This is a genomic window from Thiocapsa marina 5811 (assembly GCF_000223985.1).
GTDB lineage: Bacteria > Pseudomonadota > Gammaproteobacteria > Chromatiales > Chromatiaceae > Thiocapsa > Thiocapsa marina.
The window spans coordinates 112806-226117 of the sequence record NZ_AFWV01000011.1; the positions used below are offsets into that span (position 1 = coordinate 112806).

Genomic DNA, 113312 nt, shown 5'->3' on the forward strand with positions numbered 1-113312 from the left:
CTCGGCGACACCCTTGTCCTTCGTATCCTCGTGATAGACCTCGTCGCGATAGATGAAGACGATGAGGTCTGCATCCTGCTCGATCGCGCCCGATTCCCTCAGATCCGACATCACGGGCCGCTTGTTCGGACGTTGCTCGAGACTGCGGTTGAGCTGCGACAGTGCGATGACCGGGACGTTGAGCTCCTTGGCGAGTGCCTTGAGCGAGCGGGAGATCGCGGAGATCTCGGTCGCCCGATTCTCGCCGACACCCGGGGCCTGCATGAGCTGGATGTAGTCCAGCACGATGAGACCCAGGTCGTCTTGATCGCGCTTGAGACGGCGTGCGCGTGCACGGACCTCGGTCGGCGAGAGGGCCGGCGTGTCGTCGATGAACATGGATGCGCCGGCCAGGATGTTGACCGCCGAGGTCAGGCGCGGCCACTCGTCGTCCTCCAGCCGCCCGGTTCGGACGCGGTGCTGATCGATACGCCCGAGCGAAGACATCATGCGCATCGCCAGCGCGTCGCCCGGCATCTCCATACTGAAGACGGCCACCGGGCGCTTGGATTGAATAGCGACATGCTCGGCCATGTTCATGGCGAACGAGGTCTTGCCCATCGAGGGCCGTCCCGCGACGATGATGAGATCCGCCGGCTGCAGCCCCGACGTCATCATGTCGAAGTCGGTGAAACCGGTCGCAAGGCCCGTGATGGGCTCGTCGCGCTGATAGAGTGCATCGATACGCTCGACCGCGCGCCCGAGCAGGGTCTTGATCGGCTGGAAGCCGCCTCCCCCGCGCGCCTCCTGCTCGGCGATCTCGAAGACGCGTCGCTCGGCCGCATCGAGCAGCTCCGAGGCGTCGCGGCCCATCGGGTTGTAGCCGCTGTCGGCGATGTCCGTCCCGGCGGCGATCATCTGGCGCAGCACCGAGGTTTGCCGGACGATCTTGGCATAGGCCTTGATATTGGCCGCGCTGGGTGTCTCGTTGGCGATGGTGCCGAGATAGGGGAGCCCGCCCGCGCCTTCGAGCTGCTCGGTGCGCTCGAGGGTCTCGGCGAGGGTCACCAGATCGAAAGGTTGGTCCTCCGCAGCCAGTTTGGCGATGGCGCGAAAGATGAGGCGGTGCTCGCGTCGATACAGGTCACGCTCGGTAACCATGTCGGCGATGCGGTCCCAGGTGCTGTTGTCCAGCATGAGACCACCAAGCAGGGATTGCTCGGCATGAATGTTGTGCGGCGGGACGCGGAGCTCATCGAAGTCCGCACCGGGAGGGCCTTGGGAATCCGAGTCGAACATCGATCACCTCGGCCGAATGACTCACGCGAAGTCGCGTTTCTTGTCAGAGCCTTGGCCAGAGCTGTGGCCAGAGCTTCGAGTCGATTCGTTTGACGTGCCCGGCGGTCCGGGCGCGGCTCGTCTTCGATCCGGCGGACGCACGCCGCCGGATCGAGAAGGTCTAGCGTCTCAGTCCTCGGGGACGACGTCCACCGTGATGGTGGCATCGACCTCCGGATGCAGGTGCAGGGTCACCTCGTATTCGCCCGCGGCGCGAAAAGGCCCACCGGCGAGCTTGATCTCGCCCTTCGACAAGGCGAAGCCCGCGGCGGTCACCGCCTCGGCAATGTCGCCGGTGCCGACCGAGCCGAACAACCGCCCCTGCTCGCCGGCACGGCGCGCGATGGTGACACTCATCCCTTCGAAGTGATCGCGACGAGCACGCGCCTCGGCAAGTTGCTCCGCTGCGGCCTGCTCGAGCTCCGCGCGTCGGGACTCGAACGCTTCGAGATTGGCATCGGTTGCCGATACGGCGAACCCGGAGGGAATCAAATAATTCCGGCCATAGCCCGGACGGACACTGACCTTGTCGCCGAGCGCTCCGAGGCGACCGACATTCTTCAGCAGGATGACTTCCACGTGTGTATTCCTCTCAAAAGTTCTTCGAGATCCGGGCATTACACCCTTGATCCTCGGTTGATCCGCCGGGCCGGGCGCATCATGCGCCGGAGCCGTATTCATCCGGTCACGATCTTTCGACCAAAAGGTTTTGATCAATCCGCTCGGGTCAGGCGCCCGGTCCGCTCTGGCCCGGAGGCGGCGCCGATGGGGCGACTCGTGACCGGATGTCGGCCCAGATGTCGACCAAACCGATACAGGCGATCAGGAGCAGTGCCTGCGGCATGAAAAACACCACCAGGACATAGAGCCCGACCAACCACGCCTGCCGTGCTTGCTTGAGCGCACGGACCTGATGAGCGACCGCGAGACCCTGAAACACCAGCAGGACCCCCGGCACCAACAATAGATTGGCTGCGAGGCTCGCGCCCTCGCCGAAGGGGAGAAGCGCCAACAGCAACGCCACGAGGACCCCGAACGCTCGCCCCAGCCTTAGGTCCCGGAATTCCTCGCCGAACCCGCCGGGGTTGTAGAGCTGTGCCTGCCACCAGCGAGCGATGAAGAGCCCGAACAGCAGCTGTGCAACCAAGGCCGCGGCGAATGCCCCTGTCATCCAACCGGCGAGCTCGGCGAATAGGGCAGCGCTCGACGGATCGTCCAGCACGCCGTCCTTCACCAGGACATCCCGGAACGGCTCGAGGATCTGGAGCCAGGTTGCGCTCGGGTCACCCGTCGTGGCGTACACCACCAGGACCAGCAGCACGCCCAACGCCCCTGCCGCCTGAATCGTCAACGCCAGAGAGCGGCTGTATCGCAGCATGAGCGCCAGGGCCAGGATCGGCATCCAGAGCATCAGCAAGACGCCGAGCGCAGCCAAAGGCGACCCCAAAGCCACCCAGGCGATGATTCCCATCCCGAGGGTTGCCGCCGCACTCACGAGCAAGCCGTAGACCGGCCCGTTGCGCAGGGCGACCAGACCGATCGAGCCGGCGCTGAGCAAACCCAACGGCGGAACCAAGATCGACAACAAGGCCGTCGCGGCGGCGACCAGCGCCGCCTGCGACGGGCCGCGCATCACGAAGGCCGCAAGCGCCTTCATGCCGCGGATCAGTGACCGTCGGTGTACGGAAGCAACGCCAGATAACGGGCGCGCTTGACCGCTTGGGCGAGCTGTCGCTGATACTTCGCCGAGGTTCCGGTGATCCGGCTCGGGACGATCTTGCCGGACTCGCTCACGTAGGCCTTCAACAGGTTGAGATCCTTGTAATCGATCTCGGTGATGCCTTCGGCGGTGAAGCGGCAGTAGCGCTTACGACGGAAAAAACGTGAATTGCTGGATTCCATGGATGGCGTCTCGTCTTATTCGCTCGAGGATGTGCTGTCGGCGTCGCTGCTGCTGCGAGGGGAATCATCCCGCCGGCTGCTGCCCTCGGGTGCATCCGAGCGCTCGCGCTCTTCACCCGTCTTGACCAGAGGGGAGGGTTCCGTCACGGCATCGTCGCGGCGAACGATGAGGTTACGCAGGACCGCGTCGTTGAAGCGGAAAGCGCTCTCGAGCTCGTCGATCGCCTCTTGGTCGCACTCGACGTTCATAAGGACGTAGTGCGCCTTGTGCACCTTGTTGATCGGGTATGCCAACGGCCGACGCCCCCAATCCTCCATGCGGTGGACGATGCCGCCACGCTTTTGCAGATTCGTCTGGTAGCGCTCGATCATACTCGCCACCTGCTCGCTCTGGCTCGGATGAACCATGAAGACTACTTCGTAATGTCGCATTGAAGCTCCTTTCGGATTGACAGCCTCCCGTCGTGGCAAGATGGCCGAAACGGTGAGACAAGGAGTTCCCCGGAGCCCGGGGAATCGCGCATTATACGGAGTCCGGCCGTTAGGTCAAAGGTTTGCGGACGCGGGCCCGGCGCCGCAGCGCACGCCGTGCTCACGCGGGGGCACCGAGCTCGGCTTCGATGAGACCTTTCAGGTTACGGGTCACGCGCTCGGCACCGTCCTGAGCGGCCACGCGAATCAGTTTTTCGAAGGGACGAAGCGCCAAATTGAGCTTCGCGAGCTCGAAGATGAATGTGAGATGCGTATGCTCGCCCAAGGGGTCGAACCGATACTCGATGACGTAGGGGTCTGTCGTTCCCTTGAAGGACACGCGGCGGCCCGGCTCGAGCGCGACTACACGGAATCGACTGTCGGTGCGGCGCCCTTGATCGACACGAATCTGTCGGCCGATCCACCCGACCCGGATCGGACCTTCGGTCACGGCCTGAAGACTCTGCACCTCGGGCGACCAGCGCGGATAGTTGCGGAGAAAGTCCTCGGCCACGAAGCTGTAGACCTGCGCGGGCGGAAGACGAATCAGCGTCTGTACTTGGGTTTTGACCATGTGTAGTACCGTCCCCCGGTGCGCGCTGTATAACGATGCAAGCAGGACCGAACACGGATCTTCGCAGAGAATGGGGTCTTTCGGAACCTGTCCAAACCCGAAATTCGTCGAGGCCCCGAGCTTGAATCCGACTTCAACCGACAGGAACCGCGCGCTCGACGGCATTCGCGGTCTTGCGATCCTCTGGGTCTTCGCCTTTCACGCGAACGCCCTCTTGATCGGAGCATCCGCCGACGCAACGGCCGGCTGGGGCACATCACTGGCCGAGAAGGGCATGCTCGGTGTTCAGCTCTTCTTTGTCTTGAGCGGCTTTCTGCTTGCACGCCCCTGGATGAGGGCCGCCGCGATCGGCGCACCCTACCCGTCCATCGGACGTTTCTTCACGCGCCGGGCTCGACGGATCTTCCCGACCTACTGGCTCCATCTTGCCCTCTTGATCGGGTTGATCCTTCCGATCCTGCACGGCAGCTTTGCCGTCCTGGGATCCGAGATCGGGCGGACAAGCCTCTGGCTGCACATCCCTTTGCTGCATTTTCTGCACCCGGGAAGCTCCAGCTCGCTCGGGCTGAACATGGCCCTATGGAGTCTGAGCATCGAGGCCCAGTTTTACTTACTCCTGCCGCTGCTGGCCCCGTTGTTCGTCCGAAACCGGGTCCTGATCGCACTCCCTGCAGCCGTGCTGATCGCACTGGCGTGGAAGACCTACGCGCCCGGCCTCCTGATGGAGTGGGTCTACCTGAATGTCTCCCCGTCCGGATTGGTCTTCTTCGACCCGGTGTCGGGACACGCCGGCCCCTTTCCGCCGCAGATGATGCACTTCTTTCTGGAGCGCCAGCTGCCGGGCGAGATCATCGCCTTTGCACTCGGGATGGCGGCGGCCAACCTCTATTCGCGACTGCGCCGGGGCGAACCATCCCCGCAACCGCTGAGCGCGATCGACATGGCCGCATTCGCCTTCCTGGTGCTGGCGACGCCGGCCCTGATCCACCTCTCGTTCGGCGAGATCTTGACGGGCGTCGGATGGCGACTCTTGGGAATGCCGCTCTTCCTCGTTGGCTGCACCCTGCTCGTCCTCGCCGCCGCGCTTCGAACCCCGTTGATCGACGGGATCTTCGCAGGCCCGATTCTGGTGCCGATCGGCATCGTCAGCTACAGCCTCTTCCTGTGGCACGAGCCCATACTGCGGCTCGTCGCGACGGGCCGGCTGCTGCCTGACGCATGCGACGGCGCACCCTGCCGAATCGCACTCGCACTTGGGCTCGCCCTGCTCGTCGCAGCGGCTTCGTACGTCCTGACCGAGCGACGCAGGTCGCCACGCGTGTAGGGTATTCCGTCATCCGTTGCGGCATTCTTCTTTCGCAATCCTAAACCGCGCCAGCTCCGAGGTTCTTGGATTCAGCCCCAAGCCGACCCGACCCGAAACAACGAAAATCAAACTCTGCGCGGTTTAGTCCGCAAGCAACAAGCGCTTGGCCTCGTTGATCTTGGCGGCCAGATAGTCCGACCCGCCGCGATCGGGATGCAGGCGTTGCATGAGCCGCCGATGGGCCGCGCGGATCGCATCGGCATCGGCGCCCGGCTCCAAGCCGAGGATCGCCCATGCCTCGGTCTTGGTCAGACGCTCGCCGTGCGGCGGTGCGCGACCCGCACGGCCGCTTCCCTCGTCGCTTGCGCGCCAGTCGGTCTCGCGCTCGCGATCGAGATAGGCTTCCAGCACCGCGGCCGACTGCGCATCGGCGTCCCGATAGAACTCGAGGATGCGGATGAGCTCGTCGAGCGTGAGATCAGAGAGCCGGCGATCCTTGAAAGGGCCGTCGAGCACCGTGCCGTCCATCGCGCCCGTGGCGTGATCGAGTGTCATCTCGAGGTACTTCGTCCGAATGCTCGAGGCCTGAGCGCCGCTGCCGGCACCGGCTCCGCCCGGTCCTGCCAAGCCTCCCAGACCGAGACCGCGCAGCATCTGCTGGATGGCGGGGAAGAGCCGCACGACGGCGGCCGCGCGCAGCAACAGCGGGATCGCCGCGCCGATAGCGGCAAAGATGGGGTTCATCCGTCCGGTCGCCGCGGCAAGGACCAACACGCCGACGACACCCCAGAGCGCGCCCTTGCGCAGAACCCGGCTGACCCGGTGCGCCGGGGTGACGCGAAACCAGTGAAGAAACCACAGCACTGCACCCAGAATTCCGAGCAGGATCAGCAAACGCGCCATGCGAACCTCAGGTCCTTTTCGTCGTCATTTGGTGGGTCAGCTGAAGGACGGCCCCGCCGTGGGTTTCGCCGTAGTGCGTCAGCGCGGCGCGACCACCGGCGGCATAGACGGCCACCGCGGCAAGCAAATCGTGAAGCATCCGCGGGCTGCTCGCGTCGAAGGGGCACCAAGCGCCGCCGCTCAAGCGAGCGATCTCGCGAAAGCTGCGCTCGGTTGCCGGGTCGCGGCCTTCCTGGAACACGAATGCCGGCACGCCCGAGAGTCCGAGCCGTCCGGCCAGGTCGGCGAGACGATCGCGACTCTCCTCCATACAGTCGCCGACGAACACCAGGGCATCGACACGCCCCTTCTCGGCCTCGTCCAGGGCATGTTTCAGGACACGACCGATCTGGGTCAGACCGGCCTCGCAGAAGACCCTGTTCATGCGTTTGAGCAACGCCTCCGAGTCCTGAAGCCAAGGCGATGCCGAGAATTCCCGGAAGCCGCGATAGTAGCAGAGCTGAACCTCGAGTCCGCCCAGGTCGCGCGTCTCGATGAACATGCCGGATTGGATCTGCGCCGCCCGATCCCAGGTCGGCTCGCGGCTCGCCGTGGCGTCCATCGCGAAGATGAGTCGCCCGCGTGCGCCGGGCGGACCGACGCGCGGTGTCGCGGCGACCTGGCGCAGGAAGTCACTGACATCGGTGGCATTGGCGGGTGATTCGAGATCGGTTCGTTTCGAGGTCATCTCAGATCGTTTCCGTCGTCATGGTCGCGGCGACGCCCTCTCGCGCGCCGCGGATTCCGAGCCTTCGACCGGCGCACGTGGCAAGCATTCCCGCGTGGGCGGCGGTCCGCGCTCCTGCTTCCTGCCTCCTGCCGCGAATTTCCGTCAATGCCATCGCTGCGCGTTGCTCGATATGGGAGAAATGCCGGCATCGTCGGCCCCGATCAAGCGCTCGGAGGTCAGACCGGGGCCTCGACGGGCGCGACTTGCGCCGCATCGGCTCGGTCCGGCGCGTCATCGGACTGCGGCACGGTCTCGAAAAAAGCCCTCACGTCGTCGATCGAGCGCGTGCGGGCCATCGCAGGCAGGCTCTCCAGGAAACGATGGCCGTAGGATCGGCCCAGAAGACGCGGGTCGCAAACCACCAGGACCCCGCGATCCTCGCCGTCGCGGATCAGACGCCCGGCGCCCTGCTTCAGCGCGATGACGGCCTGCGGGAGCTGATGGTCGTTGAAGGGATTGCCGCCGCGGCGACGCACCGCGTCGATGCGCGCGGCCAGGACCGGATCGCCGGGAGAGGCAAAGGGCAGGCGGTCGATCAGCACGCAGGAGAGCGCCTCGCCCCGCACGTCGACGCCTTCCCAGAAGCTTGATGTCCCCAACAGGACGGCGTTGCCGAGTGCACGGAAACGCTCGACCAAATCGGCGCGCGGTGCCGTACCCTGGACCAGGATCGGATAAGGGATCCGGCCCTCCAGGCCCTCGGCCGTCTCGCGCAGTGCGCGATAGCTCGTGAACAGCAGAAAGGCGCGCCCGCGGCTGTAACCGATCACCTCGCAGGCCAGCTCGAGGAGATGGCTGTTGTACGCCGGATCGGACGGCTGCGGCAGGCCGCGCGGGACGAACCAGAGCGCTTGGCTCGCATAGTCGAAAGGACTGTCCCAGCGCTCGGTTTGCGCCTCTTCGATCCCGAGCTGGCGCGCGAAATGATCGAAGCGCTCGCCCACGGCGAGCGTCGCCGAGGTGAAGACCCAAGCGGTTTGGGGTCTCCCCATCTGGGCGCGGAAGGGCTCGGCCACCTCGAGCGGTGTCTCGTGCAGCCGAAACCCGCGCCCCTGGGTCTCGAACCAGCGCACGGCCTCGGGCGACTCGACGCAGGTCAGGCGCTGCAGGGCGTCACCGAGATCCTCGGCCCGTCCCAGGCAGGCGTCCAGACCCTTGCCGCGACCCTCGACGGCCTTCAGACCCTCGGTGACGGATGTCAGACGCCGCACCAGGGTTTCCAGCGCCTTCAACACCTCGGGCGCGCCGGCGAGCTCGCTCCAGGGTCCGCGGCGATCGATCTCGCCGAGGCCGAGGCGCATGTCCTGAACCGCTCGACGCAGCGCCCCGAGACGCTTCGGCAGCTCGGGCATGTCCCCGGCCTCGCGACGATATTCGAGCTCGCTGTCTCGAACCAGATCAAGCAGTTGCCGAGCGCTGACGCGGACACCGAAGAAGCTCGTCGCCGTCTCGGGCAGCTGATGCGCCTCGTCGAGCACGAAGCAGTCCGCACCCGGCAGGATCTCGCCGAAACCCTCGTCCTTGAGCGCCAGGTCGGCGCAAAAAAGATGGTGATTCACGACCACCAGATCCGCGGCTTGGGCCTCGCGGCGCGCGGCGACGAGGTGGCAACCTTGCCAGTCCGGGCAGTCCTGGCCGAGACAGTTGTCGCTCGTCGAGGTGACGATCGGCCAGACCCGGGCGTCCTCGGGGATCGACAGCTCGGCGATATCGCCGCGTGTGGTCGACTTCGACCAGTCCTGAACCTGCTTGAGACCGCCGCGCGACTCGGGATCCAGGTGTGTGATGTCGTCGATGGCGAGCTTCAGGCGATGGCGACAGAGATAATTGGCGCGCCCTTTCAGCAGAGCGGCCCGCACCGGCACGCCGAGCGCCGCCGCCACGAGGGGCAGATCGCGGTGAAAGAGCTGATCTTGGAGGTTACGCGTGCCGGTCGAGATCAGCACCTTGCGCCCGGAGAGGATGGCCGGGACCAGGTAGGCAAAGGTCTTGCCGGTACCCGTGCCTGCCTCGCAGATGAGTGTCCCGCCCTCCTCCATGAGGGCGGCGATGCGTTCGGCCATCGCCTGTTGTTGTGCCCGGTGGGCAAAGCCCGGAAGCCGCTCGGAGAGCCGACCATCGGGGCCGAAGATGTCGCCGAGATCGGCCATGACGGGGGCGTGGGCGCCCTGAGCGAGCCGACCCGGGCTCGCTCAGTTCCCGCTCGCGCGCTGCTCCGCCGCAGTCGCGCCGGCGATGTCCCCGGAGCGACGCTTGGACTCCGCGATCACGCGCCAGTTGTCCTGCTTGATCAGCGGCGTATCGCCCGCGAGGTCGTTCGAGCGCGAGGCGAGATTGCCGGCCTGACCGGCTTGTCCTTGCTCCAGACGCACCCGAGCGAGACGGTTCCAGAGGTAGGCCTCGCGCGGGGCGATCCGTAAGGAACGCTCGAGCGACGCCGCCGCACCCGCATAATCACCCGCCTGACGCTGCTGCTCGGCTTGGCGGGCCAAGGCGTCCGCTGCCGGCGGCAGACCCGGCGCAGCCAGCGCCGGTGCCGGCGGGACCGCGGCGACCTGAACCGGGGGAGCGGGAGGCACGGCGGGAGGCACGGCAGCCGGTACCGGAGCAGACGGCGTCGGGGGTGGAGTCGCCTCGGGCCGCGCGGGGGCGGGCGGGGTCGGCGGCGCCTTGACCTCGGGTTTGGACGGCGCCTGCGCGACCTTCGTCGCAGGCGCTGCGGACGCGGGAGGCTTCGTCGCGGCTGGTGTACGGGCCGCGCCACCCGCACTCGCCTGCGTCGGCGAGGGCTTCACAGCCGGCGCCGACGTCGTCGGGGCCACTGTTTGAGCAGATCCTGCGGCATCCGCGGCGGTCGCCGGCTGCGGATTCGGCGGCGGATCTTGCGGGGCATCCGGCTCGGCGGCCGGATCCCGATAGGCAAAGACCCTGGTCTGCTGTTTCTTCGGCGCTGCGGGCTTCTCCGGCTCGGGCGCCGCCGCGGGCTTCGGCGCCTCGGCAACGGATCCGCGCGGGGTCACCTGGACCACCGGCGCCGCCTCCTCGCGTTGAGTCGTCGCGCATGCGCTCAGCACAAGCCCTGCGATCAAGATCGTCGGCACTCTGGTCATCAGTTGTAAAAATCGCTCATAAAAAGGTTCTTGCTGGACGACGCCTTGGGCGCCGCCTTGGGTTCGATGGCGGGTTTCGGATCCGCCGCCGGCTCCGGCTCGGCCTGCGCGATATCCTGCTCGCCCCCGCTCTCGCCGCCCGTTTTTTTCTTTCCGCCGCCAGCCCCGCCGCTCGGGGTCGTTCCTGCTACATAAGGGGCCTCGCCGCGACCGGCGAGCACCACACCGTCCGGCGGGACATCCGACAACGGCTCGTTGGGGATCGCCAGCATGAAATCGCCCCACACCCGCAAGGCGCCTGTGCCTCCGGCGAGGCCCATCGGCTGATAATCGTCCCTGCCGACCCAGACCACGGCAACCTTGTCGCCGCTGAACCCGGCAAACCAGCTGTCGCGCATGTCGTCCGTGGTGCCGGTCTTGCCGGCCATCGTCATGTCCTTGGGCAGCTTCGCGCCGAGCCAGCGTGCGGTGCCGTGCGTGACCACGCGCTGCATCGCCCAGGTCGTCAGATAGGCCGCCCGAGGATCGACAACGGCCTCGACGGCCAGCGGGTAGCGGTTGAGCGGTCGTCCGTTGGGATCCATGACCTCGCGAATGGCGCGCAGCGGCGCCCGGTATCCGCCTGCGGCAATTGTCTGATAGATCTGCGCGACCTCCAAAGGCGACAACGACACCGCACCGAGCAACATCGCCGGCACCTTGCTGATCCGCCGTTGCGCACCGAGCCGATAGAGCGTCTCCGTCACTTCGGTAATGCCGAGACTCAGTCCGAGATTGACGGTCGCCAGATTGAGCGAGCTGCTGAGCGCACGATGCAGCGGCACCGCCCCGTTGACCCGGTGGTCGTAGTTCTTGGGCGCCCAGATCTTGTCGCCCACCCGCATACTGACCGGCGTGTCTTGGATGCTGGTGGTCAAGGAATAGCGCTCTGGCTTGGACAGGGCAGCCAGATAAACCGCCGGTTTGACCAGCGAGCCGATCGAGCGCACCGAGTCGAGTGCTCGATTGAACCCGGCGTAGCCGGCCTCGCGGCCGCCGGCGAGCGCAAGAACCTCGCCCTGGGCGACGGATGTGACCACTGCCGCGGCTTCGAGCGCGCCGGCCTTCATGCGCCGGGTCTTCTCCAACTCCGCAAGACGCGCGGGAAGCGCCTTTTCGACCTCGGCCTGGACGGAAGGGTCGAGCGTCGTGAAGATGTTGAGCCCCTCCGACCTCAGATCCTCCTCGCGATAGTCACGTTGCAATTGGCGCCGCACCAACGAGATGAAATCCGGATAGGCGCCGACCACCCGCCCGCCACCCTCGGCGATCCCGAGCGGAGCGGCCTTCGCGGCCTGCGCATCCGCGTCGCTGATCACCCCGTCGCGGGCCATGAGGTCCAGGACCAGATCGCGTCGCTTCTGCGCAGCCTGCGGATGACGACGCGGATCCAAGCTCGAAGGTGCCTGGACCATTCCGACCAGGAGGGCGGTCTCGGGAACCCCGAGCTCTTCGAGTGGCTTGCCGAAGAAAAAGTCGCTCGCCAGACCGAAGCCGTGGATGGCGCGGCTGCCGTCCTGTCCCAGGTAGATCTCGTTTGCATAGGCCTCGAGGATCTCGTCCTTGCTGTAACGACGCTCGAGCAGGAGCGCCATCAGGGCCTCGTTGAATTTGCGCTCGAACGTCCGATCCGCGCTGAGGTAGAAGTTCTTGACCAGCTGCTGCGTCAGGGTGCTCGCACCCTCGACCACGCCGCCGGCGCGCAGGTTACTGAACGCGGCACGCGCGATCCCTCGGGGGTCCACGCCGAGATGCCGATAGAAGCTGCGATCCTCCACCGCGATGAGGGTACCGACGAGCAGATCCGGGATCTCCTTGCGACGCACCAGGACCCTGTCTTCGTTGTGCGTCGGGTAGATACTGGCGATCAACATCGGATCGAGCCGCACCAATGCGGGGGCGGGACCGCCGGACACGTCCGCGAGCTGCGCCACGCGCCCGTCGGCGAGGTCGACCTGCAGTGTCCCACCGGGCTCTTCGCCATCCCAGAACCGGAAGGAGCGCGTGCGGATGAGAAAGCGGTCGCCGTCTCGACTGTAGCTCCCGGGTGCGGAAGGTGCCGCCGCGCGCCGGTAATTCAGACGATCCAGCTCGGCTTGGAGCTGATCGGCGAGCAGAGGCCGATCCGCGTAGAGCTCGAGCGGGCGCGCATAGACACGCGCAGGAAGCGCCCAGCGTTGCCCCTCGAACTTTCCGCGGACGATACGATCGAGATGGATACTGTAGAGGGTCCCGGCAAGGCCGACCCCGACAGCGATCAACAGAGCCCAGCGGAGCAGAAATCCGCCGAACCCGCGGCGCTTGCGCGCAGGTGCGGAACCTGGACGTCGGGCCACCTCAGCGCCTCCGCTCGGGGCGGGAGCCGAGCACGGAGGCGGCACATGGCCACGGGTCGCTCAACAACGAAAACGGTACGAAACGCGAGCCGGAGAACATCGAATGGCCGGTCCTTTTCTGGAAGTTTCAGGTGCTTATGGTCCCACTTGCCGCAGAAGGATACAACCTGCACAGAGAAGTGGACGAGCGCGCAGGCCCTGCTGTAAGCGGTTCGAGCCAAGGGCAACGAGGCGCGGGGCAGACGCTCAGGTCTTGATGCCGACCCCGCGACGAAGGAGATACAAGCTGAACGCGCCCAACACGAGGATGAAGATCGCAATGATCCCGAAAGCGATCCCCACGGGGATGTCGCTGACCCCTTGTAGCCCGTAGCGGAAGGCGTTGACCATGTAGAGAACCGGATTGGCGAGCGACACGCCCTGCCAAAAGCCCGGCAACAGCTCGATCGAATAGAACACCCCGCCTAGATAGGTCAGGGGCGTCAACACGAAGGTGGGCACGATCGAGATGTCGTCGAAGCTGTTGGCATAGATGGCGTTGATGAAGCCGCCGAGCGCAAAGAGAACCGCGGTCATGGTGATCACCAGCAAGGTGACGGCGACGCTGTGGATGCGGATCTCGGTGAAGATCATGGCAACCAGCATAACGGCCAGCCCCACCACCAGACCACGGGCCACACCGCCGGCGACGTAGCCCGCCAGGATGACCCAGTCGGGTGCCGGGGAGACCAGCAGCTCCTCGATATAGCGCGAGAACTTGCTGCTGTAGAAGGACGACACGACATTGGAGTAGGCGTTGGTGATGACGCCCATCAAGACCAAACCCGGCACGATGAAGTCGAGATAATCCAGACCGCCCATGGTGCCGATGCGATCGCCGATCAGACGTCCGAAGATCACGAAATAGAGCGTGGTCGTGATGACCGACGGCAGAATCGTCTGAACCCAGATCCGGGTAAACCGCAGGATCTCCTTGACGAAGATCGTCTGGAAGCTGATCCAGTGACGATACCCGCCGACTCCTTGCCTGCTCACGCAATCACCTCGCGCGCGTCGTCGGGCGCGGTCGCCGGATCCGCGCTCGACCAGCCGGCGCCGGCACGGCGATCGACCATCTCGAGGAAGAGTCGCTCCAGGCGATTCTGTTTGTTGCGCAGGCTGATGACCTCGATCCCGTTGCGCGACAAGGCCTCGAAGAGACCGCTGATGGTGTGCCGACGGCTCATCTCGACCTCCAAGGTGCAGTCGTCGAGATGTTGGAGCACGAAACCGCCGAGCTCGGGCAGCTCGGAGAGCCGACCCTTGAGATTCAACACGAAGGTCTCGGTGTTGAGACGGTCGAGCAAGGTCAACATGCTGGTTCGCTCGGCGATCTCGCCGTGGTTGATGATGGCGATGTTGCGGCAGAGACTCTCCGCTTCTTCGAGATAGTGGGTCGTGAGGATGATGGTCGTCCCGCGCGCGTTGAGCTCGCGCAGGAAGGTCCACATCGAGCGACGTATCTCGATATCGACGCCCGCGGTCGGCTCGTCGAGGATCAGCAGCCGCGGCTCGTGCACCAATGCCCGTGCAATCATCAAGCGGCGCTTCAGACCGCCCGAGAGCTTGCGCATCTCGGTGTCGCGACGGTCCCACAGATCGAGCTGCTTGAGATAGCGTTCGGCGCGCACCTTCGCCTCGCGTCGCGGGATACCGTAGTAGCCGGCCTGATTGAGCACCACCTCCACCACCGGCAGGAAGAGATTGAAGTTGAACTCCTGCGGCACGAGGCCGATGAATGACTTGACCAGCTCGGGCGTGCGATCCTGATCCTCTCCGAAGACCTTCACCGTGCCGCCGGTCTTGTTCACCAACGAGGCGAGGATTCCGATAAAGGTGGACTTGCCTGCCCCGTTCGGTCCCAACAGCGCGAAGAAATCCCCCTCGTCGACGGTCAGGTCGATCCCCTTCAAGGCCTGGAAACCGCCTTTGTAGGTCTTGGTCAGCTGCTTTACGTCGAGTGCGGACATCGTGGTGTAGGCTAGGGCCTTCGTTTTCGGAACGTGGGTGGGAGGCGCAGATTGTAACCAGGTTCCCGGATTTCAACCTGAACGGCGAGGACGCAGACCCGAGTGGATTCCCCCGAGATCGCTTTGATCCTGTTCGGCCTCGCGCTGCTCGCGGGCTTCGTCGATGCCATCGCCGGCGGCGGCGGACTCATCACCATCCCGGCCCTGCTTTGGGCCGGTCTGAGTCCGGTCGAAAGCCTGGCGACCAACAAGGCGCAGGCGGTCTTCGGCAGCGGCAGCGCGACGATCCACTTCATGCGCAAGGGCATGATCGAGCCGCGCGGCGCCGCCTTCACGGTCGCCTGCACATTCGTCGGCGCCGCGCTGGGCGCGATCCTGGTCCAGCAGATCGACAGCGCTGCGCTGCAGCGCCTGATCCCGATACTGCTGGTCGGGTTCGCACTCTACTTTCTCTTCTCGCCGCGGGTCTCGGATCTGGACTCGCACCAGCGGCTGTCCACACCGGCCTTCGCCATGACGGTCGGCGTCGGAGTCGGCTTCTACGACGGCTTCTTCGGCCCGGGCACGGGGACCTTCTTCGCGATGGGCTATGTCGCGCTGCTCGGCTACAACATGCGCCGCGCAACCGCCCACACCAAGCTGCTCAATTTCACGAGCAACCTAACGGCGCTGACTTTTTTCATGATCGGCGGACACGTCGTCTGGATCGTCGCCGCCTCGATGGCCCTCGGCCAGCTTCTCGGGGCTTGGTTGGGATCGCATCTGGTGCTCAAGCACGGAGCAGTGCTGGTGCGTCCGATCTTGGTCGTGTCCTCGGTCCTGATCTCGCTCAAGATCCTCTTGGATCAGTTCAACGGGGCCTGACCCATTGCGCGGGCGGCGGCCTGTCGAGCGAGCGCCGCGCGCGAGAGCCAGAACAAGGCCGGATCGTCCTCGGGCGCGAGCTCGCCGTCGCGCATGATCAGCAAGCCGTCGGACACCGTCCAGGTCGCGACGCCGTCGCCGGTCTCTTCCATCTGCTCCGAGGTCCGCGGACCATCGGCCCGAACGACACGCCCCTCCACCCAATCGCGCATCAAGGGATGGTAGATGCGGCGATACGATACCTTGACCGCGCGCAGCTCGTCGCCAACCAGAAACAGGGTCACGGAGGATGCAGGCACCCCGTTGAAGGCGCCGATCTCCGCGGCACAGAGACGGTCGCCGAAGGGATTCGCCCCGTCGGCACATTGAAACTCGAGCTTCGGGAAGGTCTCGCGGATCTGGGCCTCGGTCAGGACGCCGGTGAAGGCATCCAAGGCCGCGTTCAGCTCCGGCTTCCCGAGGAGGAACATCAGGGCGAGATCGGTGCGCCGCTGACCGTCTTCGGTAAAGGCCAGCCAATAAAAAGGGCCGAAGACAAGCGCCAGCATGAGGAGCGTCTTGTAGAGCCGGGGAAGCTTGAGATCATTTCGCATGGCGGCATTCTAACGGGAAGCGCGGATCGAGACCCAAGAACCTTCGCTCGACTGCCGACACTCGCTTCAAACCCCGGCGCGTATCCCTGCCGCGACCGCCCGGCACCGCACCGCCCACAGGCGGCTCCCGAGGACTCGAGATAACCCTCGCAAAGGCACTTTCAACGGAGGACCCGATGCTGTTCAAACAACTGTTCGAGCCGATTTCCAGCACCTACACCTATCTACTCGGCTGCGAAGAGACGGGAGATGCGATCCTGATCGACCCCGTGCTGCCCACCTGGCAGCGGGACCTGACCGAGATCTCCAAGCTCGGATTGAAGCTGGTCTACACGCTCGATACGCACGTCCACGCGGATCACATTACCTCCGCACGCACGCTCAAACGCGAGGCGGGCAGCCGGATCGCACATCCCGCAATCGACGCTCTCGCCTGCGTCGATGTGCCGATCGAGGAAGGGACACCGCTCGCGGTCGGCCGTCTGCGTATCGACCCGCTGTTCACGCCCGGCCACACCGACGGCCATCACGCTTACCGGATCGGAGAGCGGGTGCTCACGGGCGATGCACTGCTGATCGACGCCTGCGGTCGAACCGATTTCCAAAGCGGCGACCCGACCGCCTTGTATCATAGCGTGGCCGGCAAGCTCTTCTCGCTGCCCGAAGAGACACTGGTCTACCCCGGCCACGACTACGAAGGACGCTGGGTCTCGAGCATCGCGCAGGAGAAGACACGCAACCCGCGCCTCGGCGGCAACCGCTCGCTCGAGTCCTTCGTCGAGCTGATGAACGGGCTGAATCTCGCCTATCCGAAGTTCATCGACTATGCCGTGCCCGGCAACCGGGAATGCGGCGTCTGTCCGCCCGGAGTACCGGACAACCTCAGCCAATATTGCGACCAGATCGGGGAGAGCCGGCAGGGCTGAGGAGCCCTCGGCGTGTCCATTCAGGCGGCGGCGCTCCATTCGCGCCGCCGCCCGGCGCTTGCCCCCGCACCCGCCCCCCACGGCTTTGCGGTCGCGCGGGACCGGATCAACCACAAGCCGGAGCACGCGGCCACACACCGGACCCATGGCATCGATTCGGCCTCGATCACCGCACCCGCAGCTCTGGTAGACTCCGGGGAAGATAAATCGTCGCTTTTCGACATCGGACATGACCACGGAATCCTTGAAAGACACCATCAAGCGCGAGCTGCCGACCTGGCTGCGCGAGGATCCTGCGTTCCGGACCTATGTCCTCGAATTGACACGGGACGAGTACGCCGACCGAAGAGAGACCGGGGATCGATTTTACGAGCTGCTTGGCGAGCTACGTCGCGACCGCGAGAAGCAGGAGCGGAAGTGGGAAGCGAACCAGGCCGAGCTTGAGCGCATGCGCGAGGAGCAAGCGCAAAAATGGGAGCAGCAGAACCGCCGTTGGGACGAGAACCAAGCCGAGTGGCGACGTCTTTGGGACGAGAACCGAGCCGAGCAGAGTCGTCTTTGGGAAGAAAGCCGGGCGGACAGCAACCGCCGCTGGGACGCGAACCAAGAAGAGTTGAAGCGGCTGCACAACGAAATCATGGCGCAGGCACAGAAATTCGATCGCGGCATCGGTGCGCTCGGCTCGCGTTGGGGGCTTCAATCCGAGAAGGCGTTCCGCGATGCGCTGGCCGCCATCCTGGAGCAGAGCTTCGACGTGCAGGTCGTCAATGTCACCGACTACGACGACTCGGGCGAGGTCTTCGGCCGTCCGGACCAGATCGAGCTGGATGTCATCATCAAGAACGGGCTGCTGCTGATCTGCGAGCTGAAGTCCTCGATCGACAAGGCCGGCATGTACATCTTCGAGCGCAAGGCGCGTTTCTACGAGCGGCGCCACGAGCGCAAGGCCGATCGCCTGATCGTGATCTCGCCGATGATCGACGCCCGAGCCCGCAAGGTCGGCGAGCGGCTGGGGATCGAGATGTATGGGGACTCGTCCGAGGTCGAGGCCGTCTGAACCGCGTCTCCCCTCAGCGTCTTGCAGGCCATGGATAAACCAGACCAGAGTGCGCACACCCCGGTGATGCAGCAGTACCTCCGCCTCAAGGCGGAGTACCCGGACATGCTGCTCTTTTATCGGATGGGCGATTTCTACGAGCTGTTCTTCGAGGACGCCGAGCGGGCCGCCCGGCTGCTCGACATCACGCTGACCAAGCGGGGCCAATCGGCGGGCCGACCGATCCCGATGGCGGGCGTACCCTACCACGCCGCCGAGGCCTATCTGGCGCGCCTGGTCCGCAAGGGTGTCTCTGTCGCGATCTGCGAGCAGGTCGGCGACCCGGCCAAGAGTAAGGGGCCGGTCGAGCGCAAGGTGGTGCGCTTGGTCACGCCCGGGACCCTGACCGACGAGGCCTTGCTCGACGATCGGCGCGAGAACCTGCTGGCGGCGATCGCCGAGGGGCGCGACGGCTACGGCCTGGCCTTTTCGGAGCTCTCGAGCGGGCGATTCTCGGTCCTGGAGGTCGCCACCCGCGAAGCGCTGGCGAGCGAGCTGGAGCGCTTGAAACCGGCCGAGCTACTCGTCGGCGAGGACAGCCGGCTCCCCGAGGCGCTGCGCATCGACCGCGGCGTCACCCGCCGCCCGAGCTGGCACTTCGAGCGCGACACCGGCGAGCGTCTGCTCTGCGATCAATTTGGTACCCGCGATCTGAACGGCTTCGGCTGCGCGGGGCTGGATCTCGCCATCGGCGCTGCGGGTTGTCTGCTGCAGTATGTCCGCGACACCCAGTTCGCCGCCCTGCCCCATCTGCGCGGGCTCACCACCGAGCAGCGCGACGATGCCCTGATCCTGGACGCCGCGACCCGGCGCAACCTCGAGATCACCGAGAGTCTCGGCGGGCGGCCCGAGCACACGCTGGCCGGCGTGCTCGACTGCACCGCAACCGCGATGGGCAGCCGTTTGCTGCGACGCTGGCTCGGACGGCCTTTGCGCTCGCGATCGGATGTGCAGTCGCGTCATGCCGCGATCGGCACCCTGATCGACACGGGCGTCCACACCGACTTGCAGACGGTCCTCGCCGGGATCGGGGATCTCGAGCGCATCCTCTCGCGTATCGCACTGCGCTCGGCACGTCCGCGGGATCTCGCCGCGCTGCGCGATGCACTGGCCGTGCTGCCGGATCTGCGTGCACCGCTCGACGGCTGCGACGACCCCTTGCTCATGACTCTCGCCGAAGCGGCCGGGACACATCCCGATGTCCTCGACCTGCTGCGACGCGCGATCATCCCCCAACCGCCCATGCTGATCCGCGACGGCGGCGTCATTGCATCCGGTCTCGATGCGGAGCTCGATCGCCTGCGCGAGCTCTCGAGCAACGCGGACCGTTTTCTACTCGATCTGGAGACCCGCGAGCGCGAGCGTACCGGCATCCCCGGGCTGAAGGTCGGCTACAACCGGGTCCACGGCTATTTCATCGAGCTTGGTCGCAGTCAGGCCGATCAGGTCCCGGAGGACTACATCCGCCGCCAGACGCTCAAGGGCGCCGAGCGCTATGTCACGCCGGAGCTTAAACGCTTCGAGGACGAGGTGCTCAGCAGTCGCGAGCGGGCGTTGGCCCGCGAGAAGGCACTCTACGAGGATCTGCTCGGCACCCTCGCCGAGTCGATCGCTCCGTTGCAGACGAGCGCCGAGGCGATCGCGACCCTGGACGTGCTGGCCAACCTGGCCGAGCGCGCGCGGGCCTTGGACTGGTCTCGACCGCATCTCACGGACGAGGCCATCATCGAGATCGAAGACGGGCGCCATCCCGTGGTGGAGACGGTGCTGGACGCCCCCTTTATCGCCAACGGTCTGCGTCTGGATCGCCGCCGCCGGATGCTGGTCATCACCGGACCCAACATGGGCGGCAAATCGACCTACATGCGCCAGAACGCACTGATCGTACTGCTCGCCTACAGCGGGAGCTACGTCCCGGCGCGCATCGCGACCATCGGCCCGATCGATCGCATCTTCTCGCGGATCGGCGCCTCCGACGATCTCGCCGGCGGGCGTTCGACCTTCATGGTGGAGATGGAAGAGACGGCCAACATCCTCAACAACGCGACCGCGCGGAGTCTGGTCTTGATGGACGAGGTCGGACGCGGCACGAGCACCTTCGACGGGCTCTCGCTCGCCTGGTCCTGCGCGGTGGAGCTGGCCACACGCATCGGCGCCTACGGTCTCTTTGCGACCCACTACTTCGAGCTGACGACCTTGCCGGAAGAATATCCGGGCATCGCCAACGTCCACCTCGACGCGGTCGAGCATGGCGAGCGCATCGTCTTCATGCACGCCTTACGAGAGGGTCCGGCCAATCAGAGCTACGGTTTGGCGGTGGCCGCGCTCGCGGGCGTCCCGGCCAAGGTCATCGCCAGGGCACGCGAGCGGCTCCGCGAGTTGGAAGCGGGCGCGCGGCGGCACGCGGAACGGGATGCCGTTCAACTCTCGCTGTTTCCGCCGGATCCCGAGCCCGCTGCGCCGCATCCGCTTGTGGAGACGCTGGCCGCCATCGAGCCGGATACCTTGACGCCCCGCGAGGCATTGGAGTTGGTCTATCGCCTGAAGGATCTGACGGCCGATCGAGTGTCCACTCCCTGAGAATCTGCCCGCGGTGATGTCGGTCGCGGCGCGGTTTGGTCGAAACGGCGGGATTGCCGGGGTGCGTAAGCCCGCCCCGGCCTCCCGGTCGGTGCAACGAGGGAAACCGTCAAACCGAATCGCGCAACGGCTCCCCGACCCGCAGCAGCGCCAAGGTGATGTTGTCGTTGCCGCCGCGCTCGTTGGCGAGACGCACCAGAGCCTCGGCGGCGGGCTCGAGGTCGTTGCCGAAACTCGCCGTCAGCACCTGACACAACCAGTCTTCGGGAACCATGCCCGTCAGACCGTCCGTACAGAACAGGAAGATGTCGCCGCGTGCGAGATCGGCAACCCCGCACGCGACCTTGACCTGCGAGGACGACCCGAGGGCGCGAGTCAGAATGTTGGCGCCAATCCCGTAACGGCGGGCATCCTCGCGGGTATTGAAGAATCCCTGATCGACGACCTCCTGAATGAACGAGTGATCGCGAGAAAGTTGCTCCAAACGCCCGTCACGCAACCGATACAGACGCGAATCACCCACATAGCCGAAAGCCAGCCAGTCGTCTCCGACAACCCCGACCACCACGGTTGTCCCCATCCCGGAGAGATCCGCCTCCGCTTTGCTCAGGGTCCAGATGGCGACGTTGGCGTCCTGGATCGCCGACTCGACAAAGGCCTCCGCCGCGTCCGGATGCAGTCGATAGGCCATGTGCTGTCGAAAACGCCTGGCGATCACCTCGGCCGCCAACGCACTCGCAACCTCACCCGCCCGGGCACCTCCGATACCGTCCGCGACGATCAAGAAGCCGAGCACGGGGTCGACGGCGACGGCATCCTCGTTGCCCGTTCGCACACGACCGCGGTCGGTGCGCCAGGCATACTCGAGGGTATGAACCGTCATGACGTCACCGCGCAACGATTCGATATCATCGCCTGCGCCAGACGCTCGAGGTTCAGGATCCGGCCGCCCCGTTGAGCTGGGCCGCCAGTCGCTTGGGCTCGACATAGCCCGGGATCATCTCGCCCGTCTCGGTGAGGATGGCCGGTGTCCCGCGCAAACCGAGCTCCGCGCCAAGCGCCATGTGCACATCGACCGGATTCTCGCAGGTCTTGTCCGGGATCGGCTTACCGGCTTTCGCATCGGTCATGGCCGAACGCTGCGCGGCGGCATCGCCGGCACACCAGACGGATACCGCCTCGGTGTATGCGGGACTACCCTGGCCGGCGCGCGGATAGAAGAGATAACGGACACGGATGCCCTCTTTGAGATACTCGTCGATCTGACCATGCAGCTTGCGGCAGTAGCCGCACTCGATGTCCGTGAAGACGGTTACGGTGTGCTTGGTCTCGTCCGGCTCGAAGACGACCATCTGAGCCTCCCCGACCTCGTCGACCAGGGATTTACGCGCCCCGGCCAGACGTGGTTCCGTCAGATCCTCGCGCGTCTTCAGATCGACGATCCGCCCGTCCACGAAATAACGTCCGTCCGCAGTCACGTACATCAATTGGGTGCCGACCATGACCTCGTAGAGCCCCTGCACGGGGGAGGCCGTCACGCTGTCGATCTCGACGCCCGGAACGATCTTGACCAGCGCCTCGCGAATGGTCTTCTCGGGCGATGCCCACGCGGACTGCGCGGCGAGCGTGAACACGGCAAGAGCGAGTGCGGAAAATCTTGCTTTCGTCATTGGATTCTTAATCTCTGAAGTTGGTGAACTGGATCGGCAAACCCCAGTCTTCGCCGCGCAGCAGTGCGATTGCGTCCTGGAGGTCATCGCGTTTTTTTCCGGAGACACGGACTTGGTCCCCCTGGATCTGTGCCTGCACCTTGGTCTTGCTCGCCTTGATGGACTTGACCATGCGCTTGGCGGTCTCGCTGTCGACACCCTGTTTGAGGGCGATCTCCTGTCGGGCCGCGCTGAGGTTCGTGACCGGGTCGCCGGGATCGAGCGCAGAGAGATCGATTTTTCGTTTGACCAGTTTTTGGCGAAGGATATCCATCATCTGCTGCAGGTGAAATTCCTGCTCGCCGATCATCAGGATCTTCCCGTCGCTCAGCTCGAAGCTGGCCTTCACGCCCTTGAAGTCGAACCGGGTGTCGATCTCGCGGTTGGCCTGGTCGACCGCGTTGCGGACCTCCTGCAGGTCGATCTCCGAGACGATGTCGAACGATGGCATAGCTTTTCTGACTCCGCACGCAATTCACCGAAGACGGCCATTGTGCGAGAAATCCCGCCAAAAGCGAACCGCCGGGTGATCCCTCGCACGCGATTCGCCGCCATCCTGCCTCAACCCCGCGGATGATGACGTGCGTGGAGCTGCTTCAAACGCTCACGCGCAACATGGGTGTAGATCTGTGTGGTTGAAAGGTCGCTGTGGCCCAAGAGCATCTGAACGACCCGAAGATCCGCGCCGTGATTGAGCAGGTGGGTGGCGAAGGCATGGCGCAGGGTGTGGGGCGACAGGGGTTTGAAGACGCCGGCCTCGAGCGCATAGCGCTTGATCAGCAGCCAGAACGTCTGGCGCGTCATGCACTCGCTGCGGCAGGTCGGGAACAAATAATCGGTCACGCGGCCACCGAGCAGCTCCGCACGCGGTCCGCGCAGATAGTCGAGCAGCCAGGATGTCGCCTCCTCTCCGAGCGGCACCAGCCGTTCCTTGTCGCCCTTGCCGACGATCCGCACGACGCCCTGCGTCAAACCGACCTGCCCGGTCGTCAGGGTCACCAGCTCGGTAACCCGTAGACCGCTCGCATAGAGCACCTCGAGCATGGTCCGGTCCCGGTGCCCCCGCGCATCGGCGGTATCCGGTGCACCCAGCAGGGCCTCCACCTCGAGCTCGCTCAGGCTCTTCGGCAGAGGTCGCCCCAGCTTCGGCGCCTCGACCCGGGCGCTCGGATCCTCGCGGATCACACCGCGCCGCAGCAGGTACTGATAGAACTGGCGCAGACAGGACAACAGACGCGCACTCGAGCGCGGCTTGCGGCCCTCCTGCGAGAGAACGACCAAGTAATCCAGCAGATCCAGCCGCTGCGCCTCGATCAGCGAACGGCCGCGCTCGCGCGCGACCCAAACGGCAAAGGCACGCAGATCCGACTGATAGGCCGCCAGCGTATTCGGACTCAGGCCCCGCTCGAGCCAGAGTGCATCGGCAAAACCCTCGATCACCCCCAGATCCGTAGACATCAGAGCGCGTCAGGGATAAGTCCACCGGGATACTCGGGCAGCGAGCCCGACTCAAACGCATCTCGTGAGCACGGACGCGGTTGACGTGCCTCGTGGGAGAGGAGCCAACGCTTGACCGCGAGCTTGCGTCCGCTCGTGTCGCCGGAGAAACCGCCGAGACCGTCGACGGCAACCACCCGATGGCAAGGCACCACGATCGGACAGGGATTGGCACGACAGGCCTGTCCGACCGCGCGTGGTGCGCTCCCCAGTTGTCGCGCGATCTCGCCGTAGGTGCGGGTCTCGCCCGAGGGGATTCGACTCAGCTCGGCCCAAACCCGCTGCTGAAAATCGGTGCCGTCGAGCACCACCGGGAGATCGAAACCGGTCGACCCCTTCTCGAAATAAGCCGCGAGCTGCAATCCGATCGCCGGCGGCATCGTTTCCGACGCCATCTCGACGCCTGCGCCCGGCGGGTCCAAATCAACCCCGATCAAGGTCTCGCCGTCCCAGCGGATGCCGATCGGGCCGATAGGGGTCTCGATAAGGGTCTGCGGCATGGTGTCTTCCTCCGATGGTGTCTCGGCAGCCGTCTTCGGCCGAGACGGCATCGGTTTATCTTAAACCGCGCTATCTCCAGCGGTCGTCAAAAACCGCCGGGGCAGATCCCATCCAAAAACATCGCCTACCGCACCGGGCGCGATTTAGCCCGCGCCGATGCACCGGAAAAGGGAACGAGACCTGTGGATAAGTCTGTGGGCGAGTTGTGCGATCGGGAATGAGGGCAACACCCATGTCACTGTTTCTTCGAAAGCCCCTAACCTAGAGCATCCGTATGATAATAATAAAAACAACGCATTAAAAATCCTTCCCGTCAACGATCAACCAGGCACGAGGCTCGCGACCCTTCCGCCGGCGCACGCCTTTCGGTGTGCATAACGTCTCCGCGGTTCGATCCGGGTTCGCACAAAAGTCAAGTCTCAAACAGGGGCATCGTCGCGAAGAGACCCGGTCGCGAAGGGGCGCGGTCGGCTTCATGGCCACCCGACCCAAGTGACGGCCGGCCCGATGCGGGATGCATCGACCGTTCGGATCGGTCAAGATAGACGGAATCAGCGACCTGTGGATAGACCCGACATGAGCGAACCCGATGACGGCCCCGATGATGGACTGCCGAGATTCTGGGAGACGACCCCACTCTCCGCCATGACCCCCGAGCAGTGGGAATCGCTCTGCGACGGCTGCGCGAAATGCTGTCTGGAGAAGTTCGAGGAAGAGGAGACCGGCGACATCATCTACTCGCGCGTCGCTTGCGCGCTCCTGGATCTCGACACCTGCAGGTGCAGCGATTACGCCGATCGGGCACGGCGCATGCCCGATTGCGTCACCCTGACACCGGCGGCACTGGCGTACTCGCGGTGGCTTCCGGAGACCTGTGCCTACCGACTGTTGGCCGAGAGTAAGCCGTTGCCGAACTGGCACCCCCTGATCACGGGCGATCCGAGCTCGGTCGTGGACGCCGGGCAGAGCCTGTACGGGCGGGCCATCAAGCCCGGGCCCAAGACAGACCCGCTGATGCATCTCATCGACTGGATCCGCTGAGCGCCGAAGGCCGCTGGAACCTTCGGCCTCTTTCGGTCGAATCGCCGACAGGGATTACGGCGTCGGGGTCTCGGAGAGCAGTCGAGTCAGGAGGGCGTATCCGCCGAGGGAGGATGACACCGGTGCGGGAATGCGCACCTCCCAGCCGTCGCCCGGCGCGAGCTGAAGCTCCGTATCGTCGCCTCTGCGCATCCGCTCCAAGCGGAATCGATGATTCCCGGACGGGGTCAACAACTCCAGCTCATCGCCCACCGCGAAGCGATTCTTGACCTTGACGTCCGCCCAGCCGTCGTGACTGCCGGTCACCTCGCCGACAAAGATCTGTCGCTGGTTGCGCGAGGCACCGTCGTCGTAGTTCTGCAGCGCGCTCGGGGCATGACGTCTGTAGAAACCCTCCGTGTAGCCGCGATTGGCGAGCCCTTCCAGATCGGTCAGTAGATCGCTGCGGAACGCTCGTCCGGCGAGTGCGTCGTCGATCGCGGCACGATAGACCTGGGCGGTGCGCGCGACATAGTAGTGCGACTTGGTCCGCCCCTCGATCTTCAGAGAATCGATTCCCATCGCCACCAGGCGCGCAACGTGCTCGACCGCGCGCAAATCGCGCGAGTTGAGGATGTAGGTGCCCTGCTCGTCCTCGAAGATCGGGAGATAGGAGCCCGGACGCTCTCGCTCCTCCAGCAGATAGACCTCGTCGGCGGCGGGATGCCGAGGGGCGCCCTCGCGGTCCCCCGCGACGCCCCTGGATAGGTCAGACATGGCCGCAAGCGGCTCGCTCGACGCCGCACTTGCCACGCGATAGTCCCACCGGCAAGCGTTGGTGCAAGCACCCTGGTTGGCGTCGCGATGATTGAAATAGCCCGACAACAGACAACGCCCCGAGTAGGCGATGCAGAGTGCGCCGTGCACGAAGACCTCGAGCTCGACCTCGGGACAGGCGTCGCGGATCTCCGCCACCTCGTCCAGCGACAGCTCGCGCGAGAGGATGACTCGCGAGACCCCCTGCGCCGCCCAGAAACGCACCGCAGCGGCATTGGTGGTGTTCGCCTGGACCGAGAGGTGGATGGCCTGATCCGGCCACCGCTCGCGCACCAGCATGATCAAGCCGGGATCGGCCATGATCAAGGCATCCGGAGCCATTGCGAGGATCGGATTCAGATCCGCGATGAAGCTCTTGAGCTTCGCACCGTGCGAGAGGATGTTGGCAGCGAGATAGAACCGCTTGCCTTCGGCATGCGCGTCGGTGATCGCGCTCGCGAGCGTCGCCCCGTCGAACGCATTGTTGCGCACCCGCAGGCTGTATCGCGGCAAGCCCGCATAGACCGCATCCGCCCCGTAGGCAAAGGCGTAGCGCATGGCGCACGGCGAACCCGCGGGCGAGAGCAGTTCCGGTCGCACGCGGCTCAACGCAGCTCGACCTGGAAACTCAACCGCTCGTCGGCGCCGAGCGTACGCTTGCGCAGGACCTCGACGGGCATCTTTTCACCCGGCCCCTTGTCGAGCAAGGCGATGCGCACGTCGGCATAGGCGCTTACCGGTTGATCGCCGATCTGCACGATGCGGTCCCCCTCCTGGATACCCGCGTCCTTTGCACCGCTCGTCTCGGCGAACCCCTGGATAAGCGCGCCGCCGCGATCGACGCCCGATTCGAGCATGACCCCGAGCAGACCGGAGGCCGGCAGCACAACCTCCCTCGGGTAGAGAAAGAAATCGGCCGCGGCCGGATCCATGGGACGCTGCGTCCCGTTGAGAATGATTGCCGTCGGGACGTCGAGACGGCGCGTCAGTCGGCTGGGGATGCCCTGCCCGTACTCGACATGACCGGATCCGGCCAAGACGACAAGCGTGCGGCCCGGGTTTGCCTCGAGATAGACCGCAGCACGCTCGGCCATCCCTTCGTCCCAGAGGAGCTGGACCTCGAGAAAGTTCTCCACATCCTGCTGGCGCTCGCCGGGGTGCATCGCGAATACGGCCTCGATACGCTCTCGGTAGGTCGGATCGCTGCGATCGATGTCGGCCGGGATTCGGGCGCGCTCGGCCTCGGTCAAGCCGGCGATCCCGACCTCGCCGACGCGCCGTGTGAGCTCGGCCTCGAGGTTCAGGGCAATGACCGGGATGCCATGCTCGCGGGCGAAGCGCAGGATGGGGCGGTAGAGCCGATAATCGAAACGCCAGCGGTCGAAGTATTCCGTGCGGCGCAGAAACTCCGCCTCGTCGATCTCGCCCGCGACATAGGCGTCGATCGCCGCCTGATAGGGCTGCTGGAAGAACTCCATCCCGATCGCCAGGGACTTGCCGCGTGCGTGCAGCCCTTCGATCACGGCCAGTTGGTTGAGGTGATCCTCGTAGCGGTCGTGGCTTTCGCCGACGAAGACGACACGCCGATCGGCAATGCGATCGAGCAGGTTGCTCATGTCCGAGAGTGCGGCGAGATCCAGGACATGGGTCTGCGGATCGGCCGCCTGCGCGGGGCCGGGGATCGCGTCCTGCGTCTTCGCAGGGGCGGAATCGGCACCGGCAACGGAGCCCAGCACAGCGGCGACGAAAAACAGCGAAAAACGAAGGTAAGACACGACTGAATCCTCTCTGGTCATGAGCCGACTCGGCCCGCATGTTGACTTACTCGGCGCGGTACGCGCCGGGTATAGCTCGGCGCACTGCGGACAGCTCGCTCGCGCTCCCGACCCTTCAACCGATTGGAACCTAGACTGATGCGAAACCGGTTCGTTTCAAGCCTCCTGCTGACGTTCTCGACACTTCTCGGGTCGACACACGTTGCCGCAGCGGCGCCGCTCGTCGCGCACGACCTGGACGCGCGTATCGACCCCGATGCGGGCACCCTGCAGGTGCGGGATACCCTGACATTCCCGGACGCTAGACCGGACTGGTTGCTGCTTCTTCACGCCGGAATGGAGCCCGAGGTCGCCTCCGGAAATGCGCGGATCGACGTCGCCGAACGTCTCGAGCATCTGACCGGCTACAGGCTTCGCATCACCGGCCCGGGCCCCGTCACGCTGGCCTACGAAGGGTCGATCCGCCACGCGCGCGAGCAGATCGCCGAAGGGATGGGGCGTGCCCGAGAATGGTCGCGCGGCACCATCTCCTCCGAAGGCGTCTTTCTCGACGGCAATAGCGGCTGGTATCCCCGCATCCCGGACAGCCTCCAAACCTTCTCGCTCGCGGTGACCCTGCCGCAGGGCTGGACCGCGGTCTCGCAGGGCGAGGGGCCGGGCGATCCGACGAGCGGACTCTCCACCTGGCGCGAGCCTCACCCGCAGGACGACATCTATCTGATCGCGGCGCCCTTCAAACGCTATGTCGAGCAGGTTCAGGCCGGAGACACCGCATTCGAAGCCCAAGTCTACTTGCGCGAGGCCGACGCCGGGCTCGCACAGGGCTATTTGGACGCGACCGAGCGCTACATCAACCTCTACTCCGAGTTGATCGGCGACTATCCCTTCGCCAAGTTCGCGCTGGTCGAGAATTTCTGGGAGACGGGTTACGGCATGCCCTCCTTCACGCTCCTCGGCCCACAAGTCATCCGTCTGCCGTTCATCGTCCACACCTCCTACCCCCACGAGATCCTCCACAACTGGTGGGGCAACGGGGTCTATGTCGACTATGCTGCGGGAAACTGGGCCGAAGGGCTCACGACCTATCTCGCCGATCACCTGCTGCGCGAGGCCGTCGGCGAGGGCTGGGTCTATCGGCGCGAGATGCTCAAGGGCTATGCCGATTATGTCCGGGACAGCAGCGATTTCCCGGTCGTGGACTTCCGCGGCCGGCACGGCGCGGCCTCCCAGGCGATCGGCTACGGCAAAAGCGCCATGCTCTTCCACATGCTGCGGCGCCAGCTCGGCGACGAGGCGTTCAAGGCCGGTCTTGCGCGTGTCTGGACAGACAACCGTTTCCGTGTCGCCGGCTTCGCTGATCTACGCCGCTCGTTCGAGGCCGCGAGCGGGCGCGACCTCGGAGACTTTTTCGCGACCTGGACGACGCGCATCGGCGCGCCGCGATTGCGCCTCTCGGAGGTCGCGGTCGTCCCCGCGGACGCGGGAGCCGCCGAGGGTTTCGAGCTGACCGGCCGGATCGAGCAGACCCAAGGCGGCGAGCCCTTTCCCGTGCGTGTCCCCGTAATCGTTCACCAAGAGACCGGAGACCCGATCAGTCTCGTCGTCGAGGTCGGCGGGCCGAGCGCTGACTTCAAGGTGCGCCTGCCGTCCGCGCCGATCCGGGTGGCGGTTGATCCCTGGTTCGACGTCTTCCGCGAGCTGCTTCCGGGTGAGACACCCGTCGCACTGAGCAACCTGTTCGGTTCCGAGCGCGGGCTCATGATCCTGCCCGCCGGAGCACCCGAGGCGCTCAAAGACGGCTACCGGGGCCTCGCCGAGGCATGGAAGACAGGCCACCCCGGCTGGGAGATCCGTTGGGACGATACCCTGACGTCTTTGCCCGACGACCGGGCGGTCTGGCTGATGGGCTGGGAGAGCCGCTGGATCGATCGCTTCGCGCAGTTGGCGCAGGGTGTCGCGCTGGAGCCCGAGCAACGCCGGCTCCGACTCGGCGACGAGGACAGGCTCGACGGCACGCAGGTCAGCCCCGTGCTCACGGCGTGGCAGGACCGACAGCCGCTCGGCTGGCTCGCCGCGAGCGACCCGGCCGCACTCCCCGGTATTGCGCGCAAGCTGCCGCACTACGGGAAATACAGCTATCTGATCTTCAGCGGCAGTGCGCCCGACAATCAGGTGAAGGGCCAATGGCCATCGGGCGATTCCGTGCTGGCGTCCTGGCTCGGCCCGAGACGTGCACTGGCGCCGGTCGCCGAGCCTCCCGCGCTAGTGCCCTGATCCGAGCGCTGCCACGCAATGATCAGAAAACTGCGGTACTTCACCTTCATCTTCGCGCCCATCGCGGTCGTCATCGTGCTCGGCGCCTGGTCACTTAAGCAAGCGGACGACACCCTCGCCATGGTCCGGCTCGAGTCGTCGGTGGATCTAGCCGTCGGACTCGGGGCGAACGCGCTGACCCGGCACCTGGATACGGTCCAGCGCGATCTTCGCTACCTCTCCGCCCAGGACGCACTCAAGCGCTTGATCCAGCACGGGAGCAGCGAGGCGCTCGCGCAGTTCACCCATGACGCCTTAGCCTTCTCGGATGCGGCGCGGATCTACGACCAGATCCGCTGGATCGACGAGCAGGGTGATGAGCGGGTCCGCATCGATCGTGTCGACGGGGTGGCCGTCGCGATCCCCCAAGCGCAGCTTCAGAACAAGAAGGACCGTTATTTCTTCACCGACACCATGGCCCTGGACCCCGGCGAGGTCTTCGTCTCGCCGCTCGACCTCAACATCGAGCAAGGCACGTTGCAGATCCCCTACAAGCCGATGCTCAGGTTTGCCACCCCGGTGGCCGACGCCTCCGGTAACCGGCGCGGCATCCTGATCCTCAACTATCTCGGCAAGACCATGCTCGATGAATTTGCCGCCGCGTCGAGCGGTCTGTCGGACGACACCATGCTCCTCAACGCCGAGGGTTACTGGCTGAAAAGCAAGGAGCCCGATGATGAATGGGGCTTTATGCTCGATCGCCCCGAGACCCTCGGCGCACGTTATCCGGATGTCTGGCCCCGCATTCACCGGTCCGAGCAGGGCCAATGGCTGGACCCTTCGGGCCTCTGGACCTGGCGATCGGTCTATCCGCTGAAATCCGGAACCGTCTCCAGTACCGGCACGGCCGCAGCGGCGGGGCCGAGCGGGGCTCGGGTGACCTCTCGAGACTATGTTTGGAAGGTGGTCTCGCACGTCTCCAACGATCAGCTCGCGACGCTCGGCACCCGGACAGCCAGTCGCTACGCCTGGATCGGTACAGCCCTGCTCGCTCTTCTGGCCCTGTTGAGCTGGCTGCTCGCCATCGCACTCGACGAGCAGGCCAGGGCGCGCAGGCTTCTGGAACGCCTGGCGACCACGGACGGACTCACCGGCCTGGCCAACCGCCGCTTCTTCATCGATCAGGTCAAGCAATACTGGGGCAGCTACCAACGTCGACCCGATGTCCCGGTCGGCGTTTTGATGATGGATCTCGACCGGTTCAAATCGGTCAACGACACCCACGGTCACGCTGCCGGGGATATGGTCCTGCAGCAGTTCGGGCGCATCCTGCGTAAATCACTGCGTCAGACCGACATCGCCGGTCGCATCGGCGGGGAGGAATTCTGCGTCTTGCTGCGCGGCAGCGCGGTGGAAGGGGCCCGCATCTATGCCGAGCGGATTCGTCGAGAGCTCGAAGCCGAGCAGATCCCGATCGGCGAGGTGCGCCTGACCGTCACCGTGAGCATCGGCGCGTCCGCCTTCATGCCTGACGACAGCATCCCGACCGCCGCGATGCAGCGGGCGGATGCCGCGCTTTACCGGGCAAAAGCAGCTGGGCGCAACCGCGTCGAGCTCGCCTGAACCGGGTGAACCGCTGGCAGAGTCATCGCAGATAGACCCCGTCCTCGCCGATCTTCCCGGGGCCGTCGAGGACGTAGATCCCGGCCGAGTTGGCCTTGACGTGAAAGATCAGACGACCGTGGCAGTCTTGCTCCTGGCCGGTCACGGCGTCGCGATAGATCCCCGGGCGGACCCTGTCGATCCCGATCTCCTGGTCCGAGCCGATGGCGAGACCGACCACCACATAGGTGCCGCTCTGCGGATGATCGCGCACGAAACGCATCCCGCTGCCCCATTCGGCGAGGTGGCTCAGACCTGCCTTCTGGAGTGCAGGAATCGCGCGGCGGATCAGGTTGAGGCGCTGGATGTGCCGATACAGCGGATGCGCTTGGGTCTGGGCGAGACGCTCGTCGCCGAGGTGATCGCCGAAATAGGCGCGCCCGGTCTGATGCAGTGTGTCGCGCTCGCCCTCCACATCCTGGGGCGCGCCCTTCATGAACTCGATCTCCTCCCCGAAATACAGACAGGGGATCCCGCGCACGGTCCAGATCAGGTTGTAGGCCGCGGCGGCCATCCACTGCTCGCCCTTGAAGCGGTATTTGAAATCGTTGTCCGGGCCGACGTCGTGGTTCTGCAAAAAGGTGACCAGCTGGGTCACGTCGCCGTAGATCCAGTCCATACCGAGGATCTGCGCGGTGCCGGCGTAGGTTCCTTTGCTGACGGTGTCGCGGAAGGTCGAGAAGAGACCGAAATCCAGCTGCGGGAAACCCGAGTCCCCGCCGGATTCCGGATCTTGGGGGTCATGACCGATACGCGTATACCACCAGGGCCGAATCTGCGAGGGACCGTTGTCGCCGCCGCCGAGATCGCCCCAGCCGTAGCCTTTCACCAGGTTCTCGCCGAACACGAAGAGACCTGGTTTGTGTGACTTCCAGGCGTTGATGTACTCGAGCAGGTTATCGCGCTCCACATGCTTCACGGTGTCGATGCGCAGCGCATCCACACCCATGTCCAGATACCGATTGATGGAGCCGATCAGATAGTCCTTGACGTTTTGGCGCTCGGTCGCCAGGTCGATGCAGTCCCCGGCCAGATGCTTGTGCTGGAGCGAATGCGGACTCTCCCAATCGCCGCCGCAGATGAAACCCTCCTGGTGATACCAGTCGGGATCCAGATCATTGGGGTCGACACCGAAGAAACGCCCCGGGTTGTAGCCGGGCTTGGGCACCGTCTCGCCGGTCTTGGGATCGACCAGCGGCTCGATGCCCTCCGGATCTCTGCCGTGGCGTTCGCGGTACCATCCGGGAGCGACCGGGTTGTCGATGTCGTCGCGATTCGGCCAAGCGTAATTGCCGAGATGACCCTGGTAGGGGCCGTGATCGACCTTGCCCTGCTCGGAGCCCTGCGGCACGTAATACTTGATCGGCAGATGGTCGATGTGCACCTGCCCGCGAATGCCGTATTGGCAGGAGTGGTTCACGACGACGTCCTGGATGATCTTGATGCCCTTGGAATGGGCTGCGTCGATCAGGTCCCGATAGGTCGCTCCCGGTGACTCGAGGCGCGGATCGATGCGGGTCCAGTCGTAAGGATGATAGCCGTGATAATCGAGACCGGAGCGGTTCTCCACCGGCGGGGTGATCCAGATGGCCGTGAAGCCGAGGTCGCGAATGTAGTCCAGGCGTTGGATCAGGCCCTTGAAATCGCCGCGCCAATGGGGATCGACCGGATTGCCGTTCGCGTCGAATTGGATGCGGTCGCGGCAGAAGAAATTGTTCGAGGGATCGCCGTCGTAGAAGCGCGTGGTGATCAGAAAATAGATGGTCTCCTCGCGGAAATCGCTCCGCTCGGCAACCGGGCGCAGCTCGGTGGTGTAGGTCGGCACGGGCCGAGCGGGAGGCGGCGGCGCGGCGGTCTTCACGGGGTGCACGCGATGCCCCGGACGATGGTCGTGCCAATGGCTCCGGGCATCGAGCCAGCCGTCGGCATCGCGAAAGTGATCGTGGGTCTGGTGACCTTCGCCGTCGGTGAAGACCAGATGCGCAGAACGGGTTCCGGGCAGACGGACCCGATACCAGTCGTCGTCGAGCACCTCCATCGGCACGCCGGGCCAATCGGTGCGAGGCCCGATCGGCTGAGCATCCCAAACGTGGGCGCGGACCAGCGAGCCCCAGCCCGCGCGGCGCTCGAAGTGGAGGATCAAATCAGACATCGAGAAGACTCCGTATCTCGTTGGTTCAAAGGAACAGTCCGCGGGGCAGCGGCACTCGGGGCCCCGCGACACGCCGAGGACGAACCCGCTTTAGCCCTGCGGCGGATGATTTTGCGCCGGCGTCATCGCGGCGGCGTGTTCGTCGGACTCGGCTCCTCCGTTCAGCCAGGCGACCAAGAGCTTGTAGCCGAGCACCAGGACGACCGACCCGACGAACAGCCCGATGATTCCGGCACTGAGGAAACCGCCGATGGCGCCGACAAAGATGACGGCCATCGGGACATCCACCCCGCGCCCGAGCAGAACGGGCTTGAGGATATGCTCCAGACTGTACACGAATAGACTCCACGCCAAAAACACGAGGAAGGTCAGGGTTCCGACCTGGAAGAAGACATAGATCAAGATCGCCACCGTGATCGGGAGGATCCCGATCTGCACCACGCACATCACCAGCGCCAGCAGTGCCCAGAGCCCGGCCGCGGGGACGCCGATCGCCAGCCACCCCAGACCCGCGAGGAGCGACTGAATCAGAGCCACACCGAGAATGCCCCGGGTCACGCTGCGAATGGTCGCCTCGGAGAGCTTGGCGAACTCGACGCCCCGCGCCCCCGCCAACCGCCGTGCAAAGGCCGCGCTGGCCCGTTGTCCGGCCTCGGCCTGCGCGAGCAGGAAGCCGGCGATCAGGATCGCCACCAGGATGTGCAGCACCCCCACGCCGGCCCCGCCGGCCACCCCGATCGTCCAACGCAGGGCGACCTTGAGCTCGGGCTCGATCTCGACGAGTACCGCCGTGAAATTCGACGAGCCCTCGGACCAGATGCGTGCAATGTCGTCTCCGATCAGCGGAAGCTGTGCGACGGCATCGGGCAAGGGCGGAATCTTCAGCGACTCGTGGCCGAAGGCACCGATGACCGTGTGCACCTCCCCGACGAGCGACGCACTGAGCAACAAGGCCGGCACCAGCAAGAGCGCGAAACAGAGCAAGCACATGATGACGGCAGCCAGGTTTCGCCGCCCGTTCAGAAGGTGCGTCAGCCGCTCGTAACCCGGATACAGTCCGATGGCGATGATGATCGCCCACGCAAAAGGCACGATAAAGGGCCGGACGATATCGAAGCACCAGGCGAGCAGGATGGCGAGTATCGCGATCCGGACGAATGCCTCGATTGTTCGGTCCAAAAAAATGCGATCCCCCTCGCCGTCCCGGTGCATGCTTAATCCCCCTTTTGTTCTTGAAGACAGCCTAGTTTGCCCGTTTAAACCGCACCCGGCACGCGCCGAACGATACCCCATCTGGAACGAGGTACTAGAGATCGCTCCACATGCGCACGAGGTTCGCGTAGGAACGATCGACGTAGGCGGTGCTGTCCTCTTGCGGTGCCGTCTTGAGCAAACGCTCGCGCGCGAGATTCAACTCGTAGAGCAGCTCTCGGCGTGCCGGATCGCGCACGTAGCTCTGGATCCAGGTCAGGGCGACCAGGCGCTCGCCGCGCGTCACCTCCAGCACGCGGTGCAGGCTCGAGGAGGGATAGACGACGGCATCGCCCGCGGCCGGCTTGACCCTCTGCTCGCCGAACGGGGTGCGGATGGACAGCTCGCCGCCGTCGTAGGACGCGGGCTCGTTGAGAAAGATCGTCATGGAGACATCCGAGCGGAAACGCGGCCCGGTCGTCCCCATGACGGGATCGTCGACATGCTCGCCGTAGGCCATGCCCCGGGTATAGCGGGCGACGATGGGGTCGGCCACCCGGTGCGGCAGGACGCCGAACCGAAAGGTCTCGTGATGGCCGAGACTCGCCATGATGATACGGATGAGCCGCTGCATGCGCTCGGGTTCGGACCGCATCTCTTCGTTGTGCTTGACCCGGCCCGCGGCGAAGCCGGCGGTCAGCTTGCCGTCGACAAAGGAGGCGTCGGCGATGATCTCGTGGATCTTGGCGATCTGTGCGCTATTGAGAAGCGCCGGGATGGTCAACAGCATGCTGTGCTCCGGAGGCGACGCGACGCGCATTGCACTCGCCGCGTCCGCAAGAATCGATCGGTATACTATCCGAGACCTTCACCAACGACGTACGAGGCGAACGATGCTCCTGAAAGCCATCATCGACGATCGGATCTACGAGCTCAACGTCCCCGATGGCCTGATCGGCCAGGCGCAGCCCTTCTTCGAGAGACTGGACCGGGATATGGACGCCGGCTGGCAGATGAGCCGGGAGTGGGTCGAAAAACCGGATCGGCTGCAGCGTTGCCAGATCGTCGCCGACAAGCTGTTGACTGCGCTCGAGTGCGAGAACGAAAAACTCGGGATGATGATGGCCGGCTATATCTTGGCACGCCTGCCCGGGGTCGAATCGGTCGAGCTCGACGTACAGGGCGAGATCCAGAACAACCGCTTCAACCTGACCGAGCATCGACCGAGCGAAGAGACGCCGCGGCCTGCGAAGCATCCCGGCGGCATCGGTCAGCTCGGCAAGCTCGAAGCGATGGAGCAGGCCGGCAAGGACGTGACGAAGGTCTTCAAGGTCGGTCGCGGCTGGCGCTTCTCGGTCTTCGACCACGCGACCGGAAGCTGGCAGGACTCGCCGCTCGCACCGACCGAGGACGACGCCTCGCGGTTGCGCCAAGAGGCCTTCAAGGCCCGTTACGAGGCCCTGCAACGCGGTCGCGATCACTGATCGGGTGCGGGCCTTTTCGAACCGGACGAGACGAACAGACCGATGGCCGACCTCTTCAGCGTCACTGCACCCTTGGCCCTGCGCTGCCCGAACGGCACGCGACTGGAATCCAACGAGGGCGCGGGCTACCCGGGCACCGAGCAGATCCGCGCCATCGCCCGTCGTCTCGGCGCCGCGGTCTGACCCGCCGATGAGCACTCTCGTGCAACTCGGCTGGGAGGGCTGGTTCAGCCTGGGCATCGTCGTGCTCTGCTTCGGGCTCTTCGCCTTCAGCCGCGCGGCACCGGATGTCGTCACCGCCGGCGCACTCACCCTGCTGCTGCTGTTCGGCATCCTGACCCCGACGGAGGCCCTAAGCGGTTTCTCCAATCCGGGCATGTTGACCGTCGGCGTGCTCTATGTGGTCGTCACGGGCCTCACCCAGACCGGCGCCGTCGGTTGGATCGGCCCGGGACTGCTCGGGCGCCCGCGCGGACCGACCGATGCGCGTCTGCGACTGATGTTGCCGGTCGCGGGTTTGAGCGCATTCCTGAACAACACGCCGGTCGTCGCCATCTTTATCCCGGCCGTGCAGGACTGGGCCAAGCGACACCGCCTGGAGCTCTCTCGCCTGCTCATCCCGCTCTCTTTCGCCAGCATCGTGGGCGGCACCTGTACCCTGATCGGCACCAGCACCAACCTGGTGGTCAACGGTCTCTATACGGAGCGCCTCGGCGGCGAGGGACTGGGCCTCTTCGAGCCGATCTGGATCGGCCTGCCGATCACGGTCGCGACGCTCGTCTTCATGCTCACGGCGGGACACTGGCTGCTCCCGAAACGGACCTCCGCTGCCGCCAGCTACGAGGATGTCCGCCAGTACACCTCCGAGATGCTGGTCGAGCCTGGCAGCCCGCTGATCGGCAAGAGCATCGAGGACGCCGGACTGCGCCAGCTCCCCGGGCTCTTCCTCATCGAGATCGAGCGCGGCGAGCAGGTGATGGCGGCGGTGTCCTCGCAGGAGGTGCTGCAGGCGAACGACCGGCTGGTCTTCGCGGGCATCCTGGATTCGGTGATGGACCTGCAGCGCACCCGCGGCCTGATCCCGGCGACCAACCAGGTCTTCAAGCTCGACGTGCCGCGCCCGGGCCGCTGCTTCGTCGAGGCCGTGCTGTCGGACAAGTCGCCCTTGGTCGGAAAGAGCGTCCGGGCCGGGCGGTTTCGCAACCGCTACGATGCCGTGATCATCGCGCTGGCGCGCAACGGCGAGCGGGTCGACCGCAAGATCGGCGATATCGTCCTGGCGCCGGGCGACACCCTCCTGCTCGAAACGCGCCCGGACTTCGTGGAGCAGCAGAAAAACTCGCGCGACTTTCTGCTGGTGAGCCAGATCGGGGATTCGCATCCGCTCAAGCACAAGCATGCGCCGGTCGCCATCGCCATCGTGGTCGCGATGGTGGCGGTCGTCACCCTGGGCTGGCTCAGCATGCTGGAGGCCGCACTGCTGGCCGCCGGGCTCATGATCCTCACGCGCTGCACCGACAGCCGCACCGCGCGGCGCTCGCCGGACTGGCAGGTGCTGGTGGTGATCGCGACATCCTTCGGCATCGGCGCCGCCTTGGAGAAAACGGGCGCGGCCTCCTTGGTGGCCGGCGGTCTGATCGGGCTGGCAAACGGAGATCCCTGGATCACGCTCGCCTTGGTCTTTACGGCGACCGCCCTCCTGACCTCGCTCGCGACCAACAACGTGGCGGCTGTGCTGGTGTTCCCGATCGCCGTGCAGGCGGCGCAAGCCATGGGCGTATCGCCCGAGCCCTTTATCCTGACCCTCATGGTCGCGGCATCCGCCAGCTTCGCCACACCCATCGGGTATCAGACCAACCTGATGGTGTTCAACGTCGGCGGCTACCGCTTCGGGGACTTCGTGCGGATCGGGGTCCCCTTGACCTTGGTCGTGGGGTTGGTGACGGTCCTGATCGTTCCGCTCGTCTGGTCCTTTTAGACCGCGCCCCACGCGGCATGCGATGTTTTGGATGGGATCGGCCCCGGCGGATTTGACGACTGCCGGAGACGGCGCGGTTTAACCGAAAGCCGCTGAACCGCCAGGCATGGCCCGATCAGCTTAGGAAGGAGCAGCAATAGTCGGTCAGCGCCCGCACGCGAATGCTGAATGTCGCCTGAGCCGGAACCTCGAACGACTCCCCGCCCTGCACCTGCACCCAATCCGCTGCATCGGGGAGCAGGACATCCAGATCCCCCTCGAGGATCTCCATGATCTCCCTGTCGTGGGTGGTGAACTCGTAGTCGCCCGGCTGCATGATGCCGAGTGTCTTCTTGCTGCCGTCGGGAAAGCGGATGGTGCGGCTGGTCACCCCGCCGTCGAAGTAGCAGTTGGCCTTCTTGAGGACGCTGACGTTGGTGAATTCGGACATTCGACTGAACCTTGTTCTCTGAGAGTCGGTGACGGAGCGAGCCGGCAACGCGAACCGCGGAGTAGCGTATCGCCCCGTCTCCTGCGGACTGCATCGGCAATCTCCCGAGGCAGGGTCTGCGTGGCCGGGGCGCTATAAGGGCTCGCGGCTGGCGGGCAGTCTAGCGCAAACCAGGCCGCGCGCGCCGCAGGTTGACCGAGGTCGTCGCTCCAGCGGTTCTCGATTCTAAACCGCGTCTCACGGGGATCAAGGAAATCTCCGAAGCCAAACGCAGCGTGAAAATGACGCATATCGCTCTGGACGCGGTTTAGAAGCGATCCGCGTATCATGCGCCGCAGTCTCATTTGCTGGAAGTCATTCAGGAGAAGCCATGACCCGGATCTCTCACGTCCGCGAGCTCGGACCCGTCCTCGCACTCGGTATGGCCGGCGCCCTGCTCCTTGCCGCGGTGCAAAATGTCCAAGCCACGCCTTGGGCCGCAGTCGCAGCGCCGAGCAGCGGACCGCCCGAGGTGATCGGCGGCGTGTCCAACGGCTGTATCGGCGGTGCCGACGCGCTGCCGGAGACCGGACCCGGTTACGTGAGCATCCGTCGTTACCGCAATCGCTACTATGGCCATCCCGAGCTGCTGCGCTTCGTCGAAGACATGGGGCGCGCTCAGCAAACGCGCGGCGAGCGTCTGATCATGATCGGCGATCTGAGTCAGCCGCGCGGCGGACGCATGCCCTCTTCCCATCGCAGCCATCAGAACGGACTGGATGTCGACATCTGGTTCACCCTGGCGGACTCGCCCGCCGCGGCCCGGCGCCTGATGGACGATCGCTCCGATCCGCAGAGTATGGTCCAAGCCGGCGGACGCTCGGTGAGCGCGGCTTGGGGGCCGGCCCAGAGCAGCCTGATCGAGACGGCCGCGCGCCATCCGAATGTCGATCGGATCTTCGTCAACGCGGCGATCAAACAGGCCCTGTGCCGCAACAGCGGCAGCGCCGATCGGGATTGGCTCCGCAAGATCCGCCCTTGGTGGGGTCACCATGCGCACTTTCACGTGCGGCTGCGCTGCCCGACCGGAAGCCCGGATTGCGAATCGCAAGCCGCGCTGACCGGCGACGACGGCTGCGGGGCGGACCTAGCGTGGTGGCTGAGCGACGAGGCCCTCAAACCCTCGAAAGGCGGCGGCAGTGCAGCGAAGCCCGAGACCCGCATGCCGCAAGCATGCAGTGCACTCCTGCGCGATTTCTGACCGCACGGCCCCGTCAATCTTTGAAGCAAGCCGTAGGTCGGGTTAGGCGCGCCGCAACCCGACGTGGCGGCTGCCCGCTGCGGCGCATGTCGGATTACGCTTCGCTCATCCGACCTACAACCGCTTTTCTCTACGCCCTCGCGGTTCTTGCGCTCTAGGAGACGGCCCGGCGCAAGGCCGCCTCGACCCGCGCAGGCTCGACCGGAAAGGCGATCGCCTCGAAGATCGGAAAACGTGCGGTCATGGCATCGAGCTTGTGTCGGTACTCGCTCTGGTAGAAGCAGATCACCTTGACCTCGGGATGGCGCTGCAGGCGCGCCATCAGGGTTTCGAGGTTGCTGGTGCGATCCCGAAAGTCGGATTGGAAGTTGTATTCGGCAACGATGACGTCCGGGACACGGCGCTTGAGCGACGCCTGCGCCTTGCGCTGCGAGGCGACCACCTCGACCTCGAATCCCAGGCTGCGGTACAGCATCGTGAGGTTGGGGTAACCGCCGAGCTCGACGATCGCCAGCAGGGTCGGTGGCGTATCGCGCATCAGGCGAAGACCACCCAGGTGGTGGCGATGTACTTCACGCCGGTCCGGAGCACCGCCGCCCGATGCTCGTGTGTCCAGAAAGGGGGAAAGAGCACAAGCTTGCCGCGCTCGGGCCGCACGGCGACGTCCTGATAGAGAAACTCGGTCTCCCCGCCCGGACCCGGCACGTCGTTCAAGTACCACAGCGCCACCAACTGGCGTTGACTCAGCTCATGGCTGCCCCCGTCGACATGCCAATGGTAATACTCGCCGGGCCGGTAGCGCTGGACCTGGTAGCCTTCGTCCTTGAAGGGGCCTTTGAAATAGGGATAAGTCTCGCGAAACTCCTTGATCGCGGCGGCGAGCGAGCCGAAAAACATCCGATCGACGTCCTTCCAATCCGGCTTGTTGCTCACGACCAGATCCGTGGTGCGCTTCACACCCGGATCCTCGGTGCGAAGCTGCCCGACCCGTCCGGCATAGTGGTATTCGGGCTGGGCCTCGAAGCGCTCGATCACCGCATCGCAGAAGGCGGGCGGAAGTGCCAATGGCCGCTCGAAGATGAAGCTCCCGGCTCTCACCTCGCGGAGCGTGGGCAACGGAGGCACGGTACGTTCGACGGCGAAGGTCATGGCGGCGGATGAGTCGGCTCGGGAATCGGTCGGCCTATTGTCCGGACCGGATGCGGCCGAGGTCAAACCGGAGCGCAGCCACGCCCTTGAGTCGGGGATCGGAGAGGCAATATGGTGTCGAGTCTGCCGAGGCCGATCCCATCCCAAAACATCACATACCGCGCTGGGCGCGGTTTAAACAGCGCCGCTTGACGATCGTGATCGAGAGTGTGGACATGCTTGAGACGGACATCCGGATGCCATCCGCGCCGACCCAAACCGAACCGTTGCAGTCACCCCCATGCAGCTGACCCGCCGGCATCGCCTCGCCGATTGGGTCATGCTGTTGTCGCTGACCCTGATGTGGGGCACCTCCTTCCTACTCACCAAGATCGCCGTGGGCGGCCTGCCATCCGAGCTGGTCGTGGCGGGGCGTCTGGTCGTGGCCGCGACGCTGCTCGTCCCCGCGGCTTGGATGCTCGCGACACGGCCGAGCGCCGGCGCGCGGCTCTGGATCTTCTATGTCCTGATCGCCGTGTTCGGCAACGTCCTGCCCTTCTCTCTGATCTCTTGGGGTCAAACCTTCATCGACAGCGGGTTGGCCGGCATCCTGATGGCGATCATGCCGCTGGCGACCCTCGGACTCGCCCATTTCCTGGTGCCCGGCGAGCATCTGACCCGCTATCGCGCGGCTGGTTTTCTGTTGGGATTTACCGGTGTCGTTGTGCTGGTCGGCCCGGACGCCTTCGCGGATCTCGCCAACGGGCAAGGGCACCTGCTGCCGATGCTCGCGGTGCTCGGCGGTGCGATCAGCTATGCCGTTTCCTCGATCCTGGCGCGGCTTCGCCCGGCGAGCGACGCGCTCTTCAGCGCAGCCTCCACCATCTCGATGGCCTCGCTGATGATGGTGCCGGTCCTCTTTCTGACCGGGGATGTCGGCGGGGATGTCGGGGCGCAGATCGTCCCGGAGACACCGCACCTGATCGCGGTCGCGCTGCTCGGCGTCTTTGCGACCGCAATCGCGACCATCGTCTATTTTACGCTGGTGAAATCGGCCGGTCCGTCGTTCGTGTCTCAGCTGAACTACTTGATCCCGCTGTGGGCGGTCGGCGTCGGGATGCTCTTTCTCGGCGAAGAGCCCGAACCGAACCATCTCTACGCACTCGGCCTCATTCTATGCGGCATCCTGATCACCCAGCTGGAACGCCGCGGCACCCCGTCCGCACGAAGCCCGGCTCCGCGTCGGTCGGGGTAGGTCGGGATACCGTGGCGAGTGGTGAGCGGGGCGCAGCTGGGCTCTGCATAGGACCTTCACGGCTCGCCGCTCACCGATGCGACTTCACGCCCGCGCCGACGCCTGCCGGGGGCCACTCGCCCTCGCCCCGCTCTCATTCCATCGCGCAAACGTCGGACTCACTCGAAAAGATCGCGGAACGCCTTCGAGAAGCGCTTGTAGGCATCCCAACCGTCCTTGTCCATGACCTGATCGATGACCCAGCGGTTCTCCTCGCTCGGTCCCATCAGGGATTGGATCTCGAAGCCGAGGTGGCGCAGAAAGGCATAGCTCGGACCCTCGTCGTCGAACTGGAAGTCCGCATATTCGCCCGAGCGCGCGTTGAGCCGGGCGATGAAGGGTCCGCCGTAGTCGCCCGGACCGAGCAGGTCCTGCGTGTTGTCCTGCACATGCTCGAAGACCTTCTTGGCAAAGGCGGTGATGAGTGTGCGGCGTTCCTCGTCCTCCAAGATGCCGTGCGACATGCGGTCCGAGATCTGGATCAGGAAGACCAGGTACTCCTCGATCACGTCCAGACGCTGACGATCGCTCTCGTAGACGAAGCGCTCGCAGTGCAGATTGATCGCCTTATCCACGGCGATCCGCCAGGCGATGAAGGCCAACGCGCTCGCGATCTCGGGCAGCGAGCGCTCCTGATCGTCGTTCCACCAATGACTTTTGATACGTAATGCCACGTCCGACTCCTGTTTCGCGACTTGTTTGGACCGGCGACGCCCCGAGATTGGCAGGGCGGCGCGAAGCTGATAGCTTGATGTCCTATCATTCTACTCAGAAAAAAGACCCTTCCGTCTCGAGGTGTTGAGATGCCGAATGCTTCAATCAGCGTGCTGGCCGAGGCCGTGCAGTACAACTGTCACGTCTCCGATGCGCGGCACGGCGCCGACGACTCGCTCTGCATCTATCTGATGAAGATGCGGGAGTACTTTCGCTGGGAAAAGCACCTTCCTTATGGTGCGTCCTTGGAGCGCGAGCAAGTCGGCGAATGGCTCCAGGCGCGCGAGCAGCTCTGGGAGGAGCTTGAAGAGGCGCAGATGCGGCCCATCGAGATCGACGGCGAGCGTTACGACCCCTTCGACGCGGAGGCGATCAACAACCGAATCGCCCCGCTCGGCCTGGTGTACAGCGGCGGGCTCGGCAACCGCGCCAAACCGCACTTTGTTCTCGGCGCGCTCGAGCAACGCCGCTCGAGCGACGGTTATTCGGTCTTCGTCGTCGCCGACGAGTATGCCCGCGACTTGAGCGCACCCCCGGCCATGACCCTGGGCCGCACCATCTTCGTGCGGCGCGAGTCCCTGCGGCGCTATCTGTGGGAGAAGCTCGAAGGCTGGCGCTGGCACCGCCCCGACAACGCACTCGGCCGCGCCTTCGCCTGTTACGACTTCGACGGTGCACTCGAATCATCGCTCGAGGCCATGACCGCGCGCGAGATCAAGGCGTTGCTGCTGCACGAGCAAGGCGAATACGAGGCCGGACAGCGTCTCGGAGAGGATTGGAACGCCATGCTGGCGGTACTCGTCCACACACCGGCAGAGCTCATGGCGCGTGCGGTCCGCGATCACCTTGCCGATTGTCTCGTGACCCTTCCGACACTGGCGGACGCGGGCGAGCCGGCCTCCCTGCACTTTTACATCGGCACCTTGACCGGCATGCGTCTGCACTTGTTTCCGGCGCTGAAAGACGCCTATGCGGCCTGGCTGGAGACCGACGCAACAGGCGCATTCGCGCAACTCGCGGATCAAGGCCGCGCCCATTGGGAGCAGGTCGCCGAGGAGATGCTCGCGCTCTACCGGCGACACGGCGGCGCGACGCCTCGCGCGCTGTCCGATGCAAGCCCCGCGGGCCTTCCCGATGCCATCAGGCTCCTGGTCGAATCCCGTCGACTCTAGCAGTGCAGACAGGAATCCATGCGACAGGGACCCGCCGTGATCGATGTCCATTGCCACATCCTCCCTGGGCTCGACGACGGGGCGCACACCTTCGAGACGGCGATCGACATGGCCCGGGTCGCCGTCGCGGCTGGAATCCTCGGAATCGTCTGCACTCCGCATCATCTAAACGGGGTTTACCGGAATCCCGCAGTTTTGGTCCGGCACGCCTTGGCGGACTTGCGGCAACGCCTGCTCGATGCGGAGATTCCGCTCGACCTCTTTGCGGGTGCGGAGATCCATCTTGTTCCCGAAGTGCCGAGCCGCGTGCTCGACGGCAGCGCCCTGACCTACAACGACCGCGGCAAGGCCGTGCTCGTCGAGCTTCCGAAGAAGACCGTTCCGCGGGGCACCGACGTCATCCTGGGGCAACTTCTGCGGCACGGTATCACGCCCGTCATCGCGCATCCCGAGCGCAATCTCGCACTCGCGCGTCGCCCGCAGCGCTTGGCAGAGTGGGTCGATTGGGGCTGCAAGGTCCAGCTCACCGCACAAAGTTGCAGCGGCGATTTCGGCGAGCGCCTGCAGCGACTGAGTCGGCGTTGGCTGGAGTCGGGCTGGGTGCATCTGATCGCCTCGGATGCGCATCGTCCGACGAGGCGCAGTCCGGACACCCTGTCAGTAGCCCGCGCCTGCGTCGCCGCATGGCTCGGGGAGGATGCGGCGACGCTGCTGACACTGGACAATCCTCGACGTCTTCTCGACGGAGAGGATCTCATCGCGCTGGCGTCCGGCATGAGACCCGAGACCCCGCCGGCCGAAAGCGACTGGCTGCGCTTCGTGCCGTGGCGTCGCCGAACACCGTGATCGGGGGTTGCACACCGCGCGAGCAGACACCGTCGCGGCGGCTGCCGAGTCTCAAGGTCAGCGCGGCGCGTCCGCATACCGCGCGGCCGATCACGCGGCCGCGCGAGTCGATTCGGCCGGACGTCGAGGCTCGGGGCAGTTGTGGAATCCGCAGCCAGCGTATAAGGTTGCTCGCCGGCATCGGGCGGAGACCGTTAAAGAAGCGGACTCGACAAGATCCGCGGCGCGGTCGAGCGCTCGGCGCATTCAGACTCATTCAGGGAACCCCTTCACTCTCCATGCTCGCGGTGACACAGCTCCAGTGCAAGCGAGGCGACCGCCTGCTCTTCTCGGGTCTCGACTTCGCCGTGGCCGGGGGAACACTCCTGCATGTGCGCGGCGCGAACGGCAGCGGCAAGACGACGCTCCTGCGCTCGCTGTGCGGGCTGTTCACGCCGGACTCGGGTGAGATCCGATGGAAAGGCGAGCCGACGCGTCGTCTCGGCGAGGATTATCGGCGCGATCTCCTTTATTTCGGACATCTGAACGGTATCAAGGGCGACCTGACGGGTATCGAGAATCTCCGTATCGCCGCGACCTTGGACGGGGATCGCGTCGAGGATTCCGCCATCTGGGCGGCGCTGGCGCGGATCGGTCTTGTCGGATTCGAGGATCTGCCCACGCGCATGCTGTCGCAGGGTCAGAAAAAGCGCGTGGCCTTGGCGCGGCTGATCCTGAGCAAGGCGCCGCTCTGGATCCTCGACGAGCCCTTCACCGCCTTGGACGTCGGCGCCGTGGACTTGCTCGAGACCCTCATCGCCGAGCATGTGGCGCACGCGGGGATCGTCGTCCTGACGACTCACCAGGAGGTCGGCCTGACCTCCGGTCAGGTCGAACGCCTTCACCTCGGGGGTTGACCGGCCGTGCTGCGAGTCTTCTGGTGCGTTCTGCTGCGCGATCTGACGCTGGCCCTGCGGCGACGCACGGACGTCTTGACCACGCTCTTCTTCTTCATCATCGTGGTGAGCCTATTCCCGTTGGGCGTGGGCACCGAACGACAGATCCTGCAGATCCTCGGCCCCGGCGTGGTCTGGGTAGCGGCACTGCTGGCCTCGATGTTGGCGCTCGAGCGCCTGTTCGCGGCGGACTACGAGGACGGCACGCTCGAACAGATGGTCTTGACGGCGCAACCCTTGTCGTTGCTGGTGCTGGCCAAGATTACGGCACACTGGCTCCTGACCGGTCTGCCGCTGGTCCTCATCGCCCCGCTGGTCGGCATGCAGTACCATCTCTCCGACGACGCGATCCTGATCATGATGCTCGCCCTCTTGCTCGGAACGCCGGTGCTCAGTCTGATCGGAGCGATCGGCGCGGCCTTGACCCTGGGGCTGCGCGGCGGCGGTATCCTCTTGTCCTTGTTGATCCTGCCGCTCTATATCCCGGTGCTGGTCTACGGGGCCGGCGCGGTCACGGCGAGCGGTATCGATATGGCGGACACGCGGCCCTATCTCGCCCTTCTCGGGGCGTTCTTGGTTGCCGCGCTCACGTTTGCGCCGCTGGCATCGTCGGCTGCGCTTAAGATTTCAATCGAATAATCCGAGGGAAGACCCCTTCACCAATGGCTTCGAACTGGTTTAGATTTGCCGCCCCGGCCTCCTTCTACCCGCTTGCAGGACGCATGATCCCGGTGTTTTGGATCTTGACCGGGGTGTGTCTCTTGGCCGGCCTCTACTGGGGATTTTTCCAGACCCCGGATCAACTCGGCGGGAGCAATGCGCAGAAGGAGTATTACCGCATCATCTTTATCCACGTCCCGGCCGCTTGGATGTCGATGTGGCTCTACGTCGTGATGGTGGTCTGGGCGGCGATCGGGCTGGTCTTCAACACCCGGCTCTCGTTCATGATGGCCAACGCGATCGCACCGACGGGGGCCATCTTCACCTTCCTGGCGCTCTGGACCGGGGCCTTTTGGGGTCGTCCCAGCTGGGGCACCTACTGGGACTGGGATCCTCGCCTCACGACGGAGCTGATCCTCTTCTTCATGTATATCGGCTACATCGCGCTGCACTCGGCGATCGACGACACGCGCCGTGCCGACCGGGCTGCAGCACTCCTGGCGATCGTCGGTCTGGTGATGGTCCCGCTCATCTTCTGGTCGGTGAACTGTCCGGATCCGAACCAATGTGCCGCGCTCCATCAGCGGTCCAACCTGACGCAGATCGAGGGCAACATCCTCTTTTCGATGTTGGCGGTGACCTTCGGATTCTGGATGTATTCCTTCGCGACCACGCTGATGCGGCTGCGCAGCATTATCTTGACCCGCGAGTCCGACAACAGCTGGGTTCAGGAGCTTCTCGTGAAGGACGGTCGAGCATGAGCGAATTTTTCTCTCAAGGCGGTTATGCCTTCTTCGTCTGGGGCGCCTACGGGATGGTTGCGGTGCTGCTCGTGGCGGAAATCCTTCAATTGCGCGCTCAACGGCGAACCATTTTGGCCCGTCTTGGTCGATTGATCCGGATGCGCGACTCTGGAGTGAATCAATGAAAGCAAGACAGAAACGTTTGGTGTTCGTCGGCCTCGCCATCGTCGGTGTCGGCGCGGCCTCGGCCTTGGCCTTGAGTGCACTCAACAGCAACATCTCCTACTTCTTCAGCCCGTCTCAGGTCATGGCGAGCGAGGCCCCGGCCGAGCACGTCTTCCGGCTCGGCGGCTTGGTGACACCGGGAACCGTGGCACGCCAGGAAGACGGCTTGACGGTCAAATTCGACGTGACCGACAACGCCGAGACGGTCACGGTCGCCTACACCGGGATCCTCCCCGACCTCTTCAGCGAAGGCCAAGGGGTGGTGACCAAGGGCCGACTCGGCGCCGACGGCGTCTTTTACGCAGAGGAGGTCCTCGCCAAGCATGACGAGGAATACATGCCGCCCGAGGTCGCGGACACACTCCAAACCGCCCATGTCGAAGGCGTCATAGAGTCGATGGGCACCCGCGGAGCGTCAAACTGATGGTCCCCGAGCTCGGTCACTTCGCGCTTGTTCTCGCCCTCGTGATCACCGTCGCGCAGGCATCGCTCCCGCTTCTCGGCAGCTTCGTCGGCAACCGCCGTTGGATGGAGATGGCTCGGCCGCTCGCCCGCGGCCAGCTGACCTTCATCGCCATCGCGTTCGTCGCGCTCCTGCATGCGTTTCTGACGGACGACTTCTCGGTCGAGTACGTTGCGTCTCACTCCAACTCACTGATGCCGGCCATCTACAAGGTCTCGGCGGTCTGGGGCGGACATGAGGGGTCACTGCTCTTGTGGGCCCTGATGTTGGCCGGATGGGGTGCCGCGGTTGCGGCCTTCAGCAAAAACCTGCCGCTGGCAATGGTCGCTCGCGTGGTCTCGGTTCTCGGCATGGTGGCAATCGGCTTTCTGCTGTTCATGCTCCTGACATCCAACCCCTTCGACCGGCTCTTCCCCGCGCCGCTAGAAGGTCGTGATCTGAATCCCCTGCTCCAGGATCCCGGTCTCGCGATCCATCCGCCGATGCTCTACATGGGGTATGTAGGCTTCTCCGTTGCCTTCGCCTTCGCGATTGCCGCCCTCATCGGCGGCAAGCTGGACTCGGCTTGGGCGCGCTGGTCGCGGCCATGGACGACCGCGGCTTGGGTCTTCCTCACCATCGGTATCGCCTTGGGCTCCTGGTGGGCCTACTACGAGTTGGGTTGGGGCGGCTGGTGGTTCTGGGATCCGGTCGAGAACGCCTCCTTCATGCCCTGGCTGGTGGGTACGGCATTGATCCATTCGCTCGCCGTGACCGAGAAACGCGCGGCTTTCAAGAGCTGGACGGTGCTGCTCGCCATCTCGGCCTTTTCGCTGTCGCTGCTCGGAACCTTCCTGGTGCGCTCGGGTGTCTTGACGTCGGTGCATGCCTTCGCGACCGACCCAGCGCGCGGCACCTTCATCCTCATCTTCCTCTGCGTCGTCATCGGCGGCTCACTCGCGCTCTACGCCTGGCGTGCACCGACCATCGCGGGTGGCGGTCGATTCGACGTCCTCTCGCGCGAGAGCTTCCTGCTCGTGAATAATCTGCTCTTCGCGACACTCACGGTGCTGGTCTTATTCGGCACCCTCGCCCCGCTGATCTACGAGGCCGCGGGCTGGGGCAAGATCTCGGTCGGTTTCCCCTGGTTCAACAAGATGTTCGTGTCGCTCTCCCCGTTCCTGATCGTCGCAATGGGGATCGGACCCTTGACCCGCTGGAAGCACGACGAGCCGATGCGTCTGGTGCGCTCGCTTTGGATCGCGCTTGCGCTCGGCATCGCCGTCTTCATCGTGGCCTTGCAGCCGGTCTTCGAGGACGGCGGACTCGCGATGGCCTTCGGCCTGAGCATGAGCGCCTGGCTCGTCGCCACACACCTCGTCGCATTGGCCGAGCGATTGAAGAACAAAGGCGGATTCCGAGCCCTGGCCGCCGACATCAACGCTCGCAACCTCAGCTACTACGGCATGTGGACCGCGCATGTCGGGATCGCGGTGTTCATCGTCGGCGTCACCATGGTGTCGATCCACGGCTCCGAGACCGACGTGCGGATGTCGCCGGGCGACGTCCACGAGGACTCGGGCTACCGCTTCCAATTCAACGGTGCACAGGCGATCACCGGTCCCAACTATCTGGCGCAGCAGGGCGAGTTCATCGTCTACAAGGGCGAGCGACAGATCGCCGTACTCTATCCGGAGAAACGCTCCTATTTCTCCGGCGGAATGCCGATGACCGAGGCAGCCATCAACGCAGGCTTCCTGCGTGACCTCTATGTCTCGCTCGGCGAACCGGTCGGAACCGACGGCGATTGGGCCCTGCGGGTCTACTACAAACCCTTCGTGCGCTGGATCTGGCTCGGTGCGATCTTCATGGCGCTCGGCGGCCTCTTGGCGATGGCCGATCGGCGTTATCGCACGATGCGGCGAACAGCGGATGTCCCGGCCGGGGCGTTGGGGGCACGCCCATGACGGCGACCTCCGCAACAACAAAGGCGAAGAGGCGCGCGCTGATCCCGTTGGCGGTCTTCATCGCCTTGGCGGCCCTGTTGTTCTACGGACTGCAACTGGATCCGCGCAAGGTCCCCTCGCCGCTCGTGAACAAAGCTGCGCCCGTATTCGAGCTCGAGTCGCTGGACGACCCGAGCCGAACGGTCACCAACGAGATCCTCATGGGTAAGGTCTCGTTGGTCAATGTCTGGGCATCGTGGTGCCCGTCATGCCGTCAGGAGCATGGCGAGCTGATGCAGATCGCGCGCGAGAACGATGTCCAGGTCGTCGGCTTCAACTGGAAAGATACGCGACCCGAAGCGCTCGAGATGCTCAAGCGTTACGGCAACCCCTACGTCGTGAGCGCCTACGATCCGGACAACCGCTACGGCCTGCACTGGGGCGTCTACGGGGCACCCGAGACCTTCGTGGTCGACGGCGAGGGCATCATCCGTTACAAGCACATCGGGCCGGTCGACCGCAACGTCTGGGAAACCACGATCCGCCCCATCGTCGAGCAGTACAGACCTCAGTCATCATGATCCATCGCATCCGCAAGCTCTCTTTAGGCCTCGCGCTGCTCGCCGGCACACTGGCATTCGGCAACCTACCCGCCTACACGCTCGAGGAGTTCAAGTTCGAGCAACCCGGCCAGCACGAGGCATTTCGCGACCTGATCGCCAAGCTCCGCTGCCTGGTCTGCCAAAACGAGTCGCTCGCCGGCTCGCAGGCCGGCGTCGCTCAGGATCTACGCGAAGAGGTCTATCGCATGATGCTCGAGGGCCAAAGCGACGAGGAGATCGTAACCTTCCTCGTCGATCGCTACGGCGACTTCGTGCTCTACGAGCCTCCGATCAAGCCATCGACCTACATCCTCTGGTTCGGCCCCTTCATCTTCCTCGGCTTGGGCGGCTACCTGCTGTTCCGCACGCTCGGGCGCAAGAAGGACGAGCCCGAGGAGGATCTCACCGAGGCCGAACGCGCCCGTCTTCAACGACTGCTCGCCGCCGACGGCGACAACCAAGAAAACATCAAATGATCATCTTCTGGATTCTGACCGCCGGGCTCATGGGCCTGGCGATGTTTTTTGTCGCCCTGCCGCTACTGCAACCCGAGCAAGCAACCGAAGCACCGGAGCAGGACAAGTTGAACCTCACGGTCTTCAAGCAGCGACTCCAAGAACTGGATGCCGACCTGGCCTCCGGCTTTCTGGAACAAGATCAGTACGCCGCGGCGCGACGCGATCTGGAGCGGGATCTTCTGCGCGATATCCCGGGCGAGCTCGCGGCATCGGGGCGTCGCGGCACCTCCGGCGGGCGATGGATGGCACTCGTGCTGGCCGTGGCGGTTCCGACATCGGCGGTGCTGATCTACAACGAGGTCGGCCACCGCGAGATCATCGAGCGCATCGAGGGCGTTGCCCTGAGCGGCGAGACATCGCAGACCCTGATCGGACCCGACGGCGAGGAGCTCCCGCCGCTCGAGGTTCTGGTCCAGCGTCTCGAAGAGAGGCTCGCGGAGGATCCGAACAACGTCGACGGATGGCTGATGATCGGTCGGACCTACTTCACCATGCGTCGACCCGGTCAGGCGCTCGATGCTGTCTCGAAGGCCTACGCCTTGGCCCCCGATCGCCCGGACGTAATGCTCGCCTACGCCGAGGCCATGGCTGCCAACAGCAACAACAGCCTTGAAGGCGAGCCCGCCGCACTGATCGAGCAGGTTCTGAAGGCCGAGCCGGACAACGTGAGTGCCCGCTGGCTTGCCGGAATGCTCTACTACCAGCGCGGGCAGTACACCGCCGCGGCAACGGCTTGGCAGCGCATCCTCGACGAGATGGACCCCGCGTCGGAGGACGCCGCGGACATGCGCGAGATGATCACGGAGGCGCAGACGCGTGCCGGCGCTCCCGCAAACGCAGCGACCGCGACCCAGCCCGCCGCGGCAGCTCCGGGCGAAGCTGACGCATCACCCGGAACCCTGACCGAATCGCCCGCCGCGCCCGAGCCCGCCACCGGCGCATCGGTTAGCGCAGACGTCAGCCTGGATCAAGCCATCTCTGCCGGTGCCGCTCCGGAGGATACCGTGTTCGTCTTCGCGCGCGCCGTCGCCGGCCCGCCGATGCCGCTCGCCGTTCAGCGCATTCAGGTCAAGGACCTGCCGACCCGTGTCATCCTCGACGACAGCATGGCGATGATGCCCGAGATGCGCCTCTCCGCCTTCCCGCAGGTGATGATCGGCGCGCGCGTGGCCAAGAGCGGCCAAGCGACACCGCAACCCGGCGATCTCGAAGGCGAAAGCGGACCGATCGACAGCGCCGGAAACACGCAAGTCGCCGTCACCATCAACCGCATCAGGCCCTAGACCTAAACCGCGTCCGGCGCGACAAGCGCCGGTTACGCATTGCCTCGACGTCGTATCGACCCGAAAACCTCGCAGCAGACGCGGTTTAACGTTTCTCGTAGAGGCCGACCAGCTCGGTGCGACCGAGGATGTGATCTTCCATAGCAAGCAGGAGCTCATCCTTGGTCGGGGTTCCCAGCTCGCTCGGCAGGCGGACATCGAGCGCATAGAGCCGGTGGAAATAGCGGTGACAGCCGATCGGCGGGCAAGGCCCGCCGTAGCCGACACGTCCCCAACTATTGATCCCCTCGCCGGTGCCCACGGGAAGTCGATCGGAGGTCATGCCTTCGGCGAGTGATGCCTCGGGCGGCAGGTTATAGAGGATCCAATGATCCCACACCATCCGCGGAGCTGCGGGATCCGGGGCATCCGGATCATCGACGATCAAGACCAAGCTCGCAGTACCTTCGGGCAGATTTGCCCACGATAGAGGCGGCGAGACATCATCGCCCTCGCAGGTGTAGCGGACTGGGATGGGTGCTCCTTCGACAAAAGCGTCCGATTCGAGAACCAGTGACATCTTTACGTCTCCATAGATGTGCTAACCTATGGGGCATCAACGCCCCGTCGTCTCCGTTTCGACAGCGGCTCGGGTCACGGAGTTTTATCCGAGAGAAATCGCTCGGTCACGCCGATCAAGCCCGGACTCTCGGGCCTTTTAAGGATAACGCGAATACAGACACTCGAGCCCGCGGATCGATGCATCCGGCCACACGGACACGATCACCTCGAGATCGCTTTTCCTCTCAATAGCTGTGCGTCCTTCGGCGGCCGATTGGCCGCCTTTTTTTGGCCTGTGAAACCGGCCCGCAAATCACGCACGCACACCGACGCGCTCGAGCCACTTCGCCGCGCGCACATCGGCCCCAAGCCAGCGCTGCGAATTGATCCGCGACAGCCCGACGCGCGAATTCGGCCCGATCCCCCGTCGGGGCAACACCCGAGTTACGGTATAATTTCGTCCCGGAAATACATCTCGACGGGAAGCCGCACGACGCCCCGCACCTTATCCAAACGCCACTACAGGATCACCGATGTCTGATTACAATGCCGAGGACGTCCGCAACATTGCCCTGGTCGGTCACGCCGGATCCGGCAAGACCACGCTGGTCGAAGCGCTGCTCGCCGCGACCGGAGTGATCTCGACACCCGGCAGCGTGACCAAAGGAACCACGGTCTGCGACTTCGATGCGATGGAAAAGGAGCTGCTCCACTCCCTGGACGCTTCCATTACCAGCTTCGACGCCCACGACAAGCACGTCAACCTCATCGATACCCCCGGCTATCCGGATTTCCTGGGACGCTCCATCTCGGTCCTGCCGGCCGTCGAGACCGCTGCGATCGTCATCAACGCGCAGTCCGGAATCGAGCCGATGACCCTGCGGATGATGAAGGCCGCCGACAACCGCAACCTCTGCCGCATGATCATCGTCAATCAGATCGACGCGCCGGAGGTCGATCTGGCCCAGCTGACCGATCAAATACGCGAGACCTTCGGCGCCGAATGCCTCCCGATCAACCTGCCCGCCGAAGGCGGCCAACGCGTCATCGACTGCTTCTTTCAACCGAGCGGCGAAGGCGCCGACTTCTCGTCCGTCGCCGAGGCGCATAGCCGGATTATCGACCAGGTGGTCGAGGTCGACGAAGCCCTGATGGAGGTCTATCTCGAGCAGGGCCAAGAGCTCAAGCCCGAGCAGCTGCACGACCCCTTCGAGGCGGCGCTGCGCGAGGCGCACCTCATCCCGATCTGTTACGTGTCGGCAGCGACCGGGGCCGGCGTGAACGAGCTCATCGAGATCATCACCCGCCTCATGCCGAATCCTTCGGAAGGCAATCCCCCGCCCTTCCTCAAGGGCGAAGGCGCCGACATGAGTCCTGTGAGCGTCGATCCGGACCCCGGCAAGCACGCCATCGCACACGTCTTCAAGATCATCAACGACCCTTTCCGCGGCAAGCTCGGGATCTTCCGCATCCATCAGGGACGCATCACGGCACAAAGCCAGCTTTACATCGGCGACGCACGCAAGCCGTTCAAGGTCAACCATCTGTATCGCCTCCACGGCGCCGAGCAGATCGAAGTGCCCGAGGGTGTTCCCGGCGATATCCTGGCGGTCTCCCGAATCGACGACATCCATTTCGACGCCGTCCTGCATGACTCTCACGAGGAGGATCATTTCCATCTCTCGAGCCTGGAGTGTCCCGTTCCCCTGTTCGGTCTTGCGATCCACCCGACCAAGCGCGGCGACGAGCAGAAGCTCACCGATGCCCTGCACAAGCTCGAATCCGAAGATCCCTGCTTCCACGTCGAGCATAACGCCACGGCCAACGAGACGGTCATGCGCGGGCTCGGCGAGCTGCATCTGCGCGTCCTCCTACGCCGACTCTCGGAGCAATATCACGTCGAGGTCGAGAGCCATCCACCGAGCATCCCCTACCGCGAGACCATCACGGCCCCCGCCGAGGGACATCATCGTCACAAGAAGCAAACCGGCGGTGCCGGACAATTCGGCGAGGTCTATCTGCGCGTCGAGCCCATGGAGCGCGGCGCCGGCTTCGAGTTCGTCGATGCCGTCGTCGGCGGCGTGATCCCGAACAACTTCATCCCCTCCATCGAAAAAGGCGTGCGACAGGTCCTCGAGGAAGGCGCCATCGCCGGTTATCCGATGCACGATGTCCGCGTGACCGTCTACGACGGCAAGTTCCACCCCGTCGACTCCAAAGACATCGCCTTCGCGACGGCAGGACGCAAGGCGTTCATCGAGGCGATCGAGAAGGCCCGCCCGGTCCTGCTCGAACCGATCGTAAAGATCCGCATCACTGCCCAAGGCACCGCGATGGGCGACCTCGCGGGCGATCTCTCCAGCCGCCGCGGCCGTATCAACGGCAGCGACAGCAAGAGCCGCGGCCGGATCGTCATCGAGGGCGAGGTTCCGCTCGCCGAGCTCGACGGCTACGATGCACGTTTGAAGGCCCTGACAGGCGGTGAAGGCACCTACAGCATCGAGCTGAGTCACTACGACACGGTGCCCGCCAACATCCAGAAACAGCTCGCAGACGCCTACCAGCGCGCCGAAGACTGAACCGGCCCAACGCGGACCGGCGACCCACGTCGGTCCGTGCTCCATCGCAGGAGAAGATATCTCTCACCTGATAAGCGAGGCCCGGTATCTGCACACCCTCCTGCTCAGCGGCGCCCGCCGCAACGAGATTGCCACCCTGACCCGGGAGAATGTCGACTTCCAATAGGCAAGCATGACGCCCCGCGACAAGGTGGAAGGCGAGCGCACCATCCCGTCGACGCCTTACGTGGCATCACTGCTCGGCGCCCTGCCCCGCCGCAACGCCTGGGTGTTCAGCAGCCCGACCAGCGAATCCGGCCACATCACCGAGCCGCGCATCCTGCACAACCGCGCCCTGACCGCCGCGGGACTCCCGCCGCTGAGCCTGCACGGCATACGCCGCTCTTTCGGCACGTTGAGCGAGTGGATCGAGATGCCGGTCGGGATCGTCACGCAGATCCAAGGCCACAAGCCCAGCGCCACCGCCGAGAAGCACTACCGGCGCCGCCCGCTCGATCTGCTGCGGAAATGGCATACCGGTCTGGAGGGCTGGATTCTCGATCAGGCCGGTCTCGTGCAACCGGCGGCATCGAGGAGGTCAAGAAACGCGATGAACGCACGGACTGATTACCAGACCATCGTCCGCAACGGGGAGCCCGCGTTCGTGCTGGTGCCGGTCGCCGACTGGGAGCGCGTCCGACCGCTGCTCGAGCAGGTCGCCGCGGGGGACGGCATTCCGCAGGCCGTGGTAGAGGCCCATGTCCTGCACGACGTGCCCCTCGTGCGGGCCTGGCGCGAGCATCTGGGGCTGACTCAAGACGCCGTTGCCGAGCGCGCCGGGATGCAGCAGTCGACCCTGGCGCGACTGGAGCGCGGCGAGATCAAGCCACGCACCGCAACCCTGGCCCGCCTCGCCGCCGCCATGGGGATCGGCTTGGAGCAACTGCGGGCTTGACCGCCGAAAGACCCTCAAAACAGCAGGCCCCGTGGCGGCACTACCCGCTTCGAGGCCCTGACCATCACCACCTGAACGGAGGTCGGCAATGGCTGAGGAGCAGGATAGCGCAGAGACTGTCCCTGCGCGAAATTGGGCGCTCCACGAGAAGCCACCTATACGGTCGCGGAGATCGTTCAGCACTGGTGTGAGATCCCCGATCACCACGCCTTGAGTCTCGATCGCAGGACGCTGCTTCCGTATGCCATGCCTTGGGTCGGTCAGGACACTTAGAGTCCCGACTCAAGGGGAGTCCCTTTGCAGCATCGTCGATGTCCTTCAGCAGGTGCCGCTCGGGTCGGCCTCCACGGGAGCCGGCACACCCAGCATCGCGCACAGGTCGATGAAGTGAGATTTCGCGAACGCGCGCTCGGTGAGGGTTACGCCTCGCCGCTTGGTGACCATCGTCTCCGATGCGGCCGGGCCCACGCCATCGACCCCGCATATCGATCTGCATTTCCCATTTCTGGCGACATAGTGGCTACATAAATCCGAGCCAACAAAAAAGGGCTTACGACAACTTGTCGTAAGCCCTTTTTTTATTGGTAGCGGGGGCAGGATTTGAACCTACGACCTTCGGGTTATGAGCCCGACGAGCTGCCTGACTGCTCCACCCCGCAACTGAGTCAACAAGGTTACAGTGGAAGAGCCGAAAGCGCAAGCCCTTTCGATCGTCGATTTGCTCGAACTGCATCCAGCCCCCCCTTCGGACGCGTCGCGATCTGGAAAGGATGAAGGATGCTGCCGAGGGTCGCGGCTCAGTCTGACCCTGGAGACACCGCCAGCTTGCTCGGCTTGAACCGCTGCATGTAGGGGTTGTCGTGGCGTCGCTCGACGATGAGATAGGGGCGCTTGGCTTTCTCGTGACACTGGTTGCAGGCGCCGAGGAGCCGGTTGTAATCGGCATCGACGAGGGCCTCGTCGCCTGATTCGAAGGATGCCTCGAGGGTTTCGAAGCTCGGTACGAGGATCTCTTTGACCAAATTGCCGATGGGCACGCCATCGGCCTCGTCGATATCTTCGATCTTCTCGATCACCTCTTCGACCTCGTGGATGTAATAGGCGATGAGCCGCTTGTTGCCGGCATCGACGGAGAGACCGAGCTTGTGCGCGTAGTATTGGAGGCGGCCCATCCAAGTCACCAGTCCGAGATCATGCTCTTCGTCGCCTGCAAGGACCGGCAAGGGTCCGGTCAGGAGGGCGGCAACCAAGATCACCGGGATGCTTGTCGTTCGGATCATAAGGGTGTCCTCTTTTCTGATGCGTTGAAGGTGTTCCGACGGCCTAAGCCGCGTCCAGAGCGAGACGCTCATTTTCGAGCGAGATCGACGTTTGGCGCATCCACGTCCCTTAGCGGAAACGCGGCTTAAAATCATATATTTTTTAATATTTTAAACCGCGCAAGCTCCAGCACTCGTCGAGTACTACCGGGGCCAATCCCTTCCGAAAACATCGCGTATCGCGCTGGGCGCGGTTTAAAGGGTCTTGAGATACTCGAGCAGCGCCAGACGCTCGGATTCGGTCAGATCGTCGCCGAAGGTGTGGCCCCGATTGCCGTAGCCCGGGAGGCCGGTGTCGTAGATGTGGTTGCGCTCCTCCCAGCTCATGGCGCCGGCCTTGCCGTTGTCCAAAGTCCGATAGGTCCAGCCGAGGCCGACCTCATCATACGCGGGCCGGGCGTCGCCTTCTCGATCGAACCGCCAGAAGGTCGGGCGCGAGCGGCTGTCGAGCAGGGCTGCAAGCGTCGGCACCGAGCCGTTGTGCAGATAGGGCGCGGTCGCCCAGACGCCGTCGAGGGGTGGTGCGACATATCCCAGCGCAGGCGCGGCCTGAGACAGCTCGCCGTAGAAAGAGCTTCCGAACCATTTTAGGAAGCGGTCCGCATCGCTGAAACCCTTGCGCGCGAGCTCGGGATCGGTCTCGACCTTGCCGAGCGCGATGACGCGATTGGGATAGGTCGGCTCCTCGCCGTACGTCCCGTGACACTCCTTGCAGGTCTTCTCGAAGACCGCGCCGCCGCGTTCGGCGAGCGCCCGATCGATGGCGAAAGGGTAATCGGGCGGCTGCAGGCTTGCCAGATAGGCGCGCACGTCGACAAACCAGGCGTCGATCTCGGCGGCCTCCTCGACCGAATCGGTACAGGTGGTCGAGGCGAGGATCATGTAGCGGACGTGGTCGCCGCGCCCTTCGCCGTTGTAGAACATTGCGTGTTTTTTGCCCATGTTCCACCACGGCGGAACGCTCACCGGGAGCGGCGCCTGCGGCGGCGGCTCTATCAGGGGCGTGTCCGACCAGGCCAGCGTCTCCGGGTCGCGGTGCGCCATCAAGGCCAGGGTCAGGTTGTTTGCGGAGTTCACGCCGACGGTGTCGGTCATCATGTAGTCGGCGATGGCACCGATCCGATCGGCCCAGCGCCGCCACTGTGTCGCTTCGGGTCCGTCCTCGACCAGTGCGGCGGACGCCTCGATCCCGATCAAGGGATCGATGGTCAGATCGAGAAACGCGTTCCCCAGGCCCATGACCAGCTCCCCGTTGAAGGTCGACGCATGGCAGGCCAGACAGTTCGAGGTCACGATCTCGACACCCGAAGCGGCCACATGGGAGGTCAGCATGTACGGCAGCCCGGCATTGCGTCCCGTGCGGCCCGGGAACTGCGGACCCGCATCCTGCGCGGCCTCTCGGGTCTTGAGATAGGCGTTGTAGGGCAGACCACAGGTGACGACCGAGCGGTTGAGGAGCGCGTCGTAACCCCTGTCGGGGTCACCCGGACGCTGGGGATATGCCGGGATCTCCCCGACCTCGGCCTTGTAGACGCCGTCCTTCTCGGTCGGACCTCGGTCGCAGCCGAGCAAGGACAAGGTCAGCAGGATCAGCGGGACCTGAATCGACGGATAACGGATTTCAAATGCCATAATGACCCGGTTAGGATGACCCGGCCGCGATGACCGGGTTCGATTGAGAGAGCGACTAGATCAGATCCCGGACCGCGCCGGCACCTCGGCCGTCGTGTCGATCCGTCCGTGACCGGCGATGGCCTCTCCGCCTAGACGACCCTCGGCCTGCACCGCACCGCTCCAGAGTCGGACCCGGTCGTCGGCCTCTTGATTCCGCGCCAGCGGGATAAGCTCCAGCTCGAGCTCCAGGATCGGGATGCTCAAACGCCAAGCCACCGGGTAGCGCGCGCCGCTGCGCGGGCTCAGCCAGTGCTCGACCGCTTCGAGCCGGATCTCGCGGCGCCGAAAACTCTGCACCTGCCCGTCTGCGAGGATCAAGGCACAGGCCGGGATGGGTGTACCCGTACCGTCTTCGCGGCGCAACTGCAGACAGACCAGCTCGCGGTCCCGGTCGAGCTGGATCGCGAACCGGTTCAACCCGACTCGGCTCCGGCCCGTCGGAAGCATCCCCCAAGCATGATCGAGCCAGACCTGCCCCTCTACCGACCGGGGCTCGCCGTCCAGGGTCAGGGTACCGGCGGCCGCCATGCGCGGGAGCAGATACGCATGCAGCCCCGACGCGCCGATATCGCGTCCCAAGAGGCCGAGATCGGCGAAGGCGACGGGGCTCTTGCCGGCGACCAGATCCAGGCTCAAGGCCGGCCCCTCGCCACCTGCGACCAGACGCATCCTTGGCCGGTCCGGTTCGCCGTCGGACAGCGACAGAGACCAGTCCTCGATCCAGACCGATCTGAGTTGCGCGTCGGCTCCGGCCAGTCCCGCAGCGGCACGCGTCAACCGCGCCGCCGACTGCACCCCGGGCGCGTCGGCACGAATCAGCGTGAGTCGACCGCGGTAAACGGCGTTGGCCGCCCAGGCGGATGCACGTGGCGGAGACTCGGCAGCGAGCGCGAGACGTGTGATGCCGAGCTGAAAGTCGTAGCGCCCGCCCGAGGCATCGGTGAGCTGCCCGAACAGAGTCCACAGCTCCCCGCGATACTCGGGATGGGCGCCATGATCCGCGGGGAAGCGCGATGGTCTGTCCTCGACGACCTCGACAAAACCGTCTGCGCCGAGATCGCTATAGAGTAGGGCGTTTAGGGAAGGTTCAGGCGTCGATTCAGGCCCCCTGGGCCCCGGCGTCCAGAGGGAGGCGAGACCCGCGAGCAGAACCGAAAGGCCGAGCAGGACGAAAAGCGGCTTCATGATCGCATCAAGGCCGCGCAGCTTCATATTCGGCCATCGCCTGCGGGAGGAACCGCTGGATCTGTGCGATGCGTGCATCGTCGAGCGGATGCGTGCTCAGGAACTCAGGAGTCGAGGCCCCATTGGCCCGGTTTTGGGATTGGAAGCGCTCCCAAAACCCGACGGCCTCGGTCGGGTCGAACCCGGCTCTGGCCATGTAAAGAAGTCCGACCCGATCGGCCTCGTACTCCTGGGTGCGCGAATAAGGAAGCATGACGCCCACCTCGGTGCCCACGCCGTAGGCTTGCATGGCCAGATCCCGGGTAACCGCCGATTGGCTGCCGAGCGCGGCGGACAGCGCCGTGCCGCCGAGCTGCACGATCAGGTCCTGAGACATGCGCTCCGCGCCGTGGCGGGCCGTCACATGCGCGATCTCATGAGCGATCACGGTGGCGAGTCCGTCCTCGGTCTGCGTGATCGGCAGGATGCCGGTGTTGACGCCGATCTTCCCGCCGGGCAGCGCGAAAGCATTGGGCTCGTCGGATTCAAACAGCACGAACTCCCAGTGCGCATTCGGGATGCTCACGACGCTCGCGATGCGCCTGCCGACGGATTGGAGCTCGGCATTCGCCTGTCGGTCTCGCGAGACGGGCGTTTGCTGCTTGATCTTCTGAAACGACTGGAGACCCAGTTGAGCCTCTTGCGCACTGTCGATCAAGAGCACCTGGCGTCGGCCGGTCTCGGGTGCCGTGGCGCAACCGGCAACCGCCGCCAACATGCAGGACGCGGCCAGGAGGCGACGCACCTCCAACGATGCGAGCAGCCGCGTCTGAGCGAGCGCGCTGCGACGAGGTTGCGGTCTGGGAGGACCGCCGCGCAAACACCGGCCGACCATGCGGCAGGCGTGGAGAAAGCGTGGGGTCAGGTATCGCGCGTCCATGCGGGGAGAGTGGGGGCGCGCTACTCGGCACACCAGAGGCTCGGCCGAGCGCACTGCGCATCGGCGCCCGGTCAGATCTCGGGCGCGTCGTAGTAGCTCAGGTCGAGCCAGCCGGCGGCATCGCCGCGGTGCTCGTCATTCCAGCGATTGATCCAATCGTAGAAGGGCCAGAAACGCGCGCTGTCGCGCAAGACCCCATAGCGCGAGGCAAACCGATTCCAGTCGTCCTTGTTCTCGACGGCACGCAGATCCGTCAGAAAACGGCCCGCATCGGCGAGGTCCAGATCGATGAAGAGGTTCGGGAAGCCGTTGACCAGGGTCGGATAGACACTGAGGGTGTCTTCGTCCGGGAGCGCCTGACCGTTCTGAAACACCAGGGTATATTGAGACTTGTAAACGCGGTTCGCCACCAGCGAATAGACCCGATGACGATCCTGCGGCGGACCCTCCGCACGATTCAGTCTCAGCACCAGGACGCTCGGGAGCTGGGGCACGAAGGGCTGACCTTGAAGCGCCGTCAGCATGGAGACGGCCGACTCCCAGTCGTCGAAGTCCTCGATCGGGGCATCCACGGCGACCTCGGGCTTGACACGAGGGTTCAGCCGATCCGGCAGACCGCTGATGCGCGGCCCGAGGTGTCGGGCGATCTGTTCGACCAGGTCGATGAGAGGATCGGGTCCGCGAACCTCGATCCGAGTCGGTTGATCCACGGTCTCGAACGGGATCAGGCTCAGGGCCACCGAGCCGATGCCGCGCGTCCATTGATGGCGGATCCGCTCGCGCTCCTCGCGCGGCAACAGCCCGAGGAAACCGTCTTCGAACTCCTGGCGCAACATATTGAAGAAGAGCAGGGTTTCGAGCTTCCGAGCGTCGCCCGCCCAGTATTCGAAGCTGGCCACGGTGTCGTAGTAGAGACGCTCCAGCCCGCTGTAGCCCATCAGCCAGAAGGTCTGCGGCATACCGCCCTGCGCTCCCCGGAGCACCGAGACGTTGGTCTCGTGGCGCAGCAGGGTCAGCCAAGCGTTGCGGTTCTCGCCGTCACCGTCCCAGATCGCGTCGAGCGACCATCCCTCGGGATCGAGCCGTGCCCGAGTCTTGGCATAGGCATCGAGATAGGCCGCGTTGCCGACGAGCGAGCGGTCCATGAAGAGATCCCAATCGTCGAGACCCAAGCTGGGATCCCGCACCGAGATGTCGTAGGCCGGATCCAGAAAGAAGACCCAGAACTGATCCTTGACCGCGTAGGTCGCGATTTGACCGTTGCAGACCGGGCCGTAAGTGATCCCGCCGACAATGACCGCGGCGTTCTCGAGCAAGAAGCGGTAGCGGGACTCGGCCGGAATCGCCGCAAAGATGCGAAACGGATTGCCGATATCCCAAGGCGGATCGAGATCCGCATCGGCGGCCCAGTCCGGCGACAGAAAGAGCTCGCTCAGGCGCGCAATGTCGGTCGGGGCGAGGCGCCAGACGAAGAGACTCTTCTGCACCGGTGCCGCGGTGAGCTTCTCCAGCCTGTACCAGACGCGCTCGACACCGGGATCCCCGTAAGGCAGCGCCGTGGAGATGAGCTCGATCGGCGCGTCCTCCGCCGAGCGACCGCCCCGGCCTTCGTCGAGCAGGGACGCGGGCGGTGTCGAGGAGCGTACCAGACGGAAGCGATCTCCCGGGCTGTCCTCGAGCACGATGGTGGCGAGGAAGACGTGCTCGAAGATGAAGCGGCTGACCAAGGCTTGGCGGGGATCCGAGCTGTTGAAGAAGGCCTCCCAGGCCGCAACGGCCGTCGGGTTGGCGAGCCTCCGCGCATTCGCCTCTTCCGCCTCCGTCGGACCGGGGGAGCCCCGTGCGATCCAGTCCCGCAAGATCGCGAAGTCCTCCTCGGCAAGTGCCGGCAGGCCGAACGGCATCCCCAGACCGGGGTGTTCCTGAAGCCTTGCGGCAAGCGCATCGGCGGTCGACGGACAGGTCCCCGCGAAGCGTTGCAGTCGAAAGGGATCGACGGACGCACGCGAAAAGCCGGGGACGTTGTGCCGCATGCCGGCGTCGATCATCCGATAGAGGATGGAGTCATCCAGATTGCTCTGCGCCGAGGCGGTGCGCGCCAGGATGGGATAGAAGCCGCGTTCGCGCCATTGCGCGGTGGAATCGGCCGCGTCCATATCGGTGCGCGGATCCGCGGTCAATCGCGTCGAGTACGGATTTTGGCCGAAACCGCCGCGGTCGACCCCGGGAAAGGAATCCAGCTTGACGTTGCAGGGCGAGCCCAGACAGCCGTGACAGGCGATGCAGCGCCGGTCGAAGATAGGTTGGACTTGCGTACTGTAGTGCGGCGTCTCCGAGACGACTGATTCGGACGACGCACTGGCGGGCATCTCGCGGGCGGTGTCCCGCGGCTCCGCCGCGCGGAGCGGCGAAGCGAGCAGAAGCACAGCGAAGGCGATGGTGAGAGGAACCCGTGAATGCCGTATCAAGCCTAGGGTTCGTGCGTCAGGGTGCATCCGACAAGCCTCTTATGAGCGATGCCTCGTCGAGCCTATCCGGCATGACGGCCGGCGTGTCGAATCCATCCCGGAGATCCCGGGGCCGGAGTTGCGAAATACCTCAGAGCGCCCGCAGCCCGAGAACATCCTGCATGTCGAACATCCCGGGGCCGCGACCGGCAATCCAGCCCGCGGCCCGGACGGCCCCCCGGGCGAAGTTCATGCGGCTCGATGCCTTGTGGGCGATCTCGACGCGTTCGCCGTCGGCGACGAACCAAACACTGTGCTCGCCGACGATATCCCCGGCCCGGATCGTCTCGAATCCGATGGTGCGCCGCTCGCGCGGCCCGGTCTGCCCTTCCCGTCCATAGACGGCGACGTCGCCGAGATCCCGGCCCAAGGCCGAGGCGATCACCTCGCCCATGCCCAATGCCGTGCCGGACGGCGCATCGACCTTGTGACGGTGATGCGCCTCGATGATCTCGATGTCGACCTCGTCGCCGAGTACCCGCGCAGCAATGTCCAGCAGCTTAAAGCAGAGATTCACGCCGACGCTCATGTTGGGCGCAAAGACGATGCCGATCTCCCGACCGGCCTCGGCGATGGACGCGCGCTGCGCCGGGTCGAGCCCGGTGGTTCCGATCACCATGCACTTGCCGGCGGCGCGGCAGATCTCGAGATGCGCGAGCGTCGCCGCCGGCGAGGTAAAGTCGATCAGAACATCGAAGTCGTCGAGACATTCGGCCAGATCGGGCATCACCGAGACGCCCAGCCCCCCGATCCCCGCAAGCTCGCCGGCATCCGCTCCGAGCAATGAGCTTGCCGCCCGCTCGGTCGCCGCACCCAACACAAGCCCCTCGGTCTCGTTCACCGCCTGCACCAGCGTGCGGCCCATACGCCCGCCTGCCCCTGCCACGGCGATCCTGATGAGTTCCATCGTAGCTCCTGATATAGCCGTCACCGATCGCGGAAGCAGCGATCAACCAATATGCGTACCCGCCCGCCGCGATAAGAAGCGATTCAAAAACAACAGAATCGTCACCGAGAGCCCGCGTCGCCACGCGTGCCGACTCGGCACGTCGGACCCGGTAAGTCTCGCCACATGGCCCCCGAAAAAAATTCCTGAACCGCGTCGACTCCAACGCCGATCGATGCGAAAACGACCGACACGAGACTCGAACCGACCAAGGAAGATCCGGACGCGGTTCAGAGCCCGATCTTGTCGATAAAGCTCTTCACGCTGTCGAGCCAGGAATGCGATTGCGGGCTGTGCCGCGACCCGCCCTCCTTCATGCTCGCCTCGAACTCGCGCAGCAGCTCCTTTTGCCGCTCAGTGAGATTCACAGGCGTCTCGACCGTCACGCGACAGATGAGATCGCCGATCACGCCGCCGCGCACCGGTTTGACGCCCTTGCCGCGCACACGGAACATTTTGCCCGTCTGGGTTCCGGCCGGAATCTTGAGCATCACCTTGCCGTCGAGCGTGGGCACCTCGAGCTCGCCGCCGAGCGCGGCCGTCACGAAACCGATCGGCACCTCGCAGTGCAGATGACTGTCCTCGCGGGTAAAGATCGGGTGCGATTTGACCTGGATCTGCACATACAGATCGCCGGGCGGTCCGCCGTACTCGCCGCGCTCGCCCTCGCCCGCAAGACGGATTCGGTCGCCGGTATCCACGCCCGGGGGCACACGTACCGAGAGGGTCTTCTCCTCCTGGATGCGTCCCCGGCCCCGGCAATGCCCGCAGGCATCTTCGATCACGCTGCCCGTTCCCCGACAGGTCGGACAGGTCTGCTGGATCGAGAAGAAACCCTGCTGCATTCGCACCTGCCCGCTGCCCCCGCAGGTCGTGCAGGTCTTGGGCTTGGTGCCCGGCTTGGCCCCGGTCCCTCCGCAGAACTGACAATCGACTTGGACCGGGATGCGGAACTTGACCTCCTTGCCGTTGACCGCGTCCTCGAGACTGAGCGACAGGTCGTAGCGCAGATCCACGCCGCGCTGGGTGCGTCGCGCGCCCGAACGCCCGCCGAAGATGTCCCCGAAGACGTCCCCGAAGATGTCGGAGAAGGCGCCGCCGTCCCCTCCGGGACCGCCGAACCCACCGGCGCCCGCATCCACACCGGCATGGCCGAACTGGTCGTAGGCCGATCGCTTCTTCGGATCGCTGAGGACGTCGTACGCCAGCTTGGCCTCTTTGAATTTGGCCTCGGTATCCGCATCCCCGCTGTTGCGATCCGGGTGATACTTCATCGCCAGGCGGCGGAAAGCCTTCTTGAGGTCGGCCTCGCTCGCATTTCGCGAGACGCCCAAGACCTCGTAATAATCGCGTTTTGCCATTGAATCCTAAACCGCGTCCAGAGTCATAATCGATGGTGTCCCGGGAACCGCCCCCCGCGGTACGAGGGGCGGTGGTGCATGACGCGACTCCGAGCGAATCCGAAAACGACGCGTACCGCTCCAGGTGCGGTTTCGACATCGGCCGATTCATGCAAAGCCGAGCCGACGCGCAAAGAAGCGTTTTTGCCCTCGACCCGGCGATACCGTGTCGAGGGCACTGCAGCGTGACCGGTGACAGAGCCGAACATCGTGCCGAAACCACCGAGCGCCAGTCGAGACGAGCGCGTGTCGCGCATGGATTCGGACTGTCGGCCGCTTGAGTTACTTCTTGTCGTCTTTGACCTCTTCGAACTCCGCATCGACCACGTCGTCACGCGCCGGCCCCGCGGACTCCTCGGGCTCGCCGCCGCCGGCCGGGCCCGCGCCCGGACCGCCGCTGTTTTGTGCATAGAGCCGCTCGGCCATCTTGGAGGAGGCATCGCCGAGTGTCTTGGTCAGGGCCTCGATGCGATCCTTGTCTTCGCCCTTCATGACCTCCTCGAGCTCCTTGATCGCAGCCTCGATCGAGTCCTTCTCGCCGGGCTCCATCTTCTCGCCGAGCTGCTCCATGGACTTGCGGGTCGCGTGGATCATGGTATCGGCATGGTTGCGCGCGGCGACCAGCGCATGGAACTGGCGATCTTCCTCGGCATGCGCCTCGGCGTCCTTGACCATCTGCGCGATCTCGGCATCCGACAGACCCGAAGACGCCTTGATGATGATCGACTGCTCCTTGCCGGTCGCCTTGTCCTTCGCCGAGACGTTGAGGATGCCGTTGGCGTCGATGTCGAACTTGACCTCGATCTGCGGCACGCCCCGGGGTGCCAGCGGGATATCGCTGAGATCGAAGCGCCCGAGCGACTTGTTGTGGATCGCCCGCTCGCGCTCCCCCTGCAGGACATGCACGGTCACCGCCGTCTGATTGTCGTCGGCGGTCGAGAAGACCTGCTGCGCCGACGTCGGGATGGTGGTGTTCTTCTCGATCAGCTTGGTCATGACGCCGCCGAGGGTCTCGATGCCGAGCGACAGCGGGGTGACGTCGAGCAACAGCACGTCCTTGACCTCGCCGCCGAGCACGCCGCCCTGGATCGCTGCGCCGATGGCGACGGCCTCGTCCGGATTGACGTCGCGACGCGGGCTCTTGCCGAAGAACTCCTCGACCTTGGCCTGCACCTTGGGCATACGGGTCTGGCCGCCGACCAGGATGACCTCGTCGACCTCGCCCGCGGTCAGCCCGGCGTCCTTCAACGCGATCCGGCACGGATCGATCGTACGGTCGACGAGATCCTCGACCAGTGATTCGAGCTTCGCGCGGGTCAGCTTGACGTTGAGATGCTTGGGCCCGGTCTGATCCGCCGTGATGTAGGGCAGATTGATGTCGGTCTGCTGGCTCGTGGAGAGCTCGATCTTGGCCTTCTCGGCGGCCTCCTTCAGGCGTTGCAGGGCCAGAGGATCGTTGCGCAGATCCACCGCCTGGCTCTTTTTGAATTCAGCCACCAGGAAATCGATGATGCGCATGTCGAAGTCCTCGCCGCCGAGGAAGGTATCCCCGTTGGTCGAGAGCACCTCGAACTGATGCTCTCCCTCGATCTCGGCGATCTCGATGATGGAGACGTCGAAGGTGCCGCCGCCCAGATCGTAGACCGCGATCTTCTGATCCCCGCGCTTCTTGTCCATCCCGTAGGCGAGCGCGGCCGCGGTCGGCTCGTTGATGATGCGTTTGACCTCGAGTCCGGCGATCCGGCCCGCGTCCTTGGTCGCTTGGCGCTGCGAGTCGTTGAAGTAGGCCGGGACCGTGATGACGGCCTCGGTGACCGCGTGGCCCAGATAGTCCTCGGCGGTCTTCTTCATCTTTTGAAGGACCTTCGCGGAGATCTCCGGCGGTGCCATCTTCTTGCCGTTGACCTCGACCCAGGCGTCGCCGTTGTCGGCCTTGACGATCTTGTAGGCGACCATGTCCTTGTCTTTGCTGACGACACTGTCCTCGTAACGGCGTCCGATCAGGCGCTTGATCGCGAACAGCGTATTCGCCGGGTTGGTGACCGACTGGCGCTTGGCGGACTGTCCGACGAGCACCTCTCCGTCACCCGTGTAGGCCACGATGGACGGTGTGGTGCGATCGCCTTCGGCGTTCTCGATGACCTTGACATTGTCGCCTTCCATCACGGCGACGCACGAGTTGGTCGTCCCGAGATCGATACCGATGATTTTTCCCATGAGCGTATTCTCCAATAAGGTGTCTTGTGTGGCTGAACGGCCCCGAAGTTGCCTCTGAGGTTGGGTGAAACCCCTATCCGTTCAAGCCGATATCAGGAGGCATCCTGAGAGACCATAACCAGTGCCGGACGCACCAGGCGCCCGTTGAGCGTGTAGCCTTTCTGCATGACGGCCACCACGGTGTTCGGCGGCAGATCCGAGCGCGGCTGCATCGTCATCGCTTGATGAAACTCCGGGTCGAAGGGTTGCTCGACGGGATCCACCGGGGCCACGCCGAACCGTTCCATCACGTCGCCCATGAGCTTCAGTGTCAGCTCCATGCCTTCGCGAAGCTTGGCGATATCCGCCCCCTCGGCAAGTGCCGCATCGTGTCCGAGCTCCAGGCTGTCGCGCACCTGCAGGAGCTCGCGCACAAAGCTGTCCAGCGCATACTTGTGGGCCTTCTCCAGCTCGGCGGCGTGGCGGCGACGCAGATTCTCCATTTCGGCGCGAACCCGTAGCGCCTGGTCGCGCAGGGATTCCGCCTCCGCGCGCGCGACGGCCAGTTGGGACTGGAGCTCCTCTGGCGTCGGGGCCTCCGAAGCACTCGCTCGATCGCCCTCGGCGTCACCCGCACGGGACGCGGAGGCGTCCTCGAGAAGGGCCTCCTCCGCCGTCGATGCGTTCGCTTCGGTCTGTTTCTCTGATTCCGTACTCATTACGTTCTCCCGTATCCCGGTCCGCCGCTCCGCCGCGCTGCGATTGCGCACCGCGGCCGCACACGACCGATCCAAAGCCTGAAACTATTGTCTGAGCGCCGCCGCCAGCAGTCGAGCGGTGACGTCTACGATCGGGATGACACGCTGATAGTCCATGCGCGTCGGGCCGATCACGCCCAGCACCCCGACGACCTCGTCGTCCACCCGGTAGGTCTGGGTCACGACGCTGCAGTCGCCCAAGAGCGAATAACCCGACTCCTCGCCGATAAAGATCTGAACCCCGTCCGCGGCGATACAGCGATCGAGGATATGCAGAATCTCGCGCTTTTCGTTGAAGGCGTCGAAAAGCTGCCTGAGCCGCTCCATGCTGGCCAGCTCGCCGAACTCCATCAGGTTGGTCTGACCGGCGATGAAGCAGTCATCCTTGCGCTCGGCCGACTCGACGACCTCATGGGCCAGCATCACCGCGCGCATCATGAGCCGATCCATGTTGCGATGCGTGCTCTTGAGGTCCTCGACGAGGCGCTTGCGCACGTCCTTGATGTCTTGGCCGGTAAAGATCTCGTTCAGGTAGTTCGACGCCTGCTCGAGTTGCGAGGCACTGAACCGGCGCTCGGTCGCGATGATGCGGTTATGGACTTCGCCCTCGCTGGTCACGAGGATGGCCAACACCCGTGTCCCCGACAAGGGTAACAGCTCGATTTGGCGAAACACATTGCGCTCGTGACGCGGCAGCATCACGACACCGGCGAGGTGCGTGATCCCCGACAAGAGCGTCGAGGCCGTCTCGACGAGCGATTTGGCGTCGGACCGGGTGTCGAACCGAGTCCGCAGACTGGCGATGTCGTCTTCGGACGGCGGACGCACGGTCAGGAGGGTATCGACGAATAGACGATACCCGGCGACCGTGGGAACCCGTCCCGCGGAGGTGTGCGGAGAGACCACGAGACCGAGGTCTTCCAGATCCGCCATGACATTGCGGACCGTCGCGGGACTCAAGTCCAACCCGGTATCCTTCGCCAAGGTCCGCGAGCCGACGGGCTGACCTTCCCGAATGTAGCGCTCCACGAGCGCCTTCAGGAAATGGAGCGCACGTTCGCTGACCTGACCCTCGGTGTTACGTGTCTCGCTTGACAATGTGCGTCTGCCATAATGCCGGCGGTAATTAGGGATCTCGACCACGGCGAGCGACGTCGTTCGGTCGCGCTCGGCGGAAACCGGACGCGGCTGCTCCCGCAGAACACGCGCTCGACGGGACTGTCCGCGATCTCGTCGTTTCCCGAAACCACAGTCGAAGACGACTCGAGGGAGACACGGCGGATGCCGACGGACTCCGTGCTGCGATTCGGCGCCGAGCAGACCGCCGAGCAGACCCGGGCCGCCCGCGGCGTGTTTTAGCACTCACCTCAGCAGAGTGCTAACACGGCAATTTAGGGATTCGGGGCAAGCCTGTCAAGGCTGCTCGGTCCGCCTATTGGCGCCATCCCTCGCCCATGCTAGCTTTAGCCCTCGCACGCCCTTCCGGATTCCAGCCCTGACAGACCTCATGCCGCAATTCAACACCGTCGGCATCATCGCGAAACAAGGCGACCCGGAGAAGGTGGTCGGGACGTTGCGTCATCTGCGCGCCTACCTGCATTCTCGACACCTGCGTGTGCTGCTCGACGCCGAGAGCGCCCATCTGCTCGGCGCGGAGGTCGGGGCAGCGGTGCCGATCCCGGAGCTCGGCGCCGCATGCGACCTGGTCATCGTGGTGGGCGGTGACGGGACCCTGCTGCATGCCGCGCGTATGATGGCGGCCTACGGGGTCCCGCTGGTCGGGATCAACCTCGGGCGACTCGGATTCCTGGTCGATGTCTCGCCCGGGGATATCGAGTCCTCGCTCGACCCGATCCTTGCCGGCGCATACCAATCGGACCATCGCGCCATGCTCTCGGTCCGCGTGATTGCCGAGGACGGGCTCGAGCGCAGCTACTCGGCCCTGAACGACGTCGTCATTCACAAATGGAATACGGCCCGCATGATCGAGCTCGAGATGGACATCGACGGCGTCTTCGTCTCCGCACAACGCTCGGACGGCCTGATCATCGCTACGCCGACGGGATCGACGGCCTATGCGCTCTCGGGCGGCGGCCCGCTGGTGGATCCTGCCCTGGATGCGCTCTTGTTGGTGCCCATCTGCCCGCACGATCTGAGCAACCGCCCCCTCGTGGTGCCGGGCGATCGGCGGATCGAGGTCAGGGTACGCGGACTGGATCAGGCTCACGTGCAGGTGACCTGCGACGGGCAGGCGGACCTGCAGCTGCCCCCGCGCGCATCCATCGAGGTCGTGCGACATCGGCATTCCGCCCATCTGCTCCATCCGCATGGCCACGATCACTACCAGATCCTGAGGGCGAAACTCGGCTGGGGCGGCCATCTGCCCCCCATCGTTCCTTAGGGGCGCCGGCGGACGTTTCTCGATGCTGACACACATCCTTGTCAAAGACCTAGCCATCGTCAGCTCGCTCGAGCTCGAGTGCGGCTCGGGCATGACGGCGCTCACCGGCGAAACGGGCGCCGGCAAGTCGATCATGATCGATGCCTTGGGCCTCGCGCTCGGGGACAAGGCGGATGCCGCCATGATCCGCGCCGGCTGCGAGCGCGCCGAGATCGTCGCCGGTTTCGACCTGGACGCCGTCCCCGGTGCACGCGCATGGCTGGCCGCGCAGGATCTCGACGAGGACGGAGACTGTCTGGTACGTCGCCTGATCGTGCGCGAGGGGCGCTCGCGCGCCTACGTCAACGGCCGACCCGCCACCGGCGCTCAACTGCGTGACCTCGCCGACCTCTTGGTCGACATCCACGGTCAGCACGCGCACCAATCGCTCTTGCGAGCCAATGCTCAGCGCGACCTCCTGGACGCGTACGGCGGACATGCCGGCCTCGCGCAAGCGGTCGCCTCGGCGTTTCGCGACTATCGCGCACTCGATCAACAGCTCGGTGCACTGGAGTCGGCGCGACAGGAACGGGCCGAGCGGCTCGATCTGCTGCGCTTTCAGGTCGAAGAGCTGTCTGCACTGGGACTGAGCGCCGCGGAGATCGAGAATCTCGACCGAGAACAGCGGCGTCTGAGCCATCTCGGACGTCTGCAGGAGACCGCGGCGCGTGTCCTCGATCTTCTCTCCGAGGCCGAGCCGGCGATATCCGATCAGCTACGCTCGGCCGGCTCCGATCTGGCCGATCTGGCCCTGATCGATCAGGCCCTGATCGAGCCTCGCGACCTGCTGGAAACCGCGTCGATCCATGCCGGGGAGGCCGCTGCCAGCCTGCGCCATTACCTCGAGGGTCTGGAGGTCGATCCGGCCGCCCTCGAAGCGGTCGAGACCCGGATCGCACAGATTCACGACCTGGCGCGGAAATTCCGCGTCCTGCCCGTCGAGCTGCCGGACGCCTTAGTCGCGCGTGAGGCGGAGCTGGAGACGCTCGAGCAAGCCGATCTGCGCCTGGGCGATCTGCGCGCGTCACGCGACGCCGCGCTGCATGACTTTCTGGAGCAAGCACGCGCGCTCGGCGAAGCGCGCAACGAGGCCGCAGAGCGCCTGAACCGAACGGTGACGGATGCGATGCAGCAGCTCGGGATGGCGGGCGGTCATTTCGCCGTAGAGATCGAAGCACTTCCCCCCGAGCGTGCCGGCTCGGGCGGGCTCGAGCGCATCGCCTTTCTGGTCAGCGCAAACCCCGGTCAACCGCTGCAACCGCTCGCAAAGGTCGCCTCGGGCGGGGAGCTCTCGCGGATCAGTCTCGGCATTCAGGTCGCGACCGCCGAGTGCGGAAGTGTCCCGACGCTGGTATTCGACGAGGTCGATGTCGGCATCGGCGGCGGTGTCGCGGAGATCGTCGGGCGTCTGCTGCGCCGACTCGGCGACGCGCGCCAGGTGCTCTGCGTGACCCATCTCCCCCAAGTGGCCGCGCAAGCCCACCACCAGCTGCGGGTCCGCAAGGAGAGCCTCGACGGCCAGACCTACACCCGCATCGAGACCCTCGACGCCGATGCCCGGGTCGACGAGATCGCCCGCATGCTCGGCGGCACCAAGATCACGGCACGCACCCGCGACCACGCCTGCGAGATGCTCGGCTTGCCGGAGTGATAGGGGGTAAAGATCGGTTCAGAAACACGTCACGCAACTCAACGAGAGAGTGCTTTTGTGACGGTTGTCGTTGTCGACGGCTCCTGCCGCCCCTGGGAAACAAGACGCGCAACGGATCGAATGATTGCGTTCCGAACCGCAGCTAAACCAATTTTTAAGAGCCCTGAGCCCGATCCACGGACGATCCGCGATTCACTGCCCACCTTTCACCTTTCACCTTTCACCTTTCACCTTTCACCTTTCACCGACAAAGAATTCAGGAGTAGACGCATGAAAGTCATGGTGACCGGCAGCGCCGGTTTTATCGGCTCAGCCCTGTCTTTACGCCTCCTCGCACGCGGCGACGAGGTGATCGGAATCGACAATCTGAACGACTACTACGATGTCGGACTCAAAGAGGCACGTCTCGCCCGTACCTTGCCCTTCGACGGCTTCCGTGAGGAGCGCGTCGATATCGAGGACGGTGCACGCATGCGCGAGCTTTTCGCCCTGCACCGTCCGGATCGGGTCGTGCACCTCGCGGCCCAAGCCGGCGTGCGCTACTCGATCGAAAACCCGATGGCCTACATCAACACCAACCTGGTCGGCTTCGCGCACATCCTGGAAGGCTGCCGGGATGTCGGCGTCGAGCACCTGGTCTATGCCTCGAGCAGCTCGGTCTACGGCGCCAACACCGCCATGCCCTTCTCGATCCATCACAACGTCGATCATCCCCTGAGCCTCTACGCCGCCAGTAAGAAGGCCAACGAGCTCATGGCACACACCTACAGCCATCTGTATCGCATCCCCACCACCGGTCTGCGCTTCTTCACCGTCTACGGGCCCTGGGGACGGCCGGACATGGCGCTCTTCAAGTTCACCCGCGCCATCCTCGCCGGCGAGCCGATCGACGTCTTCAACTACGGCAAACACCGTCGCGACTTCACCTTCGTCGACGACATCGTGGAAGGGGTCATCCGCGTCCTGGATCGGGTGCCGAGCGGGGATCCGAGCTGGTCCGGCGCACAGCCCGATCCAGCGACCAGTCAAGGGCCTTACCGCATCTACAACATCGGCAACAACAAGCCGGTCGAGCTGATGGAATACATCGCCTTCCTGGAAGAGGCCCTGGGTCGCAAGGCGCAGATGAACCTGCTGCCACTGCAACCCGGCGATGTGCCGGACACCTATGCGGATGTCACCGACCTGGTGCGCGACACCGGCTACTGCCCGGATACCCCGGTCGGGGAAGGCGTGGCGCGTTTCGTGGAGTGGTATCGGGGGTTCTACCGCGTCTAAACCGCTTCTAAACCGCGTCTCGGGGCGCATGCGTTGTCCTAGCGGATGATCGGCATGAAAACCACCGGCGAGCTCGGCAGTAACGCGGTTTAGGTGATTTTTCGTCTGTTCGGGCACGGCACCCGGATCGCCGCGTTGCATTCGATTCGAGGATCCAAAGCATGGCCCGTGCACCCAAGATCGACATGGCCGAGGTCACCCGCCTCACCCGCGAAGGGCGGCTTCAAGAGGCGATGGCCTTGCTGCGCGGCGCAACACGCGATGCGCCCGCAGCGCCCGGATCGGATCGCGGAAGAACCGGCTCGGCGCCCGATTCCGATCGCGACCCGACCGCCGAAGAGGATTCGGCCGAGCATCGGAGGATCCCCGGAATGCCGGAGATCCCGCCGGCGCTGCACGGACTGCTTGATCGGATGAAGCAAGGGATCGGCGCGCACCTGCCGGGGCAGGTCGCCCGCTCCCCGAGCCAACGCAAGCCGGCGGCACTCCCCGACGGGGCGCGATTCGAGGAGCATCTCTATGCCGACGCGGCGGGCACGCTCGTCTACAAGCTCTATGTCCCGAGCGGCTACCGCAAGCAGCCGCTGCCCCTCGTGGTGATGCTGCACGGCTGCAACCAGTCGCCCGACGATTTCGCCGCCGGTACCCGGATGAACAGCCTGGCCGAGCAGGAGTTGTTCCTGGTCGCCTATCCGGCGCAGTCACTCTCGACCAGCGCAACCAAATGCTGGAGCTGGTTCAACCCCGAAGACCAGCAGCGCGGTCGCGGCGAGCCTGCACTGATTGCCGGCATCACCCGCGAGATCATGCGTCACTTCACGGTGGATCCCGATCGCGTCTACATCGCCGGACTCTCCGCCGGCGCAGCGGCCGCCGCGATCATGGGGGCCACCTACCCGGACCTCTATGCCGCGATCGGCATGCACTCAGGACTGGCTTACGGGGCCGCCGACGACATGGCATCGGCACTCGCGGCGATGCGCCAGGGCGGGACGCCCACGACCTTCGCCGATCAGCGACATCACGGACCCGACGGCAGGGTACCCTTGGTCCCGACCATCGTCTTCCACGGTGATTCCGACATCACGGTCAACCCGGTCAACGCCGATCAGGTCATCGCCGCTTCTCCGGGGGCCACGCAGTTACGCGAAACGCGCATTCCGGGTGAATCGGCCGGGGGCATCCGCTACACCCGCAGGCTCTACACCGACGAGAACGGTCGCGCGCCGCTGGAGCAGTGGATCCTGCACGGCGCAGGGCACGCTTGGTCGGGCGGCAGCCCCGACGGCTCCTATACCGAGCCGCGCGGGCCGGACGCCAGCCGGGAGATGCTGCGGTTCTTCATGCAGCACGCCCGCAACGCCGCAACCTGAGCGCGGTTGCGCTCAGGTTGCGGCGTTGCGGGCGATTCGAATAGACCTTTTGCGGCACGAACCGGACCGGCTTATGCCGCCTGTGATCAGCGGTCGGTTCTCAGCGATCGGAAGGGGCGTATTCACTTGCCCTGGAGCGTGCTGATGCCGAACCCTGCGAGGCACAAAGTGCTCTTCTTAAACCGCGTCCCCGCTGAGTGGCGTGGATGCACCAAACGTCCAACTCACGCGAAAGTGAGCATCTCGCTCTGGACGCGGTTTAGGTTCACTCGACCCACGGCGGCGGCTCCGCCGACGACGGTACGCTCACCGCGGGCGCCGGTTCGGTCTGCGGGATCGGGTCCGGCGTGCCGCCCGCATCCCCGTCGCCGACGAGGCCGAAGATCGCGTCCAGCCGTGCGATCAATTCGCGCAGTTGCAGTGCGAGGATCGCGAGCTCGGCGTCCATGCGCGCCGCGGGCTCGAGGTCGCCGTCGTCGATCTCGTTGAGCAGGGCGTCTCCGACGCGCAGGCGTTTCAGCGACATGTCCTCGGCCAAGACGAAATCGAGCCGCTCGTCCCAGCTCAGGGCCAGCTTCAGCACCTGCTTGCCGACACGCAGATGGGCGAGGATCTCTTCGCTGCCGAGATCCTGCCCCCGACAGCGGATCAGGCTTGCGGTGTCGCTCACATCGCGCAGCTCGCAGGCATCGCCGATCTGGAAATCGCTCGGCGCATCGCCGTTCAACAGCCAGCCGGTCATCACCTTCGGCGGCTCCATCCGAGGTGCGGGGGGCCGAGCCGGAAGGGTCTCGATGGTCTCGCGCAGCAGCGAGATCACGTCCTCGGCTTGCCGGTCGCTCCCGGCGTCCACCACCAGCCAACCCGCCTCGGTGTCGACGTAGAGAAGCGTGCGGCGCGAGCGGGTAAAGGCCCGCGGGAGCATCTCGGCCATGATCTGCTCGCGCAGCCGACGCCGCTCCGCGCGGCCCACGTCGCGGGCCTCCGCCGTCTCCAGGTCATTCACCCGCTCCTCGAGCGCCTCGGCGACCGCGGCCGAGGGAAGCAGGCGCTCCTGCTTGCGCGCGCAGATCAGGAAACAGCCCGAGACCGCATGAACGAGTGCGGTGGAGCCATCGCCGAGCGGCGCCGACCAGCCCATCGTCGTGGTCTCGAGCGGGCCGCAGGGCCGAAAGCGACGCTCGTCGAGACGGGCCTCGAGCGCGTCGGCGTCCAGACCGAACGGGCGTCCCAGTCGATACAGTCGTACATTCTTGAACATCTTCAGCCCCGGTCAAAAAGGCCGGGATTATGACCGAGCCTCGCCGAACTGCAAGCGCCGGGTCGCGCTGTCGGCGCAACGGGTCACCGATCCGCGCGAGCGACCGGGATGGCGTTGGGCCGTCGGAATGCGGATGCGCATCGACCGGAAAACACGGTTTCACGACGCGCCCGGCATACCCTGTCGAAGCCGGTATACTGTGTCCCAAGATCGACCCATCGCCAAGCTCGGAATCCAAGGTGGATGAACTCTCGCTGCCCGGCCTCTTTCTCGCGTTAGTGCTGTTGCTCATGCTCTCGGCCTTCTTCTCCGGATCGGAGACGGCCCTGCTCACCATCAACCGCTACAAGCTCAAACATCTGGCGGACGGCGGCCACCGCGGCGCCCGCATGGCCCGGGCGCTGCTGGAGCGACCCGATCGCTTGATCGGACTCATCCTGCTCGGGAACAACTTCGTCAACATCATGGCCTCGTCCTTGGCGACCATCATCGCCTTGCGCCTCGGCGGCGAGGCAGCGATCGGTATCGCCGCCGGGCTTCTGACATTGGTCATTTTGATCTTCGCCGAGGTCGCGCCCAAGACCTATGCCACGCTGCATCCGGAGCGTCTCGCCTTTCCGGCGGCCTATGTCTACAAACCCTTGCTCAAACTGCTCTATCCGATCGTGTGGTTCGTCAATCTCTTCACCAACGGGCTGCTCCGCCTGATGGGGATCACGACGGAAGGCGCACCGGGCACGGCGCTGAGCCGCGAGGAGCTGCGGACCGTGGTCAGCGAGGCCGGTGCCATGATCCCGGAGCGCAGCCGCTCCATGCTGCTCGGCATCCTGGATCTCGAGCGCGCCACGGTCGAGGACATCATGATCCCGCGCAACGAGGTGGAAGGGATCGACATCCAGGACAGCGAGGACGAGATCCTGCACGCAATCGGCAACTCCAGCTACACGCGGATGCCGCTCTTCGACGGCAGTATCGACAATGTAATCGGCGTCTTTCACGCCAAGCATGCCCTGCATGCACTCCTCGAGCAGGGCCTGGGCAAGGACCATCTGCGTGCGATCGCGCGCGAGCCCTACTATGTCCCCGAAGGCACGCCGCTCTATCAGCAGCTGCTCAATTTCCAGCGCGGCAAGCGGCGCGTCGGTCTGGTGGTCGACGAATACGGCGATTTTCTCGGACTCATCACACTGACCGATCTGCTCGAAGAGATCGTCGGTGAGTTCACGACCGACCCGGCAGACAGCATCCCGGAGATCCATCGCGCCGAAGACGGCAGTCTCTTGGTCGACGGCAGCATCACCGTGCGTGACCTCAACCGGGCGCTGCGCTGGACGCTTCCCACCGACGGCCCCCGGACGCTCAACGGACTAATCCTCGAATACCTCGAGACCATCCCCGAGCCCGGCACCAGTCTCAAGCTGCACGATCACCCGATCGAGATCCTGCAAACCGCCGACAACGGGGTGAAGACCGTGAAGGTCGTCACCCGTCCGGCCCGCAAGGCGCGGGCGCTCGTTTAAACCGCGTCCGGAGCGAGATGCTCACCGTCGAGTGAGCTCGACGTTTGGTGTATCTACGGCCCTTAGCGGGGACGCGGTTTATAACGGTATATCTTTTAATCTCTTGAACCGCCCAGACTCCGACGCCCGTCAAGTCTGCCGGGGCCGATCGCATCCAAAAGCACCGCGTACCGCACCGAGCGCGGTTCAATCGCCTCAAACCCCGTCGAGGGCCTCCGCGAGGGTCTTCACGGCCGTGATCTCCAAGCCCTCCACGCCCTCTTTGGGAACATTCCCGACCGGTACGATGGCCCGACGCACACCGTGCTTGGCTGCCTCGCGTAACCGATCCGGACCATTCGGGACCGGACGCACCTCGCCCGAGAGGCCGACCTCGCCGAAGACCGCGAGATCCAACGGAAGCGGCCGGTCCCGATAGCTCGACAGCACCGCCATCACGAGCGGCAGATCGACGGCAGTCTCGGTGATCCGCACCCCGCCGACCACGTTGACGAAGACGTCCTGGTTGAACATGGCCACCCCGCCGTGACGGTGCAGCACCGCCAGCAGCATCGACAGGCGGTTGCCGTCGAGACCCAAGGCCACTCGACGCGGATTGGCAAGCGGGCTCTCGTCCACAAGCGCCTGCACCTCGACCAAGAGCGGGCGCGTCCCCTCGCGGGTCACCATGACCAGACTGCCCGGGACCGCCTCGTCGTGGCGCGAGAGAAAGATCGCAGAGGGGTTCTTCACCTCGCGCAGGCCGCGGTCGCCCATCGCGAAGACCCCGAGCTCGTGCACCGCGCCGAAGCGATTCTTCACCGAGCGCACCAGGCGAAAGGCGCCGCCGGGCTCGCCCTCGAAATAGAGCACGGTGTCGACCATGTGCTCCAACACTCGCGGTCCGGCGAGCGTGCCGTCCTTGGTCACATGGCCGACGAGGAAGACCACCGTGTCCCGCTGCTTGGCGAATCGGACCAGCTGCGCCGCCGCCTCGCGCACCTGCGAGACAGAGCCCGGGGCGGACTGCAGCGCATCGGTATAGAGGGTCTGGATGGAATCGACGACCAGCACCCGCGGCCGCTCCTGCGACGCGGCCGCGAGGATCGACTCGACGTTGGTCTCGGCAAGCAGACGGATGCCCTCGCCCGCCAGTCCGAGCCGATGGGCGCGTAGCCCGATCTGCTGGGGCGACTCCTCGCCGCTGACATAGAGCACCGGCAGGTGGCGTGCAAGCGAGGCACTCGCCTGCAGCAAGAGGGTCGACTTGCCGATCCCCGGATCCCCGCCGATCAAGACCACCGAGCCCGTCACCAGGCCTCCGCCCAACACGCGATCGAGCTCGCCGATCCCGCTCTGGATGCGCACCCGATCTTCGGGGCTGACCTCGGCCAAGCTCTCCACGCGCGGTGACTCGGCCGCGCCCGCGTAGCCGCCGCGCACGGCGGGACGTGCGATCTCCGCGGTCTCCACCATGCTGTTCCAGGCCCCGCAGTCCGGGCACTGACCCGCCCACTTCGGCTGACGCGCACCGCAGGCGTTGCAGACATAGCTGCTGCGGGTCTTTCGGTTGCTCATCTGAGAGGTCCGTTCGGATCAATGCACACGCGCCATTGTAGGCCGATTCGGCTCGGCGAAGCCGAAGACGGGTTGACCGTCCGGCGCGCTCGGGGTGAAACGGCCCCGAGCCGATCTCACCCCCGCGCGCTGCGCCGTTCGGGAGCGCTCTTCGCGATCCTGTTCGCCCGGCACGACCCTTGACCGAAACCCTCTCGAACACTACTTTTTTCCACGTAAAGACTTTGAATTCCCCGTCCTTTAGACGTCGGCGGCAACGCCCGACCAAGCGCGAGGATATGCAACATGAAGTCTGACAAGAACCCATTATCGAACGGCGCCGCATCGGTCGATCGGGGCGTATGGACAGACACCGACAGCGTATGGCCGATCGAGACCTGGCTGTTCAATCGATTCATGCAGCTCATCGGGGAACCCGCCATCAGCGTCGTCTTCTGGGATGACCGGGAGCACTACCGGTGTCCTCGGGCCAACCCGGTCGCACGCATGCGCTTCGCCGACCGATCCACCTTTTGGCGACTCTTCGCCAATCCGAACCTGGAATTCGGGGACGGCTACAGCTCGGGGCGCATCCGCATCGAGGGGGACTTGGTCGCCTTCATCGAAGCGCTCTACGAGGCCAAGATCAAGCGGACCCGGCCCGGCGTCCTCCAGCAGTTCGTCAAGCGCGGTTTCGTCCGACCGCGACGCAACAGCCTTACGGGCTCGCGGGACAACATCCACCATCACTACGACCTGGGAAACGACTTCTATCGGCTCTGGCTCGACGAAGAGATGGCCTATACCTGTGCCTATTTCGCCGATCCGAGCGTCACCCTCGAGCAGGCCCAGGCCGCGAAGCTCGACCATATCGCGCGCAAGTTACAGCTGCGACCCGGCGAGGAGGTGGTCGAGGCCGGCTGCGGTTGGGGCGGGCTGGCACGGCACTTCGCGCGTCGTTACGGCGTCAGAGTCCGGGCCTACAACATCTCGCCCTCGCAGATCGCCTATGCGCGCGAGCGGGCAAAGGCCGAGGGGCTGGCCGACCGGATCGACTATATCGAGGACGACTACCGCAATATCCAAGGGACCTACGATGCCTTCGTCTCGGTCGGCATGCTCGAGCATGTCGGTGCCGAGCACTATGCGACCCTGGGTCAGGTTGTCGATCGCGTCCTCAAGGAGGACGGACGCGGCCTGATCCATTCGATCGGCCAAATCCGCCCCGAGCCGCCCAGCGCCTGGAACGAACGGCGCATCTTCCCAGGGGCCAACCCTCCGACGCTGCGCCGGATGATGGACATCTTCGAGGGTCCGGGTCTCTCGGTGGTCGACGTGGAGAACATCCGACTCCACTACGCCAAGACGATCGAGCATTGGCTGGCCCGTTACGAGAAACATGAAGCGGAGGTCCGCGAGATCTTCGACGACTTCTTCGTCCGGGCCTGGCGGCTCTATCTGGCAGCGTCGATCGCCAGCTTCCGCGCCGGCGCTTTGGAGCTCTATCAGGTTCTATTCTCTCGTCCGGGAAAGAACGACATGGCCTGGACACGTGCTCACCTCTATTGGGATTAAACCGCGTCCAGAGCGGCACGCGTCGTTTTCGCTGTGCGTTTGGCTTCGGAGATATTCTCGATCCCGGTGAGACGCGGTTTAAAATTTCAGATTGTTAATGCCTTAAACCGCGCCAAATCCGAGAGCCGTCGGAGCCGATCCAGCCAAATCACTCCAACAAACGACGCATATCGCAATGGGCGCGGTTTAAGCGTCGGCGCATCCGGCGGGCGGTGAGCGACCCGACAGAGGAGATCCTCGCGAGGACGGCCCATGATCAAAACGAACGTCATCATCGTCGGCGGCGGGCCTGCGGGCTCGTCCTGCGCATGGCAGCTGCGCCGTCGCGGTGTCGACTGCCTGATCCTGGACAAGGCGGTCTTCCCGCGACCCAAGCTCTGCGCCGGTTGGATCACGCCCGAGGTCGTCGCGGATCTCGAGATGGACATCGCGGCCTATCCGCATCGCTTCCTGACCTTCGAGGTGACCCGTGCACACCTGTTCGGCATCGGTCTGACGATGCGATCGCCGCAGCACTCGATCCGCCGCATCGAGCTCGACCACTGGCTGCTCGAGCGCTCGGGGGCCGAGGTCATCACCCACCAGGTCAAGCGCATCGAGCGAACGCCGAACGGCTACCGCATCGACGACCGCTTCGAATGCGCGGCCCTCGTCGGTGCCGGCGGCACGGCATGCCCGGTGTATCGATCGCTGTTTCGCGAGATCAACCCACGGGCAAGGGCGCTGCAAGTCGCCGCGCTGGAGCAGGAGCTGCCCTTCACCTGGCAGGATCGTGACTGTCATCTGTGGTTCTTCGAGAAGGGCCTGCCGGGCTACAGTTGGTATGTCCCCAAACAGGATGGCTATCTGAATCTCGGCGTCGGGGGCATGACGCAGCGGATGCAGGATACAGGCGCGAGCATTCACCGACATTGGGAACACTTCGTCACCTCCTTGCGCCGGCGCAAGCTGATCGACGCGGGGTTGGCGCTCGAACCCCGGGGCTATTCCTATTACCTGCGCGACGGGGTAGAGAAAATCCGGCACGAGAACGCCTTCCTGGTCGGCGATGCCGCCGGGCTCGCCACCCGCGACATGGCCGAAGGTATCGGTCCGGCGATCCGCAGCGGGATCCTGGCGGCCAACGCCATCGCCGACGGCGGCGAATACAGCCTGGAATCGGTCTCGCCCTACAGCTTGGGTGCAGGTCTGCCGCGCCGTGCGTTGGAATACGGGCTGTCGAGGCGGTGGGCCGCGAGTCCGGCCGCCAAGGTGCATGATCCAGGTTAGAATTCGCTCACCTCAACCCAAGCGACGAGATCCCATGGCCGGGGCCAGCCTGCTTACACTGCTCGACGATATCGCAACCGTCCTCGACGACATCTCGGTGATGACCAAGGTCGCCGCGCGCAAGACCGCGGGTGTCCTCGGAGACGATCTGGCGTTGAATGCCCAGCAGGTCCTCGGGATACGGGCCGAGCGCGAGCTGCCGGTGGTTTGGGCCGTCGCCCTCGGGTCGCTCAAGAACAAACTCATCCTGATTCCGGCGGCACTCCTCATCAGCGCCGTGGCACCCTGGGCCATTACGCCGCTCCTCATGCTCGGCGGGGCCTTTCTCTGTTACGAGGGTTTCGAGAAGCTGGCCCACACGTTCCTGCACGCCGAGGAGGAAGATGACCGTCATGCGGAGCTCACGCGGACGCTTCTGGATCCGAGTGTCGACATGGCGGCCTTCGAGAAAGACAGGATCCGCGGTGCGATCCGCACCGATTTCGTCCTCTCCGCCGAGATCATCGTCATCACCCTCGGGATCGTCGCCGGCGCCACATTCGGCGTGCAGGTGGCGGTTTTGATCGGCGTGGGGCTTTTGATGACTGTCGGCGTCTACGGACTGGTCGCGGGCATCGTCAAGATGGACGACGCCGGCTTCTACCTGCAGCAACGCACGGGCGAGGATCTCGGCGCCCGATTCGCGCGGCGTCTCGGCGCCCTGCTCCTCGCGGCCGCACCGCGTCTGATGCGCGTCCTTGCGGTGGTCGGAACAGCCGCCATGTTTCTGGTCGGGGGCGGGATCCTGGTCCACGGGACCCCGGGGACGCACGACATCCTGCATCTCCTGAGTCACGGCGCCGCCGCGGTTCCCACGATCGGCCCCGTCCTGGAGGCACTGACATCCCCGCTGTTCAACGCGCTCGTCGGTGTGCTTGCCGGCGCCGTCATCCTCGGTGCCATCACCGCGGGCTCACGCATCGTCGGTGCTTTCCGAACCTGAGTCGGCGACCGTCGCATTCAAAGAACGCGCAGAGAAACCCGCAATGCTGTCGACACCCCTGATGCGCACCCGGCTGTTCGGATGCCGCAGCCGCGGTCTCCTGTTTGCGGCGCTCTGGGCGATCCTCGGCTCGGGGGCGAGCGCAGCGCAGCATCCGGAGGACGTGGATCTCGCCGCACACATGCGGAACGGCGGTGCGGTTCTGCTGCTCCGCCACGCCGACGCGCCGGGGACGGGCGATCCGGAGGGTTTTCGTCTCGACGACTGCGCGACCCAGCGCAACCTCAGCGACGCAGGACGCGAGCAGGCAAGATCCATCGGGGCTTGGCTGCGCGGGCGCGGGATCGAGCAAGCGCGGGTCTACTCGAGCGAATGGTGCCGCTGCTTGGAGACCGCCGAGCTGTTGGGGCTCGGGCCGGTCACGCGGCTACCGGCGCTCAACTCCTTCTTCGAGCGCCGCGCGGACCGCGAGCCGAATCTGGCCGCACTCGAGGCATTCCTGAAAAACCAACCACCGAACGGCGAGCCCATCGTACTGGTGACCCATCAGGTGACGGTCACGGCGCTTACCGGCATCTATCCCGCCTCGGGAGAAGCGATGCTGATGCGGTTGTCCGATCAGGACCGGGGCAAGCTCGAACCGCTCGGACGGATGGACTTCGGTCCCTGACCCCGAAGCCCCAGAACCGGTGGAAGGCGTTCTCGAGACCAGCCCGTAGGGTGGACGAGCGAGAGCGAAGTCCACCCAACCTGCACCGACGCCGGTGGACTGCGCTGTGCTTGTCCACCCTACACGGTTAGCCCGCCCCCAGACCTCTCCTGTTATGCCGCAGCGGCCAGCCCGTCCGGTCCCAGCCGCGCCTTGAGCTCCTTGATCCGCCTCGGGACGGACTCGGGGTGACTCTGCGCGCCCTTGAGCTGCTCGGCGAAGAGCTCGGTCTCGGCACGACCGACCTGCGTGAGGAGACGACCGAAGATCACGTTGACCTCTCCGGCCTCCAGCTCGTTCGTAACCTTGAAAGCCTCTTCCAAGCTCATCTCCGGGACACGGTGCTCGACCTCGCGCAGCGCGTTGAGCGACTCGCGCATCTCTTGGTCCCGCACGCTGGGCACGAACTCCACCTCGCGGTTGACGGCGATCTGGTAAAGACAGGCGAGCATGAGCCGCCCGTGCTCCATCTCCTCGTCGCGCAGATCCAGAAAGAAACGGTGCACGTCGGGATTGGACTTAAACCGCTCGGCCATGGCCGCGTAGATATGCGCCACCCGAAACTCGAAAAGGGCCGAGAGCTTATAGGCATTGCCGATGGCTCCGGGCATCGGCACACGCCGCGCCTGATATTTCTCGGCGATGCGCTGCAGCAGGGTCTTGTCCTTGCTCAGCAACATCCCGACAAAGACGTCGAGCCCGAACAGTTGAATGATTTTGACAGGGTTCTTGAGGCAGAAGCCTCGGTCGATCACGGCTTGCATCTGGGATCTCCGGTCTCGGTTCCGATTCGCCCGCTCGGCGCTGTCCGTCCGTGCGCATCGAGGCGCAGACAGCGGTCCGGGTCGGACTGGGTGTTCCTCGGATCAGGATAGTCGATTCGCGCACGGCGCATCTGCCGAATCAATCGCCGCCTTCGGCCCGGTCGGCATCGAGCCGCAGCGGTGCCGGCACGCCCTCCGCTCGATAACGGCGATAGTCCGCCAGCACCAAGGCATGGTCGAACGCCAGGACCGGCGGAAGCGCATCCGGGGAGAAGACCTGCAGGGCGCGCGCATCGTCCATCGCCCGCGGCTCGCCGCGCGCCTCGGCCACGTAGACCGCGGTGACTGTATGGCCGCGCGGATCGCGCGCCGGATCCGAATAGATCCCGAGCAGGGCGCGCAGGGTGACCGCAAGCCCGGTCTCCTCGGCGGCCTCGCGGATTGCCGCCGTCTCCATGCGTTCGCCGACGTCCACGAAACCGCCGGGGATGGCCCAGCCGAAGGGCGGATTGAGCCGCTCGATCAGCACGACGGGGCGACCTGGCCGGTCGACCAGCTCGATGATGGCGTCGGCGGCAAGCAACGGAGTGACGGGTGCAGACATCGGGCTTTTCCATGCGAATCGGTGTCCGGGGACTTTAGCGCGCCCCGCGGCATCGGCCAATGACTGGACCTGTCGGGGCGAACACGCTGAGTACCCCGTTCCACCCTATTTTGCGAGCATGCAAAATAGGGTGGAACGGGGTACTAGCCCCTCGAGCTGATGGCCAACGCCTGAATACCGGGCGGATCCACACTGGTCAAAAATCGACCGGCACCGAGATCGGCTCGGCCCGCCCGCGGTTTAGACGATGCCCGCACAGCTTATCCACATGGGCAAACACAGGCCCCGGGGACAATCCAAACCCGAGGGTCAATGGTCTCGATCGCACTGCACCTGCTCGCAACTGACGCGGATCAATGCCGTAAGGCCGCACAGCCGCTAGGGTCCGATCCCCGATACTTCACGGAGATCCCGGTGAGCAACCCCTTCGACCTCGACGACGACAACGCCTATCAACACTGGAAAGAACGCAAGCTCGCCGCGGCCCCGACCGCACTCTCGGATCTCCTCGTAGAGATCGGCGATCCGCGCACACTGAGCGACGCCGAGCACGCAGCCATCCTCGCGCGTTGCCGCAGGGCCAACATGGCGATCTATATCGGCACGACGGGCGACGACCCCGACAAAGCGATCCCGATCACGCTCGGCGCACGCTTCGGCCTGCATCGGCTCGACCACAACCGTGGCGCCGACGAGGATGCAGTCACCTCGCTGACCGTGCAGACCGACGCCGCGCACCGCAACTACATCCCTTACTCCGATCGCCCCATCGCCTGGCACACCGACGGCTACTACAACACCCCGGAGCAGCAGATCCACGGCCTGCTCCTGCACTGCGTCCAGCCCGCCGAGACCGGCGGCGAGAACGCGTTGCTCGACCACGAGATCGCCTACATCCTCGTTCGCGATCGCGACCCGGAGCATATCCGGGCCCTCATGCACCCGGCCTGCATGACGATCCCCGCCAATGTCGTCGACGGCATCGAGCTTCGCGCCGAGCAAACAGGTCCCGTCTTCTCGATTCACCCTGACGGACGTCTGCACATGCGCTATACGGACCGCAGCCGCAACATCTCCTGGCGTGACGATCCCTCGACCACCGCCGCCGTGAGCTGCCTAAAAGACATCCTGCGCACGCCGTCGCCGTGGCACTTCACGGGTCGCCTCGAGTCCGGATGGGGTCTGATCTCGAACAATGTCCTCCACACCCGTACCGGCTTTACCGACGGCCCGAAGCCGCGTTTGTTGTATCGCGCACGCTATTACGACCGTCTCGTCGCGACCTGACCGTGACGCGCCGGGATCGCCCGCAAGCCAGCAGGCCGATCGGAGGATCCGGGACCATGGCGCCGGAGCCGACTCCCGTTGACGCCTCGGCTGCGATGCGGCACCCTCCCCTATCCCCGATAGGACGCCGTAACGGGGCCATAAAAAAACCTTGGGGTAACGACAATGGCGCAATCGGATCAATCGCTCGATGGCCTGAGCAGCGAGGAGCGCAAAAAGGTCCAGGAGTTGATGCAAAAGGACGCGAAGGCCGAGCGACGGGTCCGCGGACCCTGGCTTTGGCTGACCTCGCTGCTGGGTGCGGCGATGGTGTTGATCTATTTCTACGGCGCCGGGTTTCAAGCGCTCGACACCCAGTATCACCTGGGCGTCTATGTCCTCATCACCTTCGTTCTGGTCTTCCTGCTTTATCCTGCGGGCGGGCGCTTCGCCGTCGGGGCCATGTCGGTCTGGACCGCCGGGATGCTTGCGGTCTTGGTCAGCTGCTTCTGGGTCTTCGACTCGCCCACCGCCTTCTACGACCAGATCACGCTTTTTCGCGAGACCTGGGAATACGACGGCCTCGCCAAGGCCTGGGCCGATGACTTCGGCGCACTGCGGACCTCGCTGATCCTGATCCTGCCCTTCGCCGTCGTCCTGTTGCCGCTGGACCAATGGCTCGCCCGGCGCTTCCGCCAAAGCCCCACCGCGAGCGACGTCCTGATGGCCGCGATCGTCGCCGGCACCGTGATCTATTGGATCAGCCAGTTCGAGGCCCTGAACTACCGCGCCGGTGCGGAGAATCAGGTCGACATGCTGGTGAGCATCATCGGGTTGATCTTGTCGCTCGAGGTCTGCAGACGGGTGCTCGGTTGGTCGATCACCCTGATCGGCATCGGCATGATCGCCTTTGCACTGTTCGGGCCTTACCTGCCCGAGCTCTTCGCGCATCGCGGCTTCCGTTTCGAACGGCTGGCGACCTCGCTCTTTCTCACCACCAACGGTGTGTTCGGGGTGATGGCGAGCGTACTCGCCACCTATGTGATCCTCTTCATCTTCTTCGGCGCCTTCCTACAGAAGTCCGGAGCCGGCAAGTTCTTCATCGATCTGCCGTTGGCGTTGACCGGACGCTCCACCGGCGGACCCGCCAAGGTCGCGGTCGTCTCCTCGGCGCTGTTCGGCTCGGTCTCCGGCAGCGCGATCGCGAACACCGTCTCCTCGGGCTCCTTCACGATTCCGATGATGAAGCGCGCCGGATTCAAGCCGCACGTCGCGGGCGCGATCGAGCCGGCTGCATCCATCGGCGGCATGTTCCTGCCGCCGATCATGGGTGCGGGCGGCTTCCTCATGGCGGAGCTGACCGGGATGCCCTACTCGCAGATCATGCTCCTGTCGGTCGGCCCGGCCATTCTGTATTTCCTCTCGGTCTTCTTCATGGTCCATTTCGAGGCCAAGAAGCAGGGCCTGGTCGGTATCCCCGGCGAGACGATCCCGGACTGGCGACCGGTGCTCAAGAGCGGCTGGTTCTACGCATTGCCGTTGGTGATCATCACGGCCTTGATGCTGATGGGGCGTTCGCCCGGCAATGCCGCCTTCTGGGCCACACTGTCCTGCATCCTGGTGAGCTGGGTGCATCCGAGCACGCGGATGGGACCGCGCGCGATCTGGGAGGCGATCCAGCTGGGTGCGCGCAACACCCTGATCATCGGGGCAACGCTGGGCGTGATCGGCATCATCGTCGGCGTCATCTCGTTGACCGGGATGGGGCTGAAGTTCTCGGATCTCGTGATCTCGATGGCCGGCGACAGTCTGTTCCTGGCCCTGGTGCTGATCGCGATCGCCTCCTTGGTGCTCGGCATGGGCGTGCCGGTGACCGCCGCCTATCTGATCGTCGCGGTGCTCGCGGTGCCGGCGCTCGGGCACTTCGGTGTCGCGGCCATCGCTGCGCACATGATCGTCTACTGGTTGTCTCAAGACTCCAACATCACGCCTCCCGTGTGTGTCGCGGCCTATGCGGGGGCGGCCATTGCGGGGTCGGACCCCTGGAAAACCGGCTGGACGGCGTTTCGATTCGCGAAGATGCTCTATGTGATGCCGCTTCTGTTCGCCTACGTCCCGGCCATTCTCCTGGACGGAACGACCTGGGAGATCGTGAGTGCATTCTTCTCGGCGACCTTGGGAACGATCGCGTTCGGTGCCTTCGCCATGGGCTTCCTGCGCCGCAGTACGACGCTCGTCGAATGGTTGGTGTTGGGGATTGCGACCTTCCTGCTCTATTGGCCGGGATTCGTCACGGACGCCGCCGGACTGGCGCTGGTTGCACTGGTCTGGTGGCTGCAACGCGATGCCGCGGCGACACCTTTAAGTCCCGTGGCGAGGACATAAACCGAATCCGGTGCTGTATGCGGCATGTGTCGGAGTGGCTTGGCCGTGCCAGCGTTGCTCACAATCCCGGCCGTAGGGTGGACAAGCGCAGCGCAGTCCACCAGCGCCGGCGCGGGGTTCGGTGGACTTCGCTTGCGCTCGTCCACCCTACGGCAACGACCAGCGACGCGGCCGGGTTTATGGACAAGCCCTCAGCGCCAGATCCGAGACCCGATCCGTTTTCTCCAACCGCAGGTGAATCCCTATGGCCGAGATCAAGACACTCCTCTTCGCAACCGACTTCTCGAAGGGCTCCGCGCGCGCATGCGATCTTGCACGCTCCTTGGCGGACACCTGCGGAGCGTCCCTGACGCTCCTGCATGTGATCAACGAATTTTCCGATCGCAACGCGCGCAAGGTCTCCGCCGAGGTCTACGAGAAGCTCGCGGCGGAGATCGAGAAACATGCCGTGGAGGACATGCAGGAGTTTCGTGACCGCTATTTCAAGGACATGCCGGTCACCACCGCGATCGCGGTCGGCAAGAGCCACGAGGAGATCATCCGACAGGCCAAGAAGATCGGCGCCGACCTGATCCTGATGGGAACCCAGGGACGCGCGGGCATCGAGAAGATGCTCATGGGCTCGACGGCCGAGAGGGTGGTTCGCAGCTCGCCTATTCCCGTTTTAACCGTCCGGGAATGAGGCCAAATCGCAGTACGAGGGTCAATCCACACCGATGAGGAAACAACGCATGAAAAGAACGATCCAGCTCCATTCATTCAAGCTGAAGGCCTTCACGGGTCTAGCCGTCGCCGCTCTGACGGCTGTCGTCATCGCGACCGCGCCGATCGCGCAGGCAGCGGTGGAACGTCTGGCGTTCTCCGGGGGGCCGGACGGGGGCACCTTCCAGTTCTTCTCCAACGGGATCGCAACCCTTTTGTCGCGCAATATCGAGGGCGTCGATGTCTCCAATATGGCCTCGGCCGGCTCGGTCGAGAATCTGCGACGCGTGAACTCGCGCGATGCCGACTTCGGAATCGTCTACTCGGGCGACCTCTATCTCGGCATGAAGGGTGAATTGACCAACGACACGTCGAAATATCGCAACGTACGCGCGGTCTCGTTCCTCTACGGCGCCCCGGCCCATCTCATTGTTCTCGAGGACTCGGGGATCACCGACGTCGCCCAACTCGAAGGCAAACAGGTTGCCGTCGGACCGGCCGGTTCCGGCGCCGCGGCATCCGCTCAGCGCTTCTTCGAGAGCCTGGGCCTTTGGGATAAGATCCGTCCGCAGTTCATCGGCTACAACCAAGGCGCATCCGCCTTGGGCGACCGCCAAATCGACGCGCTGTGGGTCTTTGCCGGCTTCCCGAACGCCTCCGTCATCCAAGCGGCCACCAGCAACAAGATCCGCCTGCTGCAGGTCTGGGAGGCCGCCCAAAAAGGCAGTCTGCCGCAGGATCATCCCTACTACGTGAAGGTCACCATCCCGGCCGGAACCTATTCGGGCGTGGACTACGACGTCGCCACCATCTCCGACGGCGCACTCTGGGTCGCCGGCCGACATGTCTCCGACGAACTCATGTACGAGGCGCTCGGCGAGGTTTACTCCGAGGACGGTCTCGCCTTCATGCACAGCGTCTCCAAGGCCGCGACCGCCATGACCCTGGAGAGCGGCTTGGAGGGCGTGGCCACACCCGTACATCCGGGTGCGCAAAAGTTCTGGATCGAGCACGGAAAGACGCTGACCGACGCCCAGAAGTAAGCCCTATTGCTCGGTGCGCCGCCGCCTCGGCGCGCACCGAGCGGGGGCCTCGAGGAGGTGTCATCGGAAGGGTTTCGCACAAACCCTGCAAAGTGTATGGTTACGCCGCGTGACGACGTCACGACAGTGTCGAGTCGGCTCGCCCGCCAAGCGCTCAGGTGATCGGAGGGCGGATCGACATCGAATCTTCACAGACCATCACTGCAAGAGGTGCCTCGCATGGAACTAACCAAAAACATCGGTGAGAAAGACCGCAAGATTCGACTTGCCGCCGGCGCCCTGATCATCCTCTGGGGCGTGTTCGCCGGCAGCTGGCTCGGCCTCGTCGGGCTGGTCCTGATGGGAACCGCCTTCGTGCGGTCCTGCCCGGCCTACAGCATCATGACGATGAGCACCGTCGAGAAGCAATAGATCGCTCTCGTCTCGCGCGCCGCGTCCCCGCGGCGCCCCAGCATCCGCTTATCCGCCGACCAACCCCAGCCAATCCAAGACCGAGGGCAGCAGGGCAGCGGTCAAGAAGGCCGACAGCGCCATCGCCAGACCCGAGAAGGCACCCATCGTCGGGCTGACCTGGAACGCACGCGCGGTGCCGATGCCGTGCGAGGTCACGCCCATGGCGACCCCTTTGACCGCATCGTCGCGAATCCGCAGCGCTCTGAGCACACCCGTGCCGAAGACCGCACCCACGATCCCGGTACTCACCACGAGAACCGCCGTGAGCGACGGGATCCCGCCGAGCTTCTCCGAGATGCCCATCGCCACCGGTGCCGTGACGGACTTGGGTGCAAGAGAGATCTGGGTGGCGATGTCCGCGCCGAGCCAGGCTGCAAGCCCGATCGCGCTGACGCTCGCGGTCAGCACCCCCGCCAGCAGTGCGGCACCGATCGGCAGGGCCAGGGCGCCGAGCCGCTCGCGTTGTCGATACAGCGGGATCGCCAGCGAGACCGTCGCCGGGCCCAGCAGGAAGTGCACGAACTGCGCCCCGTCGAAATAGATGGCGTAGGGCGTCCCGGTGAGCGTCAGGATCCCGATCAAGAGCGTAACCGCCACCGCGACCGGATTCAGGAGCGGACTGCAGCGCCCAAGCCGATACAGACGATCGGCCGCCAGATAGCAGATCAATGTCGCCGTCAGCCAGAGTAACGGCGACGCGGAGAGATAGACCCAAATCTCGGTGAAGGGGGTGTCAGTCACCGGCGGCACCCCGTCGACGCCGGTGTAGGGTCGCGAGGAGCCGTTGCGCGCCCGCCATCGTCAATGCCGTGACTGTCAGCGTGAGGAGTGTTCCGAGCAGCAGTGCCGCGGCGATTGCGGGCCATTGGCCTTGAATACGCTCCCAGTGCAGCATGACGCCGACCCCCGCCGGGACAAACAAGAGCGAAAAATGCGCGAGCAGCGCATCGGCCGTGTGCCCGACCTCATCCGAGATCCCGCCGCGGAGAAACAACCACCCGAGCAGGAGCAACATCCCGAGCACGGGCCCGGGAACGGGCAATCCGGTCAACAGCACGACGGTCTCGCCGACGAGCTGGCAGAGCAGGATCAAGGTCAGCGCCTGCAGCATCGTCTTATCCGTGTCTCGACCGATCCGCGTCTCAACCGGGCTGGATCGGGAAGCCCGCACGCGGGCCCATCTCGAAGCGATCGCGACTGAACAGGGGCGGGCCCTGCATGTAGACGCTCACGAGTCGAGCAAGCGATTCCAAGGCATCGAAGTGGATGCGCTCGTAGCCGTGCGAGGCATCGATGCCGAAGGTCACGAGCGCGGTTCGCACGTCGTTGCCGGCCGTGACGGCCGCGGCGCTGTCGGAGCGGTAATATTTGAAGACGTCGCGCTGATGCGGGATCGCGAACTCCTGGCAGAGCTGGATGATGCGGTGGGTCAGGTGATAATCGAAAGGTCCGAGCTCGTCCGCCATGGCGATGGTCACGCCGAATTCGCTCGAGTTCTGTCCCGGGGCGGTCGTGCCGTTGTCGATGGTCAGCATCTCGGCGACATCCTGCTGAAGCGCGGCCGATGCGCCGGACCCGACCTCCTCGGAGATGGTGAAGAGCGGATGACAGTCGACCGGAAGCTCGAGCCCCTCGCGTCGCACCGCCTCGATCGCCGCGAGCAGGACCGCCGTGCCGGCCTTGTCGTCGAGATGGCGTGAGTTGATGAAGCCGGTATCGGTGATCTCGGGACTGGTATCGATCGCCAGGAAATCGCCGACATGCACGCCCAGACGCAGGAGGTCGGCGATGTCGCGCACGCGCGCATCGACGCGAAATTCCACGAAATCCCAACCGCCGGGCTGATTGTCGATCTCGGGCGCGAAGGTGTGCCCCGATGCCTTCAGGGGCAGGATGGTGCCGCGCCATTGGCAGTTGTCCGTGAAGAGCGTTGCGCGGGCCCCCTCGGCAAAGCGCGCATTCCAGTGTCCGACCGGGACCAGTTGCAGACGGCCGTTCTCTTTGAGCGACTTCACCATGGCGCCGAGCGTGTCGATATGGGCCACGATGGCGCGATCGGGTTGGGAGACCTCGCCCTTGAGCGTCGCACGGATGGCGCCCCGTCGGGTCAGCTCGAAGGGGACCTCCAAGCGCTCGAGCTCCTCGCACACCAAATGAACCACGCGGTCCGTGTAACCGGAAGGGCTGGGCGTGTGCAGCAGCTTGAGCAGGATCTCGACCAGATAGCGCGTATCGATGGCAGGCAACTTCAAGGCATGGACTCCCGGGCGGCGGTCTGAGGAAACAGCATGTCGACGAAGCGCTCGGCGGTCGGTTGGGGCTCGTGATTGGCCAAGCCGGGCCGCTCGTTGGCCTCGATAATCACATAATCGGTCCCGCGCACCGAAGGCACAAGGAAATCGAGCCCCGTGACCGGGATCGCCAGCGCCCGCGCCGCGGCCACGGCGGCCTCGCCGAGAACCGGATTGAGCTCCGCGGTCACGTCGTGGATCGTCCCGCCGGTATGGAGATTCGCGGTCTTGCGCACCGCAAGCACCTCCCCCTCCGGCAGGATCGCATCAAGATCGTAGCCGGCGGAGACGACGCACCGCTTGGTCTCGTCGTCCATCGGGATGTTGCTCTCCCCGCCCGTTGCCGCACGGCGACGCCGGCTCTGGGCCTGGATGAGGTCGCGCACGCTATGCTCACCCGTCCCGGTCACCTGCGCCGGCCGACGGATCGCGGCGGCGACCACCTTATTGTCGATCACGACGATGCGCAGATCCTCGCCCTCGACATACTCCTCCAGAATGACCTGATCACAGACCCGCCGCGCCGCGGCGATCGCGCGCTCGAGGGTCTCGGGATCGCGCACATCGACGCTGATCCCCGCACCCTGCTCCCCGCGCACGGGCTTGACGACCACGCGGCCGAGCTTGGAGAGAAACGCCTCGGCCTGATCCAACGCCTCGAACCGCGTCTGCTCCGGGACCCGCAGACCGGCGTTGCGCAACAGCCGATGGGTGACCGCCTTATCGTCGCAACGGCTCATGGCCACGGCGCTGGTCAGCTCGCTGAGACTCTCGCGACACACGATGCGGCGCCCGCCGAGCACCAGGGCGAAATAGCCGCCCTCGGCATCCAGCACCTCGATCGCAATCCCTCGCCGCCGCGCCTCGTTGACGATGATGGCGGCATAGGGGTTGAGCTTGGTCTCCGGCTGTTGACCCATAAAGAGCGGCTCGTTGTAGGCGTTCTTGTTCTTCAGCGCGAAGGCCGGAATCCGCTCGAAGCCGAGCTTGCGATAGAGCCGGATCGCACGGGTGTTGTCGTGGATCACCGAGAGGTCCAGGAAACCGCGGCCGCGCGCCTGATAGTACTCGATCACCTGTCGCATCAAGGCATCGCCCACACCGGGATACGGCGACTGGGCATCGACGGCGAGCGCCCAGAGGCTCGCGCCGTTCTCCGGATCGGAGAAGGCCGCCACATGATCGACACCGTTCACCGCACCCAGGATCCGACCGTCCTGCTCGTCCTCGGCCACCCAATAGCTGAGAACCTTCGAGGTGCGATGCGACCAGATGAAGTCCGCACTCGGCGGCACCATGCGCCGCATGATGTAGAGCCGGTGGATCGCCTCGGCATCGTCCCGACTATTGAGCAACCGGACATGAAACCCCTTCGGCCGACGCGGCGAGCACTGATAGCGCTCGAACCAGAGCCGAAAGGTATGTGACGGATCGAGAAACAGGTCTTGAGGCGCGTAGGAGAGCACCACGTGCGGATCGCTCAAATAGAGCGCGACGTCGCGTTTGCCGCGATGCTCCTCTTGAAGGGCCTCGGCGATGGCCTTGGGGTCCGTGAAGGTCTGACCGAAGAGCAGACGCCCCCAGCCGCAGTCGACGATTGCGGGCTGACCGAGTGCCTGATCCGCGCGCGGCCGGCGGTCCCAGTTCCTGAGCGACGGAGCACGACTGCGCTCGAATCGATGACGCATCCGATCTCTGCTCATGAGTGTCAGACCCCTTGTTCCTGCAGCCACATCTCCAACAGCGCGACCTGCCACAGCTTGGAGCCGCGCAGCGGGGTCAAATGATCGTCCGGCGCCGCCAACAGTGCCTCGACATAGGCCGGCTGGAACAGACCACGCTCGCGGGCGCGCGGGGAATGCAGCAGATCGCGCACGGTCTCCAAGACCTCGCCGCGCAGATATTTGAGCGCCGGCACCGGGAAATAGCCCTTGGGCCGGTCGATGACCGACGTCGGAATCAGCCGTCGACCGATCGCCTTGAGCACGCCTTTGCCCTCGTCACAGAGCTTGTGCCGATCGGGCATGCGCGCGGCCAGCTCGACCAGCTCGTGGTCGAGGAAAGGGACGCGCGCCTCCAGGCCCCAGGCCATGGTCATGTTGTCGACGCGCTTGACCGGATCGTCCACCAGCATGATCTGCTGGTCGATCCGCAGCGCCTTGTCGACCGGCGCATCGGCACCTGCGCGAGCGAAATGCGCGGCGATAAAGGCACGGCTCGTATCCTCGCCGTGAAACCGCGGATCGACAGCGCGCCGATAGTCCTCCTGCGTGCGATCGCAAAAGGCCTGTGCATAATCGCCGACCGGATCGGTGCTGCCGATCATCGGCGGATACCAGTGATAGCCGGCGAAGACCTCGTCGGCACCCTGCCCGCTCTGGACCACCTTCACGTGCTTGGCGACCTCTTGAGAGAGCAGATAGAAGCCGATGACGTCGTGGCTGACCATGGGCTCGGCCATGGCGCGCACGCAGTTGGGCAGCTCGGGCAGGAGACGCGAAGCCGAATCGACCCGGATCTTGTGATGACGCGTCGCGAAGGTGTCGGCGATGATGTCCGAGTACTGAAACTCGTCGCCCACCTCGGAGCCGACGGTCTCGAAGCCCACCGAGAAGGTGTTGATGCCGCGCTGGCCTTGCTCGGCCAAGAGGGCGACGATGAGGCTCGAATCCAGCCCGCCGGAGAGCAGCACGCCGACGTCGACATCCGCCACCAGACGGCGCGCCACCGCGGTGCGCAGCGCCGACAGGGTGAGCTCTTGCCAATCCTCAAAGGACAGATCGCGCTCTTCGGGGCGGGCGGCAAAGCTGATATCCCAGTAGCAACGGTCACGTTGGCGTCCGTCCCGCTCGATGGTCCGAATGGTCGCAGGCGCGAGCTTGCGCACGCCGCTCAGGATCGTATGCGGCGCCGGAACGACGGCGTGGAAGTGCATGTAGTGATGCAGTGCCACCGGGTCGATCTGGGTGGAGACACCACCGCCGGCGAGCACGGCCGGCAAGGTCGAGGCAAAGCGCAGCCCGCCCGGTACCTCGGCGTAATAGAGCGGCTTGATCCCGAGACGGTCGCGCACCAGGGTCAGGCGACCGGAGTCCCGCTCGGCGACGGCGAAGGCGAACATGCCGTGGAAGCGGTCAACGCAGGCATCGCCCCAGGCGTGGAACGCCTTCAGCACCACCTCCGTATCGCCGTGCGAGAAGAACCGGTAACCCTTGCCTTCCAGCTCGGCGCGCAGCTCTTTGTAGTTGTAGATACAGCCGTTGAAGGCGATCGAGAGACCCAGCGCGCTGTCGACCATGGGCTGCGCCGCATGATTGCTCAGGTCGATGATCGAGAGACGGCGATGCGCGAGTGCGACCCGTCCCTGCTGCCAGAGGCCATCGCCGTCCGGACCGCGCGGTATGATGGCCGCACTCATGGCGCTCAAGGCGCCGAGGTCAATCGGGTTGTCGTCGAAGCGGATCTCACCGCAAAGTCCACACATGAGGCTCTCCTGAAGGTCCGCAGTACAGAAGGCCAACGGCTGATAGACGCGAGAGCACGGGTGGCGTGCGCCGGCGTCGCCTGGCTCGGTCGCTGCACTCGGATGGCATGAAATCGATTCGGGCGGGGCGGGGTTTTCGGTCCGAGGTGCTTAGGGATCGAACCCGACGCAGGGGTCCGAAACACAGGACCGGCGCCGTGTGAATGCGATAGGTGAGCTGGGTAGCAAGACCTGCGGGATCGGCATCGTCGTTCGTCCGCGGATCTGGAAATTCACGATGAACACGCATAGATGATACCGAATGCGGGGGCATCTGGCCACCGTTCGACCACCACGGAGCGTCGGCAGACCGGTCGAACGGCCCCGGGATAGACGACTTGCAGTCGTCCTCTTCAGCCGGACAGACCGCCCGCGAGGTCGCGTTCGACGTGACGAACTTAAGTCCTGAGCAAACCGCCGGCGGACGTTGTGGTTTCTATCGTCAGCACCGACTACGGGTATGGAGTTTCCCGGAAATCATCTCGGAGCGTCTCGGAGTCTCCGCACCGCTCCGCCAGTTCCATTTGTCCCGCGCGGCCCCACCCTCTTGTCCAGAATCTGTTCACGTCGATATCCGGCAGCGCGCCCGAAGACGCCTCCCGGGTCACATCACCAGGACCATTTAGGCAACGCCATGGCAGAGAAACCCAAGCTCACTCAGGTTTTCACGCACAGCCATTACGCCACGAGCTTCGAGGCCGAGTCCGACGAGGAGGTCTATGACGCCCGCAAGGAGGCCCTCGTCAAGAGCATGCTCGGCGAGATCGGCGAAGACCCGAACCGCGAGGGTCTGCGCCGCACGCCGCTGAGGGTCGCCAAGGCGATGGATTTCCTCACCAGCGGCTATTCGATGTCCGCCGAGGAGATCATCAAGAAGGCGCTCTTCGAGGAAGACGTCAGGGAGATGGTGGTGGTGCGCGATATCGAGTTCTACTCGATGTGCGAGCACCACATGCTGCCCTTCTTCGGCCATGCCCATGTCGGCTATCTGCCCAACGGCAAGGTCGTCGGTTTGAGCAAGATCGCCCGCGTGGTCGACGTCTTCGCGCGCCGCCTGCAGGTCCAGGAGCGCCTGACCAGCCAGGTCGCCGATGCGCTCATGGAGCATCTCGGCGCGCACGGCGTCGCCGTCGTCATGGAGGCCAGTCACACCTGCATGATGATGCGCGGCGTGCAGAAACAACGCAGCTCGACCGTCTCGAGCGCCATGCGCGGGACCTTCGAGACCGATCCGCGCACCCGATCCGAGTTCATGTCGTTCATCAAGGGCTGATTGCGGTGGGTCGGACTTGAGTCCGATCCGGCCGGCGGCTGTCCTCGGCGCCTTTGTCGGGCTGAAGCCCGACCCACAGAGGGTTGCCGGGCAATCGCCGAGCCGGTTGCTGGTCGGATCAAACGGACGGATCGCGGAGCGATCAGATCATCCGCCGCGACAGCACGGGGTCGGGCAGCGCGGCGTGCGCGTCGCGGATCATGCGCTCGGTGGTCGCCCAGTCGACACAAGCATCGGTGACCGAGCAGCCATAGCGCAGCTGATCAAGATCCGCAGGGATCGCTTGCTGCCCGGCCTCGATAAAGCTCTCCACCATCAGACCGACGATCGAGCGATTTCCGCCGCTGATCTGATTCACGCAATCGTGCATCACCAGAGGCTGAAGCTCCGGTTGCTTGAAGCTGTTGGCATGAGAACAGTCGATCACGATGCTCGCGGGTAGACCCGCCTTGCTCAACGCCTGCTCCGCCATCGCGACGCTGACGGTGTCGTAGTTGGGGCGATTGCCCCCGCCGCGCAGCACCAGATGTCCGTAGCGGTTGCCGCGAGTCCTGACGACACTGGTCAAGCCTCGGGCATTGATGCCGAGAAAGCTGTGTGGCTGAGCCGCCGAGAGGATCGCGTTGATCGCGGTGTCGACCGAGCCATCCGTCCCGTTCTTGAATCCGACCGGGGTCGACAGCCCCGAGGACATCTCTCGATGGGTCTGCGACTCCGAGGTCCGCGCACCGATCGCCGTCCAACAGATCAGGTCCCACAGATACTGAGGGGCGATGGAGTCGAGCGCCTCGGTCGCGGTGGGCAAACCAAGCTCCGTGACCTCGAGCAGGAATTTCCGCGCCTTCTCCATGCCCTCTGCAATGCTGAAGGTATCGTTCAGGTTCGGATCGTTGATGTAACCCTTCCATCCGGTGGTCGTGCGCGGCTTCTGGAAATAGACCCGCATCACCAACACCATGCGGTCCGAGACCGCATCGGCCAAGACCTTGAGCCGCCGGGCGTAATCCAGACCGGCGACCGGGTCATGGATCGAACAAGGCCCGACGACGACAAAGATCCGAGGATCACGCCGATCCAGGATCGCCTGCAGGGCCTCGCGACCGGCAAGCACGGTCGCCGAGCCTTGATCGGAGATCGGCACGGCACGATGGATCTCCAGCGGCGAAGGCATCGGATCGAAGCCGCTGACGTTGAGGTTTTCCGTTTTCTGCACGCGCATTCACCTTAGAATTCAAACGAAGGGCCGGGGTCTCGTCGACCCAACGGCCGGGCACGAGGATTCTCCGCGGTAGCGCGGATCCCTGTCCATGAGAAAACCGGCCTTTGCCCCTCAAGCGACGGGTCATTGCGCAATCCACCTCTCCGGCTGATCCTGATCGCCGCCGGAAAATGGCTATAAAGACTCTTTCAGGGCCTCGCTCATTCAACCGCGCCCGGTACGGTATACGTCATGCGTTGGACGGGTTTGGCCGCGCCAGCTCCAGCAGGATGACCACCCAATCGTTCTCGCGCTGTAATCCTGTGTCGATCAATACGCGATCGGCTGAAAATCCGCCGGGACATCGAGCTCGAAAACCTGATCATGGATGCGGGCCACATAGAAGCCTTCGCGCAGCGCCCGCTCGCGCAGCTCGGCCGAAAGATCGACGGCGGCGAGGATGCCGTAGAGCCGTTTGTCGCCATGCTCGGGGAAAAATTGCCGAAAACGCGTCAGCAACGCCTTCATTTGGGCGATCGACTCCTCGCGCGCGTGGCTCTTCACCTCCACCACGTAAGCCGCATTGATCGGACCGTTGGCATAGGAAAGCACATCGATTTCAAAGTGCCGGCCGTCTTTGGTGACGCGCACGCTGGGGCTGACCACCTCCATGCCGAAGCGCGTGCGCAGGATGTTTTCCATCGAGGGCAAGGCCAGACCTTCAGTGAAGCTGCCGAATTTCTCGCCCAGGCCGCCAATCTGCTTGCCGAGTTCTCTGATCTGACGATCGGTGTCCTTCATGCGGCGATCGGTTTCCTGCATACTCCGGTCAGTCTCTTGCTGTGATTTCGTCAGCTCCCGCAACAAGCTCCAAACCTCTTCTGCCGGTGTGGTCATGACCAGTGCCCTCGCGTCGATGCGGCGATGAAAACTCGGAACTGCGCTCCACGGACCTCGCAGCTTGCTGCCGGCGCGGGCGGCGCGACCCCCAAACCGCAACCCGCTGCGATCGTGATCAAGACGAGTGCTCGAACTCGCTTTCCGACTCCCGTCCATTGATATAGCCCAGCAGGATCAAACAAAGATCCCGATGCTCGCCGAACCCACGACGCAAATTAGCCAGGAATAATGTGTTGTCGTCCTTGGCCATCAACAGCAGCAGTAAGTCCAGCATCGCGGGATCCTCTTCGGCGTCGATCCAAGCCCAAGCGCGCTCGGTCAGGGTGATGCCGGCACCATTGATCATCTCGATGAGCCTACGATGACGTTTTTGCACATCGGACTGCATCGCGTCATCCAACTGAGCACGCCATGACGCCCAGGTTGACGAAATCGCCGTCCCGAGTTGACTCAACATCGCCTCCTGCACGATCGAGAGCACATCTCCGGGCCGATATCGCACGAAGGACTCTCCGTCGCCGGTTTCCACGTCCCGCTCTGAAGCCCGGGTGGTCCGTTCGGCCCATTGCCCGAGTCCTCGCAGATCCTGCGTCAGTGCAGCAGTCTCACGTTCGATGATCTGCGCACAGGTTTCGGCATCATCGGGAAAGTGCTGCCGCAAACAGGCGATCACGGCATCCGCGCCCAAGGGGTATCGACAGTTGCGCGCACTCAGGCCGGCCATGTCCAGGAAGGCGTTCCCGAACTGCGAATAGACGCTGGACGGAACGGAGTCAGGCCGGTCCAGTCGATCGAGTCCGTCGATCGGTTCCGGCTCCCGAGTGAGACCCGTCGACACCAATGCGGATGCGAGTTGAGCAGGCGTCCACCGCGGCCCGGCATCATGGAGACTGCCCGCCTGGATCAATCCCTCGAGATCCTGCGTGCTGTCGATCCAGGTTCTGAGGGGTCGGGTAGCAGGGTGACCTTACGGTCACCCTGCTACCCGACGAACCAGACCCCTTATCCCCGGCCGAACGTCGTCGGGACATCAGCATGCTATGCTTGTATAGCGCTTTAACTTAGGAGACTGATCATGCTGGCCATCCGACTCCCCGCCGACGTGGAGCAGCGGCTCGAAGCCTTGGCACGGGCCACGGGGCGCACCAAGACCTTCTATGCTCGTGAAGCCATCCTAGAGCATCTGGACGACCTTGAGGACCTGTACTTGGCCGAGCAGCGGTTGATCGACATTCGCGCGGGCAAGACCCAAACCGTGCCGTTGGATGAATTGATGAAGCGTTATGGCCTGGACGATTGAGTTCGACCCGGCCGCCGAACGCGAGCTTGGCAAGCTTGATCCGCCCATCGCCCGCCGCATTCTGGCGTTTCTGCATGGGCGTGTCGCGCCGCTCGATGACCCGCGCCATCTCGGAGAAGCCCTCAAGGGGTCGAGATTGGGGGATTTGTGGAAGTACCGGGTCGGTGATTATCGCCTTATCGTGAGTATCGAGGATGACACGGTGCGCCTCCTCGTGGTCCGCCTCGGTCACCGCCGAGACCTGTATCGACGGTAAGTCACGCCACGCGCCTGGTAAATAAATCTTTCCCCTTTTGGCGCAAACCCCTGTGATGAGGCAAGCCATGAACACGGCATTTGATCGAATCACCATCAACCCCGGCTCGATGAACGGACAGCCCTGTAGCCGCGGTATGAGACTGACCCTTCGCCGCGTGGTTAAAGCCGTGGCCGCTTATCCGGACCGCGACGAGCTGAAACAGGACTATCCTGAAATCGACGACGAGGACATTCGACAAGCGTTGGAATTTGCGGCCATCAGCCTTGACGATCAAATCCTCACCTACCGCTGCAGCCCGTGAAGTCCAATCTCTGAGCCTGCAAATATGCGCACCCTGACCGCCTTCTCCGAGAAAGACCGCGCCTATCACGCCTACCAAGCGCGTCAAGAGTTCCTGCGCCAGCAGCGCTCCATCCAACAGGAGCTGGAGAAAGAGCGCGCGGCCAAAGAAGCCGAGCGACAAACCAAGGAGGAAGCACTTCAAGCCAAGGAGGCGGAGCGACGAGCCAAGGAGGCGGAACGACTAGACAAAGAGGCAGAACGCGAAGCCAAAGAAGCCGCGCTCGCCGAAGTCGCGCGATTGCAGGCACTCCTGAACCAATCGCGCGACGCCTGACTGCCTGCGATCACGAGATCTGAAATGGGTCGGGCTTCAACCCGACAACTCCGCCTCAGGTCATCCGGCGCTCGGCGTCGAGCGCAACACCCGCGCTGCAAGATGACGCCGAGAGCAGGTCGGACTGAATTCCGACCCACGGGGGCCGACCTTACGTTGAACGTTCTTCGAACCGGACCCCTTTTCCCCCAGGGACGCCTGGATTTTTAGGGATCCGCGCCCCCGCCCCGCACCCACCTCCGTGGTCCACTTGGACCTTGGTGGGGCACCGACGATTTTCCGGGGCTCAGCGAGCCAGGGGCCGGGTGTCTACTCCCAACGGAGCAGCCCCACCGCTCTGATCCAGAAGGGTAACTGGCGCGGATCGGAGTGAATCCGCGACCTTTCAACGAGAACCGCGGGCGCGTTGGCGGTAGCAATGTCGCACTTCCCGACCGACACAAGCGTGCTTGGGTGCGAGAAAAAAGGTCGTGCCATTGATCGGGGTCAGCTAAATGGTGACCCCGATGTCCCGATTCCGGGCGTACATGGCGGGAATTGCTGCTTCTTTATCGAGCTGATGGCGACCGGCACCAGTTAGGTGTATAAACACCGGAGTGTAAACACGCCGAACTGGAGGCATCGTGAACACCGTTCGCTGGAACATCGCCGTGTCGCCGGACGTGGATCGGTCCGTGCGCATGTTCATCGCCGCGCAAGGTGGCGGTCGCAAGGGCGATCTGTCGCGCTTTATTGAAGAGGCCGTGCGCGCCTACCTGCTCGAGCAGGCCGTCGATCAAGCCAAGACCGCCGCCGCGGGCATGAGCGAGACAGAGGTGACCGCACTCATCGAGGAGGCCGTGGAATGGGCGCGTGAGCACTGATGCGCGTCATCTTGGACACCAACGTGCTGCTCGCCGCGCTGATCTCGGCGCACGGCCCGCCTGAAACGATCTATCGTGCCTGGCGGGCGGCGCGCTTCGAGCTGGTGACATCGACGGTGCAGCTCGATGAACTGCGGCGCGTGAGCCGTTATCCGAAGCTCAAAACTATTCTGCCCGCACACCGCATCGGCACGATGATCAACAACCTGCAGCGCGCCATCAACCTCGAGCAGCTGCCGATACTGCCGGAGGGCGTCGAGGCAAGCGATCCAAATGACGCATTCCTGCTCGCGATGGCCCTGGCCGGCGAGGCGGACTACCTGGTGACAGGTGATCGGCGCGCCGGGCTGCTGCACCGGCGTAGCATTGGCCGCGCGCGGATCGTTACCCCCGCCACCTTCTGCGCCGAGGCGCTCTGATGAGGCGGGATGTTTCGGGAGGTCCTGACCTTTAGGGGCGCAAGGCACCGGATACGGCCGCCAAGAGCGACTTACGCGTCATTGCTCGCATGCCCGAGGCTGTCGCGAAGGTCCTGCACGACGCAGCCTGAGCCGGCAACCGGCTCGGAGCGATACTCTCCTGACACCCGCTCCGCGGTGTCACGCATGCCCCTGGCGCTCCGCGCGACATGCCGGCCCGGCTTGAGCGACGAACACGGCCGACGTCGCCCTCGATGCGACCCTCGAGCTACTCTGAGACTCCGCACCCGTCGATTGCGCTGACGATAGGAAGTGCAACACCCGCCGGCGGTGCGATGAGCCTCGCACGACTCGGAACACGCGACGAGACGCCGAATCCTCATCGCGGATGCCATCCGTCATCCGGCGCTCACAATCCGATCGCCCGACCCACCCGTGCAACAAGAATCGGCACCCCGACGACCCTGCCGTGTTTCGTCTTCGGTGCTTCCCGGGAAAGGATCTACCGACAGAGCCGGAACCAAGATAAGTCGTCGAAGGTTCCACTCGTTGTCGTTGTCGTCATCGGATTCCGGACGAACCGATCCTTCCTTGCACATCCGATCGACCGGAAGCAACGTCGCGAAGCGGCGTGCCCCCGGGATAGACGACTTGCAGTCGTCCTCCTCCTCGGGCCTCGCTTGCACGACCGTCGCGTCGGGCAACACCTGAAAGGAGGGGAAGATCGCGAATGGATGAGCAAAACGGAAACCGGTGCCAAAGCACGTTCAGCGCGGTTCTCGAGTGCGTCGCGCTGATCGCGACCTCGCGGGCCGTCGGGCCGGCTGAAGAGGACGACTGCAAGTCGTCTATCCGGGGGGTGTCGCCGCTTCGCGACGACCGTTGGCGTCACTTCCGACCCATCGTCTGCGCAGTTGGGATGTCGATTCCCGGAAATCGGCTTAAGACCCGACACCGACGCCTCGTAAAAAACCGACGAGACGGTCATTTTCGAGTCAAGTTGCGCCTACTTCGATGCCGACTTAGCCCCAAGGCACAAGTCAAGACCTGACACCGACGCCCCCCCAAGTGTCGCCCTCTATGACGCACTGACCAGCGCACCCGACGATCGCGCCCGCGCGCGCGTCATCGCCGAGGCGTTCGAACGTCTCGAAGAGCGTTATCCCCATCTCCCGGACCTCGCCACGCAGGGACATGTGCGCGAGTCTGAGTTGCGGCTGCAGAAGGAAATCGAGCAAGTCCGGGCCGGGCTGCGCGAGACCGAGCTCCGCCTAAAAAAAGACATCGAACAGGTTCGGGCCGAGCTTAAAGCGGACATCGAGCAGGTCCGGGCCGAGCTTAAAGCGGACATCGAGCAGGTCCGGGCCGAGTTCCGCGAAAGCGAACTCCGCCTACGGAAGGACATCGAACAAATCCGTGCCGAGCTTAAAGTGGACATCGAGCAAATCCGCGCCGATCTACAAACGACCGAGTTGCGTCTGCTCAAGGAGATCGAGCAGGTCCGTGGCGAAATCACCCGCACCAAACTCGATCTGCTCAAGTGGATCGTCCCGCTGATGCTCGCCCAGGTCGCGGCCATCGCCGCGCTCGTGAAATTACTCTGAAAAGTCGCTCGCAACGGCGGAGCGTTCACGGCGCCGTGTCGAGCGCTCAGGGCGTTGTTCATATTCCGGCTGTCGATACAAAGATAACGGGATGGTCCGCCCCGCTCCTCCGCCGAACCCCGCGCCGACGCGCTCGGCAAAGGCCGCCGGGTTCTCCTGCTCCTCGCGCAAAGCCTTACGAATGGCGTCGTTGACGATCTCCGACAGACTGCGACGGGCGCTCGCGGCCTTGAGCCGGAGTGCCTGATGTAGCGCAGGCTCTAGTGGATGCCCGCCTATTCGAGCGCATCCGTCGCATGCAGGCCCACTTCGACGCCCTGTGCCAGCGTATTGAGGCCGGATACGCCACGGTGCCCGAGGCGGAGGACCTAGCCGAGATCGACGCGGCGGTGGCCGCCATCCGCGCCGGGCGCTAAAGGTGTCCGCCCTGCGCGTTGTGCTTGACAATAACGTCCTGCTCTCCGGCATCGCGTACCCCGCCAGCATCCCCGGCAAACTCGTCGCCGCGTGGCGACATGGCGCGCTGGACGTGGTGCTCTCCGGCTACATTCTCGGGGAGCTCCGGCGGGTGTTGCCCAAGCTCGCGCACCGGCATGGCCTCGGCGCCGCGGAGGTCGACGACCTCGTCGACGCGCTTGCGATCCAGGCCGAGCTGGTCGAGCCGGGTGCGATGAAAGAACCCGCGCTCGGGGATATCAACGACCAGTCCGTGCTGGGCACACTGATCGCCTCGCTCCGCAACGGGCAGGCGGATGTGCTCATCGCCGGCGACAAGGCCCTACTCGCGCTGCGGGACCGCTATCCCATTCAGACGCCGGCGGAGCTCTGGGCCGCGCACGGCGGGCCCTGAGTGAGCGAAGGGTCGGAGTGAACGGCTGATCCCGATCTCACCAGACCAAGTCCCGGCCGCGATGGGCGCGTACGTCAGCTGCCGAATCGGCTGTATAGATAGCCAACTGCACGACACACGGCACCCTGCGCACTGTGCGTCGGCGCCGGAATCGGATTAAGGTTGTGACGGCCCCAAGTAGATCGCTCGGCAACTCGCGAGGCCGATTCGTCGCCGATCGCGATAACCGTGGTACGTCCCCGGTTTCCTCGCTGCGGGATGACGCCGAGAGTAGGTTGGCCTGAATTCCGACCCACAGGGGGCCGACCTTGAGTTGAGCGTTATTTGAACCTGCCTCCTCTTTTCCCTCCGGATTCCCGATCCCCTTGCTCCCCGAGCACGGATACCACATAGTCTCAACATGGATATCGAGTTCGATCCCGACAAGGATTTGGCCAATCAACAAAAGCACGGAGCTTCCCTCGCGTTCGGGATCGAGATCCTTGCCGATTCCAACCGGTTGGACATCCTGGACGTGCGCTTTGACTACGCCGAGGAGCGTTTCATCGCTTACGGCATGGTGAAGCAGCGGGTCTGGCTGTGCGTTTTCACCCAACGCGGAAACCGATACCGAATCATCAGCGTGAGAAAAGCAAATGATCGCGAAACACGACGATACCACTGCACACCCCGTTGAACCTGAACCCGATACTCCGCTCTCCGACGACGAGTTCGAGCGCGGTCTCGGGGCAATGCTGGCGCGCCGCGCCCGGGCTGCAACCGGCCTCTCTCAACAGAACTTTGCAGAGCAATTCGGCATCCCCGCCGAATCTCTTCGTGATTGGGAACAGGGGCGTAAGGCACCGGATACGGCCGCCAAGAGCTACTTACGCGTGATTGCTCGCATGCCCGAGGCTGTTGCAAAGGTTCTGCACGACGCAGCCTGATCCGGCAACCGACTCGGATCGATGTTTTCGTGACACCCGCTCCGCGTTGTCACGCATGCCCTTGGCGCTCCGCGCGACATGCCGGCCCGGCTTGAGCGACGAACACGGCCGACGTCGCTCTCGATGCGACCTTCGACCTACTCTGAGACTCCGCACCCGTCGATTGCGCTGACGATAGGAAGCGCAACACCCGCCGGCGGTGCGTTAAGCCTCGCACGGTTCGGCACAAGCGACGAGACGCCGCGCCGTATCCCCATCTCGGATGCCATCCGCAACCCGGCGATCGCGATCCGATCGCCCGACCCGCCCGAGCGACAAGAGTGGGCACCCCGACCCCACCGTGTTTCGTCTTCAGACCTGACACCGATGCCCCCGCTCGCTGCTTCAGGCTCCGTTCTGGTGGAGCTCGATCCGAATCGTTTCGCGCACGACATCCGCGAGCGTCTGCCCTTCAACGAACTGACGCAGTGCATCGTTCATCAGCGTTTGATAATTGCTGCCCATCATCTCGGCGCGCGCCTTGAATGCCGCCAAGATCCGGTTGTCCACCCGCATCGTCACCTGCGACTGGCTTCCTTGCTCGGCCTGCAGACGTGCCAATGCCGGTACTTCGGAAACAGACTTGGCATCGGTAAAATCAAGGTCGGCATAGTCGTCGAAAAGGGGATCAGAACTGTTGCTCATAGTGCCGCCGTTGGGATTGGTTCGCTTTCCAGGCGGAAATCAAACGAATGCGATTCCCGCGGAGTGTCCACACCGCCACGAGGACACGTCCCCGCCCGCCCATACCAAGGGTCACGAATCGCTGCTCGCCGTTTGCGTCCACGTCCTCGCGTGTCAGCGCGAAGGGATCAAGCAGCACATGACGTGCTTCATCGAATGCGATGCTGACCGAGACGCTCACAAGTCCGGTGGTCGCGGTGCAAATCCTCGATCCCTACAACCCGCAGGAAACCCTCAAAGACAAGCTCACCATCGTCGACGTGAAAGCCCGCGATGCGGCCGGCCGGGTTTTTCAGGTCGAGATCCAGCGCGACGATCGGACCAGACATCGGTGCGGTTCGTGCCTCACCGCACCCTACGCCCGGGCGGACCTGTACCGCCGACAACTGCGTCGCGGTCAGGACTACAGCAGCCTCAAACCGACCTATGCGATCTGGCTGCTCGATCAAACCCTGCGCGACGACACGCCGGTCTATGCACACCGCTATCGGATGCGCGATGATCGGGGCAGGCGCTGATCGAGCACGGCGGCATCTGAATTTTCGAGCTGAACAAAGCCGCCGTCCAACAGGTCGAAACCGAACAAAAACGCTGGCTGAAATTCTTCAACGAGGGCGAGACCCTCGATGACGAGACACTGCCCGAGCCCGCGAGTGGATACAAAACCCCTGTGATGAGGCAAGCCATGAGCACAGCATTTGATCGAATCACCATCAACCCCGGCTTGATGAACGGACAGCCCTGTATCCGCGGCATGAGACTCACCGTTCGCCGCGTGGTTGAAGCCGTGGCCGCTTATCCGGACCGCGCCGATCTAATACAGGACTATCCGGAAATCGACGACGAGGACATCCGGCAAGCATTGGAGTTTGCGGCCATCAGCCTTGACGATCAAATCCTCACGTTGAACGTCGCGTGATGAAATTGCTGCTGGATCAGTCCGTCACCTGCCGCTGCAGCCCGTGAAGTCCGATCTCTGAGCCTGCACATATGAGCACCAAGACCGCCTTCTCCGAGAAAGAACGCGCCTACCACCAGTACCAGGCGCGTCAGGAATTCCTGCGCCAACAGCGCTCCATCCAACAGGAGCTGCAGAACGAGCGGGCCGCTAAGGACCCGTTGAATAACAAGTGATCCACCTTAACCCCTCTCCCTCGCGGGAGATGGGTTGGGGGAGAGGGGGAGAATGAACCGGAATGGCTAAGTTGTTTCTGAATCGTGACTCAGGAACCAGCACTTCAAGCCAACGAGGCAGAGCGGCAAGCCAAGGAAGCCGCGCTCGCCGAGGTCGCCCGCCTCAAGGCGCTCCTGGAGCAGCAAAAAGACGGCTGAGCAGCAGTCCGAGAGAAGCGCGTTGCGTCCGCGGACCGGCCGTGCGGGTGCGCAAGCCGCCTCCGCCGCCGCCACAGCATAGGCGAGACGCGCTACCCTCATCATCCCCCAGCCCCAAGACGCACCCGTCGATTGCGCTGACGATAGGCAGCGCAACACGCGTCGGCGGTGCGGTGAGCCTCGCACGGCTCGGCACAAACGACGAGACGCCGAATCCTCATCGCGGATGCGATCCGCAACCCGGCGCTCGCGATCCGATCGCCCGCCCCGCCCGAGCGACAAGAATCGGCACCCCGACCCTGCCCCGTTTCGTCACATTCTGACACGATCGGTCGAAATCGAGGGGCGTGTCGCCGTGTCGGGTGGATCCTACGGATCGCGCTCGGCCGATGACGCGCGATGCTCATCCGGCCGGGCATCGCCGGTCGATCGATCGCGCTTTGGGCGGGAAATGCCGAATCACCCTGCGGTGATAAGGATTTCAACGTCTTGGGGCGCGGCGGCGATTCGGGAAAGCGTGATGCCGGTCACGGTGTTCGATGTGGACTTCCTTTAGAGCCGTGCGCGGCGTCTCGGTACGCCATCCGCACCGTCACCGGAGCCCGGAGACTGGCCCGAATGATGCTGCACCAAGGTCGGGACACCCAGGGATGAGATGCGAGAACACTGGCAGTACCCAACCGCCGGGATCGCCCGGGTCATCACACAGCAACGAGAGTACAAACATGAAAAAGCAGCAATCCGGTTTTACACTTATCGAGCTGATGATCGTCGTGGCGATCATTGGTATTTTGGCGGCGATTGCGTTGCCGGCTTATCAGGATTATACGAATCGGGCAAAAGCCTCAGAGCTTGTTCTTGCAGCGAGTTCCGCCCGTACGTGCGTCTCCGAAGTTTTCCAGTCCACTGGCTCAATGACGGCCTCTGCCGATTGTGACGACTCATTTGTAAAGACCCAGTACGTCGGGACATTAGTAGTTGACACAGATGGCGTAGTCACAGTTACTGACAGAGGTGCCACGGATCAGTTCTCCGAGACTGTGACAGTGGTGCTTACGCCGACTACTGGTAGTGGCGCGATCCAAGCGTGGACTTGCTCCGGCAGTCCGTCAAAATGGATGCCTGGCTCCTGTCGCGGGTAAATCACACGCAGCAAGGCTCCGAACCCCGGCTACGCACCGGGGTTCTTTTTGTCTGGGAATCTTCGACGACGCAACCAATTCTCATGTCAACACCGGCTCTGGGACGTTTTGCGAAATATTCGCATACTCATAGAACTGTCTTGATAAAGTGGGTTCTGCCACTTCTTGTCATTGCACTTACCTGGTACGCATACAACAAAGGCGCTACAGGCAGTCTTTTCTATGATGATTTATCTAATCTCTCGGCACTGACAAACCTAGAGACTCACGAAGCAATAAAGGTCTTTCTTTTTGACGGCTCTTCCGGTCCGACGGGTAGACCCCTCGCATTAGCAAGTTTTCTCCCCCACGCGCAAGGTTGGCCTGCGAGTCATATTACCGCTAGGCAGTTCAATTTTATTATCCATTTGTTCAATGGCGTTCTACTCGGGTGGCTCGGCTACGCTCTCCTAACGCTTGCGGATCAAACCTCCCCGCTTCGCTCCTATTTCATCGCACTTTCTGCTGCGAGCATTTGGCTTTTTTCGCCCTTACTCGTCTCGACAAACTTAATACTCATCCAACGCATGACGAGTCTCTCCGCGCTGTTCGGACTCGTCGGTCTGCTTACTTATGTTTTGGGCTACAGACTCCTAGCAAATCACCCACGTACTGGCGTAACTATCCAACTCGGAGCGCTCGCTCTCTTCACCGCACTCGCCATCCTCTCAAAGGAGAGCGGCGCATTGTTTCCGATTTATGCGCTGGTGATCGAAGCAGGAATAGCAAAGTCCGCTTCGATCGCCGTCCCGATGCGACGCCTAAGGTTAGGGATTCTTTACCTGCTTCTCATAGCCCTAGCGATTTATCTGATCAAAGAGCTTCCCAATGACTTGACAGCTCAGCTAGGCCACCGTGGCTTCTCCGTTTTGGAACGATTACGGACTCAGCCTGGAATCTTATGGGAATATATTCGGCTCGCAGTTGTTCCCGACCTGACTGCCTATGGCCCGTTCCATGACGACGTAAAAGCAGCGAATAGTATGTGGTCGCCTTTGATAGCGACATCCGCGTTTATTATGCTGACTTGGTTGGCTCTCCGTATGCGTCTAAGGAGTCCGTGGCTGCTCTTCGCTATCCTTTGGTTCTTCGCTGGACACCTGATCGAGTCCACTACGATTCCGCTCGAACTGTATTTTGAGCACCGCAATTATATCGCCATTTTCGGCTTTTTCTTGGCGATCAGTTACTATGCGCTTACGGTTCCACAAAAATACCTGAAGCTCTCGGCCTCGGCGCTCGTGATCTACATCACGTCTCTTTGGACAGTATTGT

Annotated in this window: 110 protein-coding genes and 1 tRNA gene (2 of these 111 cut by a window edge); 57 read left to right on the forward strand and 54 right to left on the reverse strand. The window is 64.4% G+C overall.

Annotation, left to right across the window (positions count from 1 at the left end):
- The 6 genes from dnaB to THIMADRAFT_RS16620 all read right to left on the reverse strand — a co-directional run.
- Positions 1–1278, reverse strand: the 5' portion of a protein-coding gene (gene dnaB / locus THIMADRAFT_RS16595) for a replicative DNA helicase (protein WP_007194232.1). Its footprint begins 117 nt before the window's first position; 1278 of the gene's 1395 nt are visible here — the first part of the coding sequence; its start codon is at positions 1276–1278; its stop codon lies off the left edge, out of view.
- Between the two features lie 168 nt (positions 1279–1446).
- Positions 1447–1896: a 50S ribosomal protein L9 gene (rplI, locus tag THIMADRAFT_RS16600; RefSeq protein ID WP_007194233.1), complete on the reverse strand. Its 450-nt coding sequence runs from the start codon at positions 1894–1896 to the stop codon at positions 1447–1449.
- A 148-nt stretch (positions 1897–2044) separates the two neighbouring features.
- Positions 2045–2974 (reverse strand): DUF2232 domain-containing protein, encoded by a 930-nt coding sequence (locus THIMADRAFT_RS16605; protein WP_007194234.1) that lies wholly within the window; start codon positions 2972–2974, stop codon positions 2045–2047.
- Positions 2975–2982: 8 nt separating this feature from the next.
- Positions 2983–3219: a 30S ribosomal protein S18 gene (gene rpsR, locus THIMADRAFT_RS16610; RefSeq protein ID WP_007194235.1), complete on the reverse strand. Its 237-nt coding sequence runs from the start codon at positions 3217–3219 to the stop codon at positions 2983–2985.
- 15 nt (positions 3220–3234) lie between these two features.
- A complete protein-coding gene (gene rpsF / locus THIMADRAFT_RS16615; protein ID WP_007194236.1) occupies positions 3235–3651 on the reverse strand; it encodes a 30S ribosomal protein S6 in 417 nt (138 codons plus the stop codon).
- 160 nt (positions 3652–3811) lie between these two features.
- Complete coding sequence (locus tag THIMADRAFT_RS16620; RefSeq protein ID WP_007194237.1) at positions 3812–4264, reverse strand: SRPBCC family protein; 453 nt, start codon at positions 4262–4264, stop codon at positions 3812–3814.
- A gap of 121 nt (positions 4265–4385) precedes the next feature.
- Here THIMADRAFT_RS16620 and THIMADRAFT_RS16625 point away from each other — a divergent pair, with 121 nt between their 5' ends.
- Entirely contained in the window at positions 4386–5588 is a 1203-nt protein-coding gene (locus tag THIMADRAFT_RS16625; RefSeq protein WP_158308393.1) for an acyltransferase family protein, read from the forward strand.
- A gap of 123 nt (positions 5589–5711) precedes the next feature.
- Here the strand turns inward: THIMADRAFT_RS16625 and THIMADRAFT_RS16630 are convergent, their stop codons facing one another.
- The 7 genes from THIMADRAFT_RS16630 to THIMADRAFT_RS16660 all read right to left on the reverse strand — a co-directional run bounded on the left by THIMADRAFT_RS16630 (position 5712) and on the right by THIMADRAFT_RS16660 (position 14736).
- The gene (locus tag THIMADRAFT_RS16630) at positions 5712–6473 is read right to left on the reverse strand and encodes a DnaJ domain-containing protein (RefSeq protein ID WP_007194239.1); all 762 of its coding nucleotides are present in this window, start codon (positions 6471–6473) and stop codon (positions 5712–5714) included.
- Positions 6474–6480: 7 nt separating this feature from the next.
- Positions 6481–7200, reverse strand: a complete 720-nt coding sequence (locus THIMADRAFT_RS16635) for a vWA domain-containing protein (RefSeq protein WP_007194240.1) — start codon at positions 7198–7200, stop codon at positions 6481–6483.
- A gap of 218 nt (positions 7201–7418) precedes the next feature.
- Positions 7419–9392, reverse strand: a complete 1974-nt coding sequence (locus tag THIMADRAFT_RS16640; protein ID WP_007194241.1) for an ATP-dependent DNA helicase — start codon at positions 9390–9392, stop codon at positions 7419–7421.
- A 42-nt stretch (positions 9393–9434) separates the two neighbouring features.
- Positions 9435–10352, reverse strand: coding sequence for a tetratricopeptide repeat protein (locus tag THIMADRAFT_RS16645; RefSeq protein WP_007194242.1), 918 nt, complete (start codon positions 10350–10352; stop codon positions 9435–9437).
- Complete coding sequence (gene mrcB, locus THIMADRAFT_RS16650; RefSeq protein ID WP_007194243.1) at positions 10352–12727, reverse strand: penicillin-binding protein 1B; 2376 nt, start codon at positions 12725–12727, stop codon at positions 10352–10354. The genes THIMADRAFT_RS16645 and mrcB overlap by 1 nt, the downstream gene beginning before the upstream one ends.
- A gap of 246 nt (positions 12728–12973) precedes the next feature.
- The gene (locus THIMADRAFT_RS16655; protein ID WP_007194244.1) at positions 12974–13762 is read right to left on the reverse strand and encodes an ABC transporter permease; all 789 of its coding nucleotides are present in this window, start codon (positions 13760–13762) and stop codon (positions 12974–12976) included.
- Positions 13759–14736, reverse strand: a complete 978-nt coding sequence (locus THIMADRAFT_RS16660) for an ABC transporter ATP-binding protein (protein WP_007194245.1) — start codon at positions 14734–14736, stop codon at positions 13759–13761. Before THIMADRAFT_RS16660 ends, THIMADRAFT_RS16655 begins: the two co-directional genes overlap by 4 nt.
- Before the next feature lie 102 nt (positions 14737–14838).
- On the opposite strand from THIMADRAFT_RS16660, the gene THIMADRAFT_RS16665 reads away from it, so the two are divergent.
- The gene (locus THIMADRAFT_RS16665; RefSeq protein ID WP_007194246.1) at positions 14839–15600 is read left to right on the forward strand and encodes a TSUP family transporter; all 762 of its coding nucleotides are present in this window, start codon (positions 14839–14841) and stop codon (positions 15598–15600) included.
- On the opposite strand, the gene THIMADRAFT_RS16670 is transcribed toward THIMADRAFT_RS16665, so the two are convergent.
- The gene (locus THIMADRAFT_RS16670) at positions 15582–16193 is read right to left on the reverse strand and encodes a hypothetical protein (RefSeq protein WP_007194247.1); all 612 of its coding nucleotides are present in this window, start codon (positions 16191–16193) and stop codon (positions 15582–15584) included. The two genes, THIMADRAFT_RS16665 and THIMADRAFT_RS16670, sit on opposite strands and share 19 nt — an antisense overlap.
- A 176-nt stretch (positions 16194–16369) precedes the next feature.
- On the opposite strand from THIMADRAFT_RS16670, the gene THIMADRAFT_RS16675 reads away from it, so the two are divergent.
- From THIMADRAFT_RS16675 to mutS, 3 genes are all read left to right on the forward strand, one after another.
- Positions 16370–17119 carry an MBL fold metallo-hydrolase gene (locus tag THIMADRAFT_RS16675; protein ID WP_007194248.1) on the forward strand — a complete coding sequence of 250 codons (750 nt, stop codon included), beginning with the start codon at positions 16370–16372 and terminating at the stop codon, positions 17117–17119.
- 229 nt (positions 17120–17348) lie between these two features.
- Positions 17349–18176, forward strand: a complete 828-nt coding sequence (locus tag THIMADRAFT_RS16680; RefSeq protein WP_007194249.1) for a PD-(D/E)XK nuclease family protein — start codon at positions 17349–17351, stop codon at positions 18174–18176.
- Positions 18177–18206: 30 nt separating this feature from the next.
- The gene (gene mutS / locus THIMADRAFT_RS16685; RefSeq protein WP_007194250.1) at positions 18207–20795 is read left to right on the forward strand and encodes a DNA mismatch repair protein MutS; all 2589 of its coding nucleotides are present in this window, start codon (positions 18207–18209) and stop codon (positions 20793–20795) included.
- Positions 20796–20904: 109 nt separating this feature from the next.
- On the opposite strand, the gene THIMADRAFT_RS16690 is transcribed toward mutS, so the two are convergent.
- From THIMADRAFT_RS16690 to THIMADRAFT_RS16710, 5 genes are all read right to left on the reverse strand, one after another.
- Positions 20905–21678, reverse strand: a complete 774-nt coding sequence (locus THIMADRAFT_RS16690) for a PP2C family protein-serine/threonine phosphatase (RefSeq protein ID WP_007194251.1) — start codon at positions 21676–21678, stop codon at positions 20905–20907.
- Between the two features lie 52 nt (positions 21679–21730).
- Entirely contained in the window at positions 21731–22465 is a 735-nt protein-coding gene (locus THIMADRAFT_RS16695; RefSeq protein ID WP_007194252.1) for a DsbC family protein, read from the reverse strand.
- Positions 22466–22472: 7 nt separating this feature from the next.
- Entirely contained in the window at positions 22473–22955 is a 483-nt protein-coding gene (locus THIMADRAFT_RS16700) for a YajQ family cyclic di-GMP-binding protein (RefSeq protein WP_007194253.1), read from the reverse strand.
- 110 nt (positions 22956–23065) lie between these two features.
- Positions 23066–23962 carry a site-specific tyrosine recombinase XerD gene (gene xerD / locus THIMADRAFT_RS16705; RefSeq protein ID WP_007194254.1) on the reverse strand — a complete coding sequence of 299 codons (897 nt, stop codon included), beginning with the start codon at positions 23960–23962 and terminating at the stop codon, positions 23066–23068.
- The gene (locus THIMADRAFT_RS16710; RefSeq protein WP_007194255.1) at positions 23962–24501 is read right to left on the reverse strand and encodes a methylated-DNA--[protein]-cysteine S-methyltransferase; all 540 of its coding nucleotides are present in this window, start codon (positions 24499–24501) and stop codon (positions 23962–23964) included. The genes xerD and THIMADRAFT_RS16710 overlap by 1 nt, the downstream gene beginning before the upstream one ends.
- 577 nt (positions 24502–25078) lie before the next feature.
- Here THIMADRAFT_RS16710 and THIMADRAFT_RS16715 point away from each other — a divergent pair.
- Positions 25079–25543: a YcgN family cysteine cluster protein gene (locus THIMADRAFT_RS16715; protein ID WP_007194256.1), complete on the forward strand. Its 465-nt coding sequence runs from the start codon at positions 25079–25081 to the stop codon at positions 25541–25543.
- 54 nt (positions 25544–25597) lie between these two features.
- On the opposite strand, the gene trhP is transcribed toward THIMADRAFT_RS16715, so the two are convergent.
- Complete coding sequence (trhP, locus tag THIMADRAFT_RS16720; protein WP_007194257.1) at positions 25598–26896, reverse strand: prephenate-dependent tRNA uridine(34) hydroxylase TrhP; 1299 nt, start codon at positions 26894–26896, stop codon at positions 25598–25600.
- A 47-nt stretch (positions 26897–26943) separates the two neighbouring features.
- Positions 26944–28134, reverse strand: coding sequence for a ChaN family lipoprotein (locus tag THIMADRAFT_RS16725; protein ID WP_007194258.1), 1191 nt, complete (start codon positions 28132–28134; stop codon positions 26944–26946).
- Positions 28135–28251: 117 nt separating this feature from the next.
- Between THIMADRAFT_RS16725 and THIMADRAFT_RS16730 the strand changes: the two genes are divergently transcribed.
- Together THIMADRAFT_RS16730 and THIMADRAFT_RS16735 are read left to right on the forward strand one after the other, a co-directional pair.
- The gene (locus THIMADRAFT_RS16730) at positions 28252–30387 is read left to right on the forward strand and encodes a M1 family metallopeptidase (protein WP_007194259.1); all 2136 of its coding nucleotides are present in this window, start codon (positions 28252–28254) and stop codon (positions 30385–30387) included.
- 18 nt (positions 30388–30405) lie between these two features.
- Positions 30406–31989 (forward strand): sensor domain-containing diguanylate cyclase, encoded by a 1584-nt coding sequence (locus THIMADRAFT_RS16735; protein ID WP_007194260.1) that lies wholly within the window; start codon positions 30406–30408, stop codon positions 31987–31989.
- A 22-nt stretch (positions 31990–32011) separates the two neighbouring features.
- On the opposite strand, the gene THIMADRAFT_RS16740 is transcribed toward THIMADRAFT_RS16735, so the two are convergent.
- From THIMADRAFT_RS16740 to THIMADRAFT_RS16750, 3 genes are all read right to left on the reverse strand, one after another.
- Positions 32012–34180, reverse strand: a complete 2169-nt coding sequence (locus THIMADRAFT_RS16740) for an alpha-amylase family glycosyl hydrolase (protein ID WP_007194261.1) — start codon at positions 34178–34180, stop codon at positions 32012–32014.
- 90 nt (positions 34181–34270) lie between these two features.
- Positions 34271–35359, reverse strand: a complete 1089-nt coding sequence (locus tag THIMADRAFT_RS16745; protein WP_233490275.1) for an AI-2E family transporter — start codon at positions 35357–35359, stop codon at positions 34271–34273.
- A 127-nt stretch (positions 35360–35486) separates the two neighbouring features.
- On the reverse strand, positions 35487–36161 hold the full coding sequence (locus THIMADRAFT_RS16750) for a Fe2+-dependent dioxygenase (protein ID WP_007194263.1): 675 nt from the start codon (positions 36159–36161) through the stop codon (positions 35487–35489).
- 103 nt (positions 36162–36264) lie between these two features.
- Here THIMADRAFT_RS16750 and THIMADRAFT_RS16755 point away from each other — a divergent pair, with 103 nt between their 5' ends.
- Genes THIMADRAFT_RS16755 through THIMADRAFT_RS16760 form a run of 3 tightly spaced genes read left to right on the forward strand, consistent with a single transcriptional unit; the run spans position 36265 to position 38833 of the window.
- A complete protein-coding gene (locus THIMADRAFT_RS16755) occupies positions 36265–36855 on the forward strand; it encodes a hypothetical protein (RefSeq protein WP_007194264.1) in 591 nt (196 codons plus the stop codon).
- A 42-nt stretch (positions 36856–36897) separates the two neighbouring features.
- The gene (locus THIMADRAFT_RS27150) at positions 36898–37038 is read left to right on the forward strand and encodes a hypothetical protein (RefSeq protein ID WP_007194265.1); all 141 of its coding nucleotides are present in this window, start codon (positions 36898–36900) and stop codon (positions 37036–37038) included.
- 7 nt (positions 37039–37045) lie between these two features.
- On the forward strand, positions 37046–38833 hold the full coding sequence (locus THIMADRAFT_RS16760; RefSeq protein ID WP_007194266.1) for an SLC13 family permease: 1788 nt from the start codon (positions 37046–37048) through the stop codon (positions 38831–38833).
- Positions 38834–38948: 115 nt separating this feature from the next.
- On the opposite strand, the gene ppnP is transcribed toward THIMADRAFT_RS16760, so the two are convergent.
- Positions 38949–39263 (reverse strand): pyrimidine/purine nucleoside phosphorylase, encoded by a 315-nt coding sequence (gene ppnP / locus THIMADRAFT_RS16765; RefSeq protein ID WP_007194267.1) that lies wholly within the window; start codon positions 39261–39263, stop codon positions 38949–38951.
- A 370-nt stretch (positions 39264–39633) separates the two neighbouring features.
- Here ppnP and mepA point away from each other — a divergent pair, with 370 nt between their 5' ends.
- On the forward strand, positions 39634–40503 hold the full coding sequence (gene mepA, locus THIMADRAFT_RS16770; RefSeq protein ID WP_007194268.1) for a penicillin-insensitive murein endopeptidase: 870 nt from the start codon (positions 39634–39636) through the stop codon (positions 40501–40503).
- Between the two features lie 154 nt (positions 40504–40657).
- On the opposite strand, the gene THIMADRAFT_RS16775 is transcribed toward mepA, so the two are convergent.
- Together THIMADRAFT_RS16775 and THIMADRAFT_RS16780 are read right to left on the reverse strand one after the other, a co-directional pair.
- Entirely contained in the window at positions 40658–41041 is a 384-nt protein-coding gene (locus tag THIMADRAFT_RS16775; RefSeq protein ID WP_007194269.1) for a DNA-binding transcriptional response regulator, read from the reverse strand.
- Positions 41041–41652, reverse strand: a complete 612-nt coding sequence (locus THIMADRAFT_RS16780; RefSeq protein WP_007194270.1) for a 2OG-Fe(II) oxygenase family protein — start codon at positions 41650–41652, stop codon at positions 41041–41043. The genes THIMADRAFT_RS16775 and THIMADRAFT_RS16780 overlap by 1 nt, the downstream gene beginning before the upstream one ends.
- Positions 41653–41932: 280 nt before the next feature.
- On the opposite strand from THIMADRAFT_RS16780, the gene THIMADRAFT_RS16785 reads away from it, so the two are divergent.
- Positions 41933–42886 carry a DMT family transporter gene (locus tag THIMADRAFT_RS16785; RefSeq protein ID WP_007194271.1) on the forward strand — a complete coding sequence of 318 codons (954 nt, stop codon included), beginning with the start codon at positions 41933–41935 and terminating at the stop codon, positions 42884–42886.
- 158 nt (positions 42887–43044) lie between these two features.
- On the opposite strand, the gene THIMADRAFT_RS16790 is transcribed toward THIMADRAFT_RS16785, so the two are convergent.
- Positions 43045–43599 (reverse strand): hypothetical protein, encoded by a 555-nt coding sequence (locus THIMADRAFT_RS16790; RefSeq protein ID WP_007194272.1) that lies wholly within the window; start codon positions 43597–43599, stop codon positions 43045–43047.
- Positions 43600–43728: 129 nt separating this feature from the next.
- On the opposite strand from THIMADRAFT_RS16790, the gene THIMADRAFT_RS16795 reads away from it, so the two are divergent.
- From THIMADRAFT_RS16795 to ccmI, 11 genes are all read left to right on the forward strand, one after another.
- Positions 43729–44811, forward strand: a complete 1083-nt coding sequence (locus THIMADRAFT_RS16795) for an Sfum_1244 family protein (RefSeq protein ID WP_007194273.1) — start codon at positions 43729–43731, stop codon at positions 44809–44811.
- 18 nt (positions 44812–44829) lie between these two features.
- Positions 44830–45657, forward strand: coding sequence for a tyrosine-protein phosphatase (locus tag THIMADRAFT_RS16800; RefSeq protein WP_007194274.1), 828 nt, complete (start codon positions 44830–44832; stop codon positions 45655–45657).
- Positions 45658–45935: 278 nt separating this feature from the next.
- Positions 45936–46553 (forward strand): cytochrome c biogenesis heme-transporting ATPase CcmA, encoded by a 618-nt coding sequence (gene ccmA / locus THIMADRAFT_RS16805; RefSeq protein WP_007194275.1) that lies wholly within the window; start codon positions 45936–45938, stop codon positions 46551–46553.
- 6 nt (positions 46554–46559) lie between these two features.
- Positions 46560–47231: a heme exporter protein CcmB gene (ccmB, locus tag THIMADRAFT_RS16810; protein ID WP_007194276.1), complete on the forward strand. Its 672-nt coding sequence runs from the start codon at positions 46560–46562 to the stop codon at positions 47229–47231.
- 23 nt (positions 47232–47254) lie between these two features.
- Positions 47255–48013, forward strand: a complete 759-nt coding sequence (ccsA, locus tag THIMADRAFT_RS16815) for a cytochrome c biogenesis protein CcsA (protein WP_007194277.1) — start codon at positions 47255–47257, stop codon at positions 48011–48013.
- Positions 48010–48180, forward strand: coding sequence for a heme exporter protein CcmD (gene ccmD, locus THIMADRAFT_RS16820; RefSeq protein WP_007194278.1), 171 nt, complete (start codon positions 48010–48012; stop codon positions 48178–48180). Before ccsA ends, ccmD begins: the two co-directional genes overlap by 4 nt.
- Entirely contained in the window at positions 48177–48644 is a 468-nt protein-coding gene (ccmE, locus tag THIMADRAFT_RS16825) for a cytochrome c maturation protein CcmE (RefSeq protein WP_007194279.1), read from the forward strand. Before ccmD ends, ccmE begins: the two co-directional genes overlap by 4 nt.
- Positions 48644–50629: a heme lyase CcmF/NrfE family subunit gene (locus tag THIMADRAFT_RS16830; RefSeq protein ID WP_007194280.1), complete on the forward strand. Its 1986-nt coding sequence runs from the start codon at positions 48644–48646 to the stop codon at positions 50627–50629. Before ccmE ends, THIMADRAFT_RS16830 begins: the two co-directional genes overlap by 1 nt.
- Entirely contained in the window at positions 50626–51189 is a 564-nt protein-coding gene (locus tag THIMADRAFT_RS16835; RefSeq protein ID WP_007194281.1) for a DsbE family thiol:disulfide interchange protein, read from the forward strand. Before THIMADRAFT_RS16830 ends, THIMADRAFT_RS16835 begins: the two co-directional genes overlap by 4 nt.
- Positions 51186–51686 (forward strand): cytochrome c-type biogenesis protein, encoded by a 501-nt coding sequence (locus THIMADRAFT_RS16840; protein WP_007194282.1) that lies wholly within the window; start codon positions 51186–51188, stop codon positions 51684–51686. Before THIMADRAFT_RS16835 ends, THIMADRAFT_RS16840 begins: the two co-directional genes overlap by 4 nt.
- Complete coding sequence (gene ccmI / locus THIMADRAFT_RS16845; RefSeq protein WP_007194283.1) at positions 51683–53011, forward strand: c-type cytochrome biogenesis protein CcmI; 1329 nt, start codon at positions 51683–51685, stop codon at positions 53009–53011. The genes THIMADRAFT_RS16840 and ccmI overlap by 4 nt, the downstream gene beginning before the upstream one ends.
- 85 nt (positions 53012–53096) lie before the next feature.
- On the opposite strand, the gene THIMADRAFT_RS16850 is transcribed toward ccmI, so the two are convergent.
- Positions 53097–53570 carry a YbhB/YbcL family Raf kinase inhibitor-like protein gene (locus tag THIMADRAFT_RS16850; RefSeq protein ID WP_007194284.1) on the reverse strand — a complete coding sequence of 158 codons (474 nt, stop codon included), beginning with the start codon at positions 53568–53570 and terminating at the stop codon, positions 53097–53099.
- A 514-nt stretch (positions 53571–54084) separates the two neighbouring features.
- Between THIMADRAFT_RS16850 and fusA the strand changes: the two genes are divergently transcribed.
- Both fusA and THIMADRAFT_RS28730 read left to right on the forward strand, forming a co-directional pair.
- Positions 54085–56130: an elongation factor G gene (fusA, locus tag THIMADRAFT_RS16855; RefSeq protein ID WP_007194285.1), complete on the forward strand. Its 2046-nt coding sequence runs from the start codon at positions 54085–54087 to the stop codon at positions 56128–56130.
- Positions 56131–56302: 172 nt separating this feature from the next.
- Positions 56303–57064: a type II toxin-antitoxin system prevent-host-death family antitoxin gene (locus tag THIMADRAFT_RS28730; RefSeq protein WP_007194286.1), complete on the forward strand. Its 762-nt coding sequence runs from the start codon at positions 56303–56305 to the stop codon at positions 57062–57064.
- Between the two features lie 582 nt (positions 57065–57646).
- Here THIMADRAFT_RS28730 and THIMADRAFT_RS16865 read toward each other — a convergent pair.
- The 11 genes from THIMADRAFT_RS16865 to hrcA form a co-directional block, all read right to left on the reverse strand.
- Positions 57647–57723, reverse strand: a tRNA-Met gene (locus THIMADRAFT_RS16865).
- Between the two features lie 138 nt (positions 57724–57861).
- Positions 57862–58344: a hypothetical protein gene (locus THIMADRAFT_RS16870; protein ID WP_007194287.1), complete on the reverse strand. Its 483-nt coding sequence runs from the start codon at positions 58342–58344 to the stop codon at positions 57862–57864.
- Between the two features lie 234 nt (positions 58345–58578).
- The gene (locus THIMADRAFT_RS16875) at positions 58579–60015 is read right to left on the reverse strand and encodes a c-type cytochrome (protein WP_007194288.1); all 1437 of its coding nucleotides are present in this window, start codon (positions 60013–60015) and stop codon (positions 58579–58581) included.
- 60 nt (positions 60016–60075) lie between these two features.
- On the reverse strand, positions 60076–61269 hold the full coding sequence (locus THIMADRAFT_RS16880) for a lipocalin-like domain-containing protein (RefSeq protein ID WP_007194289.1): 1194 nt from the start codon (positions 61267–61269) through the stop codon (positions 60076–60078).
- Positions 61250–62026, reverse strand: a complete 777-nt coding sequence (locus THIMADRAFT_RS16885; protein WP_233490276.1) for a M48 family metallopeptidase — start codon at positions 62024–62026, stop codon at positions 61250–61252. Before THIMADRAFT_RS16885 ends, THIMADRAFT_RS16880 begins: the two co-directional genes overlap by 20 nt.
- A 206-nt stretch (positions 62027–62232) precedes the next feature.
- Positions 62233–64530: a fatty acid cis/trans isomerase gene (locus tag THIMADRAFT_RS16890; RefSeq protein WP_233490277.1), complete on the reverse strand. Its 2298-nt coding sequence runs from the start codon at positions 64528–64530 to the stop codon at positions 62233–62235.
- A 229-nt stretch (positions 64531–64759) separates the two neighbouring features.
- Entirely contained in the window at positions 64760–65575 is an 816-nt protein-coding gene (dapB, locus tag THIMADRAFT_RS16895) for a 4-hydroxy-tetrahydrodipicolinate reductase (protein WP_007194292.1), read from the reverse strand.
- 269 nt (positions 65576–65844) lie between these two features.
- Positions 65845–66975, reverse strand: a complete 1131-nt coding sequence (gene dnaJ / locus THIMADRAFT_RS16900; protein WP_007194293.1) for a molecular chaperone DnaJ — start codon at positions 66973–66975, stop codon at positions 65845–65847.
- A gap of 321 nt (positions 66976–67296) precedes the next feature.
- Positions 67297–69231, reverse strand: a complete 1935-nt coding sequence (gene dnaK, locus THIMADRAFT_RS16905) for a molecular chaperone DnaK (protein WP_007194294.1) — start codon at positions 69229–69231, stop codon at positions 67297–67299.
- 92 nt (positions 69232–69323) lie between these two features.
- The gene (grpE, locus tag THIMADRAFT_RS16910) at positions 69324–69929 is read right to left on the reverse strand and encodes a nucleotide exchange factor GrpE (RefSeq protein WP_007194295.1); all 606 of its coding nucleotides are present in this window, start codon (positions 69927–69929) and stop codon (positions 69324–69326) included.
- 84 nt (positions 69930–70013) lie between these two features.
- Positions 70014–71066, reverse strand: a complete 1053-nt coding sequence (hrcA, locus tag THIMADRAFT_RS16915; RefSeq protein ID WP_040731953.1) for a heat-inducible transcriptional repressor HrcA — start codon at positions 71064–71066, stop codon at positions 70014–70016.
- Between the two features lie 409 nt (positions 71067–71475).
- Here hrcA and THIMADRAFT_RS16925 point away from each other — a divergent pair, with 409 nt between their 5' ends.
- From THIMADRAFT_RS16925 to THIMADRAFT_RS16940, 4 genes are all read left to right on the forward strand, one after another.
- Positions 71476–72369, forward strand: coding sequence for an NAD(+) kinase (locus THIMADRAFT_RS16925; protein WP_007194297.1), 894 nt, complete (start codon positions 71476–71478; stop codon positions 72367–72369).
- A 22-nt stretch (positions 72370–72391) separates the two neighbouring features.
- Complete coding sequence (gene recN / locus THIMADRAFT_RS16930; RefSeq protein WP_007194298.1) at positions 72392–74059, forward strand: DNA repair protein RecN; 1668 nt, start codon at positions 72392–72394, stop codon at positions 74057–74059.
- A gap of 270 nt (positions 74060–74329) precedes the next feature.
- Entirely contained in the window at positions 74330–75337 is a 1008-nt protein-coding gene (locus THIMADRAFT_RS16935) for an NAD-dependent epimerase (protein WP_007194299.1), read from the forward strand.
- A 161-nt stretch (positions 75338–75498) separates the two neighbouring features.
- Complete coding sequence (locus THIMADRAFT_RS16940) at positions 75499–76710, forward strand: extracellular catalytic domain type 1 short-chain-length polyhydroxyalkanoate depolymerase (RefSeq protein WP_007194300.1); 1212 nt, start codon at positions 75499–75501, stop codon at positions 76708–76710.
- A 265-nt stretch (positions 76711–76975) separates the two neighbouring features.
- Here THIMADRAFT_RS16940 and THIMADRAFT_RS16945 read toward each other — a convergent pair whose 3' ends face one another.
- Positions 76976–77971 carry a recombination-associated protein RdgC gene (locus THIMADRAFT_RS16945; RefSeq protein ID WP_007194301.1) on the reverse strand — a complete coding sequence of 332 codons (996 nt, stop codon included), beginning with the start codon at positions 77969–77971 and terminating at the stop codon, positions 76976–76978.
- 239 nt (positions 77972–78210) lie between these two features.
- Between THIMADRAFT_RS16945 and THIMADRAFT_RS16950 the strand changes: the two genes are divergently transcribed.
- The gene (locus THIMADRAFT_RS16950) at positions 78211–79491 is read left to right on the forward strand and encodes an HlyC/CorC family transporter (RefSeq protein WP_007194302.1); all 1281 of its coding nucleotides are present in this window, start codon (positions 78211–78213) and stop codon (positions 79489–79491) included.
- A 195-nt stretch (positions 79492–79686) separates the two neighbouring features.
- Here the strand turns inward: THIMADRAFT_RS16950 and radA are convergent, their stop codons facing one another.
- Positions 79687–81048, reverse strand: coding sequence for a DNA repair protein RadA (gene radA, locus THIMADRAFT_RS16955; protein ID WP_007194303.1), 1362 nt, complete (start codon positions 81046–81048; stop codon positions 79687–79689).
- Between the two features lie 285 nt (positions 81049–81333).
- On the opposite strand from radA, the gene THIMADRAFT_RS16960 reads away from it, so the two are divergent.
- The 4 genes from THIMADRAFT_RS16960 to THIMADRAFT_RS16975 all read left to right on the forward strand — a co-directional run bounded on the left by THIMADRAFT_RS16960 (position 81334) and on the right by THIMADRAFT_RS16975 (position 85523).
- Positions 81334–82602, forward strand: a complete 1269-nt coding sequence (locus THIMADRAFT_RS16960) for an SAM-dependent methyltransferase (RefSeq protein WP_007194304.1) — start codon at positions 81334–81336, stop codon at positions 82600–82602.
- A gap of 252 nt (positions 82603–82854) precedes the next feature.
- Positions 82855–83871: an NAD(P)/FAD-dependent oxidoreductase gene (locus THIMADRAFT_RS16965; protein ID WP_007194305.1), complete on the forward strand. Its 1017-nt coding sequence runs from the start codon at positions 82855–82857 to the stop codon at positions 83869–83871.
- A 34-nt stretch (positions 83872–83905) separates the two neighbouring features.
- Complete coding sequence (locus THIMADRAFT_RS16970) at positions 83906–84853, forward strand: DUF808 domain-containing protein (protein ID WP_007194306.1); 948 nt, start codon at positions 83906–83908, stop codon at positions 84851–84853.
- A gap of 43 nt (positions 84854–84896) precedes the next feature.
- Positions 84897–85523: a histidine phosphatase family protein gene (locus THIMADRAFT_RS16975; protein ID WP_007194307.1), complete on the forward strand. Its 627-nt coding sequence runs from the start codon at positions 84897–84899 to the stop codon at positions 85521–85523.
- Between the two features lie 152 nt (positions 85524–85675).
- Here THIMADRAFT_RS16975 and THIMADRAFT_RS16980 read toward each other — a convergent pair whose 3' ends face one another.
- Both THIMADRAFT_RS16980 and THIMADRAFT_RS16985 read right to left on the reverse strand, forming a co-directional pair.
- Entirely contained in the window at positions 85676–86326 is a 651-nt protein-coding gene (locus THIMADRAFT_RS16980; RefSeq protein ID WP_007194308.1) for a ferritin family protein, read from the reverse strand.
- A gap of 139 nt (positions 86327–86465) precedes the next feature.
- Positions 86466–86930, reverse strand: coding sequence for an NUDIX domain-containing protein (locus tag THIMADRAFT_RS16985; protein WP_007194309.1), 465 nt, complete (start codon positions 86928–86930; stop codon positions 86466–86468).
- 414 nt (positions 86931–87344) lie between these two features.
- Between THIMADRAFT_RS16985 and THIMADRAFT_RS16990 the strand changes: the two genes are divergently transcribed.
- From THIMADRAFT_RS16990 to THIMADRAFT_RS17010, 5 genes are all read left to right on the forward strand, one after another.
- Positions 87345–88217 carry a TauD/TfdA family dioxygenase gene (locus THIMADRAFT_RS16990; protein WP_040732073.1) on the forward strand — a complete coding sequence of 291 codons (873 nt, stop codon included), beginning with the start codon at positions 87345–87347 and terminating at the stop codon, positions 88215–88217.
- 165 nt (positions 88218–88382) lie between these two features.
- Positions 88383–90581: a TRAP transporter permease gene (locus THIMADRAFT_RS16995; RefSeq protein WP_007194311.1), complete on the forward strand. Its 2199-nt coding sequence runs from the start codon at positions 88383–88385 to the stop codon at positions 90579–90581.
- A 244-nt stretch (positions 90582–90825) separates the two neighbouring features.
- Positions 90826–91263: a universal stress protein gene (locus THIMADRAFT_RS17000; RefSeq protein ID WP_007194312.1), complete on the forward strand. Its 438-nt coding sequence runs from the start codon at positions 90826–90828 to the stop codon at positions 91261–91263.
- A 49-nt stretch (positions 91264–91312) separates the two neighbouring features.
- Positions 91313–92326, forward strand: a complete 1014-nt coding sequence (locus tag THIMADRAFT_RS17005) for a TAXI family TRAP transporter solute-binding subunit (protein ID WP_007194313.1) — start codon at positions 91313–91315, stop codon at positions 92324–92326.
- A 219-nt stretch (positions 92327–92545) separates the two neighbouring features.
- On the forward strand, positions 92546–92737 hold the full coding sequence (locus tag THIMADRAFT_RS17010; RefSeq protein ID WP_007194314.1) for a YgaP family membrane protein: 192 nt from the start codon (positions 92546–92548) through the stop codon (positions 92735–92737).
- A gap of 48 nt (positions 92738–92785) precedes the next feature.
- Here the strand turns inward: THIMADRAFT_RS17010 and THIMADRAFT_RS17015 are convergent, their stop codons facing one another.
- Genes THIMADRAFT_RS17015 through THIMADRAFT_RS17035 form a run of 5 tightly spaced genes read right to left on the reverse strand, consistent with a single transcriptional unit; the run spans position 92786 to position 98554 of the window.
- The gene (locus THIMADRAFT_RS17015; protein ID WP_040732076.1) at positions 92786–93520 is read right to left on the reverse strand and encodes an LrgB family protein; all 735 of its coding nucleotides are present in this window, start codon (positions 93518–93520) and stop codon (positions 92786–92788) included.
- The gene (locus THIMADRAFT_RS17020) at positions 93513–93890 is read right to left on the reverse strand and encodes a CidA/LrgA family protein (RefSeq protein WP_007194316.1); all 378 of its coding nucleotides are present in this window, start codon (positions 93888–93890) and stop codon (positions 93513–93515) included. The genes THIMADRAFT_RS17015 and THIMADRAFT_RS17020 overlap by 8 nt, the downstream gene beginning before the upstream one ends.
- A gap of 31 nt (positions 93891–93921) precedes the next feature.
- Positions 93922–95031 (reverse strand): osmoprotectant NAGGN system M42 family peptidase, encoded by a 1110-nt coding sequence (locus THIMADRAFT_RS17025; RefSeq protein ID WP_007194317.1) that lies wholly within the window; start codon positions 95029–95031, stop codon positions 93922–93924.
- Complete coding sequence (gene ngg / locus THIMADRAFT_RS17030; RefSeq protein ID WP_007194318.1) at positions 95028–96758, reverse strand: N-acetylglutaminylglutamine synthetase; 1731 nt, start codon at positions 96756–96758, stop codon at positions 95028–95030. Before ngg ends, THIMADRAFT_RS17025 begins: the two co-directional genes overlap by 4 nt.
- 20 nt (positions 96759–96778) lie before the next feature.
- The gene (locus tag THIMADRAFT_RS17035; RefSeq protein WP_007194319.1) at positions 96779–98554 is read right to left on the reverse strand and encodes an N-acetylglutaminylglutamine amidotransferase; all 1776 of its coding nucleotides are present in this window, start codon (positions 98552–98554) and stop codon (positions 96779–96781) included.
- A gap of 673 nt (positions 98555–99227) precedes the next feature.
- Here THIMADRAFT_RS17035 and folE point away from each other — a divergent pair.
- Complete coding sequence (gene folE / locus THIMADRAFT_RS17040) at positions 99228–99866, forward strand: GTP cyclohydrolase I FolE (protein WP_007194320.1); 639 nt, start codon at positions 99228–99230, stop codon at positions 99864–99866.
- A gap of 142 nt (positions 99867–100008) precedes the next feature.
- Here the strand turns inward: folE and THIMADRAFT_RS17045 are convergent, their stop codons facing one another.
- From THIMADRAFT_RS17045 to THIMADRAFT_RS17055, 3 genes are all read right to left on the reverse strand, one after another.
- On the reverse strand, positions 100009–101085 hold the full coding sequence (locus THIMADRAFT_RS17045; RefSeq protein WP_007194321.1) for a 3-deoxy-7-phosphoheptulonate synthase: 1077 nt from the start codon (positions 101083–101085) through the stop codon (positions 100009–100011).
- A 309-nt stretch (positions 101086–101394) separates the two neighbouring features.
- Entirely contained in the window at positions 101395–101961 is a 567-nt protein-coding gene (locus THIMADRAFT_RS17050) for a DUF3782 domain-containing protein (RefSeq protein ID WP_007194322.1), read from the reverse strand.
- Between the two features lie 118 nt (positions 101962–102079).
- Entirely contained in the window at positions 102080–102688 is a 609-nt protein-coding gene (locus THIMADRAFT_RS17055; RefSeq protein ID WP_139052871.1) for a hypothetical protein, read from the reverse strand.
- A gap of 351 nt (positions 102689–103039) precedes the next feature.
- Between THIMADRAFT_RS17055 and relB the strand changes: the two genes are divergently transcribed.
- The 11 genes from relB (at position 103040) to THIMADRAFT_RS17115 (ending at position 108801) form a co-directional block, all read left to right on the forward strand.
- Complete coding sequence (gene relB / locus THIMADRAFT_RS17060; RefSeq protein ID WP_007194324.1) at positions 103040–103264, forward strand: type II toxin-antitoxin system RelB family antitoxin; 225 nt, start codon at positions 103040–103042, stop codon at positions 103262–103264.
- On the forward strand, positions 103248–103520 hold the full coding sequence (locus THIMADRAFT_RS17065; RefSeq protein ID WP_007194325.1) for a type II toxin-antitoxin system RelE family toxin: 273 nt from the start codon (positions 103248–103250) through the stop codon (positions 103518–103520). Before relB ends, THIMADRAFT_RS17065 begins: the two co-directional genes overlap by 17 nt.
- Before the next feature lie 67 nt (positions 103521–103587).
- Positions 103588–103824 (forward strand): DUF433 domain-containing protein, encoded by a 237-nt coding sequence (locus THIMADRAFT_RS17070; protein WP_007194326.1) that lies wholly within the window; start codon positions 103588–103590, stop codon positions 103822–103824.
- Positions 103825–103848: 24 nt separating this feature from the next.
- Positions 103849–104139, forward strand: coding sequence for a hypothetical protein (locus THIMADRAFT_RS17075; RefSeq protein ID WP_007194327.1), 291 nt, complete (start codon positions 103849–103851; stop codon positions 104137–104139).
- A gap of 623 nt (positions 104140–104762) precedes the next feature.
- Complete coding sequence (locus THIMADRAFT_RS17080) at positions 104763–105002, forward strand: ribbon-helix-helix domain-containing protein (protein ID WP_007194328.1); 240 nt, start codon at positions 104763–104765, stop codon at positions 105000–105002.
- A complete protein-coding gene (locus tag THIMADRAFT_RS17085) occupies positions 105002–105421 on the forward strand; it encodes a putative toxin-antitoxin system toxin component, PIN family (RefSeq protein ID WP_007194329.1) in 420 nt (139 codons plus the stop codon). The genes THIMADRAFT_RS17080 and THIMADRAFT_RS17085 overlap by 1 nt, the downstream gene beginning before the upstream one ends.
- A 1088-nt stretch (positions 105422–106509) precedes the next feature.
- Positions 106510–107025 (forward strand): coiled-coil domain-containing protein, encoded by a 516-nt coding sequence (locus THIMADRAFT_RS17095; RefSeq protein ID WP_040731965.1) that lies wholly within the window; start codon positions 106510–106512, stop codon positions 107023–107025.
- 239 nt (positions 107026–107264) lie between these two features.
- Positions 107265–107441: a PDDEXK family nuclease gene (locus THIMADRAFT_RS17100; RefSeq protein WP_199484251.1), complete on the forward strand. Its 177-nt coding sequence runs from the start codon at positions 107265–107267 to the stop codon at positions 107439–107441.
- 2 nt (positions 107442–107443) lie between these two features.
- The gene (locus THIMADRAFT_RS17105; RefSeq protein WP_007194334.1) at positions 107444–107875 is read left to right on the forward strand and encodes a putative toxin-antitoxin system toxin component, PIN family; all 432 of its coding nucleotides are present in this window, start codon (positions 107444–107446) and stop codon (positions 107873–107875) included.
- Positions 107876–108275: 400 nt separating this feature from the next.
- Positions 108276–108551 (forward strand): BrnT family toxin, encoded by a 276-nt coding sequence (locus THIMADRAFT_RS17110; protein ID WP_007194335.1) that lies wholly within the window; start codon positions 108276–108278, stop codon positions 108549–108551.
- Entirely contained in the window at positions 108511–108801 is a 291-nt protein-coding gene (locus THIMADRAFT_RS17115; RefSeq protein ID WP_007194336.1) for a helix-turn-helix domain-containing protein, read from the forward strand. The genes THIMADRAFT_RS17110 and THIMADRAFT_RS17115 overlap by 41 nt, the downstream gene beginning before the upstream one ends.
- Positions 108802–109185: 384 nt before the next feature.
- Here THIMADRAFT_RS17115 and THIMADRAFT_RS17120 read toward each other — a convergent pair whose 3' ends face one another.
- Together THIMADRAFT_RS17120 and THIMADRAFT_RS28610 are read right to left on the reverse strand one after the other, a co-directional pair.
- Positions 109186–109485 carry a BrnA antitoxin family protein gene (locus THIMADRAFT_RS17120; protein WP_007194337.1) on the reverse strand — a complete coding sequence of 100 codons (300 nt, stop codon included), beginning with the start codon at positions 109483–109485 and terminating at the stop codon, positions 109186–109188.
- A complete protein-coding gene (locus THIMADRAFT_RS28610; RefSeq protein ID WP_407635153.1) occupies positions 109469–109705 on the reverse strand; it encodes a BrnT family toxin in 237 nt (78 codons plus the stop codon). Before THIMADRAFT_RS28610 ends, THIMADRAFT_RS17120 begins: the two co-directional genes overlap by 17 nt.
- Here THIMADRAFT_RS28610 and THIMADRAFT_RS24910 point away from each other — a divergent pair.
- The 5 genes from THIMADRAFT_RS24910 to THIMADRAFT_RS17150 form a co-directional block, all read left to right on the forward strand.
- The gene (locus tag THIMADRAFT_RS24910; protein ID WP_007194338.1) at positions 109686–110042 is read left to right on the forward strand and encodes a PD-(D/E)XK nuclease family transposase; all 357 of its coding nucleotides are present in this window, start codon (positions 109686–109688) and stop codon (positions 110040–110042) included. The genes THIMADRAFT_RS28610 and THIMADRAFT_RS24910 overlap by 20 nt on opposite strands.
- 167 nt (positions 110043–110209) lie before the next feature.
- Complete coding sequence (locus THIMADRAFT_RS17135) at positions 110210–110443, forward strand: DUF433 domain-containing protein (protein ID WP_007194339.1); 234 nt, start codon at positions 110210–110212, stop codon at positions 110441–110443.
- A gap of 71 nt (positions 110444–110514) precedes the next feature.
- On the forward strand, positions 110515–110658 hold the full coding sequence (locus THIMADRAFT_RS27160; RefSeq protein ID WP_007194340.1) for a hypothetical protein: 144 nt from the start codon (positions 110515–110517) through the stop codon (positions 110656–110658).
- A 923-nt stretch (positions 110659–111581) separates the two neighbouring features.
- Positions 111582–111998, forward strand: a complete 417-nt coding sequence (locus THIMADRAFT_RS17145; RefSeq protein ID WP_040731974.1) for a pilin — start codon at positions 111582–111584, stop codon at positions 111996–111998.
- Positions 111971–113312, forward strand: partial view of a hypothetical protein gene (locus tag THIMADRAFT_RS17150; RefSeq protein WP_139052872.1) — the 5' portion only. The gene runs 713 nt beyond the window's last position; only the first 1342 of its 2055 coding nucleotides appear in the window; its start codon is at positions 111971–111973; the stop codon falls past the right edge of the window. Before THIMADRAFT_RS17145 ends, THIMADRAFT_RS17150 begins: the two co-directional genes overlap by 28 nt.

Bases quoted from the DNA above. Each gene is read 5' to 3' on its own strand.
- THIMADRAFT_RS16660 (WP_007194245.1), bottom strand. From the start codon at position 14,736: ATGTCCGCACTCGACGTAAAGCAGCTGACCAAGACCTACAAAGGCGGT.
- THIMADRAFT_RS24910 (WP_007194338.1), top strand. From the start codon at position 109,686: ATGCTGACCGAGACGCTCACAAGTCCGGTGGTCGCGGTGCAAATCCTC.
- THIMADRAFT_RS27150 (WP_007194265.1), top strand. From the start codon at position 36,898: ATGGCCGACCTCTTCAGCGTCACTGCACCCTTGGCCCTGCGCTGCCCG.
- THIMADRAFT_RS16755 (WP_007194264.1), top strand. From the start codon at position 36,265: ATGCTCCTGAAAGCCATCATCGACGATCGGATCTACGAGCTCAACGTC.
- ngg (WP_007194318.1), bottom strand. From the start codon at position 96,758: ATGCGTCATCGATTCGAGCGCAGTCGTGCTCCGTCGCTCAGGAACTGG.
- THIMADRAFT_RS16780 (WP_007194270.1), bottom strand. From the start codon at position 41,652: ATGACCTTCGCCGTCGAACGTACCGTGCCTCCGTTGCCCACGCTCCGC.
- radA (WP_007194303.1), bottom strand. From the start codon at position 81,048: ATGAGCAACCGAAAGACCCGCAGCAGCTATGTCTGCAACGCCTGCGGT.
- dnaK (WP_007194294.1), bottom strand. From the start codon at position 69,231: ATGGGAAAAATCATCGGTATCGATCTCGGGACGACCAACTCGTGCGTC.
- THIMADRAFT_RS27160 (WP_007194340.1), top strand. From the start codon at position 110,515: ATGAGCACCAAGACCGCCTTCTCCGAGAAAGAACGCGCCTACCACCAG.
- THIMADRAFT_RS16890 (WP_233490277.1), bottom strand. From the start codon at position 64,530: ATGCCCGCCAGTGCGTCGTCCGAATCAGTCGTCTCGGAGACGCCGCAC.
- THIMADRAFT_RS16935 (WP_007194299.1), top strand. From the start codon at position 74,330: ATGAAAGTCATGGTGACCGGCAGCGCCGGTTTTATCGGCTCAGCCCTG.
- THIMADRAFT_RS17010 (WP_007194314.1), top strand. From the start codon at position 92,546: ATGGAACTAACCAAAAACATCGGTGAGAAAGACCGCAAGATTCGACTT.
- THIMADRAFT_RS17035 (WP_007194319.1), bottom strand. From the start codon at position 98,554: ATGTGTGGACTTTGCGGTGAGATCCGCTTCGACGACAACCCGATTGAC.
- trhP (WP_007194257.1), bottom strand. From the start codon at position 26,896: ATGCGCTACGCCTTTGCCTACGGGGCGGATGCGGTCTATGCGGGCTTG.
- THIMADRAFT_RS17110 (WP_007194335.1), top strand. From the start codon at position 108,276: ATGGATATCGAGTTCGATCCCGACAAGGATTTGGCCAATCAACAAAAG.
- THIMADRAFT_RS17075 (WP_007194327.1), top strand. From the start codon at position 103,849: ATGCGCACCCTGACCGCCTTCTCCGAGAAAGACCGCGCCTATCACGCC.
- THIMADRAFT_RS16735 (WP_007194260.1), top strand. From the start codon at position 30,406: ATGATCAGAAAACTGCGGTACTTCACCTTCATCTTCGCGCCCATCGCG.
- mepA (WP_007194268.1), top strand. From the start codon at position 39,634: ATGACCCGGATCTCTCACGTCCGCGAGCTCGGACCCGTCCTCGCACTC.
- THIMADRAFT_RS16645 (WP_007194242.1), bottom strand. From the start codon at position 10,352: ATGACCAGAGTGCCGACGATCTTGATCGCAGGGCTTGTGCTGAGCGCA.
- fusA (WP_007194285.1), top strand. From the start codon at position 54,085: ATGTCTGATTACAATGCCGAGGACGTCCGCAACATTGCCCTGGTCGGT.
- THIMADRAFT_RS16630 (WP_007194239.1), bottom strand. From the start codon at position 6,473: ATGGCGCGTTTGCTGATCCTGCTCGGAATTCTGGGTGCAGTGCTGTGG.
- rpsR (WP_007194235.1), bottom strand. From the start codon at position 3,219: ATGGAATCCAGCAATTCACGTTTTTTCCGTCGTAAGCGCTACTGCCGC.
- THIMADRAFT_RS16995 (WP_007194311.1), top strand. From the start codon at position 88,383: ATGGCGCAATCGGATCAATCGCTCGATGGCCTGAGCAGCGAGGAGCGC.
- THIMADRAFT_RS16730 (WP_007194259.1), top strand. From the start codon at position 28,252: ATGCGAAACCGGTTCGTTTCAAGCCTCCTGCTGACGTTCTCGACACTT.
- THIMADRAFT_RS16640 (WP_007194241.1), bottom strand. From the start codon at position 9,392: ATGGCCGATCTCGGCGACATCTTCGGCCCCGATGGTCGGCTCTCCGAG.
- THIMADRAFT_RS17055 (WP_139052871.1), bottom strand. From the start codon at position 102,688: ATGGCCGGCCTGAGTGCGCGCAACTGTCGATACCCCTTGGGCGCGGAT.
- THIMADRAFT_RS16800 (WP_007194274.1), top strand. From the start codon at position 44,830: ATGCGACAGGGACCCGCCGTGATCGATGTCCATTGCCACATCCTCCCT.
- THIMADRAFT_RS17005 (WP_007194313.1), top strand. From the start codon at position 91,313: ATGAAAAGAACGATCCAGCTCCATTCATTCAAGCTGAAGGCCTTCACG.
- THIMADRAFT_RS16710 (WP_007194255.1), bottom strand. From the start codon at position 24,501: ATGCCGCAGACCCTTATCGAGACCCCTATCGGCCCGATCGGCATCCGC.
- dapB (WP_007194292.1), bottom strand. From the start codon at position 65,575: ATGGAACTCATCAGGATCGCCGTGGCAGGGGCAGGCGGGCGTATGGGC.
- THIMADRAFT_RS16785 (WP_007194271.1), top strand. From the start codon at position 41,933: ATGCAGCTGACCCGCCGGCATCGCCTCGCCGATTGGGTCATGCTGTTG.
- THIMADRAFT_RS16740 (WP_007194261.1), bottom strand. From the start codon at position 34,180: ATGTCTGATTTGATCCTCCACTTCGAGCGCCGCGCGGGCTGGGGCTCG.
- THIMADRAFT_RS16835 (WP_007194281.1), top strand. From the start codon at position 50,626: ATGACGGCGACCTCCGCAACAACAAAGGCGAAGAGGCGCGCGCTGATC.
- THIMADRAFT_RS16870 (WP_007194287.1), bottom strand. From the start codon at position 58,344: ATGATCCGAACGACAAGCATCCCGGTGATCTTGGTTGCCGCCCTCCTG.
- THIMADRAFT_RS16840 (WP_007194282.1), top strand. From the start codon at position 51,186: ATGATCCATCGCATCCGCAAGCTCTCTTTAGGCCTCGCGCTGCTCGCC.
- THIMADRAFT_RS16985 (WP_007194309.1), bottom strand. From the start codon at position 86,930: ATGTCTGCACCCGTCACTCCGTTGCTTGCCGCCGACGCCATCATCGAG.
- THIMADRAFT_RS17115 (WP_007194336.1), top strand. From the start codon at position 108,511: ATGATCGCGAAACACGACGATACCACTGCACACCCCGTTGAACCTGAA.
- ccsA (WP_007194277.1), top strand. From the start codon at position 47,255: ATGGCTTCGAACTGGTTTAGATTTGCCGCCCCGGCCTCCTTCTACCCG.
- THIMADRAFT_RS16635 (WP_007194240.1), bottom strand. From the start codon at position 7,200: ATGACCTCGAAACGAACCGATCTCGAATCACCCGCCAATGCCACCGAT.
- THIMADRAFT_RS17085 (WP_007194329.1), top strand. From the start codon at position 105,002: ATGCGCGTCATCTTGGACACCAACGTGCTGCTCGCCGCGCTGATCTCG.
- THIMADRAFT_RS16795 (WP_007194273.1), top strand. From the start codon at position 43,729: ATGCCGAATGCTTCAATCAGCGTGCTGGCCGAGGCCGTGCAGTACAAC.
- THIMADRAFT_RS17070 (WP_007194326.1), top strand. From the start codon at position 103,588: ATGAACACGGCATTTGATCGAATCACCATCAACCCCGGCTCGATGAAC.
- THIMADRAFT_RS17050 (WP_007194322.1), bottom strand. From the start codon at position 101,961: ATGACCACACCGGCAGAAGAGGTTTGGAGCTTGTTGCGGGAGCTGACG.
- dnaJ (WP_007194293.1), bottom strand. From the start codon at position 66,975: ATGGCAAAACGCGATTATTACGAGGTCTTGGGCGTCTCGCGAAATGCG.
- THIMADRAFT_RS17135 (WP_007194339.1), top strand. From the start codon at position 110,210: ATGAGCACAGCATTTGATCGAATCACCATCAACCCCGGCTTGATGAAC.
- THIMADRAFT_RS16670 (WP_007194247.1), bottom strand. From the start codon at position 16,193: ATGCGAAATGATCTCAAGCTTCCCCGGCTCTACAAGACGCTCCTCATG.
- THIMADRAFT_RS16690 (WP_007194251.1), bottom strand. From the start codon at position 21,678: ATGACGGTTCATACCCTCGAGTATGCCTGGCGCACCGACCGCGGTCGT.
- THIMADRAFT_RS16700 (WP_007194253.1), bottom strand. From the start codon at position 22,955: ATGCCATCGTTCGACATCGTCTCGGAGATCGACCTGCAGGAGGTCCGC.
- THIMADRAFT_RS28730 (WP_007194286.1), top strand. From the start codon at position 56,303: ATGACGCCCCGCGACAAGGTGGAAGGCGAGCGCACCATCCCGTCGACG.
- THIMADRAFT_RS16695 (WP_007194252.1), bottom strand. From the start codon at position 22,465: ATGACGAAAGCAAGATTTTCCGCACTCGCTCTTGCCGTGTTCACGCTC.
- THIMADRAFT_RS16775 (WP_007194269.1), bottom strand. From the start codon at position 41,041: ATGCGCGATACGCCACCGACCCTGCTGGCGATCGTCGAGCTCGGCGGT.
- THIMADRAFT_RS17145 (WP_040731974.1), top strand. From the start codon at position 111,582: ATGAAAAAGCAGCAATCCGGTTTTACACTTATCGAGCTGATGATCGTC.
- THIMADRAFT_RS16970 (WP_007194306.1), top strand. From the start codon at position 83,906: ATGGCCGGGGCCAGCCTGCTTACACTGCTCGACGATATCGCAACCGTC.
- THIMADRAFT_RS16980 (WP_007194308.1), bottom strand. From the start codon at position 86,326: ATGCAAGCCGTGATCGACCGAGGCTTCTGCCTCAAGAACCCTGTCAAA.
- mutS (WP_007194250.1), top strand. From the start codon at position 18,207: ATGGATAAACCAGACCAGAGTGCGCACACCCCGGTGATGCAGCAGTAC.
- THIMADRAFT_RS16605 (WP_007194234.1), bottom strand. From the start codon at position 2,974: ATGAAGGCGCTTGCGGCCTTCGTGATGCGCGGCCCGTCGCAGGCGGCG.
- rpsF (WP_007194236.1), bottom strand. From the start codon at position 3,651: ATGCGACATTACGAAGTAGTCTTCATGGTTCATCCGAGCCAGAGCGAG.
- THIMADRAFT_RS16830 (WP_007194280.1), top strand. From the start codon at position 48,644: ATGGTCCCCGAGCTCGGTCACTTCGCGCTTGTTCTCGCCCTCGTGATC.
- THIMADRAFT_RS16620 (WP_007194237.1), bottom strand. From the start codon at position 4,264: ATGGTCAAAACCCAAGTACAGACGCTGATTCGTCTTCCGCCCGCGCAG.
- THIMADRAFT_RS16925 (WP_007194297.1), top strand. From the start codon at position 71,476: ATGCCGCAATTCAACACCGTCGGCATCATCGCGAAACAAGGCGACCCG.
- ccmA (WP_007194275.1), top strand. From the start codon at position 45,936: ATGCTCGCGGTGACACAGCTCCAGTGCAAGCGAGGCGACCGCCTGCTC.
- ccmI (WP_007194283.1), top strand. From the start codon at position 51,683: ATGATCATCTTCTGGATTCTGACCGCCGGGCTCATGGGCCTGGCGATG.
- recN (WP_007194298.1), top strand. From the start codon at position 72,392: ATGCTGACACACATCCTTGTCAAAGACCTAGCCATCGTCAGCTCGCTC.
- xerD (WP_007194254.1), bottom strand. From the start codon at position 23,962: ATGTCTACGGATCTGGGGGTGATCGAGGGTTTTGCCGATGCACTCTGG.
- THIMADRAFT_RS16960 (WP_007194304.1), top strand. From the start codon at position 81,334: ATGAAGTCTGACAAGAACCCATTATCGAACGGCGCCGCATCGGTCGAT.
- THIMADRAFT_RS16875 (WP_007194288.1), bottom strand. From the start codon at position 60,015: ATGGCATTTGAAATCCGTTATCCGTCGATTCAGGTCCCGCTGATCCTG.
- THIMADRAFT_RS16725 (WP_007194258.1), bottom strand. From the start codon at position 28,134: ATGACCAGAGAGGATTCAGTCGTGTCTTACCTTCGTTTTTCGCTGTTT.
- relB (WP_007194324.1), top strand. From the start codon at position 103,040: ATGCTGGCCATCCGACTCCCCGCCGACGTGGAGCAGCGGCTCGAAGCC.
- THIMADRAFT_RS16975 (WP_007194307.1), top strand. From the start codon at position 84,897: ATGCTGTCGACACCCCTGATGCGCACCCGGCTGTTCGGATGCCGCAGC.
- THIMADRAFT_RS16680 (WP_007194249.1), top strand. From the start codon at position 17,349: ATGACCACGGAATCCTTGAAAGACACCATCAAGCGCGAGCTGCCGACC.
- THIMADRAFT_RS16675 (WP_007194248.1), top strand. From the start codon at position 16,370: ATGCTGTTCAAACAACTGTTCGAGCCGATTTCCAGCACCTACACCTAT.
- THIMADRAFT_RS17020 (WP_007194316.1), bottom strand. From the start codon at position 93,890: ATGCTGCAGGCGCTGACCTTGATCCTGCTCTGCCAGCTCGTCGGCGAG.
- THIMADRAFT_RS17065 (WP_007194325.1), top strand. From the start codon at position 103,248: ATGGCCTGGACGATTGAGTTCGACCCGGCCGCCGAACGCGAGCTTGGC.
- THIMADRAFT_RS16850 (WP_007194284.1), bottom strand. From the start codon at position 53,570: ATGTCACTGGTTCTCGAATCGGACGCTTTTGTCGAAGGAGCACCCATC.
- THIMADRAFT_RS17045 (WP_007194321.1), bottom strand. From the start codon at position 101,085: ATGCGCGTGCAGAAAACGGAAAACCTCAACGTCAGCGGCTTCGATCCG.
- folE (WP_007194320.1), top strand. From the start codon at position 99,228: ATGGCAGAGAAACCCAAGCTCACTCAGGTTTTCACGCACAGCCATTAC.
- grpE (WP_007194295.1), bottom strand. From the start codon at position 69,929: ATGAGTACGGAATCAGAGAAACAGACCGAAGCGAACGCATCGACGGCG.
- THIMADRAFT_RS16715 (WP_007194256.1), top strand. From the start codon at position 25,079: ATGAGCGAACCCGATGACGGCCCCGATGATGGACTGCCGAGATTCTGG.
- ccmE (WP_007194279.1), top strand. From the start codon at position 48,177: ATGAAAGCAAGACAGAAACGTTTGGTGTTCGTCGGCCTCGCCATCGTC.
- THIMADRAFT_RS17000 (WP_007194312.1), top strand. From the start codon at position 90,826: ATGGCCGAGATCAAGACACTCCTCTTCGCAACCGACTTCTCGAAGGGC.
- ccmD (WP_007194278.1), top strand. From the start codon at position 48,010: ATGAGCGAATTTTTCTCTCAAGGCGGTTATGCCTTCTTCGTCTGGGGC.
- THIMADRAFT_RS16750 (WP_007194263.1), bottom strand. From the start codon at position 36,161: ATGCTGTTGACCATCCCGGCGCTTCTCAATAGCGCACAGATCGCCAAG.
- THIMADRAFT_RS16880 (WP_007194289.1), bottom strand. From the start codon at position 61,269: ATGAAGCTGCGCGGCCTTGATGCGATCATGAAGCCGCTTTTCGTCCTG.
- THIMADRAFT_RS16940 (WP_007194300.1), top strand. From the start codon at position 75,499: ATGGCCCGTGCACCCAAGATCGACATGGCCGAGGTCACCCGCCTCACC.
- THIMADRAFT_RS16945 (WP_007194301.1), bottom strand. From the start codon at position 77,971: ATGTTCAAGAATGTACGACTGTATCGACTGGGACGCCCGTTCGGTCTG.
- THIMADRAFT_RS17120 (WP_007194337.1), bottom strand. From the start codon at position 109,485: ATGAGCAACAGTTCTGATCCCCTTTTCGACGACTATGCCGACCTTGAT.
- ppnP (WP_007194267.1), bottom strand. From the start codon at position 39,263: ATGTCCGAATTCACCAACGTCAGCGTCCTCAAGAAGGCCAACTGCTAC.
- THIMADRAFT_RS16760 (WP_007194266.1), top strand. From the start codon at position 37,046: ATGAGCACTCTCGTGCAACTCGGCTGGGAGGGCTGGTTCAGCCTGGGC.
- THIMADRAFT_RS16965 (WP_007194305.1), top strand. From the start codon at position 82,855: ATGATCAAAACGAACGTCATCATCGTCGGCGGCGGGCCTGCGGGCTCG.